This is a genomic window from Aestuariivirga sp. (assembly GCF_020252395.1).
Taxonomy (GTDB): Bacteria; Pseudomonadota; Alphaproteobacteria; order Rhizobiales; family Aestuariivirgaceae; genus Aestuariivirga.
In genome coordinates, this window is record NZ_JADCDB010000020.1 from 1 (window position 1) to 109063 (window position 109063).

The following is a 109063-nucleotide window of genomic DNA, read 5'->3' on the forward strand; positions in this document are numbered from 1 at the left end:
CCTGTTGCGCAAGACCGCAGCACGAACGCTCGACGACCTCACCACTGCCGTCGCCAACGCCCTCTCAGGCTTCACACAAAGCGAATGCGAAAATTTCCTCACTCATGCAGGATATCGAAGCTAACTGTGAAAATGCTCTAGATGCCGAAACCATTGCGCGCAAGGCCATGGCGATCGCCGCCGACATCTGCGTCTACACCAACAACAACCTGACCGTTGAAACCCTGACTGCTGCCTGAGTGGATCCTGAGTGGAACTTGCGATGACCGATTTTTCTCCGCGCGAAATCGTTTCCGAACTTGACCGCCACATCGTTGGCCAGACCGAGGCCAAACGTGCGGTGGCCATTGCGCTGCGCAACCGCTGGCGGCGGAAACAGCTCGGAAGCCCTCTGCGTGACGAGGTGATGCCGAAAAACATTCTGATGATCGGGCCGACAGGCGTCGGCAAAACGGAGATAGCGCGCCGCCTCGCCAAGCTTGCAAATGCGCCGTTCCTGAAAGTCGAGGCCACCAAATTCACCGAAGTAGGCTATGTCGGACGCGACGTGGACCAGATCGTGCGTGACCTGCTCGAATCCGGCATCGCCATGACCAGGGCCGCGCGGCGCAAGGACGTTGAAGCCCAGGCGCAGATCAATGCCGAACGGCGCGTGATCGAGGCGCTGGTGGGCTCCAATGCCTCGGACACAACGCGCGAAGCTTTTCGCCGCAAGCTGCGGTCGGGCGAACTCGACGACAAGGAGATCGAGATCCAGGTGGCCGATACCGGGACTGCGACTTTCGAGATTCCCGGCATGCCGGGTTCCGCCAGCGTGGTGAATTTGTCCGACATGCTCGGCAAGGCTTTCGGCAGCCGCACCAGGGCGCGGCGCATGACGGTGAAGGCAAGCCATGAGGTGCTGCTCGCGGAAGAGTCCGACAAACTGCTCGACCAGGAGCAGATCGTGCAGGACGCGATCGAGCAAGTGGAACAGAACGGCATCGTCTTCCTTGACGAGATCGACAAGATCTGCGCGCGCTCGGAGCGCCAGGGTGCGGATGTGAGCCGCGAGGGGGTGCAGCGCGATCTGCTGCCGCTCATCGAGGGCACCACTGTGTCGACCAAGCATGGCCCGGTAAAGACAGACCACATCCTGTTCATTGCCTCGGGCGCCTTTCACCTTGCCAAGCCCTCCGATCTGCTGCCGGAGCTGCAAGGCCGCCTGCCCATCCGGGTCGAGCTGAAAGCGCTGGACCGCAGCGACCTCGAACGCATTCTCACCGAACCCGAAGCGAGCCTCATCAAGCAATATCGCGCCTTGCTCAAGACAGAGGGCGTGACGCTGGACTTCACCGATGATGGCATCGGAGCCATTGCGCAGATTGCCGCCGACACCAATGCGACTGTCGAGAACATCGGCGCGCGCCGGCTGCAGACCGTGATGGAACGTCTGCTCGACGAAGTGAGCTATGTGGCGCCCGACCGGCCGGGCGATACGGTGGTGATCGACAGCGCCTATGTCGAGGAACATGTCGGCACGCTCGCCAGGAACGCCGACCTGTCGAAGTTCATCCTTTAGGTTTCTGCCGCTTTCGGCTGAGCGTGACGAGCAGTTCGTCGAGCGTGGCTGCATCGAGCTTGCCGATGTCGTCAGCCAGCCGGTTGGCGAGCTCGGTGGCCTTGGGATTCAGACCTGAGGTGTCGATGGTGATGCGCGGGTGAGAGATGCGGGCGAGCCGCACAACCTCATCCGCCTCGTCCCAGATGATATTGAAATAGGCGAGAATGCGCTGGATCAGGTGCCAGCCCGGGCGGCCGCGCTTGCCGTGCTCGAGTGCCGAGAGGTAAGCGGACGAGACTCCAAGGGCCTCCGCCATCTTCTTGAGTGTCACGCCGCGCTCGGACCTCAGTTTCCTCATCTTGTCGCCGAAGGGCGTCATCGCTCCTCCCGGATGCGCCGGACACGGACGTAATAGGCGCCGCCGCCGCCATGTTTCGGATGGGCGGGCTGGAAGCCCGCGACAAGGCTCCTGAATTCCGGTTCATGGAACCATTCCGTAACGAGGCGGCGCAGGCGGCCGGCGCGCTCGGGTGCATGAAAGTGGCCCGCACCATGCAGCGTATGGCGCGAAAAGGGTGAGTCACCCTTGCCGGTGATGACCAGCACGTTGCGGGCCCCCATGGCTTGCGCATCACGAAGGAACCCGAGAAGATGGACGCGCGCCAACGCGATGCCCGTACCATGAAGATCGAGACGCCGCTCGATCTCGACTTGGCCGCGCGTGAGCTTCTGCGTCGTCCGCCTGTCGAGCCCGGTCATCTGCGGCGGCTGCCGGTGCAGCGAAGAGGGGACATGCACATGCGGCACGGAGTGCAGGCTGACCGGCTTCTTCGCATGGAGCGGCCCGGGCTTCGGCGCAGGAGCACGGGACCGCAGTGGCTTCACGGTTTTCGCGGTCTCGAGCCAGAGCTCATAATCGGGCGGCTTGCGGCTCATGTCGGAAGGCCAAGCTCCCCGGCCACCGCGACGGGGAGAAACACGGTCATCCGGCCCGCGCTCTTCATGGGTCCCGCAATGTGAGCGGCCTGGTCACCGAAGCCCCAGTAGACATCGCCGCGGGCAAGACCCTTGATGGCGCTTCCGGTGTCCTGCGCCACGAGAAGCTGGCGGAAGGGCGCCATACGGTTGCCTTGTCCGGAGGGCGCTAACGTGTCCAGCCAGACAGGCATGCCGAACATCCACAGTGCGCGGTCAACGGCGAGGCTGCGGCGCGGCATGAGCTGCACATGCTGGGCGCCCAGCGCACCCAGCGCCCGATCCTCGAGTGCGGCCTCGCGAAAGAACACGAAGGACTTATTCTCCCACATCAGTTTTCGCGCCTCACGCGGATGCGCTTTCATCCAGCGGCGGATGGCCTGCATGGATATCGCATCTTCCGGCAGCACGCCCCGCTGCACCAGGATGGCCCCAATGCCGGTGTAGGGATGACCGGATTTTGCCGCATAGGAGAGCCGCAGCACGCCTCCTTCCGCCAGGCGCACGCGGCCCGAGCCCTGGATGTGGATGAAGAAGGCATCGGCCCAGTCCCTGAGCCATACGATCTCCAGCCCCTGCCCGGCCAGCGCGCCCTCCTCGATGTCGCAGCGGGTCAGATAGGGCTCCGGCTTGCCGCCCACCAGCCGGCCATAGGCAAGCCCTGTTTCTTCTGCGGCGCGATCATCAAAGTTCAAGAGGTCGGGAGGGCGGCGATAGACCGGCACGTGAAATATTTCGGTGCGCGTCCTACTACCCTCGACTTCGGGCTCGTAGTAGCCGGTGAAAAGGCCCTCCGGCCTTTCGGGGTCATGCACCTGATAAGCCCGGAACAGGCGCTCGAAATAGCTCCGCGCATCGCCTGCTGCAAAAGCAGCCAGGCAGGCGCTGCGCCACGACGAGGGGCTGCCCCCGAAGCGCACTGGGCGGCGGAAGCCCGCACCATGCTCCAGTATCTCGCGGCTGGACCGGCGAAAGGCCTCCCGCGCAGCTTCGGGGTCATGGCTTCGCCAGCCTTCGAGCGTGGCAAAATCCACAGGCGAGAGCGTGCCGTGCATGCCGCGGCGCCCGCGGTCAGGCCGGGGCCTCGGTGGCCACCAGCTTCCAGTTGGGATCGCGCGAGCCAAGGTCGCGCTCGAAGGTCCAGACATCCGTCAGCTGGCGGATCTCCTTCGGGTCGCCATCGATCACCTGGCCGGCCTTGTCATAGGTGGCGGAGATGAACTCGCTCACGAATTCCATGGTGATGGAGGCCCTGCGCCCAGCCACGCTCGCTTGCTGGATGACGGCCTTATCGATCCCGACGAAGCGCGAGTCCACCCGCTGGCCCTGGCTGGCCCGGGCGTCGATAGCGCGCGCAAACCCATCGAACACCTCTTTCGACAGGAGGTTCTTGAGCGCCGCCTTGTCGCCTCTGGCAAAGGCGTCAATGATCATCTCGTAAGCCACCTTAGCTCCGTCAACGAAGGCGCCGGGCGTAAAGCTGCTGTCGTTCTCCGCCATGCGGCCCAGCGCCGCGGCGAGCGGGGAACCCTCTTCGGCATAGCCTTTCCAGACCGCCGGCGGCAGCTCGCGGTCGCCCGTGTCATTAGCCGGAACGGGCGTGAGTTCCGGAAGGCGCGCGGCGGCGCCACTGCTATCCTGAGGGCCGCGCTTGGCGCCAAACAAGTCGAACGGCGGCTTTTCCGTGCCGGTGCGGGTGCCGAGCACGGAGCGCAGCCGCCAGAAAACCACGAGGGCCACAGCAAGAAGGAGGACGTTCAGTGGATCAAAACTCATTCCATCAACCAGTTGGCGGTTTGCAGAGGCGTGTCTTCCGCGGGGGCATGACGCCACAGAAGTTGCGACCTATATATAGGTCCACCCGCCGGGGTCCAAGTCCAAAGGACGAATCTGAACTCCATGATACGAACCCTCCCGCTCTTGGTCCTCGCTGCTGCCGCCGCCGAAATTACTTCCATCATCTGGGTCGGGAGCCTCATCGGTGTGGTGCCCACGCTGCTCCTGATGCTGCTGGGCGGAGTGGTTGGTGTCCGTCTGATCGCATCAGCCGGCATGAGCGTGGCGGCAGCACTCCGCTCGCCCGTCCAATCGGGGTCGCCACTGAACGGATTGGGCGGCAAGGCCGCGGCCCGGACGGCTTCGGGCGTGCTCTTCCTGCTTCCCGGCTTCTTCAGCGACGCGGTCGCACTGCTGCTCTTCCTGGCGCCAGTCCGCCGATGGATCGGTTCATGGTTTCGCATCGAAACCTACACGGTGGGGTCTGCGGACAACCGCGGTTTCGACCGGGTGATCGAGGCGGAGGCCATCGAAATCTCCAGTGAAATCGAGCCGCCAGACCGCACATTGCGTTGAGGCGCAACACCTCTCCCGCTTGCAGGGCCTGAGAGCCCATGTTAGCGAGAACCAATTCAGAAAGAGGCCCAAGATGACCGATACCCCGAAGTCCACCGCTGCGCCGGAAGCCACCGAAAACGGAGCGGCTGGCGCAGGCGCCACGGGCCAGACGCCGCAAGAGCAGCCGTCGCTGCGTATCCTCGGCCAGTATCTGAAGGACCTGAGCTTCGAGAACCCGAACGCCCCGCACTCCTTCAATCAGGAAGCGCAGCCCGACATCGCCGTTTCGGTGAACGTCAATGCGCGGCCACTAGCCACCAACGATTTCGAAGTCGAACTGCACCTCGATGCCAAGGCCACCGCGGCCGACAAGGTCGCCTTTGCGGCAGAACTTGTCTATGCAGGCACCTTCCGGCTGGAGAATTTTCCGCAGCAGTTGTTGCATCCGGCCGTGCTCATCGAATGCCCGCGTATACTCTTCCCCTTTGCCCGCCAGATCCTGGCGGAGGCAACGCGCAACGGCGGCTTCCCGCCGCTGATGCTGGACCCGATCGATTTCGCCGCCATGTACCAGCGCCGCATGCAGCAACAGACGGTGGGAGAGGCCTGAGCTATTTCGGGCTTCCCTGCTTCCATAGGGCGTTGTCGCCAAGCCGCGCCACGAAGGCGGCATGCGCGGCTCGTTCTTCCTCCGTCAGTCGCGGGGGCAAGGGAACAGGGCGCTCCCGCGCGGCCTGGGGTACGGCCGAAGTCGCCACTTTTTTCGTGACCGACGAATCGAGGATCAGCGCCGTCTGCCGGCCGCCGATCAGCTCAAGATAGACCTCCGCCAGAAGCTCAGAATCGAGCAGCGCGCCATGCTTGGTGCGCCTGCTGTTGTCGATGGCATAGCGCCGGCACAGCGCATCGAGGCTGTTGGCGGCGCCAGGATGCTTTTGCCGCGCCATGTGCAGCGTATCGACGACGCGTTCGGGCGGAATTGAAGGCCGCCGCAAGAATCCCAATTCAGCGTTGATGAAAGCCATGTCGAAGCTGGCATTGTGGATGATCAGCACGTCGTCGCCGATGAACTCCAGAAAGTCCTGCGCGATAGCGCTGAAAACGGGCTTGTCCTTCAGGAAAGCGCTCGACAGGCCGTGGACGGCTTCCGCCTCCTTCGGCATGTCGCGTTCGGGATTGATGTAGACATGGAAGGTACGCCCAGTCGGCAGATGATTGAAGAGCTCCACCGCGCCGATTTCGACGATACGGTCACCTGTGGCCGGATCGAGCCCGGTGGTTTCCGTATCGAGGATGATTTCGCGCACCATGCCTATGCCTTCTCTTTCGCCCTGAGCGATGCAATCACCCGGTCCACCTCGAATTCCGTCTCGGCGAGGCTCACCGAGGTGTCTATCACATAATCGGCCCGTGCGCGCTTCTCCGCGTCGGGGAACTGCCGTGACAGAATGAAGTCGAGCTTCTCGGCCGTCATCCCGCCACGGGCAAGGGCACGTTCCCGCTGCAGCTCCGGCTTGGCGGTCACAACGATCACCACATCCACATCCGCTTCGCGCCCGGTTTCGAAAAGCAAGGGAATGTCGAGCACGGCGATATCAGCCTGTTGCGCGGCCTCCGCGAGAAACGCCGCCTGCCGTTGCTTGACCAGCGGGTGCACAATGCCTTCGATCTTCATCAACAACGCAGGATCGGATTGTATCAGGGTAGCGAGCTTGCGGCGGTCGACGGCGCCGTCGACCACGGCATCGGGCGCCAATGCGCGCACCGGCTCAACGGCTGCCCCACCCGGCGCATAGAGTGCATGAACTGCCGCATCGCTATCGAACACGGGGATACCGCGGGCGGCAAACATCTTTGCTGTCTCGCTCTTGCCCATGGCGATCGAGCCTGTGATCCCGGCGACGATCATCGCGCGAAAGCCGGATCGATGTCGCGCGCCACCAGGTCGTGGAGTTCCGGCGTCACCTGGGGCATGACCCCGAACCACAGTGAGAAGCCGCGTACGGCTTGGTGCAGAAGCATGCCCAGTCCTTCCGACACGATGTTGCCGCGCGCCGCAGCTTCGTCAAGCAGGCGGGTTCGAAGCGGCGTATAGACGATGTCCGTGACAACGGCCTTCTGCGGCAGCCTCGTCAGCCGTAGGTCAAGGTCCGGCTGGCCCTTCATGCCCAGCGACGTGGTGTTGACGAGCAGGCTGCACTCCGCGAGGTGATCCTCAGCTTCGTCCCAACGGATGGGCAGGACGCGCTCGCCGAAGCGCATGCGCAGCTGGTCGGCCTTCTCGCGGGTGCGATTGGCGACGGCGACCTCGTTGGCTCCCTGTTCCAGGATCGCATTTACCACCGCGAGCGAGGCGCCGCCGGCGCCGAGCACAAGGGCGCGCGAGTTGGCGAGCTCCAACCCTGGTGCGCCCTGCTTCAGACTGTTGATGAAGCCTTCGCCGTCCGTGTTGGTGCCCAATATCTTGCCGTTGTGCAGGTAGACTGTGTTGACGGCGCCAAGCCGCTCCGTCGAAGCATCCGCGCGGGTCACGAGACCGAAGACGGCTTCCTTGTGCGGGATGGTGACATTGCAGCCGGCGTAGCCGGCGCCCTCGAGGCGGCCAATGAAATCCGCGAGCGAAGATGGCTCGACCGGCTGGCGCGTGTAGCTGCCGTTGATGCCATGCAGCTTCAGCCAGTAGCCATGGATGAGCGGTGAGCGGGAGTGGCTGATCGGCCAGCCGATAACGCAGGCCTTGGTCATGTGGCGATCTCCCCCGCTTCGCGCAGTTTCTCCAGCAGAGGCACAAGAGGCAATCCGAGGATAGTGAAGTGATCGCCCGCTACCGAGCGGAACAGCTGCACGCCGCGCCCCTCGATCTTGTATCCGCCCACTGAGGTGGTGCAGTCGTCCCCGATCGCCTCGAGATACTCTTCGAGAAACGCATCGCTGTAGTCGCGCATGGTAAGCAGCGCCTCGTCGGCATAGGTCCAGATCGCCTTGCCATCGCGCGCGAGCACAACGGCTGAGATCAATGCATGGGTTCGCCCGCGCAGCTCGCGCAGCTGCGAAAGACAGTGAGCACGATCGCGGGGTTTGCCATAGATCTTGCCGTCCAGTGCCAGGACTTGGTCAGCACCGATCACTTGGGCATCGGCGTGGCGCAGCGACACGTCGATCGCCTTTGCCTCGGCAAGCCTGATGGCTGTCTCGCGTGGGAGCCAGTTTGGATGTGCGGCGATGAGCGCCTTCTCATCGACCACGGGCGATTGCGCGGTGAAGCTGAGGCCAGCATTACGCAGCATTGCCTGGCGCGTTGCACTGGTGGAGGCAAGAATAATCATGTCACTTGTCGATTCGCCTGGTTTCGGACAGCATGTTGAGGATTGTGGCGGCAATCTCTTCCACCGAGCGGCGTGTGACGTCGATGATCGGCCATTCATTTCTTGAGCACAGTGTCTTCATCAGCATCAGCTCATCGGTGATCTGCCGGGGATCGATGTAGTCCGTGGAGCGGCTCTCCTTCAAGGAGAGAAGCCGGTGACGCCTGATCTGCGCGATGCGCTCCGCGCTGGCGATAAGGCCGACAATCAGGGGCCCCTGAAGATCGATCATCTTTTGCGGAACGGGGATGCCAGGCACGATAGGAATATTAGCAGTGCGAATGCCGCGCTGCGCGAGATAGATGGAGGTCGGCGTCTTCGAGGTGCGGCTGACGCCGAGGATGACGACATCCGCCTTCTCGAGATCGTCGATCGATTGTCCGTCGTCATGCGCCATGGTGAAGTTGAGCGCATCGATGCGGCGGAAATAATCGGAGTTCAGTGCATGCTGGCCTCCCACCTGCGGCCTTGAGCTGGCGTTGAGGTATTGCGACAGAATGGCGATGATAGGGTCTAGGATGGACAGGCACGGAACGCCCATCGCCCCGCACTGCTCTTCGAGGTGCCGGCGGATATCGGGATTGATGAGTGTGAACAGCACGATCCCTGGCTGCTCCTCGATTTCGCGCAACGCGCGGTTCAGCTGCGACGGGGTGCGCACCAGTGCGTAGATGTGGGCGACTGGCCGGAAATCGGAATACTGCGCGGCCGCCGCCTTGGCCACAGTATTCAGCGTCTCGCCCGTGGCATCAGACACGAGATGGAGGTGGAAGTAACGCTGTGAACCGGATTGGGACATTGTGTGGATGAAATGTGGACTCTGCGGGTAACGATGGGTGTGGTGGGTATTCTTAATAAACTGTTCCGGTTGCCATCCACAGACAAGCCGGAGCGCGAGGGCCCCTATGGCCGCTGTGGACAACAATTCGGGCGAACCGGCCTCGTGAAGCACGTGTGAACGGGATTCTAGGGTATTAACGACTTGTTAATACGTCTTTATTTTCGATTAACGCGGTATGACGCGGCGTCTGCCCGCAAGGATGCACTTGACCTGTGGACGATCGTTGGATTGGGTTGTATCCCGCTTCCCGCAGGTTAAACAAAAGAGACAAGAAGAGTCAAAATGATGGGAACAGGGAAGGGCACCGCCGCACCCCGCAGTGCATTACTTGATGTTCTGAACCGGAAGCCAGCACAGCGGCGTCCCATATGGTTCATGCGTCAGGCAGGGCGATATTTGCCTGAATACCGTGCAGTGCGCGAGAAGGCGGGTTCCTTTCTTGATCTTTGTTACAATCCAGAACTTGCAGCCGAAGTCACGGTTCAGCCCTTGCGGCGATATGATCTCGATGCGGCTATCCTGTTTGCCGATATTCTGGTGGTTCCACACGCCATGGGACTGCCGGTGACATTCGCGGAAGGTGAAGGTCCGGTTCTGGGAACGGTGCGCAGCAGGGAAGATCTTGATCGGTTGAGGCAGGTAGCTGGCACTTATGAAGTCAATCAGGTGTGCCGGACAGTGAGCTTGACCCGGGCGCAGCTGGCGCCGAATCAGGCACTGATCGGCTTTTGCGGGGCGCCGTGGACCGTTGCAAGCTACATGGTAGGTGGTGGCAGCTCCGATCGGGTGATGGCCAAGGTGGCGGCCTACCAGCGCCAGCCATGGTTCTGTGCCCTCATCGATCGTCTGGTAAAGGAGTCAGTCGATTATCTGTCGGCTCAGGGCGATGCGGGGGCTCAGGCGGTCCAGATCTTCGATTCCTGGGCAGGAGACCTTGTGGGCACGGAACTTGAGGAATTCGTGATGAAGCCCGTGGCAGACATCGTGGCCGGGGTGAAGGAGCGGCATCCTGCTCTTCCCATTATCGTTTTTGCCCGTGGTGTCGGTATGGCGCAATATAAGGCGGCAGCCATTCCAGGGGCCAATGCCATCGGTGTTGAAACGGAATTCGGACTGGCCGACCTGCCGAAGGACGTCGTCGTCCAGGGCAACCTCGATCCTGTGGCCCTTTTGGCTGGTTCCGAGGTTGTCGCTAGGGAAGTCGGTCGGATCTGCTCCAGCATCGACCGCCAGCGGCATATCTTCAATCTGGGCCACGGAATTAGGCTGGGGACGGACCCTTCGGTCGTTGGCGCTGTTGTCGAAGCGGTCAGGCGTCATGATGAATGATCCCTATGGCTGGATGAAGGTCATTCATATCCTTGCTGTCATCTCGTGGATGGCGGGGCTCTTCTACCTGCCGCGACTATTCGTTTATCATACTGAAAACGAAGGAAAAAGCGATCTTTCCGAAGTGTTCATGGTGATGGAGAGGCGGCTTCTTAAGGCGATCATGCGGCCAGCCGCCGTTGTGGCCCTTATCAGTGGCGCGCTGCTGATTCACCTCGGCGGCTGGGATCAGTCTATGCCCCCATGGCTTTGGCTCAAGCTTCTTTTGGTTGCTGGCATGTTTGTCTTTCACGGGCTACTCGAACTCCACGCTGCCCGGTTTTGCGATGGCCGCGAGAGGAAGGATGGGCGTTATTTCCGCATCATCAACGAAGTGCCCACCGTTCTGCTGATCGGCATCGTCATCCTGGTGATTATCAAGCCCTTCTGAGTTTATTGTTGGCGGGGGCGAGCGGAGCAGCTATATGATTGTTTCTTCGCATCGCCCACGGCTTGATGCGCGCCCGCCTCAACGTTCCCGCCCCCCGCGCCGGAACTCCCCATAAAGAAAAGATAATGACTGCTATTGCTGACCTGAAAGAGATCAAGCTTCAGGATCTCAAATTGAAGACGCCAGCCGAGCTCGTGTCGCTTGCCGAGGAACTTGAGGTCGAAAATGCCAGCGCACTCCGCAAGCAGGAGTTGCTATTTGCGATCCTCAAGAATGTGGCTGCCCGGGATGTGGAAATCATCGGTGAGGGTGTGGTGGAGGTGCTGCAAGATGGCTTTGGCTTCTTGCGCTCGCCCGATGCCAATTACCTGGCCGGACCCGATGATATCTACATCAGCCCCAGCCAGATCCGGAAGTTCACACTCCGCACCGGCGACACGGTGGAAGGGCAGATCCGCAGCCCGAAGGAAGGCGAACGCTATTTTGCTCTTGTCAAGGTCAACCGGATCAACTTCGAGGACCCGGAAAAGACCCGCCACAAGGTCCATTTCGATAATCTGACGCCTCTCTACCCGGACGAGCGTCTGGAAATGGAAACGGGCGACCCGACGAAGAAGGATTACTCCTCGCGGGTTATCGACATTGTCTCGCCGCTTGGCAAGGGCCAGCGCGGCCTCATCGTAGCCCCCCCGCGCACCGGCAAGACCGTTCTGCTGCAGAATATCGCGCATGCCGTCACCGCCAACCATCCCGAATGCTACCTCATCGTGTTGCTCATTGACGAGCGGCCGGAGGAAGTGACCGACATGCAGCGGTCTGTGAAGGGCGAGGTCATCAGCTCAACCTTCGACGAGCCTGCGTCCCGCCATGTTCAGGTCGCGGAAATGGTAATCGAAAAGGCTAAGCGCCTGGTGGAGCATGGCCGTGATGTGGTGATCCTGCTCGATTCCATCACCCGCCTGGGCCGTGCCTACAACACCGTCGTGCCATCGTCGGGCAAGGTTCTGACGGGCGGCGTGGATGCCAACGCGCTTCAGCGGCCAAAGCGTTTCTTCGGCGCGGCACGCAACATCGAGGAGGGTGGCTCGCTGACCATCATCGCCACCGCGCTCATTGATACTGGCAGCCGCATGGACGAGGTGATCTTCGAGGAGTTCAAGGGGACAGGCAACTCGGAAATCATCCTCGATCGTAAGGTGGCTGATAAGCGGGTCTTCCCGGCGATCGACATCTTGCGCTCCGGTACCCGCAAGGAAGAATTGCTGGTAAAGCCCGATCTTCTCAAGAAAACCTACGTGCTACGCCGGATCCTGAACCCAATGGGCACGGTGGACGCCATCGAATTCCTGCTCGACAAGCTGCGTCAAACCAAGGGCAATAGCGACTTCTTCGACTCCATGAACGCGTGATGAATGCCTGAAAAGGCAGACCACGCCGTTCGATTCGAGGTCGGAATGACAGCCACTTACACGATCTATGCCCTGTCCTCCGGGGCAGGACGCTCTGGCGTCGCCGTCATCCGCATTTCCGGACCTTCTGTGGCCACTCTGCTTGGAGAGTTTACCGGCACACTTCCGGCCCCCAGGGACTTTGCGCTCCGTTCAATCCGCGATCCCTCCAGTGGAGAGGTGCTCGACAAAGGCATCGCCGTCTGGTTGCCAGCCCCCCGATCCTTTACGGGCGAAGACTGTGCGGAACTCCACTTGCACGGCAGTCCGGCAGTGGTGAGTGCCGTATTGGACGCTCTTGGCACTTTTGCCGGAGTGCGACCTGCGGAGGCTGGTGAGTTCACCCGGCGCGCCTTTCTCAATGGAAAAATGGACCTGGTGGAAGTCGAGGGTCTTGCTGACCTGTTGGAGGCCCGTACGGCTAACCAGCGGCGCCAGGCCTTCCGGCAAATGTCTGGCTTGGCGAGCGGCATTATTGAGGCTTGGCGTCGTCAGCTCTTGCTCATTCGCGCGGATATCGAAGCTGCTGTCGACTTTGCCGACGAACCCGGTGTGGCGGAAGAGGCGGCCGCAGGAATCGATGCCAGGATTTCCTTGCTGCTCGCGGAGATTTCGGCTGCGGTTGAAGCGTCCGCGGTGGCGGAGGTCGTGCGGGATGGTGTTCGGGTGGTCCTGGCAGGACGACCGAACACTGGAAAATCCAGCTTGCTGAACGCCATGGCGCGCCGGGATGCGGCCATCGTGTCGGACGTGCCGGGAACGACACGGGATTCAATCGAGGTCTCACTTGACATCCATGGCGTTCCAGTGGTGTTGACTGACACTGCGGGTTTGCGCACGGAGGCGTCTGACGCGGTCGAGGAAGAGGGCATCCGGCGATCTTTGCAGCGCATCTCCGAAGCGGATATCGTGATCTGGATCTGGTCTCCTGACGTCGAAGGTAGTGCTGATCCTATTGATCATGTTCCTGATATCATCGTTCGATGCAAGTCTGACCTAAGTTCAGGACTCTCCCGAAACGAATGCTCGGACACCGGATTGTCGATTTCGACACGCACTGGGGAAGGTATTCCACTTTTTATCGAGCACTTATCAGCGTTATTGCGGCGGCGGTACGGTGTCGTAGAGTCATCCGTTCTGGTTTCAGCCCGCCAGGTCAGCGCGGCGCGCAGTTCGATTCGTTTCCTTAACGATGCCTTGAAGACCCCTTCAGGACATCTGGAGTTAAAGGCCGAGGAGATTCAGCGTGTGTCGGACGAGATCAGCCGTCTCACCGGCCGTATCGGTGTCGAAGAATGGCTGGGAACTATTTTCAGCAGGTTCTGCATCGGCAAATAGGTCTGTTTCACGTGAAACGCTGACAGCTTTTGACCTCATCACCGACTTGGCGTAGAGAGACGTGAAATGAATACTAAGTTTGACGTCATTGTCATTGGTGGCGGGCATGCCGGCACCGAGGCAGCCGCCGCTGCGGCACGCCTGGGTAGCCGCACAGCCTTGCTGACGCATCGGGCTGATACCATCGGCGAGATGTCGTGCAATCCCGCAATTGGTGGCTTGGGCAAGGGCCATCTGGTTCGGGAAATCGATGCCTTGGATGGACTCATGGCGCGGGCTGCCGACCGTGCCGGCATCCAGTTTCGGCTGCTTAACCGCTCGAAGGGCCCTGCCGTTCGAGGGCCGCGGGCGCAGGCTGATCGCAAGCTCTATCGGCAGGGGATACAGTCGGCTATTGCCGATCAGTCAAACCTGACCGTGGTGGCGGGAGCAGCTTATGGACTAGAACTGCGTGATGGCAGAGTGACTGGTGTGATCTGTGAAGATGGCCGCATGTTTTGTTGTTCCGCGGTTGTCCTCACCACCGGAACATTTCTTAATGGTGTCATTCATATTGGTGACCGCCGCATTCCTGCAGGGCGACACGGTGAGCCACCGAGTCGAGGGCTTTCCGAACAGCTTACCGCAGCCGGACTGAATCTGGGACGGCTCAAGACGGGTACGCCAGCACGGCTCGACGGGCGGACCATCGCCTGGAACCGGCTGGAGGAACAAAGGGGCGATGCCGATCCGGTTCCCTTCTCCTTCTTGACCTCAAGCATCGAGACGCCTCAGGTCTCTTGTTACATCACACACACAACCACTGAAGGCCACCGCTTGATCCGCGACAACATGCATCGGTCGCCGCTCTACTCCGGACAAATCGAGGGGGTAGGACCACGCTACTGCCCGTCGATTGAGGACAAGGTTCAGCGTTTTCAGGACAAGGGGAGCCATCAAGTGTTCCTGGAGCCCGAGGGGCTTGATGACGATACAGTCTATCCCAACGGAATCTCGACATCCTTGCCGGAAGATGTACAGGAGCGCTTTATCCGCAGCATGCCGGGCCTGGAGGAGGTGGTGATCAAGCGTTGGGGTTATGCCATTGAATATGACTATGTCGACCCACGCGGTTTAACAGCTGCGCTTGAGGTGAAGAAACTACCCGGATTGTTTCTGGCGGGGCAGATCAACGGAACGACAGGCTATGAGGAAGCCGCAGCCCAGGGACTCGTTGCGGGAGCGAACGCTGCCCGGAAGGTGGTTGGACAGTCGCCACTCGTGCTGGACCGCTGCTCGGCTTACATTGGCGTGATGATCGACGATCTGGTGACCCGCGGCGTGGCTGAGCCCTACCGAATGTTCACGTCACGCGCCGAGTACAGGCTCTCACTTCGGGCCGACAATGCCGACCTGCGCCTGACCCCCATCGGCATCGCCGCAGGATTGGTGGGAGGTCCGCGCCAAGCCGCGTTCCGGGCCCGGGAGGACGCAGTGCGAGGAGGCCTGGACCTTGTCCGCTCCTTGACCCTTTCCTCCGCTAAAGCGGCTCGCAAGGGTCTAAAAGTTAACCAGGACGGGCTCCGACGCTCAGCGCTGGATCTGTTGGGGATGCCGGAGATTGGCTGGTCCGGTGTCATTCGCTTGTGGCCACAGTTGCAGGAGCTTCGTCCCGATGTGGTGGAGGCGCTGGAAGCTGAAGCTCTCTACGCCGGTTATCTCCAGCGCCAGGAGGCGGACATCGCTGCTGTTCGAAAGGAAGAACAGCTCGCTCTTCCGTCAGGCCTTGACTATGCCGCAATGCCCAGCCTCTCGGCAGAACTGCGACAAAAACTTGCGGCTGTACGGCCTGCGACGCTGGGCCAAGCCGCGCGAATCGATGGCATGACACCGGCCGCGCTGGCGGTCGTTCTCGGCCATGTCAGGCGCCACGGCCGACAGAGTGCAGCATGACGGCATCTGAAGCGGACACTATTCTGCATCGCTTTGATGTTTCACGTGAGACACGTTTAAAGATCGAGACCTATGTGAAGTTGCTGCTGATGTGGCAGCAACGGATCAATCTGATTGGCCCTGCAACGGTTGCTGCAGTTTGGGATCGGCACGTCTGCGACGCCCTACAACTCCTTCAACATCTTCCCCCCGGAGCGAGAACCATCGCCGAACTGGGCTCCGGCGCGGGAATTCCCGGGCTCATATTGGCCATTGCCGCAGGTCTCGATGCACATCTCTATGAAAGCAATGGAAAAAAGGCAGCCTTCCTGCGCGAGGCGGCGCGTCAGACGGGGACCCGGGCAATGGTACACAATGTTCGGCTGGAAAGCTTGACGCGCGATCGTAGTGTTCCCAAGGTGGACTGTGTCGTTGCCCGAGCCTTGGCGCCCCTGCCTCTGCTGCTTGATTATGCAGAACCCTTCCTGTCTCAAGGGTCCGTCGGGCTCTTTCACAAGGGACAAGAAGTCGACGTTGAATTGACCGATGCAGCAAAATATTGGAGAATGAATGCCTTGAAGCACGCGAGTCAATGCGACTCGCGGGGCGTCATCCTCGAAATCCGTGAGGCCTCCCGTGTCTGACCCGATACCTGGCACTTCGCTTGTTCCAGCCCCACGCATCCTTGCTGTCGCCAACCAGAAGGGTGGCGTCGGCAAGACCACGACGGCCATTAACCTCGGTACAGCGCTGGCGGCGGTGGGCGAGCGGGTACTGATCGTTGACCTCGACCCCCAGGGCAATGCGAGCACCGGCCTTGGTGTGCACCGCCGCCAGGGCCAGAAATCGACCTACCATGTGCTGATGGGCGAAGCGTCGTTGCGCAACGTTATCATCGATTCCGGGATTCCGGGGCTCCATTGCGCACCTTCTACCATGGACCTGCTCGGTGCCGAACTCGAACTCGCCGGCATCGACCGCAAGACCTACCGATTGGCAGATGCCATCACCCAACTCTGCCGCGAGAACGATCCGGAACGCACCTACACCTATATGCTAGTCGATTGTCCGCCGTCGCTCAACCTGCTGACCATCAACTCCCTGTCGGCGGCAGATGCCATCCTGGTGCCGCTTCAGTGCGAGTTCTTCGCGCTTGAAGGCCTCAGTCAGCTGATCAAGACGGTGGAGCGGGTGAAAACCAACCTCAACCCGCGCCTTACCATCCAAGGCGTGGTGCTGACCATGTTCGACCGCCGCAACAATCTTTCCGAGCAGGTGGCGGAGGATGTGCGCAGTGTCCTGGGCGACAAGGTTTACCAGACCGTCATACCGCGCAACGTCCGAATTTCCGAGGCGCCCTCGCATGGTAAGCCGGTGCTGCTCTACGATCATGCCTGCGTTGGTTCTCAGGCTTATATCCGCCTGGCATCCGAGATCATCCACCGCGAGCGCGAACTGCGCGCCGCCTAGATTCAATTCCGTAACGATCGCGTTTTGAAAGAGAGCAGGACGAGACATGGACATGGGCATCCCTCAAAAGAAGCGACTTGGCCGCGGACTCGCCGCGCTGATCGGTGAGGACACCAGCGAGGAGGCGGTGGTGCAGGACGTGCGCACGCTGCGCCACATGCCCATCGAACTGCTCAAGGCCAGCCCCAATAACCCACGCAAGAACTTCGCGGAGGCTGACCTTGAGGATCTATCAAAGTCGATCCGAGAGAAAGGACTGCTGCAACCCATCGTGGTGCGGCCCATTGCCAACGGCGAGTATGAGATCGTGGCGGGCGAGCGCCGCTGGCGCGCCGCGCAACGCGCCGGCGTGCACGACGTTCCCGTGCTGATCCGCGACCTCACCGATGGCGAGGCGCTGGAGATTGCCTTGATCGAGAACATCCAGCGCTCCGACCTGAACTCGCTGGAAGAGGCTCGCGCCTACAGCATGCTGCTCGAGCAATTCAGTTACACTCAGCAGCAGCTTGCCGACTCGATCGGCAAGAGCCGCAGTCACATCGCCAATACGCTGCGCCTGTTGAACCTGCCGGAGGCGGTGCGTGCCGAGATCGAGCAGGGCCGCCTCACCGCCGGTCATGCGCGTGCTTTGGTCGCAACCGATTCGCCTGCGGAACTTGCCGCCCGGATCATCAAACTCGGACTCTCGGTGCGCGAGGCGGAGAACCTGGCCCGCGAAGCTTTGGCGCCAAAGAAGCAGAAGATCAAGCCGGAGAAGGATGCCGACACGCGCGCCCTCGAAAAACTGGTGTCGGAGGCCATCGGACTGAAGCTTGAAATCACCCACAGGCGCGACGGCAGCGGCAACATGGTAATCAGTTACAAAACGCTCGATCAGCTCGAGGACGTTTGCCGGCGCCTGCAGAAATTGAGCGCAATCAGCTGATCGATCAGAACCTGCGTCAGAACGGGGGCTGGAGCGTGTTCTTACCGCAAGAGTGAGTTCCACTCTTCCAGAACATGACTTAGTGCCGGAAGTGCCTGACGCCGGTAAAGACCATGGCCAGGCCCTTCTCATCCGCGGCGCGGATAACATCCTCGTCTTTCATCGACCCGCCGGGCTGGATCACAGCCGTCGCGCCCGCTTCTGCAGCCTGAAGCAGTCCGTCGGGGAAGGGGAAGAAGGCATCCGACGCGACGACAGAGCCCTGGATCGATGGCTCGGTGAGGCCCGCCGCCTGCGATATATCGGCATTCTTGCGCGCCGCGATGCGCGCCGAATCCACCCGTGACATTTGACCCGCGCCGATGCCGACGGTGGCGCCGTTCTTCGCATAAACGATGGCATTGGATTTGACATGCTTGGCGACGCGGAACGCAAAGCGCATGTCGGCGAGCTCCGCAGGCGTTGGCTGCCGCTTCGTCACCACCCTGAGGTCCATGGCATCGACGGACATCGTGTCACGCGTCTGCACTAGCAAGCCGCCGCCCACCGACTTCACAGCCAACCCGGGACCCGACAACGGCCATCCGTCAAGCAGAAGCAGGCGCAGGTTTTTTTTCCTTGAAACGATCTCAACCGCTTTTTCATCTGCATACGGAGCAATAATCACCTCCGTGAACAACTCCGTGATTTCCGCCGCAGCTTCCGCATCCAGCCGGTTGCTCAACGCTATGATGCCCCCAAACGCGCTCACCGGGTCGCAGGCCAGCGCCTTGCGATAGGCGTCCGCGGCATCTCCGCCGACTGCAACGCCGCAAGGATTGGCATGCTTGACGATGACGCACGCCGCCTGCCCGCCGCCGGCGAATTCCGCCAGGCATTCGAGCGCGGCGTCCGTGTCGTTGATGTTGTTATAGGAGAGTTCCTTGCCTTGCAGCTGACGGGCTGCGGCGATGCCGAAGCGCGCGCCGGGCACAGTATAGAAGGCGGACTGCTGATGCGGGTTTTCGCCATAACGCAGGGCCTGAAGCTTGGCGCCGCCGGTGGCGAAATAGCTGCCCAAAGGATCGCCCGGCTGGGCGCCGAACCATTGGCTGATAGCCGCATCGTAACTCGCGGTGCGGGCAAAGGCCTTGGCCGCGAGGGACCGGCGTGTCTTCACCGCAGTCATATTGCCGCCTGACGCAAGCTCGCCCGCCACGGCATCGTAATCGGCAGGGTCGACGACCACCGTGACGTCATCATGGTTCTTCGCCGCCGCCCGGATCATTGCAGGACCGCCGACATCTATGTTCTCGACCGTGTCTTTCCAGGAGGCGCCGCGCGCCACCGCTGTCTCGAAGGGATAAAGGTTGACCACCAGAAGGCCGATCGGGCAGATGCCGTGGCTGTCCATTTCCGCCTTGTGCGCGGCGTTGCTGCGAATGCCGAGAAGAGCGCCATGAATGGCGGGATGAAGCGTCTTTACCCGGCCATCCATGATTTCCGGGAAACCCGTGAGGCGCGACACTTCGATGACAGGCAGCCCCGCCTCCGCCAGGGCCTTGGCCGTGCCGCCGGTCGAGATCAATTCGATGCCGAGTGAGACGAGTTTCGTTGCGAAGGAAATGAGCCCGCTCTTGTCAGACACGGAAAGCAGGGCGCGGCGCACGGGTTCGGTCATCGGAGCCTCGGATGTTGAAATCGCCGCCCGCATAGCACTTTCGCAGACCGGCACCAATTCAGGCGTGGCGGCGCAGTGCCGCTATGAGAGTATGATCCGCAAAAGTGGAACCCGCCCTTGCGGGAAGATCATGCTCAAGCTTTTGATCTGGCCCATCTTTCGCTTTGCAAGCGATTCCACTTGCTCGCCCGATGCGCTAAGTGCCGGTTGAGCTCATCCCCACGGACCGGATGTGTATCTGGGCGCGGTTTCCCATGGACCTGCACCGCGAGGGTGCATGGCGCCCATCTCGCCAGCGAGTTTCTGCAACTCGGCGATGCGCGTGGCGGGATCGGGATGAGTCGAGAACAGATTGTCCATCCGCATGCCGGACAGCGGGTTAATGATGAATAAGTGCGCCATCGCAGGGTTAGCTTCAGCAGCGGCATTCGGGATCTGATGCGCAGCCCGCGAAATCTTGCCGAGGGCCGAGGCCAGGGCCAGCGGCTGACCGGAGATTTCGGCGCCACCCCGGTCAGCGCCATATTCCCGCGTGCGGCTGATCGCCATCTGCACCAGCATGGCGGCGAGCGGCGCAACAACGATCATCAGGATCACGCCGATGGGTCCCAGGGGGTTGTTGCGGTCGCGGCCTCCGCCGAAGAACATGCCGAAATTGGCGAGCATGGAAATGGCCCCAGCAATGGTCGCCGTCATGGTCATGACCAGCGTGTCACGGTGGCGGATATGGGCCAGTTCATGCGCCATCACACCGGCAATCTCGTCCCGGTCGAGAAGGCGCAGCAGACCGGTCGTGGCGGCGACTGCGGCGTTTTCGGGATTGCGGCCGGTGGCGAAAGCGTTGGGCTGCGGATTATCCATGATGAAGACCTTGGGCATGGGCAACCCGGCCCGTTGGGCGAGTTCCTCCACCAGGCCATAGAATTCGGGGGCGCTCCCACGGTCAACCTCGCGTGCGCCATGCATGCGCAGCACCATCTTGTCGGCGTTCCAGTAGGCGAAAAGGTTCATGCCCCCCGCCAGCAGGAAAGCGATGAACATTCCCTGCTGCCGGCCGAGCAAATAGCCCGCCGCTAGGAACAAGCCCATCAGGGCCGCCATCAGCAATCCTGTGCGCAGGGTGTTCATGCTGCCAACTCCTCCTTGCCAAATGCCTCGGCCAATCTTCATATGAGGGCAATGACCACGGACCGCAAGGCCACGGCCGGCAAGCTGCTTTCCCCCGAGGCCCGGCGCGCGCTGGCCGAGGCTGAAAAGCGCCGCCAGAATACGCCCGAGCTCAAGCTCCCCAGAGAAGTGAACGGCCGCGAAGGCCCTGAGCCCACCCGCTTCGGTGACTGGGAGAAAAAGGGCATCACGTCCGACTTCTGATCAAGCAAGTCCCAGCCGGCGACGGATGTCGTCCGGCGTGGCGCCCTCGGCGCGGAGTTGCCGGAGAGACGCGCTGGCGATGCTCTTAGAAAGCTTCCGGCCATCCGCATCCCTGACCAGATCATGATGCAGATAACGGGGTGCCGGAAGACGCAGAAGCCGCTGAAGAAGCATGTGCAATGGCGTTGCAGGCTCGATATCCTTGCCGCGCACCACATCGGTGACGCCCTGTAGGGCGTCATCGGTCACCACCGCGATGTGATAGCTCGACCCGACCTGCAGCTTGGCGATCATGGCATCCCCCCAGACGGCCGCTTGCGGGTCGCCCAGCCGGTTCATGCCGACCCGCCAGCCGTGGATGTCGCCGCGGGCGATGAGGGCCTCTGCCACGTGACGCGGCAAATCGCGGCAGGCGCCACCGTAGTGCGGCTGACCATCAGGGTCGCGGATGGGCAGGGCATGGACCAGCGCCTCTTTGCGTGAGCAGAAGCAGGGGTAGATGGCGCCCATGTTCCAAAGCCGCATGAGGTTAACATGGTAGTCGGCAAGATGCTGGCTCTGGACCCGAACGGGTTCTTCCCATGACAGTCCCAACCAGGCGAGGTCTTCGAAAATTGCCGTTATGAATTCCGGCCGGGAACGGCTTTCGTCTGTGTCTTCGATGCGCAGCAGCAGCCGGCCACCCGACTCCGCAGCCATGCGGGCATTCAGTAGCGCCGAATAGGCATGGCCAAGGTGCAGATAGCCATTGGGGCTCGGCGCGAAGCGGAAGACGGGGCGGCTCATGCGTCAGGTCTTGCAGTTAACTCATGCAAAGGTCAAACAGGTGCCATGCAGCGGCTCGAAACCGAGAATGACATGAAAGTAGCCGTGGCGCAGCTCGCCGCCATGGAACCGCGCTTTGCGGCCATTGTGGAACGCCACGGAATGCCACCGCTGCGCCATGCTGTGCCAGGGCTCGAAAGCCTGTTGCGGATTGTCACCGGCCAACTCATTTCACTCAAGGCTGGTGAAGCCATATGGTCGCGACTCGCTACTTGCCTCGGCGGATGTACTCCTCAGGAAGTCCTGAAAGTGAGCGAGCCGGAGTTACGGGCTCTCGGTCTCTCCGCAGCCAAGGCCCGTACCTTCCGTGCCGCCGCCGCCGTGTTCGCGCAGGGCCGGTTTGACAATGCTCTGACCATAGGGGAGGAGGGCTTGCGGCGCCGGCTGCTCGACATCCCGGGCGTCGGCCCGTGGACGGCCAACGTTTATCTCCTGATGGCGGTGAGGGCGGCTGATGCCTGGCCCGCTGCCGACCTCGCCCTGCAGGTGGCGGCGCAGGACTTGTTCGGCATGGTGGATCGTCCGTCCACCAGACAAATGGTGAAACTCGGGGCACCATGGCGCCCCAATCGCTCTACGGCGGCCCTGCTGCTGTGGCAGCACTATCGCGTCCTGCGGGGCAGGCCCATCGCCTGACGAAGGGTCTTCACAGGATTGCCACACAAGATATAGTAAGTTCTTGAAGATTCGACCTCGTGAGGTGTGCTTGCAGTTCGTGCCGGTTGCGCCGGAAGCCTGTCCCGCCCTGGTTCTCAACGCGGATTTCCGCCCGTTGAGCTACTATCCTCTGTCGCTGTGGAGCTGGCAGGACACAATCAAGGCTGTCTTCCTCGACAGGGTGAACATCGTCTCGGAATATGACAAGGTGGTCAGAAGCCCGACCTTCGAGTTCCGCCTGCCCAGTGTCGTGTCGCTCAAGACGTTTGTGAAGCCGTCGCGTACGCCGGCCTTTACCCGGTTCAACGTTTTCCTGCGTGATCGCTTCACCTGCCAATATTGCGGTGGCCATGACGACCTGACCTTCGATCACGTGATCCCGCGCTCCAAGGGCGGCCAGACGACGTGGGAAAACGTCGTTGCCGCCTGCTCGCCCTGCAACCTGCTGAAGGGCGGATACCTGCCGCAGCAGATCAAAATGTTTCCGGCGCAGAAGCCGGTGCGGCCGAGTGTGGCACAGCTGCACCGCAACGGGCGCTACTTTCCACCAAACTACCTTCACGACAGCTGGCAGGATTATCTCTACTGGGATACCGAACTCGACCCCTGAGTTCCGCGCAGTCCAGCGATGGCCACCAGCGCGAGGCCAAGCGAAATCGCCGCGTTCCAGCCTGCGAGCGACAGTCCTAAGAGGCGGATTGCCGGCGTGTCGCAAAGAACCGCTGGCTTTGAAAGGTCGGGAAGACCGCCGGTGAAGCCCGCCTGGGCGGTGCAGGTGGCAGGCCCTGGCCACCATTTCCATTCCACACCCGAATGATAGATGCCGAAGGCCATACTGCCGAGCCACAGCACGGCGAGCAGCATCAGACCTGCCTTCGCGAGACCGGGGTTTTGCGGCCCAAGCAACGCCACGAGCAGCGCCAAAGGCATGCCGGTGTAATAGGCCCAGCGCTGCTTCAGGCAGAGTTCGCAGGGCAGATAGCCGTAATATTCGAAGCCCCATGCCCCCGCGATAGTGGCGAAGGCCACGACGAAGATCAGCAAGGCTGCGCGTTGCGGGTTGAGGTTGGTCAACATGTGGTCACGCTTCCGGCGATGGCTGAGTATTTGACGACGATATAGAGCAGGATGACGGCGCCCGCCACCATCGCAGCGAGCAGCCCAAGCCGCCGCTCGATGAAATCACGGATGGGCTCGCCCCAGCGGCGCAGCGCCCAGGCCAGTGCAAAGAAGCGCGCGCCACGTGCCACGACGCAAGAAATGACAAAGAACAGGAAACTCACCTCCGCCACGCCGGCGAGAATGGTGACGACCTTGATGGGCGGCAGATGCGCGAGGCCCGAGGTGACGAGCAGCAGCATCAGCGTGTCCTCGCCGGTGCATTGGCGCAAGTGGTCGAACTCGTCGAGCTTGCCATAGAAGTTCAGCACCGGCTTTGCGAAGACCTCAAAGGCATAATGGCCAAGCATATAGCCTGCGATTCCTCCCAGCACCGAGGCGACGGTGGCGATGAGCGCGAAGCGGTAGGCGCGCGCCGGGCGGGCGAGCGCCATGGGCAGGAACAGAACGTCCGCAGGGATCAGGAACACCGAGCTTTCGACGAAGGCAATCGCGGCAAGCCAGATTTCGGCAGTTTCGCGTGCGGCCAGCCCCAGCGTCCAGTCATAAAGACGTTTGAGCATCAGGGTGTCAATCCGTATCGGGGCGTGAGCTGCGCAGGCGCTTGGTCTGCGCGTGCCTGGACTTCGAGTCGAGACGGCGCGTCTTGGAGGCGCGGGTTGGTTTCGTGGCGATACGCCGCTTCGGGCGGTGCGCGGCCTTGCGCAGCAGCTCCACCAGCTTCTGCAGCGCAATCTCGCGGTTGCGCTCCTGCGAGCGCGTCTCCTGAGCGGTGATAACCAGCACACCCTCCTGAGTCAGCTGCCGTCCCGCCAGCGGGCGCAACCGGGCTTTCATATCCTCGGGCAGAAAGGCCTTTCCAACGTCAAAACGCAACTCGACGGCGGTCGACACCTTGTTGACATTTTGGCCGCCCGGCCCCGAGGCGCGCATGGCGGACCAGCTGATGCCGTCCTCGTCGATGGCCAGTGAGTCGGTGATGCGGATCATGGAAAATGCTTCTCGCCCTTTACGGTTGACGGCGCAAGGGCGGGCAATTATGCGGGGTTCGCGTGCCTCTGTGGCGGAATGGTAGACGCGGCAGACTCAAAATCTGTTGCTCGCAAGGGCGTGGGGGTTCGAGTCCCTCCAGGGGCACCAGCGATGCAGCGTGGCTGCCGCAGATTGTGCGGATTCCTGTGATGACAGAGCGGCTTGGCCACTTCCGCCTGACTTGGAGCAGACCTCTCTTGCCGACTCTCCGACGCATTTTTCTGGTCGTCCTGTTGCTTGCTCTGGCGCCATCTGCCTTTGCCGCGGGGCCGACCCTGCTGTTCGATCCGGCAACCCAGGAGGTGATCTCGCAGGACCGCGCCGGCGAGCCCTGGTACCCGGCCTCGATCACCAAGCTGATGACGGCTTATATCGTCTTCCAGAAACTCAAGTCGGGCGAGATGAAGCTCGATCAGAAGCTTCCAGTGTCCGAACTTGCCCATTCACAGCCACCCAGCAAGATCGGGGTGCCGGTCGGACAGGCCGTGAGCGTCAACTTCGCGCTTCAGGCACTGCTCGTCTATTCCGCCAATGACATGGCCTATGTGCTGGCCGAGGGTGCGGCCGGCAGCATCCCGGCCTTCGCGGCGGAGATGAACGGCCAAGCCCGCAAGCTCGGCATGACGGGCAGCCATTTCGAGAACCCCAACGGCCTGTTCGATCCTCGCCACGTCACCACCGCGCGCGATGTCGCCATCCTGGCGTCGATGATCCTGAGGGAGTTCCCGGAATACGACCACTTCTTCTCGCAGCCGTTCCTCGCAATTGGCAAACGCCGTCTGATGAACCGCAACTCGCTGCTGCGCCAGATGAAGGAAGCTGATGGCATGAAAACCGGCTTTGTCTGCAACTCCGGTTTCAATCTCGTGGCGACCGCAACCGAGGACGGGCACCGCCTGGCAGTTGTCATCTTCGGGGCCAACAGCGGCAAACATCGGGTCGACCTCGCCGAAATGCTGCTGACGGATGGCTTTTCGCGTCCTGCTGCGCCCCGAGTCCTGCTTCAATCCATTCCCAATGTGAAAACAGGCGGCATCGTGCCGACCGACATGACCCGCCAAGTGTGCAAGCAGAAACCCGTAACCCTTGCCATGTCCGGGAGCCTGGGCGGCTGGGGCATCTCCTTCGGCAATTATGAGAATTCCGCGACCGCCGACATGGCGCTGCGCGGCCGTATGCTGAGCCCCTCTGGCATGGATCTTATGGGAACGCCCGGAGTGATCCGCCTGCCGGAAAACCGCGGTTTTGCCGCTGCTATGTGGAATCTCGACAAGCCGGTCAGCGAGGCGGCCTGCGCGCGCTACCTCGCCGAGAAGGCGCCCTGCGAGGTGATCCCGCCGGAGACGTTCGCCCAGATCGCGGCCCTGGCGCCGGACCCGGCGCCACCGGCCGTTACGGCAGATCCCGAAGGTGACGATGTTGCGAAGCCTGCGCCGAAGAAGAAGCCGGTGAAGAAAAAGAAGAAGAACTGAGTGACATGATCAATCGGGCGGGACTGGCCATTGCCTGCGCCTTGGGCGCTGCTGGACTTTACGGGCTGGTGCCGAATTTTGTGAGCGGGGCCATTGGCAATGGCATTCCGGCGATCGAGAGCACACTGTTCCGAACCTTCCTGATCGCGATCGTCTTCTCGGTCATCGCCGTGGTGCGGGGTGATCGGCTGATGGTTCCCAGGAGAGCCCTGCCCAGCTTTGCCGGGCAATCCATTGCGACGTTGTTCGTCTCCGTCGCCTATCTGGGCTCCGTACAGTTCATACCGGTCGGACTGGCCGTCATCATCTTCTACCTCTTCCCCGTTCTCATCATGCTGCTGGCGCCCTTGGTTGAAGGCCGCAATCCCGGGCTCCTCCGCATCCTGATCGCCGTCGTGGCCTTCGCCGGTCTGGCAATTGCCGTGGGTCCGGGTTTCGACAGTCTGGACATCCGCGGCATCCTGTTGGCGGCGGCAGGTGCAGCAGGGGCGACGCTGCAGTTTTTCTCGGGCCGCTCCATCTCACGATACATGACGCCTGCGGCCTTCGGCAGCATGGTGCACATGGTGATCCTGCCGCCGGTGCTGGCCATTGCCCTCTATGCCGGTTCGGGCACCCTTCGGTTCCTGCCGGGCGGACCTGCCACGGGTGCGGGATTTCTGTTCATGTGCGGCGTGGCCATTGTCTACATCGTTGCCTACATGTGGCAGATGCTCTCGCTGCGCTTTGCGCCAGCTTCGACGGTTGCGCCCTACTATAATCTGGAGCCGGTGGTGGCGACGGCGGCGGCGGCCGTCATTCTCGACGAAAAGTTGCAGCTCAACCAATATGCCGGAGGCGGACTGGTTCTCGCCGCTCTCGTCGCAGCGAGTCTCCTTGGAAGGTGGAAGAAATAGTCCATGGCCAGTGCTCCCATTCCAATCGCAATCCTCACTGGTTTCCTTGGCGCCGGAAAGACCACACTGCTGAACGTCCTGCTGAAGGACCCGTTCCTGTCGGATGCGGCCTTGATTATCAACGAGTTCGGCGATGTTGGCATCGATCACTTGCTGGTCGAGCGGGCTGACGAGAATGTCATTGAAATGGCCTCTGGCTGCCTGTGCTGTACCATCCGGGGCGATCTGATCGACACCATGCATGACCTGCTGGCCCGCCGCGGCCGGGGCGAGGTTAGGGCGTTCAACCGGATCGTCATCGAGACCACAGGGCTCGCCGATCCGGCGCCGGTTCTGCATTCGGTGATGAGCGAGCCCAGCCTGCTTGCTGCTTGCCGCCTTGAGGGCGTCATCACGGTTGTGGATGCCTACAATGGCATGGCGACACTCAATGCCCATCCCGAGGCCGTGAAACAGGTTGCCGTTGCGGACCGTATTGTGCTCACCAAGCTCGACCTGCTTGTGGGCCGAGAGGGTGAGGACATGCTGTTCGCCATCATTGGCCGGCTCCGGAGGTTAGCACCCGCCGCCCGGCTGCTGACCACCCACCGGAATGAGGCGACGGCAGAGCGGCTGTTCACGATGGGGCTGTTCAATCCCAGCACGAAGTCCGCCGATGTCCAGAGCTGGCTGGCGGCCGAGGCCTATGAGACGGGCGAGAAGCGCGGGCGCCGCGGCCGGCGCGCGCATTCCCATGGCCAAGATCATGATCACCACAATGATCACGACCACCACCATCATGATACCTCCCGCCATGGCGACCACATTCGCTCCTTCAGCTTCTCGGACAGCAATGCCATCAGCCCGCAGGGGTTGGAGCTTTTCATGGAGCTCCTGAAGTCTTATCACGGCGCCAACATGCTACGCATGAAGGGCATCGTGAAAGTCTCCGACGATCCGTCACGCCCGGTGGTCCTGCACGGGGTTCAGCACGTATTCCACCCACCAGTAAGGCTTCCCGCCTGGCCGGACAAGGATGAGCGGACCCGTCTCGTGTTCATTGTCAAGGACATCGAGAAGCCGATGATCGAGGGGCTATTCCGCGCCTTCACCGACCAGATTACCGGCGGGGCGGAGGCCTTCACGGACAAGACCCTTTCGCTCAAAAGGTGACGGCCATGACCCTCAAGCTCTACGGACTTTCCAAATGCTCGACTTGCCAAAAGGCCATCGACTGGCTCGATGAGCGCAAGATCAGGCACAGCTTTTCCGACATAAAGGATAACCCCATCACCAAGGACCAGGTGGCCAAGTGGTCCAAGGCACTGGGCGGCTGGGAGAAGATGATTAACCGCGCCGGCTATACTTGGCGTGGCCTGCCGCCGGAGAAGACGGCGAACGTCTCCGAGGCAAAGGCTGTCGCTCTGGCGGTGGATAATCCCTCACTGATCCGCCGGCCGCTGATCGAGCACAAGGATGGCAGCGTGACGGTGGGATTCTCGAAGAAGATTCAGGACCTGCTGGCGTAAATCGAAATGGCCGGGGAAACCCGGCCATTCTTTCTTTCATCAGCCACGGACAAGAGGCCTCGTCATGCAGGTGGGGCCGCCTTCGCCCTTGCGGCAAATGTCGTAGCCCTTGATGACTTCGACCCTGACGCCTGCCGCCCTCATGCGGCGCTCGGTCTCCGGGTTGCCTTCCACCATCATGGCATGACGGGGTCCCAGCGCCAGGACATTGGACCCCATGGTGTCGAACTCATCTGCCGGTACTTCCACGAACTTGATGCCGCGCGATTCCAGGAATTCGATCTGCCGCGCCGCCATGAGCGGCGGGTAGACCACGGCCAGGTCATGGTCGAGCGGGGAGAGGCAGGACATCAGGTGGAACACGTCCGGCCGGCCCTTGTAGTGCGGCATGTCAAACCACAGTATTTCGACATCAGGCCCAGCCAGCTCACCCAACTGCCGCAGGCCTTCTAGGTTGGTGCGGTAGCCGACACCCGCCATCAGCGTATAGCGGTCGATCCAAACGAGGTCGCCGCCCTCCACCTTGCCCTCGCCGGTGATCTCGCCGGCGATGGGAAAGCCCAGCGATTCGAGCGCCCCACCGTTGACTTCCGATTCCTTGCGGCGCTGCGGCTTGCCCATGCGGGGCTTCACCAGTCCGCGCGGCGTCACGATCAATGCATCATGGGTATAGATCGAATCGAGCGTTAGCCCCGGCGCGGCGGGAAGCTTGATCACGTCGGCGCCGGTTGCGGCGAGAATGTCTTCCACAACCTTGTATTCCTTGCGGGCATTGCCGAGGTCGGGGCGGGAGTGGAAATTGAGGTCCTTCCACTCGGCATCGATCTTGGCGTCGCTGACGAAGGCCTGGTCCACGTCGCGGATCGCCACCTTCTTGAGGCTGCCCCAGTTGTTGAATGCGCCGAAATTGAAGCTCACTTGCGTCTGATCCTGAAGATGAGGGCGGGGCCGTCCCGCTGCTGGTCCAGCAGCACATGGCCCTGCTCGTTGCAGAAGTGGGGCATGTCTATGGCGGACATGGGGTCCGTGGCAATGACCTTGAGGATGGCGCCCGGCGCCATGGTCTCCAATCGTTTACGGGTCTTGAGCACCGGCAGTGGACAAAGCAAGCCGGAAAGGTCCAGCGTGTTTTCGGAGTGATTTTCGCTCATGGTCGCGCTACAGGGTAGCATCTGCGATAGAGGAGATACAGCCTTGCCAGAGCTTCTGACCAAACTGCCCATCGAGGGCACTGTGGAGGTGCTCCTGTCCAATCCGGAGCGAGCGTCAGGGCTCGAGAAGCAGAAGGTCGCCGAGGCACGGTTGCTCTTCACCGGCATGGAGGGCGATTGCCATGGCGGCCTCACGCGCAAGTCCGACAGCCGCATGCTGAAGCAGTATAAGCGCAACACCGAGGTGCGCAATTCGCGCCAGCTGTCGATCCTTTCGGTTGAGGAACTTGCCGAGGTGGCGGATGTCATGGGCATTCCGGCGGTTAAGCCGGAATGGGTGGGCGCAAACCTGGTGCTGAGCGGCATTCCCGACCTCACGCTGCTGCCGCCCTCGACGCGGCTGCAATTTCCTTCGGGCGCCATGGTCGTGGTCGACGCCGAGAATCATCCCTGCCGCTACCCGGCGGACATCATCGCGAGGCGTCACCCGGAACAGAAGAAAGGCTTTGTCGCCGCCGCGATGCACAAGCGCGGCGTCGTGGGCTGGGTGGAGGCGGAGGGCATGATCCGCGTGGGCGACAAACTGACCATCTGGATTCCACCCCAGCGGATCTACGCCCACGGATGAGGCTCTGCGCTGTCATCGTGGCCGGTGGGCGCTCCTCACGGATGGGACGGGAGAAGGCGTTCGAACTGATCCGTCGGCGAAGCATTCTGGAACGTGTGGTGTCCTGCCTCAGGATGCAAGTGCCTGACATCGTTATCAATGCGAATGGCGATGCCAGCCGGTTCCGCGATACCGGCCTTCCAGTCATCGGCGATTTGCGCGCCGATACTCCAACACCGCTCGCTGGGCTTCATGCCGCGCTCACACATGCCGTGGAGAGGCGCTTCGACGCCGTACTCACGGTTCCGTCCGATGCGCCATTCCTGCCGGCCGATCTCGCGCAACGCCTTCGTCCCGTCAATCGCCCGGCCGCCATCGCAGCCTCCGCCGGTCAGCAACATTACCTGACTGGGTCTTGGTCAGCAGCACTTCTTCCCGGCCTCTCGCGCGCGATGGACGAACCGCGCCTGCCACGTCTGCGGGACTGGACACTCGTGTGCGATGCCGCCGTGGTTCATTGGCCTGCCGAGCCCTATGATCCCTTCTTCAACGTGAATACGCCCGAGGAGCTTGCGGAAGCCGAGCGGATTGCGGCAGAGTTCAACCTATGAACAAGGTCATCGGCGTTGCCGGATTTAAGAATGCAGGCAAGACCACGCTGGTCGAAAAGCTCGTGACCGAACTCACCCGGCGCGGTCACCGCGTTTCGACGGTGAAACACGCGCATCACGAATTCGACATCGACCACGAGGGGCGCGACAGCTTCCGCCACCGCAAGGCAGGTGCTTGCGAGGTTGCCGTCGTTTCCCGCCACCGCTGGGCCATCATCCATGAGCTGCGAGAGGAGACGGACCCGACGCTGGATGAGATTCTGGCAAAGCTGGCGCCATGTGACCTCGTGATCGTCGAAGGCTACAAGCGCGACACGCATGACAAGATCGAGGTACGCAACCTTGACCTTGCGCATCCGAAGCTCGCCGGGGATGACCCGACCGTGGTTGCCGTCGCCGCAAACGGGGCCATTCCGGACGCACCGGTTCCGGTCTTCGGCCGCGACGACGTGACGGCTCTGGCTGGCTTTATCGAGCGGCACATGAGGCTCGCATGACGCCTGGGGATGTGACGCGCTTCTGGGAACTGGCCGGTCCGTCCCGCTGGTTCTTCAAGGATGCCGCCTTCGACGGCGCGCTTAAGGTGAGGTTCGGAGAGGCGCTGGCGGCAGCCCGGAGCGGCGCCTTCGACCACTGGGGCGAGACGCCTGAGGGGGCGCTCGGCCTCGTCATCCTGCTTGACCAGGCCTCACGCAACATTCACCGCGGCAGTCCGCTGGCCTTTGCCGCAGATGGCCGGGCGCTTCACCTGGCGAAGCGGTGGATCGGGCAGGGCTTCCACCAGAAGCTCATCGCCCCTCGTGCCTGCTGGCTGCTCATGCCTTTCGAGCATGCCGAGGACCTCGATTCCCAATACCGGGGTGTTGCCTTGTTCCGGACCATGGGTCTCCACGACCAGGCCCGCTGGGCCCAGATCCACCTCGACATCATCGCCCGGTTCGGGCGCTTCCCCCACCGCAACCCGGTGCTGGGGCGGGTGTCTACCCCCGAGGAACTGGCCTTCATGAAGGCGGGCGGTTTCGCCGGCTAGTGTCGGATTCTGCCCTGCCCCGGTCGTTCCACCTCACGACTGTTGAATGGTGCTCACTATTGTGCACTCAAATCAACGGGGTCTCGAGGGATTTGCCCATATGAAAACACATGCGCGCGTGGTCGTCATCGGCGGTGGCGTGGTTGGCGTCGGCACGCTCTATCATTTGGCCAAGAAGGGCTGGAGCGATATCGTCCTGATCGAGCGAAAGGAACTGACCTCAGGCTCGACCTGGCATGCGGCGGGCCTTCTGCCGCTGTTCAACCTGTCCTACTCGGTGGGACAGATCCACAAGTACTCTGTGAACCTCTATGATTCGCTCGAGGCCGAAACCGGACAGCATGTGGGCTTCAAGAAGGTCTCTAACATCCGCCTGGCGCGCACCATGGATCGCTGGGACGAGTTCATGTATTACGCGGGCGTCGCCGAGACGATCGGCGTGAGGGTGAACGTGCTCACGCCGCGGCAGGTCAAGGAGATCTGGCCGCTGTGCGAGACCGATGGCATCCTTGGCGCGATCCAGCACCCAGATGACGGCTATATCCAGCCGGCTGACCTCACCCAGGCCATGGCCAAGGGGGCCCGCTCGCGCGGGGCTGAGATCTACCGCAATACCACCGTCACCGGCATCGAGCAGAAGCCTAATGGCGAATGGATCGTGAAGACCGGCCAAGGAGACATCAGCTGCGAGCACGTGGTCTCCGCCACCGGCAATTTCGCCCGTAAGACCGGAGCGATGGCCGGACTCGACATCCCCGTGATTCCCGTCGAGCATCAGTATATCGTCACCGAGCCTCATCCGCTGATCAAGGAACGCCAGGCCAAGGGCTTGCCCGAAATGGGCGTGCTGCGCGAGGCGGACTCCTCTTGGTATATGCGTGAGGAGAATGGCGGCCTCCTGCTCGGACCATATGAGCACGGCGCACCCTGCTGCTACATGGACGGCCCGTCCGACCAGAGCGAATACGAACTCTTCCAGGAAGACCTCGACCGGCTGGCGCCGCATATTGAGACCGCGATCGCCCGTGTGCCCGCCTTCGGCGAAGTGGGTATCAAGAAGGTATACAACGGCGCCATTGCCTATACGCCTGACGGTTCACCGATCATCGGCCCCGCTTGGGACAAGAAGAATTTCTGGCTCAACGAAGGCCATTCCTTCGGCGTCACCGCTGCCGGCGGCGCGGGCTGGCAGCTCGCGGAATGGATTGTCGAGGGCGAACCTTCGATCGACATGATGGGCGTTGATCCGCGCCGCTTCGGACCCTATGCAACGCGCGGCTACCTCAAGACCAAGAACGAGGAAGCCTATGCCAATGTCTTTACGCCGCACTATCCGGATGAGGAGCGTACCGCGGCCCGCCCGCTGAAGCGCACGCCGGTCTATGACCGCATGAAGGACCTCGGCGCCGTGTTCGGTTCCGTCTATGGCTGGGAGCGCCCAGGCTGGTTCGCGCCCAAGGGCTACGCCCTGACCAAGGAGCAGGTCAACAGCCCAGACGTGCTGACCAACCACAACTATGCGCCGCCAACGGAGGATGGGCGCATCGTCGAAAAGTGGTCGTTCCGCCGTTCTAACTACTTCCCCTTCGTGGGCGAGGAGTGCCGGAATGTGATGAACAATGTCGCCATCCAGGACATGTCGGCCTTCGCCAAGATGGAAGTGTCGGGTCCGGGCGCGCGCGACTGGTTGGAATCCATTCTTGCCAACAAGATCCCGAAGAAGATGGGCCGCATCGCGCTGTGCCATTTGCTCACGCCGAGGGGCGGCGTGCGTTCGGAGTTCACGGTCTATGAATGGGCGCCGGGCCGCTTCTACCTCGTATCCGCCGGCGCCTACGAGCGCCATGACCATGACTATCTGAGGAAGCTTGCCCCGGCCGATGGCTCGGTGCGGCTCACCCCCATCACCACCCGCTTCGGCGTGCTGGTTCTGGCCGGACCCAACTCGCGCAAGGTCTTGCAGAAGCTCACCGGTGCCGATCTTTCCAACGAGGCCTTCCCGTGGCTGTCCGGCAAGGAGATCAGCGTTGGCAACTGCACGGCCCATGCGTTGCGTGTGAATTTCGTCGGCGAGCTCGGCTGGGAGTTCCACCATCCGATCGAGCAGCAGATCGCGCTGTTCGACCTCCTTATGGAGGCGGGAAAGGAATTCGGCATCCGCCCCTATGGTATCAAAGCCATGTCCTCGCTGTCGATCGAGAAGAGCTACCGCCTCGTGCCGCGCGAACTCTCGATCGAATACAATGCCTATGAATCGGGCCTCGACCGCTTTGTGCATCTGAACAAGGGCCAGTTCATCGGCCGCGACGCGCTGGTGGAGGCGAAGCAGAACGGCCTCGGCTGGAACTTCGTGACCATGGAAGTCCATGGCGTTGGAGATGGCGACTCGGATGCGCGCGGCTCGGAACCGCTGTACCGCAACGGCCAATTTGCCGGCCGCGCCACCAACGGCGGTTATGGCTTCCGCGTGAACAAGTCGCTGGCGCTCGGCATGGTGAAGCCCGGGCATTCGGCGACCGGCACCGAGCTCGATATCAAGATCCTGGGAAAGCTGTTCAAGGCAACGGTTATCCCGGAGAGTCCCTACGACCCTGTGAACAAGACGCTGCGCGCCTGACCGCTCACGCAGACGGAACGAAAGCCTGGTGAACAGCCCTGCCGTCTTACTCCATGCAACGGCGGCAAGCGTTGCGGATTGCCGATACAGCAGGCAAGACTCCACCCCGAACGGAGCGAATCAGTCGACAGCCATGCCAGCCAGCGCACCGGGATACGGAACAGGAATTCTGCTCGTACTCGGCGCCACCGCCGGTTGGAGCCTGGCCGGCGTGTTCGTGCGCTTCATGCCCGGCCTCGATGGCTGGCAGATCAACTGCTGGCGCGGCTTCTGGATGTCGGTGTTCCTGCTTGCCTATCTGGTGGGGGTCTATGGCAACCGGACGCTGGCAAAGTTCCGGGAAATCCCGGTCCCCGCCATGCTGACAGTTGCAGGTTTCTTCTCCGCCGGTTCCACGCTCTACGTCACGTCGCTGACGCTTGCGGGGACTGCCACCGTATCCGTGATCGGCGCCCTGTCGCCGATCTTTGCCGGCCTGCTCAGCCCCTGGCTCACCCATGAGAAGCCGTCGCTTGCCTCGTGGTCGGCCGCAATCATGGCGGTCATCGGCGTTGGCATCATCGCCTGGGATGGCGTCTCGGGTGGAAACGTCCTCGGCATTCTCCTGGCCCTTCTCGTGCCATTCTCCTTCTCGGTGCAGACCATGATGCTGCGCCGCTATCGCGCCTTCGACATGGTGCCGGCGATCTGCGCCGGCGGCTTCGCAACCTTCTTCCTGGCCGGTACGCTGGGCTATGTCTTCGGTGGCCATGCCGGGGGTGGCTTCCAGGTCAACATGCACAGCGTCTTGTTGCTTGCGCTGATGGGGCCCCTGCAGCTGTCCATCCCGCTCGTGTGGTATGCCAGGGGCGCCAAGGCGGTGCCGGCTGTGACGCTCACGCTCGTTGCCATGCTGGACGTCGTGCTCAATCCCCTCTGGAGCTGGCTCGGCGTCGGCGAAGTTCCAACACATGCGGCTTTCGTTGGCGGATTGGTGATCGTCAGTGCGGTGGTGATCTCGATTTTCGGCGACCGCTGGCTGACCAGCCGCAAGGCACAGGCCGCTTGATGCAAAGTTCGAAGGCAACTCTCGTTGGCTTCACGGCCATCCTGATGTGGGCATCGCTCGCGCTCATGAGTGCGGCAAGCGGCAGGGTGCCGCCGTTCCAGCTGGCGGCCATGACGTTCCTCATCGGCGGGCTGATGGGTGCGGTCACATGGCCGTTCCGCGGAGGCGCGGCCTCGGCGCTCCGGCAGAGCTGGCAAGTGTGGCTGCTGGGTGTCGCGGGCCTTTTCGGTTACCATTTCGTTTATTTCAGCGCCATTCGCGCGGCGCCCGCGGTGGAAGTGAGCCTTATCGCCTATCTCTGGCCGCTGTTCCTCGTCGTGTTCTCTGCCTTTCTGCCCGGCGAGAAGTTGCGGCTGCATCACGTCGCCGGTGTCCTGCTGGGCCTCATCGGTGCGGCGCTCATCATCACGCGCGGCAAGGGTCTGCTGCCAGCCGGCGGCTTCAGCGCAGGCCACGCGCTGGCATTCCTGTGCGCCTTGATCTGGGCCGGCTACTCTGTTCTCTCGCGCCGTTTCGGAAAGGTGCCGACCGATGTGGTGGCGGGCTACTGCCTCTTCACCGCGCTGCTTTCGACACTCTGCCACATGGTTTTTGAGACCACCGTGTGGCCTGTGGGCCCAATACAATGGGGGGCGGTGCTCGGCCTCGGTCTGCTGCCCGTGGGTGCTGCCTTCTACACCTGGGACCATGGCGTGAAACACGGTGACATCATGGTGCTGGGCGCTGCATCCTATGCCTCGCCGCTGCTCTCCACACTTGTCCTCGTCACGACGGGTTATGCCGCCCTGACATGGCCGGTTGCCGCTGCCTGCCTGCTCATCACGCTTGGGGCTGTCATTGCCGCCAAGGACATGCTGTTCAGGCGCGTGCCGGCGCCTACCTGAAGCTGTTCTTGCGTTCGCGCAGTGCGGCGAAGACCGCCGCGTCGCTTGCACCTTCGAGGCCAAGGGTCTTCCGGATCTCCGCGCTGCCGGTGCGCAGGAAAGGGTTGGCGGAGAGCTCGCCCCCGATGGTTGAGGGGCAGGTCATCCTGCCTTCTGCGCGAAGTTGCTCCACCTCGGCGGCGCGCTGGGCCAGCGTCAGATTGCCGGGCTCGACAGTGAGCGCGAAGCGGGCGTTGGACTGCGTGTATTCATGGCCGCAATAGAGCCGCGTGGCTGGCGGAAGGGCCGCGAATTGGGCAACTGAATGGTACATCTGCTCCGGGGTGCCCTCGAACACACGGCCGCAGCCCAGCGAGAACAGGGTGTCGCCCGCGAACACCGCTTCTTCGGCGGGCATGTGATAGGCGATGTGCCCCAGCGTGTGGCCAGGGCAATCCATCACCCGCACGTCACGGCCTGCCCAGGTGAAGCGATCGCCACCGGATACTTCGTGCCCGATGCCGGGTATCTTCAAAGCTTCCGCGCGCGGCCCGGTGATGCTGCAGCCATAACGTTTCTGCAGCGCCAGGTTGCCCTCCACATGGTCGCCATGATGGTGCGTGGTCAGTATGTGGGTGAGCTTCCAGCCCTTCGCTTCCAGCTGGCGCTCGATTTCGGCCTCGTCAGGGGCATCAATGGCGGCGGTGGCGCGGGTCTTGTGGTCATGCAGCAGAAGGCCGTAGTTGTCGGACCGGCAGATGAACTGGTGGAAGATGAGGTCTGGCATGTCTTGTTCCGATGCTGTCGTGCCGGATGATCTGTTTACTGTGGTGGGGTAGGCTTTGGTGCGATGGATATCGTCGATCTGAGGGAGTTTTACGGCAGCCGGCTCGGCTTGGCCACACGGCGTTCGCTGACGGGCCAGTTGAGGCCCCGCCTGGCTGGGCTGCCGGGGGTGCGGGTGATGGGATTGGGCTATGCCATGCCCTATCTCTCCGATTGCATCGTCAAGCCGGAGGCGCAACTCGCCTTCATGATGGCCCGGCAGGGTGTCTTCCGCTGGCCCGAGAATGGCGCAGTCCAGTCCGCGCTGGTCGATGAATGTGACCTCCCGCTGCTCGAAAGCGTGGTGGATTTGGCCCTGGTTGTGCACGGGCTGGAACTGACCGATGCTCCCCAGGAAATGCTGCGCGAAATCTGGCGCGTGCTGGCGCCGCAGGGCCGCCTGTTCCTGGTGGTGCCCAACCGCCGCGGCGTCTGGGCCCGGTTCGATACCTCGCCCTTCGGCCATGGCCAGCCTTTTTCAAAGCCGCAGCTTTCAGTCCTGCTGAAGGAAAGCCAGTTCTCGGTGGTCTCATGGTCCTATGCGTTGTATTTTCCGCCCTCGACCAGCGCGGCGATGCTCTCTGCGGCCCCCGCCATTGAGGGCCTTGGGTCGCGGCTGATGCCGGCCCTCCCGGGCGCCATCATCGTAGAGGCGGCAAAGCAGGTCTATGCGGTGGCCCAAGGCAAGCGGCTGCGCCGCCTTCCTTCCCGTGCCCGGCCGGCGCTGGCGTCTGTTCCCGCCAAGGGCGCATGGCGGCATCCCTAGGTCAGGATTGCATTTTTAGGGCCGGCGCCTATGAATACCTCGCCCCGGCGGCCTTCCGCGCCGGCTTGCAGCGAGCCCGCCGATCGATGATTGCCGACAGCCCCGAATCCTCACTCGACGCAATCCGGCGCGAGATCGATTCGATCGATGACCGGATTCTCCGTCTGTTAGTGAGGCGCTCTGCCGCGACAGCGAAGGTCAAGGCCACCAAGGCGCAAGACGGGTCCATCGCATCGTCGCCCTTCCGCCCGGCGCGCGAGGCCGCGATGATGCGCCGGCTGATCGAAGAGGCCGGCAGCGCCCTCAGCCCCCAACTGCTGGTGCGTCTTTGGCGGGTGATCCTGTCAGCCTCCATCCAGTCGCAGGCTCCCGTGACGCTGCATATGGACGGCGCGCAGGGGCGCGACCTCGCCATGCGCCTGCTCGCCGCCCATCATTTTTGTGACATGAAAGTGGAGCTTCACACGAGTCCCTCCCGCGCACTTGGAGCGGTGGGCGCTGCACCGGGCGATCTGGCGCTGATCGCACCCGGTTCGGACTGGGCCGCCGGTTTTGCCGAAGGCGCGGCCGGCAGCGCTCAGGTGATCTTGACGCTTCCCGTGCTTGCACGAAGCAGTCAGCCGCGGCTTCTGGTGTTCGGCCATGCTGCCCCGCAGCCGAGCGGCGATGACGAAACGCTGCTCCTGGTGCCCGGGGAAAAGGTCACGGTGGTGGGAGCGCTGTGGCAGGTGTATTCCGGCACCGCGACGCTCGCCAGCCTTAACGGGTTTCTCGACCACCCGCCATCCCTTCATCCCGGCACCCGCATCGCCGGGCGCTATCCCCGTCCGCTCAAGGTTTCGCAATGACAGCTATCCGTCCCCAGCCCAAGCCCGGCATTCTCGGCATTGCGGCCTATGTGCCCGGAAAGAGCGGCGCCAAAGGCGCCAAGGTGCATAAGCTGTCCTCCAACGAGTCGCCCATCGGCGCGAGCCAGAGGGCGGTCGATGCCTACAAGGCCGCCGCGGCCACGCTGGAACTCTATCCTGATGGCGCCGCCACGCTGCTGCGCAACGCCATTGCCGCCCGCTTCGGACTGAAGGCGGAGAACATCGTCTGCGGTGCAGGCTCCGATGAATTGCTGCAGCTTCTCGCCCATGCCTATCTGAACCCGGGCGACGAAGCGATCTACAACCAGTATGGTTTCCTGGTCTATCCGATCGCCATCCAGTCGAACGGCGCTACGGCCGTAGTGGCCCCAGAGGCGGGTTATCTGGCGGATGTGGACGCGATTCTTGCGCGTGTCAGCCCGCGCACCAAGATCGTTTTCCTTGCCAATCCGAACAATCCGACGGGGCGCTATCTTCCGTTCAGCGAGGTGAAGCGTCTGCACGCTGGTCTGCCCGGCCATGTGCTGCTGGTTCTCGATGCAGCCTATGCGGAGTATGTGCGCCGCAACGACTACGAAGCCGGCATCGAGCTCGTTGCCACCTCGGACAATGTGGTGATGACGCGCACCTACTCGAAGATCTTCGGCCTCGCTGCGCTGCGGCTCGGCTGGGCCTATTGCCCGGCTCATGTGGCGGACGTGCTGAATCGCGTGCGCGGACCGTTCAATATCAGCGCGCCAGCGATCGCCGCCGGTGTCGCAGCCATCGAGGATCATGACTTCGTCGAACGCGCCGTCGCCCATAACGAACATTGGCTGCCGTGGGTGACGAGGGAACTCTCTTCCCTTGGGCTCGAGGTGACGCCGAGCGTCGGTAACTTCGTGCTGGTGCATTTCCCACGGACCGACAAGCACAATGCCCATGCGGCGGATGCGTTCCTGCAGGAGCATGGCTTCGTCGTGCGCCGCATGGACGCCTACGGCCTCCCGGGGGCGCTGCGCATCACCATCGGCACCGAGGAGGCGAACCGCGGACTCGTGGCCTGCCTGAGAGATTTTCTGTCATGACGAAATTGTTCGATCGCGTTTCCCTGATCGGCATCGGTCTCATTGGCTCGTCACTTGCCCACGCCATGCGCAAGCAGGCCCTGGCGCGGGAGATCACCGGCTATGCGCGCAGCGAGGCGACACGGGCCAAGGCGCTGGAACTTGGCCTCGTTGACCGGGTCTTTCCGACTGCGGCCGAGGCCGCAAGCGATGCGGACCTCGTGATCCTCTGCTCGCCGGTGGGAACCTATGGGGCCCTCGCGCAGGAGGTTGGCCCCACGCTGAAGCCTGGCGCCATTCTCACTGACGTGGGCTCGGTGAAAGGCGCCGTGGTGAAGGACGTGCTGCCGCACGTTCCGCAGTCTGCGCATTTCATACCGGGCCACCCCATCGCCGGCACCGAACAATCGGGCCCGGAATCGGGCTTTGCCGAACTCTTCACCAACCGTTGGTGCATCCTGACGCCACTGCCCGAGGCTGAGCCTGCCGCCGTTGAACGGCTTGCCGATTTCTGGCGCGCCTGCGGCTCGAACGTCGAGATCATGACGGCGGAGCACCATGATCTGGTTCTCGCCATCACCAGCCATCTGCCGCATCTCATCGCCTACAATATCGTGTCGACGGCGGCCGACCTTGAGGAGGTGACGTCCTCCGAGGTCATCAAGTACTCCGCCGGCGGCTTCCGCGATTTCACCCGCATCGCAGCGTCTGATCCCACCATGTGGCGCGACGTGTTTCTCAACAACAAGGATGCCGTGCTGGAAATGCTCGGCCGCTTCTCGGAGGACCTCTCTGCCCTGCAGCGGGCCATCCGCTGGGGCGACGGCGACATGTTGTTCGATGTCTTCACCCGTTCGCGGCAGGTTCGCCGCAGCATCATTGCGGCCGGTCAGGATACGGCCTCTCCAGACTTCGGGCGCGGGGCGCCGAAGACACCGTGAAGCTCAGTACAGGGGTCTCAGTTCCGTCACCTGAAAGGGGCCAATATACAGCACGCCGTCCTTGGCGATGATGGGCACCTTGGCGTCGTTGCCGAGAAGCCCGAGCATGGTGCGGAGATTGGCGAGCTTGCTGTCCGAGAGGCCAAGCTGCGGGCCTGCGGCGGCGAGGAGCGCGCGGATGTCATTGGTTTCGGTGTCGATCTGACCTGAAACACGGTGCTGCGGTTCCAGCGCCAGCGTGCCGGAACCCCAATAGCGGAGCTGGCCCTGTTGAAGTTCCATCTTGTTAATCTTGAGGCTCTGGCCGGCGTTGAGCGTCCCGCGCAGTGTGGCCGTGTCCAGCGCGAGCGGCGGTTTGCCGGTGGGTTGCAAGGTGACCTGGCTTGCATCGAATGCAATCTCTATTGTGGCCGCAGCGCTGGGCCGGGTAAACAGCATCAGCTTGCCGGCTTGACCCACCCCGGCGGCAGACGCTCCGGGCAACTCGGCCGAAAAGGATGGCTGTCCGTCCCTTCCGAAGGTGACCGCTGCCAGTGCCCGCTGGTGCTTGATCTCTGTCGCCCCAGCGATGGGACCCGTCAGCGTAGTGGGTCCATCGACCAGGGCGGCGATCTGCCAGGGCGCATAGGCCAGCGCGACCATCAGCAGATTTGTGGCGCGCAGTTCGACGCCGCCGTCCCAGCTTAGTTTGGGTGACGGGCAGGTGAACTCAAAACGGAAGGGGTAGCCTCCCCAGCTCTCCTTGCTGCAGACAAGTGTCAGGCCCTGCGCAGCGAGGTCCGCCCGGGTTACGGTGAAACGCTGCTTGGCGATGCCGGAGGCCACCAACCAGTAGGCAGACCAAAGCAACGCCAGGGCGAGGATAATGGTCAGCGGGAGGAACATCCTCCACGGGCGAGGGGCGGCATTCGGCATTTGATTCCGGATCGGCTTTCGCGTTAGTCAGATCAGCAGAATGGAGCAGTTCTGGATTTTTGGCTATGGCTCGCTGATGTGGCGGCCGGGCTTCGCTTTCCTTAGGAGCGAGGCGGCGCGCGTCCACGGTTATCACCGCAGCCTGTGCGTCTACTCCTACGTTCATCGCGGTACACCGGAACAGCCGGGGCTGGTTCTTGGCCTCGACCGCGGCGGCTCCTGCCACGGCGTGGCCTTTGAAGTTGCGGCGGAACGCTGGGAAAACACCATCGCCTATCTCCGCGCGCGCGAACAGGTGACATCGGTTTACCTCGAAAGACGCAAGAACATAACGCTGATCGGCAGCCGCCAGAGGGTTGAAGCAACCACCTATGTGGTGGATCGCGCGCATCGGCAATATGCCGGCGTGCTCGATAACGATGCGCTGGAGCGCCATGTGCGGCTCGGTCAGGGCGTATCGGGCCACTGCACCGACTATGTCATGAACACCATTGCTCACCTGCGCGAGATCAAAATCCATGACCCCGCGCTGGAGCAGCTCGCCGGCCGGCTGGGCCTTCAGGCCGCAAGTGACTCACGCTGAGTCGGCATTCGCCACAGATTCGGCTCGGCCCGCGGCGGCGGCGTCCCTTCCTCGAGCGTTGCGGCAAGGTCACGCAGCACGCCCTCGGCAGCATCGGCGTCACGGGTGAGGAGATGCACGTGAATCTCATCGCCCGGCATGGGCGACACAGCTCCTGCGGGGCAAAGACCATCAGCACCGAACCGTCCGATCGACACGGCTGTTCTCACGCCGCCGCTGTTGCGGACGAGGACAAAAACCGCCCCGGCAACCGGCGGGCAGTGGCCGGGGAAGTAAATCGAGTGGATATAGGCTTGGCCTGACGCGCCGCGCCAGTACCAGAAGCGTTCGCCGAGGCCGGAATCCTCGGGGAGGGTGGCGGAGAGGGGGTAGCCTTGCATCATGAGAACAAAAATAGAACATACGGCGTGGCTGTCAAGCCCTCAACTGCATTTCGAATAGCCGCAAGAGAGGCAGGCGGCGCAACCTTCCTGGGACATCAGCGTGGCATTGCCGCATTGCGGGCATGCAAGGTGGCTGCGTGCTGCCGAGCCGGAAACATTCAGGCTCTCACGGCTTGGATCGAGGAAACCGGTATCGATCATGTGCCGCTCGATGATGCCGCCAATGGCGGCAAGCAGGCTCGGCACATAGCGCCCCCCCATCCATTGACCGCCGCGCGGGTCGAACACCGCTTTCAGCTCGTCGACGACGAAGGACACATCGCCGCCGCGCCGGAACACGGCGGAAATCATGCGGGTCAAAGCCACGGTCCAGGCATAGTGCTCCATGTTCTTCGAGTTGATGAAGATTTCGAACGGCCGGCGCACGCCCTCTTCCACGACGTCATTGATGGTGATGTAGATCGCGTGGCCGGTTTCCGGCCAGCGAAGCTTGTAGGTCATCCCGGGCAGTACCTCCTCACGCTGGCGCGGGTGGTGATCGTCTGCACCCGTCAGAAGGTTCGGTGAGACGCTGGACAGGACGCTGCCCGTCACTGCATTGGGGCGATAGGTGGTGCAGCCCTTGAGGCCAAGGTCGTAGGCTTCCTCATAGACGTCCTTGAAGCTTTCGAATGGAAAGTCCTCAGGAATGTTGATGGTCTTGGAAATCGAGCTGTCGACATGCTTCTGCACCGCCGCCTGCATCAGGAGATGGGCCGATGGCGTCAGCTGGTCGGCGGTGACGAAGGCTGGCGGCAACGGGGCATCGGCGCCGCGCATCTGCCAGTAAAGTGAGGCTGCATAGTCCGTCACTGCCTCGCTGCGCGTGCTTCCGCCGGGCTGCAGCACCTTGCGTTCATAGCGTAAGCTGAAGATCGGCTCGATGCCGCTCGACACGTTGCCCGTGATGAGCGAGATCGTGCCCGCCGGGGCAACCGAGGTCAGAAGCCCATTACGCAGGCCATGGCGGGCAATGCGGCTGCGCAATTCCCCGCTCAGCCCTGCTGCATGGCCGGTTGCGCCAAACCGGCTGGCGTCGAAGAGCGGGAATGGTCCGCGTTCCTCCGCCAGAGCAATGCTTGACCCATAGGCTGCCTGTTCAATGACCGCCATCCATTGACGTGCTGCCTCCGCCGCTTCCCACGTGCCATAGTTCAAGCCGCACATGACAAGTGCATCGGCAAGGCCGGTGATGCCGAGCCCGATGCGGCGCTTCGCCAATGCCTCCGCGCGTTGCTGCGGCAAGGGATAATTCGAGATGTCGATGACATTGTCCAGGAAGCGCACCGCCGTCGCTGCGGTTTGCCGCAACGCGGACTCGTCGATGCGGGCATCCGGGGCGAAAGGGCTGAGCACGAAGCGTGTGAGGTTCAGCGAGCCCAGCAGGCAGGCGCCATAGGGCGGCAACGGCTGCTCGCCGCAGGGATTCGTGGCGCCGATTGTCTCGCAATAGGAGAGATTGTTCTCGGCATTGATGCGGTCGATGAAGATTACGCCAGGTTCTGCAAACCCATATGTCGCACGGACGATCTGCTCCCACAGCCGCACAGCCGGAACGGTGCGGAAGGTGCGGCCCTCGAACACCAGCGGCCACTCCGCTTTCGCCTTCACTGCCGCCATGAAGGCGTCGGTCACCAGCACCGAGAGATTGAAGTTGCGCAACCGCCCGGACTGCTGCTTGGCGACAATAAAATCCTCGATGTCGGGGTGGTCGCAGCGCATGGTGCCCATCATGGCGCCGCGCCTTGTGCCGGCGGACATGATCGTCTTGCACATGGCGTCCCACACCTCCATGAAGCTGATGGGGCCCGAGGCATCCGCCCCGACGCCGCGCACCGGCGCACCGCGCGGCCGCAGAGTGGAAAAATCATGCCCGATGCCGCCGCCCTGCTGCATGGTGAGGGCCGCTTCCTTGAGTTGGGTGAAGATACCGTCGAGCGAATCCGGGATGCGGCCCATGACGAAGCAGTTGAATAGCGTCACCTGGCGATTGGTGCCGGCGCCGGCGAGAATCCGCCCGGCGGGGAGGAAGCGATAATCTTCCAGGATGCGGTAGAAGCTGTCGGCCCACACGAGCCTCCCATCGGGGCCCTCGGCGGCAGACACCGCATGTGCCACGCGCCGCCAACTGTCCTCGATGCCGGTTTCGGCTTCCATGCCATCACCAGGGCTGTAACGGTACTTCATCGCCCAAATTTCACGTGCAATGGGGGCGAGGGACGGTCGGGCTGGGATATCCATTGCAGAACCTCCGGTTACTGCGGAGTGTAATGCGGCGGAGCGGCGGAGTCGAGTATTTGTTCTCTTTTTGTACCTAGCGCATGTTCCGATCAGGTGGAATCAACTGATCGAAAAGAACATGCGCCAGATCAATAGTTTGAGCATGATCTTATCGCAAAAGCGGTTCCACTTTTGCGGATCATGCTCTAGATGCCCAGTCGGCCCTCCGCCACAAGCCGAGCCGTCTCCGTTTCAATCATCGTTTCTAGTCGCGACTGAAACGCTTTCCGGTCCAGTCCGGGCGGAATGGGCGGGAGGAATGAGATCACCACGGTGCCGGGCCAGCGCAGGAACTGACGGCGCGGCCAGAACAGGCCAGAGTTCAGGGCAAATGGCACACAGGGCACGTCAAGCTTGCCATAGAGTGCGGCAGCGCCAGGCTTGTAGTCCGGCGGATCATCCGGCGCCCGGCGTGTTCCCTCCGGCATAATCACCACCTGGCGTCCCATGGCGATGGCTTTCTCCGCGGCGCCGATCATGGTGCGCAAGGCCCGTGTCCCGGCAGAGCGCTCCACAGGAATCATCCGGAACTTATAGATGAACCAGCCGAAGAACGGGATGTATGTCAGTTCCCTCTTCAGCACCATCGCAGGGTCGTCCAACAGCGGCAGAATGGCGTAGGTTTCCCAAAAGGACTGGTGCTTGCCGGCCACGAGACAGGCGCCTTGCGGAATGTTCTCCTCACCGCGCACCTCCATTCGGATGCCGGCAATCGTCCGGAGCCAGAACAGCGACGACCGCGCCCACACCTGGAGCGCGCGGATCGACCATTTGCGCGGCGTGAAATAGAAGACCGCGCCGAGCACCAGAAACAACGCGAGGTTGACGTAAAAGACGATGTTGAACAGCGCGGAACGGAGATAGATCACGTGACAACACCGAGCCGGCGCATCAGCGTGATGCGCGCGGTGATGAGGCATATGAATGTGGCCGCGACCGGCACGGCAAACAGCATCCCATAGCTCCAGATAGCGATGCTGGGCGTGGCGAACAAGAGCCCGCGGCTGGCCGCCGCGACGCCGGTTTCGCTGCCGCCGCCGAACAGCCCGAGCAGCAGGAAGGTGAACAGACCAAGCCCGACGCCGATGAAGCCTGAGAGCAGCCCGGTGCGCAGGAAGCGCCCGTCGATCTGGCGCGCGATGTAGCTGTCACGGGCGCCGACGAGATGCAGCAGGTCGACGATATGGCGATTGGCCTGAAGCACGGCGCGGGTGGCGAAGATCACGATGGCGATGGCCGATACCGAGATTAACAGCAGGATCGCATAGGACACGGCGGACAAGGCGCGTGCCATGCGCGTCAACTCCGCTTCCCATTTCTGGTGAGTGTCGAGCCTTGCGCCTTTTACCTGCGAAAGCGCCTGTTCCAACGCTGCAATATCGGGAGGGTTGTTGACGTCTGAGACAACCCGGATCAGCCGCGGGACGGGCAGCCCTGCAAGTGAGCGCGTGCCGAGCCAGGGCTCAAGCAGCTTGGCGCCGGCACTCTCGTCCAGCACGTCCGCCTCCACGATGCCGGGGAACGCGGCGGTGATGCGGCGCGCCTTCTCGACCTCCTGCGCGATGTCGGCATCACGGACGACCCGCACTTGCACGGTCATCTCGCGTGACAATGCGCTGGTCCAGCTTGTCACGGCGCGGTCGACCAGGATCAGTGCGCCAATGGCGAGGCACGCGAGATAGCACATCACGGCCATGGTCACCGTGAGCGAAGTGAGGGAGGCCGCGGTGGCCGGTATGATGGCGCCCGGCTTCATTGCAGGTTCAGCATGCCCTGTTCGAGATGCAGCACCGGTCGCTCGGCCTGGCGCACCAGCCCCTTGTCGTGGGTGGCGATCAGCATGGTGGTGCCAAGGCGGTTGAGCTCGAGGAACAGGTGCAACAGGCGCTTTGCCAGCACCGGGTCGACGTTGCCCGTCGGTTCGTCGGCGAGCAGCAGCTGCGGTTTGGCGATGACGGCACGGGCGATGGCCGCCCGCTGCTTCTCGCCGCCGGACAGGACGGGCGGCAGGTCGGCAGATTTCTGCGCCAGCCCCACCCAATCGAGAAGATCCATCACGTCGCGCCGGTAGGAGGCTTCCGGCTTGCCAGTCACGCGGAGAGGCAGAGCCACATTATCATATGTCGACAGATGATCGAGCAAGCGAAATTCCTGGAACACAACGCCAATGCGGCGGCGGATTGGGGGCAGCTTATTGTGGCTGAGACCGGTCACGTCCTCGCCGAAGATCTTCAGTGTGCCACGCGTCGGCCGCAGCGCCAGGAACAGCAGCTTCAGCAACGACGATTTGCCTGCCCCCGACGGACCGGTGAGGAAGTAGAAATCCCCCGTGCGCACGGCAAAACTCACGTCGCGGAGGACTTCCGGTCCATCGCCATATCGCAAACCTACATTTTCCAGCCGCAACACGGAGCCGTCCCTTCTTTTCCCCCTAAGTCTACTTAAACCATCCGAGCTTTAACGAGGCATTAACCACGGCGGAGAATAACTGTAACCGTACTGCGCAAGATTCTCCGGGATGGCACCTAACATGATTGCCCGATGCCCCATCTGCTCGTCGCGCCATGACATTCCGCCTCCAGGACTTGACGGAGGCGGAACGCTGGTCGATTGCGCGAGCTGTGGACATACATGGGTGGAACCCCCCTCCGCCGCGACGGAACTCCTCATGCAGGACGCGACAGCCCCGGAGCCGGTTCCGAAAACCGGCGCCATACATCCGCTGATCGAGGCCGCGCGAGGTGCCCAGAAGGAGTTCCGCCTGCGGCGCCGGGCGCGCCGTGTGCAGCTTGCTGCATGGGCGGGGCTCGCGGTTCTCACGCTTGCACCGGCCATCGGTGTACTGGCCTTTCCGGAACAGGTCGTGGCGGCGGTTCCGGGCAGCATCGGTCTCTATGGCTGGATGGGGCGGGAGGTGAATATCTATGGCCTCGAAATCCGCAAGGTCGACCTGCAGCACCTGATCGTCGATGGCCGGAAGGTCATCGCCATCAAGGGCGAACTCACCAATGTCTCCTCCACGGAACGCAAGATCCCCTGGCTGCGTTTCGGTCTACGCTCAAAGGACAACGCAGAGGTCTATCACTGGACGCTCGACACCGAAGTGCGCCCGCTCAGGCCGGGCGAGAGCACCAGCTTCGTCACGCGCCTTGCCTCTCCTCCCGACGCGGCGCGGAACCTCGAAATACGGTTTGCCCGGGCTGACGAAGTCGGCTCGGATAACGGGCCATGAGCGAACTCACGATTGACGGTCACCGCATCGGCATCCTGTTTAGCCAAGCGGAAATCGCAGCGCGGGTAACGGCCATTGCGGCCGACATTGCGGCCCGCAATCCGGCCAACCTACTCGTTGTTCCCATTCTCAAGGGAAGCTTCGTCTTCGCCGCGGACCTGATCCGCGCCATGCATCATGCGGGGCTTTCGCCCGAAGTCGATTTCATGATCTTGTCCAGCTACCGGAAATCGATGCAGTCTTCCGGTCAGGTGACCGTGCTGCGCGATATCGAGACAGATGTGCGTGACCGTGACGTGTTGCTGATCGACGATATTCTCGAATCGGGACGCACGTTGGCCTTCGCCAAGGACCTGCTCGCCGCGCGAGGCGCCAAGCGCACCTACACCGCCGTGCTGCTGAACAAGCCCGGTCATCTCGCAGCCCACATCGCAGCGGATTTCGAGGGCTTCGAATGCCCTGACAAATTCGTGGTGGGCTATGGGATGGACATGGCGCATCAGTTCCGGGAACTGCCCTTCGTCGGCCACGTCATTCCGCCTGGCACCGCCTCAGCCCAGGCTGGCGCCTAGCAAGAAGGCCGCCGACGCGACCAGGGCGCCAAGCAGGAACCCCATTAGCATCGCCGAAAAAAACCGGCCAGACTCAGCCTCTTTATGGGCGTCACGCATGCGCATTGCAGCCCTGACGGCAAAGGTCTCCAGCTCCCGGCGCGGTAGAAGCCTGATTGTCTCGAATGCCCGCTCTTCCATGGTCCGATCCCGTTTCGGAACTGACGAGCAAGTACCATGCCAGACCTCACGTCAGCAGGAAGAGCAGCACGAACAATCCGCCTGCCGCACAGGCCACCACCGGCCAGAGGCCGGAAGACGCGACGTGGCGCGGTGGCTCGCTGTGGGGGAACACCATCGCGCCCGCGAGGTCATCGGCGGATGGCGTGAACACCTCTGCTTCGAGAGAGCAAGCGTGAAGAGGTTCTTTGACTTCAACCGCAAAGGAGTGCCGCGTTGAGGACGATGCAGCGCCCCTGCCGCCGACCGTCAGCAGTGGCATGCCCAGGACCACTGGGCGAGAGGCCGGCGGAGGCTCCTCACGCTGTAAATGGCGCTGAAGAAGGAGTGGATCGGCTGCGAGCCGCATCAGGTCCTGCTCCCGGCTGTCGGCTGCCGCAGCCCGCGTGCGTGCGGCGCCAAGCTCTGCCAGCATCTCGCCAGGCGTGACCGCCGGATCAATTGGTATTGCCATTACCATTTGTCCAGTTGGTGCGTATGTCCTCCTTCTTCACATAGTTCAGTTGCTGCAGCAGCACTTGCCGCACCAGCTCCATGCCGAGCCGCTTGTTCGCCTCCCGGGCAATGGTGTCGGTGAGTTTGTCCAGGTCTTCCGGCTTCAGCCGCCGGAAGTCGACGTCGAAGCTCGTGAAGATCACACGGAAAGAAGAGTCCTTGATGTAGGGTATGGGGTCCAGCTTCTCCTGGGCCAGCAACGCGCGATCGGCAACGAAGGAGAGCTGAAGGATGACGTAGCCCACCACGTCGCCGCCGCGAATCACCGGAACGCTGATCAGCTCCGACATCAGTTGCTCCACTCCCTGGTCTTCAGCAGAACTGGACTCAGCAGCCGGCTGACCGAGATAGACCGATGCGAATGTCGCCCCGGCCGTCACCAGGATCACCCAAACCCCGATTGCCACAAGTTTCAGCATGACCGGTCACCAGCCGCGCGCACCGCTCCGGCAATAGGTTCCATCGGATTCGGCATCCCTGAGGCCGTTGACAATGATGTCGCTGATCTCGCCAACGGCCGCGATGTGCAGCTTCAGCAGGCGGCTGTTTTCCTGAAGTTCATGCGAAAGCCTGCGCAGCATGGGCGCCAGGGCTGACCCGGCCGCTGCGGAGATCTCCTTTCGCTGAGCGGCCATCAGCTCCCGAAGCGCCTGATTTTTTCTGTCCGTGAAGCCGGCGTGCGTGAAGATCTTCTGGTCGCGAAGGGCAGCGTTCTCTTCATCCACCGCCTCGATGAGTTTCATGAGGGCCGGCGCTACAGCCGTGATGTTAACCGACGGTGCCGTCATAAGGTCATCATCCCTGCTTGCCGATCACATGGAGTGCGTTCATTGAGAAATAGGGCCACTGCGTATCGCGTTGCGGTGCGGGCCCGGACCCGGAGGAGGCCAGCAGTCCGGCAATTCCCACACCCCCTTTCGCCGCGTAAACCCCGGCCAGCTGGTCCGCTGCCATCGAGCGCCAGATGCCGGCGGATGGACCTCCGCCGAAAGCTCCAGAGTCCTCCTCCGGCAGAAGCGTCTCGAAAAGACTGCGCAGCACCATGCGCTCGAAGCCCTGATGGGCCGACGTCTTGTCATCCGCACGTGCCGGTGTGCCTGGCGATGCGGACTGCGCTGGAGTGACCCCAGCGTTATGAACGGGAGCTGCACTCGGCGTCCCCGTATCGACGAGGGTTTCGAACTTTGCCGCGGCGCCGCTCATTGACGTGAGCCGGGCAACGGCTGCGGTCCGGCGTGCGGGATCTGCAGCGCGCATCACGTCGGCAACGAGGTCTGACGGAAGGGTAACGGCCATGGGGTTTCTCCATATGATATCACTTCACCACGCCTGGCTTGCCCGGGGCTTTTTCCGCCATGGCCAGAGCGGCCTCACGGCCTTCTTCCATTGCGGCATGCAGCCGCTGCAGGGTTGCGGCTTCCCCGGCCCTGCGCAGCAGAACATCTTCCCGGCCCCGCGTCATGAGAAGTCTGGCCGTCAGCGCGCGTGCCTCCCGCTCGCTCGCCGCGATCGACGCATCGAGGTTGGACAGGCGCCGAAGGGCGGCGGCATAGAAGACGAGGCCAGCGGTGCTCGCGCGTTCCAGCGCCGACAGCGTGTCCACACGCGTTTGCCGAAGGTCTCGTTGGCGTTGCTGCTCCGCGGCGATCTTGGCTTCGAGTAGCCGCGAGAGATCGGCTTGGGCCAGTGCGAGACGCAGCAGGCGTTTGGAATCGCCCTTCAGAATCCGCCCTCCACCAGCCAGGTCCGGTAGGCACCGGCGAAGATCATCGCCCAGTCGACCCATACCAGGTAAAACAGGAGGAACCCACCCAGCATCACCGCACCGGTGGTTGCGTGATACATGGAAATCTGCTGGGCGAAGCGGTTGCCCATGCCGAGCGCGAAGTTGACGATCACGCCATAGAGCAGGAATGGACCCGACAGCCTGAGCGCAAGAAGCCAGGTCTCGTTGAGCGTTTGCAGCAGATTCGACAGCAGGGCATCGGCGCCGGGCGGGGCGCCCAGGGGCATGACGGCATAGGAGTCGATCACTGCCCGCAGCAATTCGATGTGGAGACCCATTGCAAAGATCAGGGTCACGGCAGCTGTGGAGACGAGAGTCGCAAGGGGTGAACCGGTGTCAGCCTCCTCGAGCGGAATGCCGGGAATTCCGGATAGCCCGATGAAGTTGGAAATTGCTGTTGCGGCGAATTGCAGCGCCATGAAGAAGCAGCGCGCCAGAAGGCCGAGCAGCACCCCGATGACCGTCTCTTGCATGATCAGCCATATCTGGCGATCGGGAGAAGCCGTGCCCATTTCGCGCACAAGCCCCGGCAGGATCATGGGTGAAACCGCGGCGGTGATGCCCAGCGCCACGAACAGCCGCACATGCACCGGCACGCGCGGGCTCGAAAGCCCCGGCGCGAGGAGCAGGCAGCCGCCGATCCGGCAGAACAGCAGGACCAGGCCAAGCAACTGGGTCTGGAACGGCTCGGTCATGACAACGATGCGATCACGTCCAGTTTCACGCCACGCGCGATTTCGATATGCGACAGCACCGCGATGGCGGGAAACAGCCGGTCGACGATCATGCGGACATAGGGCCGGGCTTCGGGCGCAGTGACGAGAGCGAACTGTTCGCCCCGGTCCACAAGCGACTTGACCGCGGTCGAAAGCTCGCCTGCAAACTGCTCGATCAACCTCGGGTCGAGGTCGAACTCGAAAACATCACCCTTCCCGTCGCGCTTTAGACTCTGGATGAACGAGATGTCCCAACGGCTTCCGAGGCGCACGATCTTCAGCAGTCCGTCTTGCGCCAGGTCGCCGCAGATCTGCTGGGCCAAGCGGTGGCGCACATGCTCCACGATGGCCTCGGGTTTTCGCACATGCGGCGCGATCTCGGCGATGGCTTCGAGAATGAGGTGCAGGTTGCGCACCGATACGCGTTCGGCCAGCAGCAGCTTCAGAATGGCTTGGAAACCCGAAAAGGAGAGAAGCGAAGGACAGGTCTCGTCGAGGAGCCGCTTGTATTCCGGTTCCAGCCGGTCCGTCAGAGCGCGCAGGTCCTTGTAGGACATCAGGTTCGCGAGATTGCTGCGGATCACTTCCGACAGATGTGTGAGCATCACCGACATGGGATCCACGGGAACGTGGCCATTGGCGCGCAGTTCGGCGGCGAAGACGTCCGGATACCAGCAAGCTTCCATGCCGAACGCGGGCTCACGCACGTCGTCCCCAGGGAGGTCAGGCTTGGGCCTGCCGCCAGGAATGACCAGGAGCTCACCCAGGCGAAGCTCGAAGCTCGCAGCCGTTGTACCGTGGATGCGGATGGCATAGCTCCGAGGCGGAATGAGCAGGTCGTCCCCTAACCTGATATCCGGAATGACAAAGCCATAGTCCTGCGCGAAACGGCGGCGCATCTTGGCCACCCGGTGGGCAAGCTCGCCGTGCGACACCAGCATCGCGCTTGAGATTTGGCGGCCGAGCCGCAGTTCGATCTCGGGCGTCCGCAGGAGTTCCTTAACGGAGCTCTTCTCTTCCTCCTGCCGGGCCGCCTCCTCCCGGCGCTGCTTGTCGTCTGCGGCTTGGCGCTCGCGCGCACCCTGCCTTACGATGGTGTAAGCGCCGCCCGCAATAACGCCTGCCAGAAGCGCAAAGGGCAGGAAGGGAAGACCCGGAACCAGCGACAGAATGCCGAGCAGCATGGCGGCCACCAGAAGAGCGCGCGGATAGGCGCCCAGCTGGGTGAAGATCGCCTCCTGCGCCTCGCCCCGGTTCCCGCCCTTCGACACGAGCAGACCAGCTGCCAGCGACACGATGAGCGCGGGAATCTGGGTGACGAGGCCGTCGCCCACCGAGAGCTGCGTGTACACGTCCGCCGATTCCGAGAAGCTCATGCCATGGCGCGCCACGCCGATGATGATGCCGCCGAAGACGTTGACGCCGGTGATGATGAGCCCTGCGATGGCGTCGCCGCGCACGAACTTCGAGGCGCCGTCCATCGACCCGAAGAAGGCGCTCTCCTGCTCGAGTTCGGAGCGTCGCCGGCGCGCCTCCTTCTCGTCGATAAGCCCTGCCGAAAGATCGGCATCGATCGCCATCTGCTTGCCGGGAATGGCATCGAGCGTGAAGCGGGCCCCTACCTCCGCGATGCGCGATGCGCCCTTGGTGATCACCATGAAATTGATGGTGATGAGGATGACGAAGACGATGACGCCGATGACGAAGTCCCCGCTCATCACGAGGCGGGAGAAGCCGCCAACCATGTGGCCGGCGGCCGTGGGCCCTTCATGCCCATGCGACAGAATCAACCGCGTGGTCGCCACGTTCAGCGACAGCCGCAGCATTGTGGCAATCAGCAGAACGGTCGGAAAGGCCGAGAAGTCCAGTGGCCGCCCGATCCACAGCGCAACCATGAGAATGACGACCGACAGCGAGATCGAGAGGGCAAGTCCCAGGTCGAGCAGAAACGGCGGCACCGGCAGGAACAGGACGATAAGGATCGCCACGATGCCGGCTGCAAAGCCGATGTCACGGTTGCCGGACCGCAGTGCTGGGCCAGCCGGCGCGATTCGCGATGCGTCAGTCATGCCGGGAGACATGCATCTTCAGAAGCCAGTTTCGATGTGGACGTAAACCTGCTCGGTAAAGCTCATCAGCTGGCCTGCCGCGACCGGGGCGAGCAGCAGCAAGGCCGCAAACACCGCAAGAATCTTAGGGACGAAAGTGAGCGTGGCTTCCTGGATCTGGGTAAGCGCCTGAATCAGCGCGATGACAATTCCGACGAGGGTGGCGGCGCCCACTGCAGGACCGGCCCCGACGATTACAGCCCAGATCGCATCTTGCACCAGCTTCAGCGCATCGGCTTCGTTCATGCCGCGCTCACGCTATAGCCACCGCCCAGGGCCAGAGTCCGTCCGTCCTTCAGCGTTGCGAGAGGACCGTCCTGGCCAATAGTCACGCTCGTCGCCACGCCGGACACCGACCCGTCAAGGCTGCTCAGCTTGCGGCCTATCAGCACCGAGGCCAGTGTGGCATTGGACGAGGACAACAGCGAGTCCAGCTTCCCGTTCAGCTTGATCGACTGCTCGACTGTCGAGAAGGATGCGAGCTGCGATAGCGTTTCTGCCGGATCATTGGGCTTCGTCGGATCCTGGTTCTTCATCTGCGCCATGAACAGCCGGAGGAAGCTGTCATAGTCCATGTTGGTCTTGAGCGGTTCGGCCGGGTTCTTCGAAATGGAGGCCGGGGAGTTAGCGGTGGGGTTCACGGTGGTCATCAGGCAGCCTCCTCGCTGGCTTCGGATTTCCGGTCGGCGGCAAAAGACAGCCGCAGTTGCTTCAATGCGTCGAAATACCGGCCTTCAGCCACCTTCTGGTCGGCGAGGTCGATCTGCTGGCGTACGCTCTCATCATTGATCGCTTGGCGGGTGCGGAAGGAAAGATGTTTGTAGAGTTCCGCCGTCATGCCGGCGTTGGCCGGATCCATGAGCATGGATTGAACCACGAAATAGAGCTGCCTTACCGGAGTTGTCGCTTCGTCGGCCTGCATGACATGGTTCTCGAGCAGAAAAGTCACGTCGTTGAGAAACTCGAGCGAGGTTCTGCGGTCCACCCGCAGTACCGCGCCGTTAACGTAGAGTTTTTCACCACGCTTGAGATGAATGAACATGCCCGTTCCTTCCCAGTCCGTTCCTAATGGTTTCCGATACTTCGATCAGGGCGGAGAAATCATCGACATGGCCCTGGCGGATGTCCTCGGAACGCCGCAGCATCCAGATGCCAATCGAGATCAGGCTGGCGCGCAGGGCTTCAGGCAGGCCATTGCCGTCATCCGCGAGATCCTCGAGCAGGATCGTCCAGAGGCGGTTGACGAAGAGCAGCGCCTCGACCGAGTCGCGCGTGCCGCGGCCAGCTTGCTGGGCGCGCTTCAGCAGAGCGATGGCGGTGTCGAAGGCCCGCCGCTCGTTGTCGCGTATCTGTTCGGTGGTGTCTTCGAGCATCGCCATGTAGGTCGATTCATACATGCTCATCTGTTCCCCATGGTGATCCGGGCTCCGCATCAAAGATAGGAAAGAAGACTCATACGGCTGATCCGGCTGGTCAGCGCATAAGAGCTTTCGAGTTGATTCATCAGCACGTTGACGCGTGTGGCTGCCTCATAAGGGTCGACACCCTCAAGAGCAGTGACCGCAGCCGTGAGCCGCGGCCTCCTTCCGTCGATCTCCGCTCGCGCCGCCTTGACTCCGGACTGGCCAATGCCGACCCGTGCCTGTTCGTCGCCGATCTTTGCCTGAGCCTGGGAAATCAGGGCGAGCGCGCGATCGGCGGCGGCCGTGAAGGCCGTCGCGTTGAGTTTGCCGCGGCCCAGCACCTCCATCGCCGAGAAGGCCTGGGCCATAAGTTGCGCGAAGGGAGCGTTGGCGCTGCTGGACACGTCGACAGCGCTGCCGGAGGGAAGCCGCAGCTTGGGCGTCTCGTCCGTTGCCGCCGACCACGTGGACGTCCAGCCGGGTGTGGTGAAGAGCGCCGCGAAGGCGCCATCAAGAAAGCCGCCGATGTCGGTGGCGGTCAGAGAGGCCGCCGCCGGATCGTCCGGCGCGAAACCGAACTGCGTCTGGAAAGCGCTGGCGATGGCCAGGCGCGGCCCCGCGTCATAGGCGGCGAGCGGAGGCGTGTCGCTGGCCAGCCCTGAGAACAGGTATTGTCCGTCGTGGGTGACTGAGAGCGTATCCCGCATGGCGTCTAGGGAGGTGCGGGCCAGGGCGGCGCTCAGTGCCCGCCCGTTTTCGGAATTGCGTGCCCCGGTGAGCGTGGAGCGAAACCGCTCCGCCAGCGTGCCGAGAGAGGAAAGGGAGTCCTGCACGGTTTCGCTCCGCGCGCTGGCAAGGCCGAGGCTGGTGGCTGACTGGTCGAGTCCGGCCAGCTGAACCCGCAGGCTGATGGCCGCGCCCGTACGCGCGCCAAGTGCAAGGCCGACGTCCTCGTGGCGGGCGGAGGCCGCCTCGGTCTGCGCCTGCGCCAGCCGTCTCTGACTCTCCGCCATGGCGAAACGCGAGGGCTGCAGCAGCAGCCGGGTGGGAATGGAGTCCACTGTCCCCATCAGTTTACGGCCTCAAGCAACGTATCGAGCATCGAATTGACGGCAGTAAGCACCTTGGAAGACGCCTGGTAGCTTTTCTCGAGGTCCAGCAGGGTCGCCATTTCCTGGTCGATGTTGACGCCATTGATCCGGGCAAGCGACTGAGCGGCGCGGGATTTGGCCGCTGCCGCAGCGTCGCCTGAGGCCTGCGCATCCTGCCGCTTCGCTTCTACCCAAGAGGATGATCTGGCACCGTACTCCGCCAGCGAGGCGTCGCCACCCAGGCCACCCCAGTTGCCGAATGATTGTTTCCTGTTCAGCCCGTCTGCGAGCTCCGCGATGCGGGTCTGGAAACCGGCCTTGCCTGCGGCGTTGCGCAGGTAGCCGGGTCCGCCGAAACCGCCGTCCCGGATCAGCAGCGGGGTTCCGCCCTGGTCCGGATCGGCCAGAGCATTGATCCGGATCCTGCCCGCCAGCCCGGCATTCGGGTCGCTGAGCGAAGGGAGCGTACCCGTGCCCTGGAACAAGCCCTCCACTGTCGGCAGGCTTGCAGGCAGCTGCGGATCCGCCTCGGAGAATGCATTGACGAGTCCCGCCGCAATCTGATCCAGCTGCAGCGACAGTTGCGGCGCAAATCCGTCCCGCAATGCCGCGTAGGCCGGCAACTTGCCGCCGGAAGTGGGCATCGTTGCGCCGGCGCCGGTCACAGGCACGCCATCGATCATCAGTGCATTGCCTACGCTGCCGGCAGCCAGGTAGCCGGAGGCCGCAAAGCTCACGCCGCGCGGGCTTCCCTCGAACAGCACTGCGCCGCCTTCGGCGTAGATCGAAACATCGTTGTTGGGCCGCACGGTGATGCGGATGCCGATTTCCTCCGAGAGCAGTTTGAGAATCGAGTCGCGCTGGTCCAGAGAATCCGTCAGGTCGCTGGCCGTTCCCTGGCCGCGAACGATGCTGTCGTTCACCACTTTGAACTGGGACAGAAGATTGGTGACGCGTTCGGCAGAATCCGCCATGCTTCTATCCGCCTCGGAACGGATCGAGGAGATCTCGTCCGAAGCAGTGTTGAGCTTCTGGGCCACGCCGCGAGCGGCCTCCAGCGCGGCGCGCGCAAGGCTGGAGCTGGCGGGGTTCTGCTCATAGCTGCGCAACGCCGTCTGCAGCTTTCCGAGAGCCGCTGCGATGGACTGGTCGTCTTGTGGGTCACCGGAGATGGCGCTCATCCGCTGCAAAGCTTCGAGCGTGATCTGCTGGCCCGCCGCGCCACTGGTGGATGCCAGCAGCTTGTCGAGCAGCGTGCGGTCGCTACTGCGCGCGATCTGGGCCAAGACGGGGCCGGAGTTCGGCAAGGTGACGATCTCGGCCGTGCGGCGGGAATAGTTTTCGTCACCCGCCGAACTGACGTTGCGGGACACGACAGCGGACCGCGCCGCGCTGACGGAGAGACCCGCCAGCGCGTAGTTCAGTGCCGAAGAAAGAGTTGCCATTGCAGGGGCCTCATGCCGCCGTCACACCGTCTAGCGCTTCAGATTGACCAGCACGTCCATGAGCTCCGAACCGGTCTGGAACACTTTTGAGTTCGCGGTGTATGCGCGCTGGGCATCGATCATGGTGGTGAGCTCGCTGGCCAGGTCCACGGTGGACTGCTCGAGCGTCTTGGACATTATGTCGCCAAGCCCGGCGGATTGCGCGAAACCGACCGAAATGCCCCCGGTCTCGGACGAGGCTTGGAAAACATTCCCCGCGAGGGGCGTGAGCAGATTGGGGCTCGTCACATGGGCGAGAGGAATCCTGAACACCGGAATGCGTGTACCGCCATCATAGATGGCATAGACGAACCCGTCCCGCGAGATTTCGACGTTCTTGGGCGCGCCTGCCGGCGTACCGTTCACCGAGGCGGAAAGAACGGTATAGCCGGTCGCGAATTGCGTCGTTCCGCCCACGCCGAGCGTGAAGTCGGCTCCGCCCGGTATCGTGAAGGTGAAAGAGCTCGGCTGCGAAGGATCGAGCCTGCCGTCGGCGCCAAACGCCAGGGTCTGTGTCGTCAATGGACCCGTTGAATAGGGAAAGCCGCCGTTGGAAGCCGCGTCACGCGAGTCATAGACCGACATTTCCCAGTTTCCGGCGCCAGTCTTCGCGAAATAGATGTCCAGATTCACCTCGGCGCCCAGATTATCATAGACGATCAGCGAGGATTTGGCCGTGTAGGTCGAGGATGCATTGTTGAATGACGGCAGGTTGCTCACCGCGATGATGCCTGCGGTTGATGGCAGGTTGGCGCGAATGGCGCCCTGCGATGATGGCGTAGCCGAGAGCGATGGTCCGCCGAAGCTGACGGGCGTGAGGTTATTGAATCCATTCAGCGTCACAGCCGGCTGGCCGGGGTTAAGCTTGTAGCCAAGCAAGGCGAAGCCCGCGGCGTTGACCAGGGTTCCGCTGTCATCGGGCACAAAGGCGCCAGCCCGGGTGAGATATGGCGTACCTGCCGGGTTCGCCACCATGAAAAAGCCGCCGCCCCTAATGGCGAGGTCGCTCACCGACGAGGTGCCTACCAGGCCGCCCTGCGCATCGATGTTGTGGCGGACGTCCGTCAGCACTGCGCCCGACTCAAAAGCGGAATCCCAGTTCGACAGGATCAGGCTGGAAAACTCGCAGCTCGAGCTTTTGTAGCCGGTGGTGTTCACGTTGGCGACATTGTCCGCCACTGTCGAAAGACGGTTTGCCTGGGCATTCATGCCCGACACGCCGGTGCGCATCACACCGTAAAGACTCATTGCCTGAACCTCTTGCTAACCCTTGCCGCAGCATGCGGCGTTTGGCTTGCGCCGGACTGATGCACGCGATCACCTGCAGAATTTGCGCGAGGCAGGCGTCCATGCGCCGAAGCCGGTGGCGACGAGATTGCGGATCACGGCGCAGATATAGCGCTTCTGGGCGGGATCGTTGTCGGGCCCCGCATGGTAGCGGGCCACGGCCATGGCCCAGCTTCCTTCCTTCTGCCGCAGGTCTTTCAGAAAACGGGCCGCGTATCTGACATTGAGTGCGGGATCGAGCATCGCCGAGACGGAGGCAAAAGCCTGCCCGTGATAGTGGTGGTTGACCTGCATGCAGCCAAGATCGATAAGCTTCTTGCCCGAGCGCCTGGCACGGTCGAATTCGGCCAGTGCGTCTTGCTTCGTCGTGGTGAGGACTGTGCGCCCCTCGATGTTGAGGGCATAGGGGTGAAGCGCGCCCTTGCGGCCGGTCTCCGTCATGGCGACGGCATAGAGCACGCCGAGCGGCACCCCTTCCGCCACCGCCGCTCCGGACATCTGGCGCTCGCAGATATCTCCGTCACCCGCGGACGCCGCAGCGCCGGCATTACACAATGAGATCAACAGAAACAGGCTGCACACGAGTTTCTTCATGGCCCTCACCTTCCCTTGCCGGAGATGGCGTCTCTCGCTTGCGTGAGGGTGATCTCTCCCCGCCGCCTTCCGCAAAGCTCCCGCCCATGGCGCTGCCCGCATCGCCAGATGCACCGCCCTGCAGGGTGGGCAGATTGTCGGCCGACTGAACCACCACCACGACGGACTGGGCGCCCTCCGGCCGCAGCAGGCTGCCGACACGCTCCTTGAGAAGACCGAGATCGGTTTGCAATGCGTCTGCGGCGGCCTGGGTCGTGACGGTGATGTCGATGCGCATATCGGCGCCGCGCCGCCGCAGGGTTATGTCCACGTCCCCCAGTGCTTCCGGCCGGAGCTTCATCCGCAGCACGCGGATTTCGCCGGTGGCGCCTGAGGGGTTCAGAAGCGGGTTCGCCACCATGGGAAGCGCTGCGCCGGGAGCGTCCAACAGAGCGAGTATTTGCCGGGCGGGCGCCGGGGTCACCGGCGTCTCCGGCACGTTCGGCGCATGAACCGTTGGTGTGGCGGCTGGCGCCAGGGGGACAGCCTTCTGGGATGTGGGCGTGACCGGAGATGCAGCCGTATCGGACACGGCAATCGGCTCACCGGCCCGTGCATCCGGAATCGCTTTTGCCGCCGGTTCATCGTGCTGGTCTTGTGCCACGGCAGGCAGGAGGCATTGCTTGTCGTGATCGCCAGCGGCGGCAGGGCGCGAGTCCTCGTCAGCATGGCGATTGTCCGGTTTCAACGTTGAAGTGCCATGCGCCTTTACAGTCTGCGGAGCGAGGTGATTTGCCGCCTGACGGGTCTCTTGCTTCTCGGCGTCCGTGTCGGGCCGGACTTCCGGCTCTGAGGTCGGCGAAGGGGCAGGGGATTGGCCATTTCCCTGTGTCACACTTCCCGCTGCAACACTGCACATCATCACAGGCGGCAGAGCGGTGGAAAGGTTCATAGGGTTCCATGCCGGGGCAAGCGCCGGGTTGGCCGATTGCTCCTGCGGAGGAGGCTGGTCGCCATCGCGTGACGAATCGTCTTCCCTATCCACCGCCTCCCTGTCATGCACTTCACTCTGGGTTTCGGGCTGAAGCGGGACCGGCTTCGCGAGAAGCGATGCGAAGTCTGCCGTGCCACCCTGTTGTGCCGGAGCGTGCTTATGATTGGGCGTCGCAAGGTGACGTGCGTCTATGATATGGCAAAGGATGCGCGGCATCAGTCCAGTTCCCCGATCAGCTTGGAAGTAGCTGCGAGCAGGCTGGAGCCACGTTGCTCCCGTGCATCCGGCTCTGTTTTGTCTGCTGCGATGCTCGAACCCGCCGGTGTGCCCGGCCGGTCGATCTGTCCTCCCACCGCGAGAGCTGCCTGCAGCAGCGCCCGTTCCTGGGGGCCGAGAAGATCGGGACGGATCGACCTCAGTTTGCGCAATGCCTCATCGCCCTCGGGCGACACGATCTTGAACAGGTTCAGGTAGAATGAGGCCAGTTGATCCTCCGCGCTGCCGCCCTCCGACAGGCGCTCGATCCGTGCGGCAGCAAAGGCCGTGAGCGGGGCAATTGCCATTGCGGCGGACTGCCGGGCGAGAGCCACATAGATCCGGCGCCGTTCCCCTGCCGGCAGCATGACGAGAACGCGGTCGAGGGTCTTGAGGTCTGGTCCCGGGCCTTTCGCTGTCCATGTGACGATTTTCGCCGTTACGTCAGCCCAGAAGCTTTCGCGATAGACCGATGCCGGAAAGCGACGGGCATAACGCTCGAGCCGCCGCCAGAAGGCTGCTTCGTTTTGCGCATCCGCATAGGCCAGCGCCGACCGGCGTAGGGCTGATTCCTCGATGGCGGTGCCCGGCATGGCCGAAAGCGCCACGGCATAATGTTCCTGTCTTGCATCCTCCTGCGCCAGCAGCGCCTGGGCCAGGGCCATGCGTCCAGCGATCCGGGCTGGCAGCTGCAGCGGATCGAGCTTCGCCATGAGGCCGGCCGCAGCAGGCCGATTTCCCCGCATGAATGCTGCAACGGCCTTGAGCAGCCTGCGGTCACGCGCGCTGATGTCCTGTGCCTTTGCCAGGCGCTCTGCCACCTGCGGGCCACCCCCGCTGAGGACATAGGCTGCGACTGTTGTGGCCGGTGGCGAAGCGGCATGGCCGGACGCGGCTCCGAGGGCCTTGTCGACGCTGCGCAGCAGGCGCTTCTGCTCATCGACGGCGGCAATGCTGCCCTGCGCGGCTGCGTCCTGGAGCAACAGCAGGCGCTCGATGTCGGCTTCGGCCTGGGATCGCGTTTGCGGCTGAGCGGCGGCGGCGGTTCCGCCCGCCTCTTCGCCAGCCCTGACGGGGCCACTTGCCAGCCACGCCGCAATGCAGACGAGGCAGGCGAAGGCATTGCGCATCACGGCGTCTCTTGCCCGATGAAGATTTCGATCCGGCGGTTTTCCGGCGCTTGGGGATCCGCCGCGTTCCGCGGCTCGAGATCCGCAACGCCTTCGACGCGGCGGATGCGCTTCCCATCAAGGCCGCCACGCAACAGCATGTAGCGCGCCTGGTTGGCGCGCGCAGTCGAGAGCTGCCAATTGTCGTAGTACTTGTTGCGATAGGGACGCGAGTCCGTGTGGCCGCGGACGATAATGTTTCCGCGGCGTGACTGGAGGGCGCTGGCGAGGGCCTCCACCAGTTTCAACATCTGGGGTTCCGGTTCGGCGGAGCCAGTCTTGAACATTTCGAAATCGGCGCTCTCGGTCAGGCTCACCAGCACGCCGCCATTGGTCGACTTAACCTCGACCTGTTTTGACAGCTGCTCCGGCGCCTGTCCGAGGCGGCTTGCGACCTCCTTCAGCAGCCCGGCAGTCTCGCGGGAAACCGTATTGTCCCTCTCAGCCTCTTCGGTTGTCTGCTTTACGGACTGTGCGGGTTTTCCGGGTTGCTGATCCGATGCAGCACCTTGTGATGCAGGATCATCCTTCGTGATGCCGGCTGCCCCCGCCTTCTCCCAGCTCCGCGGATCGAAAGGGTCGCCCACGCCGGGGTTACTCGTGTCGGGCTTGAGTGACGGCGCGATCTCGACATCGCTTTCAAGCCCGGCATTGCGAAAATCCGAGCTCGACACCGTCTTCGCCACGCGGTCAAGCGATTTGGGCGGATTGGCCATCATCTCGGCTTCTTCCTGCGTCTCCTTTTTCGCAGGTGGCGAGCCCTCGGCTGTCTCGCCCGACTTCCGGTTTTGCGGATTGCGCGTGTCCTTCGTGTCCCTCAGGCTGCGCGAACCCGTCGAGGTGTCAGTCAGCTTGATCGGATTGAAATAGCTGGCCACCTGGGCGCGCGTCTCTTCGTTGGAGGCGTTGATCAGCCACATCACGAGGAAGAAGGCCATCATCGCCGTCACGAAGTCGGCATAGGCAATCTTCCAGGCGCCCGCCTTCGTTGCGGCGCCATCATCCACGGCACGGCGGCGCACGATGACGATTTCCGGCTTGTCCGCGTCTCCCCCGCCGCTCATGCCTCATGCTCCGTTACGATGCCGATCCAGTGCGCAGCGAGAAGTTCGAAGCGCTCCCGCCTCCGGGCAAAGACAAGCTCCACCGCCGCCGCCTCGGTCACCTGCACCGGCAGGCCGCGGCTGCGCAGCTCGGCATGCAGCACCTCATGCAGATCGATGGGCGCCCTAACGTCGAGCAGCGGTTCGTGCGAGGCGCTGAGCGACTTGCCGACGATACCGGCAAGCTCGGCGCTTGCCCGCAAGGCCGCTTGCCGGCCGAGGAACGGCCGCAGGATGTCGGCTACAGCACTTTCGATGTCTTCCTGCAATGACCGCAGGCCGGCCGCGAGTTCGCGTCCAATCCCTGCCGCAAGCTCCGCGCCGAGGCGGGCCGTGAGTTCCTCTTCCCGCCGTGCAGCCTCGCCCTGTTGCGCTGTCAGCTTATCGCCAGCTTCGGCGAGCGCCTCCTCCAGTTCCTGCAAGCGCCGGGCGCTGCCGCCGTCCGACGGTTCGATCCAGGCGGGGCCGGCAACCATCGCGTCCTCCGCGCCGATGCCGGAGGTCTCCTCTTCCGCTATCACGGGAGCCGCGGCGCCGCCCGGGTTCCGGAGCCACCGTTCCAGAGGGATCATGCCGTGCGTCCCCCGGGCTCGTTCAGCCACTGCTTCAGGACTTCGACGGCGCGCTCCGGATCGAGCTCGACGATCTTGGCGAGCCTGTCCTTCGGGCTGCTCGCCACTTCGCGCGCCAGGCTGTCAAGCAGCGGATCCGAGTCGGACCCGCCGAGCTGCGGCAGGGCGAAACTGTCGAGCGCTGCACTTCCGGCTGACATGTCGGCTAGGGGCATTCCCGCGGGGTCTGCCATGCCGGGAAGTGCGGCAGCGGCGTCCATCCCGGCAAGCGCCGGGCGCTCCGCCACGATGGTGCGCAGCGCGGGCCTCAGTCCGAGTAGAAGGACGAGAAGGGTGATCAGCACGAGGACCCCGGCATTGATGAGACTGCCGGAGTGGTTCGCGAGCCATGACAGCACGCCTTCTGGCGGTTCCTGCACGGCGGCCTCTTCAGGCAGGAAGTCGGTGGCGGTGACGGTAATCGTGTCGCCCCTGGATTCGACGATGCCCGCGGCAGAGATGACGAGATTCTGAAGCTCGGCGATCCTCGCGGTGACAGCCTCCGGCGTCGGCGAGGCGCCGAGATCCTTGACGAGAATCGCGCGATTCAGGACGACAGCAACCGAGAGCCGGTCGATCCCGTATCCGTCCGATGTGGTCGAGACGGACCGCGAGTTGATCTCGTAATTGGTGAGCTCCTCCTTGCGGTCTTTCTTCTCGCTCGACTTGTCGCCGGTTGGGTTCGTGGCCTGCTCGACGGGGATGTTCTGCTCCACCGTCACGCCCGCGGCTCCCTGGGCGTTTTGCGCCTCGCCGCTTTCCTTGATGGTGCGCACCGAGCGTTCGACGCGGGAATTGGGATCGAACGTCGTCTCGCTGGTCTGCCGCCGGTCGGCGTTGAGCTTTGCATTCACGCTCACGCGGAAGTTCTCCGCGCCGACGTAGGGCAGTAGGGTGCGCGCGATCCTCGATTCGATGTCGCCGGAGATGCTGCGCTCCAGGCCGATAAGCTTCTCAGGGGCGGCGGAGACGGAATCGTCGGAGGATGCGAGAAGCCGTCCGTCGGCGCCCATGATGGTGACATCGTTCGGAGACAGGCCGGGAATTGCCGCCGCGACGAGGTGGCGGATGGCCGCCGCTGCCCGTTCTCCGGTATCGCCTTCCGCCCTGATGATGACGGATGCTGTGGCCTGATCGTTGCTGCTTCGGAAACTTCCTTCATTGCGTAGGGCGAGGTGCACGCGTGTGGCCTTGATGCCGTCGATCAGACGAATAGTCTTCGCCAGCTCGCCCTCCAGCGCCCGAACCTTGGTGACCTGCTGCATGAATGTGGTGAGGCCGAGCGAACCCAGCTTGTCGAACAGTTCGTAACCTGAACTGTCGCTCCGCGGCAGGCCCTTTTCCGCAAGCAACATGCGCGCCTTTGCTGCATGTCCGTAGGCGACGAGGACGGCATCGCCAATCGTGTTGACGTCAAAGGGAATGCCCGCGTCCTGAAGGGCCGCGCCCATGCGGGTTACGTCCTGTGGATCGAGACCGGAGTAGAGCACTTCCTGCTGCGGCCGGCTGAGGAGATAGCCGCTGACGCCCACCAGCAGGAAAACCGTTAGCCCCGTTAGCCCAAGCGCAACGAGGCGCCGGGTGCCGAGAGCCGCAAGACTGTCCCGCAGCCGCCTGAGAATGTCCAATATGCCGTTCAAGCCAACCTCCGCAGGCACAGGCCCCCGGCCGGCGCCGCCTCATTCACCGTCATCCATTCCCGTTCCGCTTCAGGAAAGATCAGCCCTTGAACAGCGAGAGGATGTTCTGGCTGTTCTGGTTGGCGATGCTGAGCGACTGCACGCCCAGCTGCTGCTGAACCTGGAGTGCCTGAAGCTTCGTCGACTCCTCGTTCATGTCGGCGTCGATCAGAGCCCCGACGCCACGCGTGATGGCATCCATCAGCGAGTTCACGAAGTCCTTCTGAAGGTTCACGCGCTGCTTCACGGCGCCGAGATTTGCAGCCGAGTTGGTCATCTTGGAGATGGCGGAGTCGACCCAGGAGATCATCTGCTCGAGGTCCTGGACGTCATTGTCGCTGTTGTTGAGGGTCGAGATGTCGAGGGTTGCGACGGAATACGCCACCCCGCCGTTGACCGTCGTATCCGCGGAATCGAGAATGCCGGACTGGTCAGCGGCATCGTAGAGCTTGATGTTCGCCACATCGATCGAGATGGTCCCGATGGCGATTCCCGACGCGGCCCGCGAGAAAGAGGCGACGATGGTCTTGGTGGCGGTATAGTCGGGGGAGGAGGAATCGACCGAAATCCAGTTTTCGCCGCTGAACACCGAGGTGCTGCCGATTGAGGTGAGTTGGCGTTGAAGTTCGGTGATTTCCGACTGGATCTTGGAGCGGTCCACGCCCGGCTGGCGCGCGGCGACAAGCTTGTTCTTGATGTCCTTAACCGCATCGATGGCGCTGTTGACGCCGGTATAGGCGACGTCGATCGTCGCGGAGCCGAGGCCCAGCGCATCCTTCACGGTCGAGAGCGCGCCGTTGTCGGAGCGCATAGTGGTGGCTATCGACCAGTAGGCCGCATTGTCTTCCGCCTTGCCGACGCGCAAGCCGGTCGAGATGCGGGTTTGCGTCTCGTCGAGTTTGCGGATTGTCGCCGTCAGATTCTGCAATGCGGTCATTGCAGAGCCATTGGTCAGGATGCTGGCCATCGCGGATGTCCCTAAGCGGAGTCGATGAGAGAAAACATTCCGGAACCGGGCCGGCCAGCGGTGGTGGCATCATGCCCAGCTGCCACAGAACGGCAGCCCCGCCATACTTCTCATAATCTGCTTATGGTTAGCGATTGGTTAATGGGGTGCACCGCCCGGATCAAGCCACCCGGACGGCGCCGCACACTTAGCCCCTGAACAGAGACAGGATCTGCTGACTGTTCTGGTTGGCGATGCTGAGTGACTGAACACCCAGCTGCTGCTGAACCTGCAGGGCCTGCAGCCTCGTGGACTCCTCGTTCATGTCCGCGTCGACCAGCGTGCCGATGCCGCTGGTGATCGCGTCCATCAGCGAGTTGACGAAGTCCTTCTGCATGTTCGTGCGCTGCTTCACCGCGCCGAGACTGCTCGCCGCCGTGGTCATCTTGCCGATGCCGCCATCGACGAAGGAGATCATCTGCTCGAGGTCCTCGAGGTCGTTGTCCGTGTCGGTGACCACGGAAATGTCGAGAGACAGAATCGAGTAGTTGACGTTCCCGTTCGCCGTCGTGTCCTGCGTGTCGAGAATGCCGGACTGATCATTGGCATCGATCAGTTCGGTCTTCGTGATGTCCAACGAGATCGTTCCAATCGACACCTGTCCGCCCGCTCGCGAGAATGACGCGACGATGGTCTTGGTGGCGTTGTAAGTCGCCTGACTCGAGTCGACGGAAAGCCAATTCTCGCCCGAGAACACGGACGATTCGGCGATGCTCTTGAGCTGGTTCTGAAGCTCGGCGATTTCCGACTGCACCTTGGCGCGGTCGACTCCCGGCTGGCGCGCGGCGACCAGCTTGTTCTTGATCTCCTTGGTCACGTCGATCGCCTTGTTTGTGCCTGTATAGGCGACGTCGATGGTGGCAGCGCCGAGGCCCAGCGCATCCTTTACGGTGGAGAGCGCGCCATTGTCCGACCGCATGGTGGTGGCGATCGACCAGTAGGCGGCGTTGTCTTCGGCCGCCGCCACGCGGAAGCCCGTGGAAATGCGGGCCTGGGTGATGGAAAGCTGCTTGTTGGTGGAGTTGAGGCTCTGCAACGCCGTCATTGCGGAGGCGTTGGTCATGATGCTGGCCATGAAGCACTTGTCCCTTGGAACACGATACTGACGAGGGGACATCCGGAGCTGGGTTCCGGGACGACGGGAAAGGGCATGATGCCTGAGCGGATTTTAGCCGCTTCCGTCACAGCCCGTTAAGGTAAACGCCCGCGGTTTCCATTCCCTTAAGCCATAAAAAAAAGCGCGGCCGGTGCCGAAGCACGGGCCGCGCTGCCGGAGCGGCGAGAGCTCTAGCGGAACAGCGAGAGCACGGTCTGGCTGTTCTGGTTGGCGATGCTGAGCGCCTGGATGCCGAGCTGCTGCTGCACCTGCAGGGCCTGCAGCCTGGTCGACTCCTCGTTCATGTCGGCATCGACCAGGGCGCCGACGCCCGTGTCGATCGCCGTCATCAGCGCGGACACGAAGTCGGATTGCGTCTTGGTGCGCTGCTTGATCGCGCCGAGGTTGCTGGCGGCTGTGGTCATCGAGCCGATGGCGCTGTCGACATAGCCGATCATCTGCTCAAGATCCTGAAGGTCGTTGTTTGTGTCCTTGAATCCCGAGATGTCGAGATCGGACACTGCGTAGTTCACGTTGCCGTTTGCCGTGGTGTCCTCCTTGTCGAGGATGCCGGACTGGTCGTTGGCGTCATAGAGCTTGACGCTGCTGACGTCGATGGAGATGGTTCCCACCGCGACGTTGCCGCCGCTGCGGGAGAAGGAAGCGATCATCGTCTTGGTGCCATTGTAGGAGGCAGCGCCGGAATCGACCGACAGCCAGTTCTCGCCGGAGAACACCGAGGAATCGCCGATGCTCTTCAGCTGGTTCTGCAGTTCCTTGATTTCCGACTGCACCTTGCCGCGATCGATGCCAGGCTGACGGGCGGCCACGAGCTTGTTCTTGATTTCCTTGGTCACATCGATGGCGCTGTTCATGCCGGTGTAGGCGACATCAATGGTGGCGGCGCCGAGGCCCAGCGCATCCTTCACGGTCGACAGCGCACCGCGGTCCGACTTCATGGTGGTGGCGATCGACCAGTAGGCGGCGTTGTCCTCGGCGCTGCTGACGCGGTAGCCGGTGGAAATGCGGTTCTGCGTCTGGCTGAGGTGCTTGTTGGTATTGGTCAGGCTCTGCAACGCAGTCATTGCGGACTGGTTGGTCATGATGCTGGTCATAGGTGAAAATGTCCCCTTACCCGTGTTCACAAACATGAGAACATTCCGGGGCGGAGCCGGAGGGACGGGATCGCGTCATGCCAGAGGGGGCAGCCCTCCCCGTCAGCCGCGAAACTACGGGAAACTTGCTACTGTGCGGCTAAGGGAAGCGGTTAAGGGGTGATGAAGGAATTAACGAGACTTCCCGCCAGCAAATGCCAGCCGTCGATCAGCACGAAGAACAAGACCTTAAATGGCAGCGAGATGACCGTAGGGGGAAGCATCATCATGCCCATCGACATGGTGAGCATCGAGACGATCAGGTCGATCACCAGAAACGGAAGGGCAATCAGGAAGCCGATCTCGAAACCCCGCCGCAGTTCCGAGATCATGAAGGCCGGAACAAGGATGCGGAGATCGATCTCGCCATCCGCTGATAAGGCAATGTTGCGCTCCCGGGCCATGGACTCGAACAGCGCAAGGTCCTTGTCGCGCACATTCTTGCTCATGAAATCTCGGAAAGGGCCGGTGATGCGCTGATAGGCTTCGGCCTCGCCGATCTGGCCCGCCATATAGGGATCGAGGCCCTCGGTCTTCGCCTTGTCGAAGACGGGCGCCATCACGAAGAATGTCAGGAACAAGGCCAGTGACACCATTACGAGATTGGCCGGCGTGCTCTGCAGCCCCAGCCCCGAGCGCAGGAACGAGAAGGCGATGACCAGGCGTGTGAAACTGGTGACCATGATCAAGAGGCCAGGCGCGAGCGACAGAACCGTCAGCAGCGCCACATACTGGAGAATGCGGCCGGCCACGCTGGGATCGCCGGCGGGAATGAGTTTCCCCAGCTCCGCCATCTGGGCGGCCGCGGGGCTGGCAAGAAGCATCAGTGCGATAACGGCGATGAACAGTCTCATTCCACCAGCAGCCCATGGATCAGTATCGCGCGGACCTCGCCCTGCGACAGGCTCCGCACCGTTTCGTTCAGGTCGTCGCGCAGGGTCAGCAGTCCGGATGGTCCCTCGAGCTGGTCGAGCCGCACGGTGCGCAGATAGGCCAGCACTTGCTCTCCCGTCTGCTCGGCCAGAAGCTCAGGACTCCTCTGGCCCCCGGATTTCGCCAGTATCGAAGCTTCGAGGCGGATCCATTTCCCTTGTGGGGCTGCAAGCGTGGTGAGTACCGGCGGGATCGGAATGATCTTCACATCGGCATCAAAGGTTTCTTCCCTGGCGTCCTCAGCGCCCGCATCCTCCGCCGGGGCATCTGGCTTTCCTTCCGCTGTCCCTTCGGAGTGGGCCTGTTTTCCAGTCTCCGCCGCGGGCGTGGTGCTCGCCGGTTTCGCCGTGTCCTTGCCAATGTCCTTGCTGGGTTGCAGCAGCACGCCCACGGCAAAGCCCGTGCCCGCACCCATCAGGCTCAGCAGAAGGACGACGATGGCCATCGCCATCAACCCGCTCTTTCCCTCGCTTGCCGCCATTGTGTTCACGCCTCTCAGAACGGGGACACGCGGTCCCAGATCTGCTGGCCCCAGCCCGGCTGCTGCACCTCGCTGATCCGCCCCCGGCCGCCATAGGAGATACGCGCTTCCGCAATCTTCTCGTATGAAATCGAGTTGTCCGGCGAAATGTCGACCGGCCGGACTAGCCCGGAAACATGGAGAATGCGCTGCTCGAAATTCACCTCCACCTCCTGGCTTCCTTCGATCAGCAGCGAACCGTTGGGCATCACCCGGGTAACCATGGCCGCCACGGACAGTTCGATCCGTTCGGAGCGTGCGGTGGTGCCCTGTCCGGCGCTGCTGGTGTTCGAGTCGACGTTGGCCTTGCCGCTCACATCGGCCTCGGATGTGCCCATCCAGTTCAGGTTGAAGCCCAGTTTGCCGTCGGCCGAGGACTTGCGGCTGCGGTTGGATGTGCTGTTGAGGGTGGCCCGGTCGTCGATTCCGATGTGCACGGTAAGCAGGTCGCCGGTGCGGCTTGCCCGCGGGTCGCGGAAGTAGTCGGCACTGCCGCCGATCCAGCTGCTCGATGCTTCCGAGAGCGTTTCCACCTCGCCCAGCGAGCGCTCGCCCGCTGCCCCGCCCAGCCCCTTCCCCACGGGGGAGAGGGGAGGCGCCCGGTTGAAATCCTCAAGGTCGGGCGAACAGCCGAGCATGGGCAGGACCAGAGCCAATGCGATGAAGCGGGCGCGCAAGGTCATGGCGGGGATTTTCCGTCTGCCGCTGCAACGGCGATCAGGCGAGCCATCTGCGCCGCGAGTTCGGGCTTCATCACGTCGAGGATGGCGCTTGCCTGCCGGGGTTTCAGCTGGCGCAGCACGGAAGAGGCCAGCCGCATATCGAGCCTTTCCATCTGCGCGGCGGCGGCTTCGGCGTCCATGCCGGCATAAATGTCGACGAGCTCCTTGCGGGCGAGGTTGCGCAGCGCATCGCGTTTGGCGATGAGGTCCGCCAGTTCTTTCGCGCGGTCCTCGAGAAGGGTCAGCCGCGCATCTACAGTCGCCTGCAGTTCCTGCAGCGCTGCTGCCTGGCGGGCGGCCCGCCGTTCCGCCGCAAGGTCGGTAACGGCGGTGCAATATTCTTCGACCACCTTCCGGAGGTCGGCCGTATCCGGGCTGCCGGCCGGCTGCTCAGCCGCTGCCGGCGCGATCAGTGCTGTAAGGATAAGACTGACGCAGGCCGGGCGCATGCACATCATTGGATCACCAGCTCTGCCTGCAGCGCCCCCGCGGTCTTGATGGCCTGTAGAATGGCGATAATCCCATTGGGCTTGAGGCCGATGCGGTTGAGGCCATGCACCAGCTTCTCGAGGCTGGGCCCCGCCAGGATGGCCACCTTGGCGCCCTTCTGCTCGGCATCGATGTTGGTGGATTGCTGGGTCTCGGTGCGGCCATCCGAGAAGGGCGCGGGCTGCACCACTTGCGGAGACTCGGTCACGCGGATGGTTATTGTGCCATGGGCGATGGCGACGGGGGACACCCGCACCTTGCTGCCGATCACGATGGTTCCCGTCTTCTCGTCGATCACCACGCGCGCCGGCGAATCGGCTTCGACCATGAGATCGCCCACCGCCGCCATCAGCCGCGAGGCCGTCGTCCGCTTCGGGCGTTCGATCGATACGGTGCGGAAATCCATGGCCTGGGCAATGCGCTGGCCATAGGTCTTCACGGCGAACCGGTTGATCACCTCGGTGATGCGCGTGGCCGTGGCGAAATCGGGATTCCTGATCTTGAGCGACAGCGAGGCGACGGCATTGAAATCAGCCGAGAGTTCGCGCTCGATCAGCGCGCCGCCGGGAATGCGGCCACCAGTGGGGGTTCCCTCCGTAAGCTTCTCGGCTTCGCCGCTGGCCTGAAAGCCATTCACCGACACTGCCCCCTGCGCCACGGCATAGGCATTGCCGTCGGCGGCGGACAGCGGCGTCATCACCAGCGTCCCGCCGCGCAGTGACGTGGCGTCTCCCATGGAGGAAACGCTGACGTCGACGCGTTCGCCGGCGGACACGAATGGCGGCAACCGTGCAGTGACGATCACCGCCGCCATGTTGCGCGCCTTGATCGATCCCTGCGGAACGGCCACGCCCAGGCGCTGCAGCATCGAGCGGGCGGACTGTTCGGTAAAGGGCGAACCGCGCATCGTATCGCCCGTGCCGGCAAGCCCCATGACCAGCCCATAACCCACGAGCTGGTTGTCACGGATGCCATCGACATCGGTGATGTCCTTGATGCGCGACATGGCGTTGGCCGCGCTGGCGAGGCAGAGAAGGAGCGCAATGGCAAGGACGGTGCGCCTCATTCGCCGAGCACCGCCAGCTCGCCGCCCGGCAGAACCTCCACCTTTATGACAGCGCCCGTCTCGAGGGCGCGGGCGTCGATCACATCGCCTTCCGCTCCATCGGAAAGTGCGATGACGGACGTCGAGATCGAGAATCCTTCGCCGCTGTAAACAGCGACGGCGGCGGCCCCCCGCCTGATCGCCATCGGCGTTCCGAGTCCGCCAAGGGCAATGGGCATTCCGGCCGCCAGGCGCCGGCGCGTCTCCTTGCCGATCACCTCGCTGCTGCTTGTGGCGATCCCGCGAACCGATTGCTCGGTGGTCTGGAACTGGCGTTCGGTGAGCCGGTCCGCGGTGATCACGTCGCCTGGGAACATGGTTTCCCGCGGCACCGGAAGGGCGCGAACCGTTGTGCCGTCGCCCGCCGCGCAGGCGCTGGCTGCTACGGCACAGACGGCCAGCCCCGCGGCCAGAAGGCGGAACAGCGTCATGGCTCAGCGGATACCCTTGCTCACCACGCCGGCCATGTCGTCGGCCGCCTGGATCACCTTGGAGTTCATCTCATAAGCGCGCTGGGCGGAGATGAGCTCGGTGATTTCCTTCACCGGGTCGACGTTGGAATTCTCGAGATAGCCCTGCTGCACCTTACCGAAGGACGGATCACCCGGAAGACCGGTGACAGCGGGCCCTGAGGCGTCAGTCGGCTGGAAGAGGTTGCCGCCCAGCGCGTTGAGGCCCGCCGGGTTGGTGAAGTTGGCGAGCGTGACCTGCCCGACCGAGACCATGTTGGCCTGGCCCTCGATGCGTGCGAAGACCTCGCCCGTCTGGTTGATCTCGACGCCCGTCGTGCCAGTGGGAACGGTCAGCGCGGGTTCGAGCGGATATCCGTCGCCGGTCACGACCTGGCCCGCAGCGCTGATGTTAAAGGCGCCGGCCCGGGTATAGAGCGTCTCGCCATTGGGACTCGCCACCTGGAACCAGCCCGGTCCATTGATGGCGAGGTCAAGCTGGTTGCCGGTTTCGGCCAGCGGTCCCTGGATGTTGAGCAGCCGGATGGCGGACAGCCTGGTTCCGAGGCCCAGCTGCGCTCCTTCCGGAACCAGGTTGTCGCCGGTCTGGGCGGGAATGCCCTGCACCCGCTCCACCTGATACAAGAGATCGGTGAATTCCGCCCGGGTCCGCTTGTAGCCCGTGGTGTTGATGTTGGCGATGTTGTTGGCGATCACCTCGACGTTGAGCTGCTGGGCGGACATGCCCGTGGCGGCGATTGATAGTGCGCGCATCTTGCTGCTCCTAGATCTGCATCCGGCTGATTTCCTGGTAGGCGCTCACCGCCTTGTCGCGAACCGCAAGGGCCGCCTGCAGCGTGCGTTCGGCCGCCATCACCCTGTCCACCACTGTCTGCAGCGGCAGGCTTCCCTGGATACCGGCAAGCGCCGCCGCTTCGCCCTGCTGGACGCTCACGGCCGTATCGCTGGCGAGGCGGCCGAGCAGGCTGGCAAAATCGCTTCCCGCGGGCTGTGCCGGCGCTGGCGCCAGGCCGGTGCCTGCCGGACGCAGACCGAGCTCGGGGAGACTTGACACGGTGTTGAAGCTCAGCATCGGCTTACTGTCCCTTCAGCAGGTCGACCATCAGCGCTGTCATCTCGCGGGCCTGCTTGATCATCTGCAGGTTCGCTTCGTAGGAGCGCGAGGCCTCCCGCATGTCGGCCATCTCCACCATCATCTCGACGTTTGGCCGCTTGACGTAACCTGATGCGTCGGCGGCGGGGTGGCCCGGGTCGTACTCGGTCTTGAACGGCTTCTGGTCGCGGATGATGCGGTCGATGCCCACCATCTGCGCGCCCGTCGCCTCGTCGAGGGTTTGCGTGAACGTCACCATCTTGCGGCGATAGGGATCGGCTCCCGGCGTGGTGCCGGTCGAATCCATGTTCGCAAGATTTTCGGAAACGACCTTCAGCCGCATCGACTGGCTCTGCAGCCCGGAGGAGGCCGTGCGCATCACGGAGAGCAGGGGGTCAAGCATGGTCAGGCCTTCACGCTGGCCAGCAGCATACGATGGAAGCTGCGAACCAGCCCGGCGTCGATGCCCATCATTCGGTTGCTGGAGCTGGCGGTCATGAGTTCCTGTTCGACCGACACATTGTTGCCGGAGTGGCTGGAGGCCCAGCTCTTCCCCGCATCGCGGCCCGCCGAGCGTGCCTCATCCGGCGGCAGCATCATGTGGAGCGGAGAGGTGGCGGCCATCTGCACCGAAGGTCCGTCGAGATAGGCCGAAAAGGATCCGACGCCCTGTGCGCGGTAGCCCGGCGTATCGGCATTGGCGATGTTGGACGCCGTGACGGCCTGACGTTCCGAAAGCCATGTCATGTGGCGCGAGGCGAGATCGAAGAGATACACCGCGGAGTCTCCGTGAATAGAGCCTTTTCGTGATAGGCGGAGAAGCTTGTCCAGGCCTTGCCCGGTCAGCGGCCCATCGTGTGGCGTGGCAGGCGCCCCGTGCTGTTGAGGTAGTGGATGATTTCCGCCACTGCGCGGTAGAATTCGGGCGGGATCTGCGCGTCGATCTCCACCTGGTCGTAGAGGCTTCGCGCCAGGGGCCGGTTTTCGATGAGCGGAACCTCGTGCGCCGTGGCGATCTCGCGGATGGTGCGGGCCATGTGGTCAACGCCCTTGGCCACCACCACGGGTGCTCCTCCCTCCTCCCGCCGGTAGCGCAGCGCCACGGCATAGTGGGTGGGATTGGTGATCACCACGCTTGCCTCCGGCAGTTTCTCCAGCATGCGCCGCGATGTGCGCTGCCGGGCAAGTCCGCGGATGCGCACCTTGATGAAGGGATCGCCTTCGGCTTCCTTCATCTCCTCCTTCACCTGCTCTTTGGTCATGCGCAGGTCGCGCCGCCAGCGGTAGCGCGACCACACCACGTCGGCGATGGCCAGCAGCAGCGCCAGCCCCAGCAGCGGCCGCAATGCGCCCGCCGCCAGGTCGCGCAGCAGGTCCGGCAGCAGCGCCGGGTCCATGGCGAGCGCCGTGACGAACTGCGGCAGATCGCGCCTGAACAGCAGCCACAGGATCACCGACACGGCGGCAAGCTTCACTGCGGCCTTAAGGAATTCGACCAGACCGGCGCGGCCGAACAGCCGGTTCCAGCCGGCAAGTGGAGAGATGCGCGAAGGCTTGGGGCTGACTCTGTCGCCTGCGGCAGAGGGCACGTTCTGCAGCAGTGAGGCCAGGATGCTGCCAGCGGCGATGAAGGCGAGCACCGGCAGCAGCGGAAGGCCTGCGTCGCGCAGCAGCGACACGAGATGGGAGGCTGCGGCCTCCCGGTCGTCGATGCGCATGCTGCCGGCAGCCGCGAGGGCGGTCTGCAGCGCCTCCGTCAGATGCGACAGCATCCAGCCGCCCAGCAGCAGCAGGGCACCGAGGCTTGCGGCGATCGAACCGAACAGGGTCGCTTCGCGCGCCATCGGCACGTTGCCCTTGTCGATCGCGTCGCTGATGCGCTTCTCGGTCGCATCTTCTGTTTTGCTGTCGCGGTCTGCCTCCTCGGCCATGGGAGGTCAGGCGGCAGTCGCTTCGTCGCTGGGCAGCTCGATGTCGCCGCGCTGGACCATCTCCAGCACCTGCGCCACGATGGCGGCACGTGCCGCATCGCCTTCCTTGGTGCGGACACCCTTGTCGCTGGCGAGTTCGGCCTCGACCATGCGGCGGGCACGGGCGCCGAGCGAGGACAGCGCCACTTCCTTCAGCGCCGCGTCCATGCCCCTCAGGGCCAGCACCACCCGGTCGGTCTGCAGCTTGTCGAACAGCGCCAGCCGCGCCTCCTGGGAGAGCTTGCCCAGATCCTCAAAGGAGAAGATCAATCGCTTGAGCTTGGCGGCCTCCTCCGGCTTCCAGGCGGCCACGCCCGCCAGAATCTCGCCGGACTTCTCGCGGTCCAGTTTGTTCAGCATAGCCGCCAGACGGCCGCGTCCTTCAGCCTCGAGCCCGGCATCCTGGCGCGCCAGCAGGTCCTCCTCCAGCACCTGCTCCACCAGCTTCGTTACGGTGTCCTCAACCGGCTGCACCTTCAGCAGGCGGCGCGCCACCGTGATGCGGAAGTCGCCCGGCAGCACCGAAAGGCAGCGCGAGGCGAAGTCGCCATCGAGCTTCGAGAGGATGAAGGCAATGGTCTGCGGATGTTCGTCGAGGAGATAGGGCACGAGTGTGTTCTCCATGCCGCTCTCGAACCGGCGCCAGGCGGGCTCGCCCGACTGCATGATCTGTGCGCCCAGCATGCGGGAGAGCTCGCTGGGCGAAAACGCCCGCTCGACCATGCCCTTCACTGCGTCAAAATCCGTCCCGAGCCCCAGGGCGCGCGCGAAATTGGCGGCAAAATCGTCCACCAGCAGGTCAAGGTCCTGTTTCTCCACGCGGCTGATGGAGGCCGCCGAACTCATGATCGCCTTGACCTCGGAGGCGTCGAACTTCTGCAGCAGTTGCGTTCCAAGCTTGTCGCCCAGCGCAAGCAGCAGGATGGCCACCTTCTCGCGGCCGCCACGGCTGGAGAGCGGGGCTTGGTCTGGAAGCAGCGGCATCTCCATGCTGTCCTCAGGGATCGGCGGCCGGTCCGGCGACCTCGGTAATGGTGAGGCCCAGCCTGCCTTCACTTTCGTCGACGACGAAGAGGGTGCCGCGCGCCACCTCGCGTCCGTTTACCAGCATGCGCGCCAGGGCGCCCAGCTTTTCGTCCAGCGTCAGCGTCGTGCCGGGGGCGAGCTTCGCCACCTGCGACAACGGCAGCCGCGCCGACCCGATCACCACCTGCACGGACACCGGAATGCGCAGCACCGCGCCCGGCAGCGAGGATACTGCGGATTCGGTGTCCGGCGGTTGCGGGTCCGGAGTTGCAAGGTCTGGCAATTGCTCGCCGAAGCTGGTCATCATCCTGTCGTCCTGGAAGGCATCGTCCTGCCATGCAGTGTGGCAAGTCCGGCTTGCGGGAAGGTGGTCACGCGAGTGCCGTGGTGATGGTGACGGCATATCTGTCGCCCGTGCGGCCGAGCGTGGCCTCATAGGCCGCGACACCGCCGCTCCACAGCGTCACCGGGTTGCCGGCGGTGGCGCTGAATGCGATCAGTTTTCCGGGCCTCAATCCGGCAATGGCATCGAGCGTCAGCATCTCGGGGCCAAGCGTCACCTCCAGGCTCACCATCGAGCGTCCCACTTCCTGCTGCAGCATCCGTTGCTGCATGGCGCCCGCGGCCGCCGCCGCACCGGCGCCGGCCATGTCGAGTTCGCGCTCCAGTTCGGCGCGGCTGAAGAAAAGGGATATCTCGCCGCTGTAGCTGAAGACATTCAGCACAAAGCGCAACTGCGCAAGGCCCGTGCCCGCCTCGATCCCCGGCGGCTCGCCGTCAAACAGGCTGAATGGGCGCATCAGCACATCCCCCAGCGACGCCGCCAGCTGACGTGCGAGGGTGGCCTGCACCAGCCGCAGGACGCCGTGCTCGATCTTGGAGAGTGGCCGGTCTGACATCTCGAAGGCCGGCTCCGCACCCGTCCCGCCCATGGCCACTTCGATCACCGCGGATGTCGCCGCCCGGTCCAGCAGCAGCAGCGCCGTCAGCGAACCGCGCTCGGATTCGAAGCGCACCAGCCGGCCTTCGGCGTTGGCGCCTGCGGGTGCATCCTCCTTCACGCCATCCGGCGTCACGCGCCATGGCCCGGGCCGCCATGCCATCAGCCCGCTGTTCAGGCTGTCGGCGATGCCCGCGGTGAGTTTCCCCAGTCCCGGCAGATCCGCCAGCGCGATGCGCGGGGCGCTCCTGAACAGGCTTGCGTCGAGGGACTTCATCTCAGGCGGCCTTGGCATCCGCCGAACCGGAATTCATCGTCTCCTGCTCAACTTCCGAAATCGAGGGGCGTTCATAGGCGGAGATGGTCTTGCGGCCATGCTCCAGCGCCACCTGCGGCATGGCCCCGTTCATGAAGGCGAGCAGCGTCTGCTTGATGATAACATAGAGCCGCACCTTCTTCTCGCGCACCGATTTCACTTTGGTGGCGAGCGGGCCGAAGATGCCATAGGAAAACAGGATGCCCGCAAATGTGCCCACCAGCGCCGCGCCGATCAGGTGGCCCAGCACTTCGGGCGGCTGGTCGAGAGCGCCCATGGCCTTGATCACGCCTAGCACCGCGGCCACGATGCCCAGCGCGGGGAGGGCATCGGCAACCGCCGACAGGGCCAGGTAAACCTTCAGTTTGTCGCGCTGGATGGTCTGGATCTCCTCGTCCATCAGCGCTTCGATTTCATGGGTCCGGGCATTGCCGATGATGATGAGCCGGCAATAGTCGCAGATGAAATTGGTCAGGTCCTTCTCGGCCAGGATCTTGGGGAACGCTTTGAAGATCTCGGATTCGCCTGGGTTGTCGACATGCACTTCCATCTCGGTTCGCGTCTTGGTCCGCAGTTCCCGCATCAGCGCATAGAGAATAGCCAGCGTGTCGAGATAGTCGCGCGGTTTTGGCGTTGCCTCCTTGATGGCTTCCATAATGCCCTTGAAGGTGTCCTTAACCACTTTCATCGAATTGGCGACGAAGAAGGTTCCGATGGCAGAACCCAGGATGATCACATATTCGAAGGGTTGCCAGAGGACGCCGATGTGGCCCCCCATGGCCGCGAAGCCGCCGAGGAGGCAGCCAAAAACGATGACCATGCCGATGACGAAGGTCATGAGCGCCGTGTCCTTCACGCCTGGTGTTCTTTCCTTTGGCTAGGGTGCGCGGCTTGCGCGGGCCTGTCGGCGGTGTTCTTCAGGCCGGGGCAAGGCCCGCCGTCCATTCTGCGGGCGGAGGAAAGCCCATGTTCGGCACTGTCGCCAGATTCCAGCAGATCGCGCGCAATATCGACAAGACGCTTGGCACCCTTTCGCAGCGGCCTGAGGTCAAGCGCGAGGCGGATTACTATCTCTCCAATATCCGCAAGGTGAAGTCGGTGGACGAGTTCCTGCGCAACGACCGTCTCTACCAGTTCGCGATGACGGCCTTCGGGTTGAAGGACATGATCTACGGCAAGGCCTTCATGCGCAAGGTGCTCGCCGAGGGGGTGGATGGCGCGAAAAGCTTCGCGCTGCAGCTTGCCGACCCGCGTTTCCGCGACTTCGCCGAGACCTTCAACTTCGCGCGCTATGGCGGCACAGCTACGGCCTTCGAGCGCGCCCAGCAGGGCACGGTCGACCGCTTTCTGCGCATCCAGCTCGAGGCCGATGCGGGCCAGAACGACGAGGGCGTCAAGCTGGCTCTCTATTTCCAGCGCAAGGCTCCGGATATGAAGAGCGTCTATGGTTTGATGGGCGATCCCGCGCTGTATAAGGTGGTGCAGACGGCGCTGGGCCTTCCCACGGCCTATTCCAATACGGACGTTGACAAGCAGGCGGCCTTTATAGGCGCCAAGATCAGCGTTGATGATTTCAAGGATCCGGTGAAGCTCGACAATTTTCTCACGCGCTTTACCGCACGCTGGCAGGCGGCCAACGGGGTTTCCGGAGAGTCGGTGCCGCAAGTGGGGCTCGTCCGCCCCACGTTGGCCAGCTTCGACAATTCCCTGCTGCTCAGCATGCAGATGCTCCGGAGCTATGGCCGCTGATGGACATCAACACGCCCGTCGGTCTCTCCGGCCAGATCGCCCTTGCCCGGCGGCTTGAAACCATCGCCAGCAATGTCGCCAATGCCGGTACTGCGGGCTATAAGTCGGAGGCGGTCACCTTCGCCACGGTGGTGTCGAAGACCCAGCCATTCCAAACCAGCTTCGCCTTCGGCGGCGGCCCGCATGTGGATCTGTCGGGGGGAGGTTTCAAGCAGACCGGCAATCCCCTCGATGTGGCGGTACGCGGCCAGGGCTTCCTTGCCATTGCCACGCCGCAAGGCACCGCCTACACCCGCGACGGGCGCATGCAGATACTGCCCACGGGCGATATCGTCACTCTCGAAGGTCACGCCGTGCTCGACGCCGGCGGAGCGCCGCTCACCGCCGATCCCGAGGGCGGCACGCTGGATATCGGAAATGACGGAGCATTGCGGCAGAACGGCCGCACCATAGGCGCCCTTGGGCTGTTCACCCTCGATTTCGCAAAGGGCTACAGCCGCTATGAGAATTCGGCCTTTATCCCGGCAACGGCCGCGGTACCGGTCGACGACTTCACCCGCGATGGGATCGTGCAAGGCTTCGTGGAAGAATCGAACGTCAATCCGGTGATGGAGATGACACGGCTGATCGCGGTGCAGCGCGCCTTCGAGGCGATGAGCGCCAGCCTCGATCAGCGTGACCAGGCGCTGCGCGAAACCATCCAGGGCCTCGGCGCCCGCGGCGGGTGAGCATGACTGCCACAGGTCCTCAGCTTCCGCTGCAGGCGCTTGCGCGGCGCGTCCGCGCTGCCGCGCAGGACTTGCCCTTTGCGCGGCCGGTGGGCGATGTGCGCGCCCTGGGACCTTCGGCCGTCGATGTTGGCGGGCTGTCGCGCAGCCTGCAGCTCGCCTCGCTTGTGGAGATAGGGACGGCGCGTGGCGCGGTGCTGGCGGAGGTGATCCGCCTCGACCATGACGTGGCGCAGTGCAAGCCCTATGACCAGCGCGCCCCCGTGGCGCTCAGCGATCCCGTGCATCCCCGCGGCGAACTTCTCTATTATCCGCATCGAAGCTGGCGCGGCCGCATCATCGATGCGCTGGCACGGCCCGCCGATGGCGGGGAAGCCTTGGTGCGGGGCGAGCGCGCCGTGCGGCTGGCATCCGCACCTCCCGCGGCCATGTCGCGCCAGATCGTGTCGAAGGGGTTCAGCACTGGGGTGCGGGTGCTCGATGCCTTCACGCCCCTCTGCCTCGGCCAGCGGCTCGGCGTCTTCGCGGGATCGGGTGTCGGCAAGTCCACCTTGCTGTCGATGATCGCGCGGGCCTCCGCCTTCGACAGCGTGATCGTGTCGCTGGTGGGCGAGCGCGGCCGCGAGGTGAGAGAATTCGTCGAGCACACGCTGGGTGCGGCAGCGCAGACGGCGGTTACGATCCTCGCCACCGGTGACGAGAGTGCTATGATGCGCCGCCTTGCCCCGCAGCTGGCGACCGCACTTGCCGAACACTTCCGCGACCTCGGGCAGAATGTGCTCCTGATCATGGACTCGGTCACGCGCTATGCTCATGCCTGCCGCGAGGTGGCGCTGGCGGCGGGAGAGCCCCCGGTAGCCCGGGGATATCCGCCATCCGTCTTCAGCGATCTCCCGCAGCTTCTCGAACGCGCCGGCCCTGGCGTTGAGGGTCAGGGCACCATCACCGGCATCTATGCGGTGCTCGTCGATGGCGACGATCACAATGACCCAGTGGCCGACACGGTGCGCGGCACGCTCGACGGGCATATCGTGCTGGATCGTGCCATTGCCGAGCAGGGCCGCTATCCGGCGGTCAATCTGCTGTCGTCGCTGTCGCGGCTTGCGCAGCGGGTGTGGACCGCCGACCAGGCCAGGGTGGTGCAGGAACTGAAGCGCCTCGCCGCCCGCTTCGAGGACACACGCGACCTGCGGGCCATGGGCGGCCATGTGCCGGGGGCCGATGCGGAACTCGACCGCGCGGTGGAACTCGTCCCGAAGCTTTACAGGGTGCTGAGCCAGCTGGCCGCGGACCCGCCATCGGCCGATCCGTTCCGCGACATCGCGGTTGCCCTGTCAGGCGGCCTCTGAGGCGGCCTGCTCGCGGCTCAGCAGCTGATAGCCAAGATAGCGCTTGGTGTCGATCGGGTCGTAGCCCAGCATGCTGCGCAGCTTCTTACGCAGCTTGCTGATGTGGCTTTCCACCACGCTCTCCTCCACCTCTTCGTCGAACAGGCCGTAGACCGCATTGAAAATCTGGTTGCGGCTCACGCGCCGGTTCCGGTTGGCGGCGAGGTACTCGAGGATGCGCCGCTCGCGCCGTGGCAGCACCAGGGTGCGCCCGGCCACCTCCGGGTCGCGCCCGTCGTTGAACACGCGCAGGTCGCCAAGGTCGGTGGCCTTGCTTGCGGGCGTGTTGCGGCGCCGGATGGCGCTGATGCGGGCAATGATCTCGCGGGCATGCACGGGCTTGCGCACCACGTCATCTGCCCCGGCGGCGAAGAGCTTGAGCGTCGATTCGAGGCCCGTCGAATCATTGAGCGCAATCGCCGGCGCCTCGGACCGAGTCTTGATCGCCCGGGTCAACATCTCGCGCTGCAGGAAATCGCCAAGGATGAAGGCTTCGACGGCGGCGAGGTCGGGGCCACTGGTGGAGTGAAACCAGTTGGCGAAATCCGTGGGGGTGAAGCTCGCGGCGGAAACACCCTCCCGGCCGAAGCTGCTGCGATAGGCGTCTGTCACCTCGGTGCGGTCGTCCACGAGAATGATCATGGTGGCAATCTGCTTTCCCTGTTGGCGAGCCCGGCGAAAGGACTCACGCGGTTGACAGTGCCAGTTTCGAGAATAGCCCGTTAACATTTAGTTAAAATATATTAATATCATGCATTTACACTTCCAAGATGGAAGTATTTATGGCTCAAATACCGTGAATTGGAATCGTATTTCCATTTAATATATCTAATTCTACTTGGTGTATTTCAAGGCTTCAAGTAAAGAAAAGGAGGACGTTTATCTTGTGTACACATGGCAAAGGTGTGAATTAGCCATCATACACTCTTGACGCGAGATTCTTTGGGTGTTTAAAGTTGCACATTGGTGAATTCTTCAACTTTCAGGAGATTAGAGGCCATGGACAATCAGATCGACGACGGCACGGCGATGTCATCAGGAGGCAGTTTTCTCCCCCAGGATGGATTTCTGTTCATTGGGGAATTGGCCAAGCTCACCGGCACGGATCCCAAGACGATCCGCTTCTATGAGCGGGTTGAACTCATCTCGCCGCCCCGCCATGGCCGCTTCCGCACCTATCTGGCAAGCGATGTGCGCCGGCTGAAGAATATCCTCACGCTCCGCCGCCTGGGCGTGCCGATCGCTCAGATCCGCGAGATCCTGGACATGCTCACGCCGGAGGAAGACGTGCTGTCGAGCGAGAAGGCCGTACGCCACCTCAAGCAGCATCTCGATCTGCTCAAGAACCGCCAGGACGAACTGAAACTGCAGATCGAAAAGACCCACAGTGCTCTCGAAAGTCTCGTTGCCTAAAGCATCGCGTGAGCGAGTGGAATCGCTTGAGGTGCAAGAAATGCTCCAGATTCAGGAGCAACTCTCCGCCCTCAGGTACAAACGCACTTGAGGACCCGCTGCGCTAGACGATGCCGGCGGACGTGCCCTCGAACGGTGGCCGCTCCTTCGTCTTCTCCGCGCGATAACCGCTCGACCGGTAGAGGCCGAGCGGGTCGATGGCGCCGCCCTTGCGCCGGCGCGCTTCGGCGAGGATGGGCGACACGTCGGTGATGAAGGCCTGCTTGAGAATGCGGTGGCCCAGCATCACGTCGCTCCCGTTCTGAGCCGCTTCCAGCAGTTCGCGGTCGACCAGCGAGGCCTGAACGAAGGCACGCTGGATTTCAATGGCCGAAGCCATCAGGCTTTCGATCGGGTCCGTCACGTTATGCGACTGGTCGATCATGTAGGCAGGTGAAAAGCCTTCCGCCTGGCGCATCTCCGCGTCGACGAGCTCATTGAACACCAGGAAGAGCCGGAATGGATCGACCGAACCCGAATCGAGGTCGTCATCGCCGTACTTCGAATCATTGAAGTGGAAGCCCGCGAGCTTCCGTGCGCGAATCAGCCGCGCCACGATCTGCTCGATGTTGGTGTTGGGCGCGTGGTGCCCGAGATCGACCAGGCAGCGTGCCTTCGGCCCCAGTTCGAGGGCGGCCATGAAACTCGAGCCCCAGTCGGAAATCACCGTCGCGTAGAAGGCAGGCTCATAAAGCTTGTGTTCAAGGAAGACGAGCCAGTCCTTCGGCAGCGCGTCATAAATGATTCGCAGCGACGCCATGTACCGGTCGAAGGCGGCATTGAGGTTGGACTGGCCAGGGAAGTTCGAGCCGTCGGCGATCCATACCGTAAGTGCCGTCGATCCGAGCTGCCTGCCGATCTCGATGCATTCGAGATTGTGCTCCACAGCTTGCTTGCGCGTCGCGCCGTCCGCATGAGTGAGCGAACCGAATTTATAGGACAGCCTCTGGCCGCGCTGATCTTGGAAAGTGTTCGAATTGACCGCATCGAAACCCAGCTCGTGACTCGCCGCCTCCTGCCGCAGCCCATTATAGTCGTTCACCTTGTCCCATGGAAAATGCGGTGACACATTGGGGGTCACGCGCGTCAGCTGGTTGATGACCCCGCAGTCCTCCAGCTTGTCGTGGATGTTCCGGGGCTCGCCGGGGCCTGGAAACCGGGCGAACCGCGTTCCTCCAGTGCCCACTCCCCAGGTGGGAACGGCGACGGCATAGGCCATGGCGCGCTCCGTCATCGCCTCAATCGAGATGCCACGCCGCGCCAACTGGCGTCCGAGGGCGTCATAGTCCTCTGCAAGCGCTGGCGTGTGACGGGCATTCTCGGTGGCAATGAAATCGGCCAGGATCGCAAAGCTCATCGAATCACCTTGTGAAGGATGCCGCATTCCCGGCATCGACGTTCAGGAAATTACCGGTGGACTTGTTGGACAGGTCGGAGGCGAAGAAGTAGACGCCCTCCGCGATGTCCTCGGGGTAGACGGACCGCTGCAGCAGCGAGCGCTTGCGGTAATGCTCCTCAAGCTCGTCCTCCGAAATCCTGAGCGAGGCCGCGCGCTGCTCGCGCCACGGCCCCTGCCAGATCTTGGAGCCGCGCAACACGGCATCAGGGTTCACGACGTTGACGCGAATGCCATGCGGTGCACCCTCCAGAGCCATGCAGCGGGCAAGATGGAGCTCCCCGGCCTTCACGGCACAGTAGGCGGATGCGCCGGGCGATGCTGCTACGGCATTCTTGGAACAGATGAACACCATTGAGCCACCGAGGTTCTGCCGCTTCAGCAGGCGATAGCCCTCCCGGCCGACGAGGAAGTAGCCAGCTCCCATCACCGCCTGGTTCTTGTTCCAGAGATCGAGGGTCGTGTCCTCCACCAGTGCCGCGATGGTGATGCCGGCATTGTTCACCACAATATCGACGCCGCCGAAGGCCAGCGCTGTCTCGTCCATGGCCTTTACCACGGCCTCTTCGGAAGTCACATCCATCCTCACGCCGCGGACATTGTCCTTGCCATACGTCTTGGCGAAGCCGCCCGTCACCTCGTCGAGAGAAGCCTGGTCGATGTCGGCCAGCACCACGCAGGCGCCTTCCGCCAGCATCTTGGCGGCAATGGCGGAGCCGATGCCGCCGGCGCCACCGGTGATGAAGGCCACGCGGCCGGCGAGCCTCTTCGGCTTCGGCATGCGGGCGAGCTTCGCCTCCTCCAGCAGCCAGTACTCGATGTTGAAGGCCTCCTGCTCGGGCAGGCCTTTGTAGGCCGAGACTCCGGAGGCGCCGCGCATCACGTTGATGGCATTGACATAAAACTCCGCCGCAATCCGCGCCGTCGCCTTGTCCTTGGCGAAGGACAGCATGCCGGCGCGCGGCACCAGGTAGATCACCGCATTGGGGTCGCGGATCGCCGGCGAGTTGGCGTGCTTGCACCGTTCGTAATAAGCCGCGTAGCCGGCGCGGTAGCCCCCGATCAGCCTGTCGAGCGCCGCGCCATCCGCATCGTGCGGAACGATCAGCGGCCGGATCTTGGTGCGGAGGAAATGGTCGGGGCAGGAGGTGCCGAGCGGGGCGAGCGTCTCCAGCATGTTTGAGTTCACGAACTCCAGCACTTCCGGAGAATCGACGAAATGACCGATCTTGCGCTCATGCTTCGAGATGCGGCCGCGAATCTCCGGCAGCAGGCGCAGCGCCACGGCGCGGCGATCGGCCTCCGGCAGGGCTTCGACCCTTGCACCCTTGAAGGCGGGCTTCGCCGTGTTACGGTCGAGCCAGACGGCAGCCTTGTTGATGATGCGCAGCGTGGTGTCATAGCACTCCTTCGCCGTGTGCCCCCAGGTGAACAGGCCGTGGCTGCCGAGCACGACACCAACATACTGCGGGTTCTTGCTTGCCATCTCGCCCAGCTTGATCCCTAAGTCGATGCCGGGGCGCTGCCAGGGCAGGTAGCCCATCTCATCGCCGAAGATCTCCTTCGTCAGCCTTTCGGAGTCTTCGGAGGCCGCGATGGCGATGATCGCGTCGGAATGGACGTGATCGACGTGCAGGTAGGGCACATAGCCGTGCAGGCAGGTATCGATCGAGGGGGCGCGCGGGTTGAGGTCGAAGGTGCAGTGATTGAGGGCGTGCACCATCGCGTCTTCCTGTTCGAGGCTCTTGTAAAGGCCCTTCAGGCTCTCGAGCTTGTTCATGTAGAGGGTGGCGAAGCCGTCGAGCTTCATCGAGCCGATGTCGCCGCCGGAACCCTTGACCCACAGCACGGTTGTGGCCTCGCCGGTCAGCGGGTCCTTGGCCGCGATCTTAGCGGATGTGTTGCCGCCGCCGAAATTGGTGATGCGCAAATCCGCGCCCAGGAGGTTGGAGCGATAGAGGAGGAGGCCCGGCTCGTCCAGACTGGCGGCCTTGGCATCATCCCACAGCGACGGGACGGTGGCGGAATTGCTCATGTGACTCTCACTTGTCAAAGGAGGTAGAACGCGCCGGGGCGAACCCGGCGCGCTCAGGGTGGGATTAGAAGTCGAACTGGCCGATGTTTTCCTTGGTGAAGGTGTAGGGCGAGCCGAGCAGGATCTCCGAGCCGTTGATGACCTGGAGATCGCCGAGCTTTCCGGCCTTCACCGAGGTGGCGCCTGGCTGCAGCGTGCCGTCAGCCACCGCGCGCAGAACCTGCATCGCGGCGTAGCCGAGATCGACGGGGTTCCACAGCACCACGGACTTCACGCAGTCCTTTTCGACATAGGGCTTCATGGCGTTCGGCGTGGCGAGGCCGACGACCGCGATCTTGCCGCACTTCCCCGCCTGGGTCACGGCTTCCGCCGAGGCAGGCGTTGCCACCGAGGTCATGCCGAAGATGCCCTTCAGGTCGTCGCCATATTTGTTGATGAGGGTGGTGGCCTGGTTGAAGGACAGGTTGTTGTCTTCCTGGGCTTCCACCGTCTCGAGCCACTTCATCTTTGGGTGGCACTGCGCGGCATAGGCCGCCATCTCGGCGATCCAGCGCGCCTGGTTGGGCGTGGTGAAGGTCGAGGTAACGATGGCGACACCCGCATCCTCGCCCGCTTCCTTGGCCATGTTGTCCACCAGCGACTTGGCGATGCCGTTGAACTGCGCCTGGTTCACGAACCACTGGCGTGCGTCCGGCGTCGAGTTGGCGTCATAGCCCACCACGTTGATGCCCTTCTCCAGCGCCTTCTTCAGCACCGGCGCGATGGCCACGGGGTCATTGGCGGCGAACAGGATCCCATCGACGCCGGAGGTGATGTAGTTGTCGATGAAGGTGATCTGCTCGTCGATGTTGGCCTTGGTCGGGCCGTCGGTCTTGGCATCGACATTGCCGAGTTCGGCGGCGGCGCCGGCGATGCCCTTGGAGGTGGCGTTGAAGTAGCCGATGCCGATCAGCTTCGGCACGTCGACCACGGTGATCTTCTTGCCCTTGCGGTCCGGCGGGTTGGTGGGAACGCCGCCGTCATAGGGTTTGGCAACCGCCGCCGCCGGCGTGCCGTCGCAGGCGAGCGGGCTGGTCGGCAAATCGTCGCCGCCCGTCCAGGCGGAAGCGGCAAGGGCTGAGCCGCTCATCAGGCCGAGGCCGACGATGGCGGCGAGCGTCAGTTTCTTCATGTTGTTTCTCCCATGTTCGTCTCCTCGCTCACAGGCGGTTGAGCCGGAGACAGCCTCCCTTGGTCAGCCGCCTCTGTTCCTGTCGAACAGCGCGCCCACCAGGATCGCGCCGATCAAAACCAATCCGATGACGACGATGGTGCCGTCACCTTTGACGCCCGAGAGCGCCAGTCCGTTCTTCAGTGCCTGGATCAGGATCAATCCCAGCGCCGTGCCGATGATGGTGCCGCGCCCGCCGAAGATCGAGGTGCCGCCGAGCACGACGGCGGTGATCGCGTCGAGCTCCAGCCCGGTACCCATGTCGGAGCGCGTGGTGGTGACGCGCGACACGAAAATAACCGCCGCGAGTGCCGCGCAAAAGCCGGACGCCGTGTAAATCCACAGCTTCGCCGCATTGACGCGGATGCCGGAGAAGCGCGCGGCCACCTCATTGGCGCCAGTCGCGTAGGTGGCGCGGCCGAAGGGGGTCAGCCCCAGGATAACGGCGGCGATCGCCGTGGCGATTCCCAGCACCCAGAGCTGGAACGGAACGCCCAGCACCTCGCCCTGGCCGAAAAAGAAGAACCACTCGGGGTAGCCCCGCACGGAGCGTGCCTCGCTGATGCCTTCCGCGAGGCCGCGGTAGAGGGCGAGGGTTGCCAGCGTGGCGATCAAGGGCGGCACGCTGAAGCGGGTGATGATCAGGCCGTTCACAAAGCCCGCGAAAGTGCCGCAGACCATGGCGAGGAGGATGGCGGCGGGCAGCGGCAGCCCGAGGTTCTTCCAGAATACGCCGAGCAGGATGGCGGTGAGGCCGAGGATGGAGCCGACCGAGAGGTCGATACCGCCCGTGACGATGACAAAGGTCATGGCAAGTGAGATGAGACCCACCTCCGCCATCAGGCGGCCCTGGTTCAGCAGGTTTTCGGCGGTGAAGAACTTGTCAGATAGCGAGGCCAGCACGATCATCGCGATCACGGTCAGTGCTGCGAGGATGGTCTCGTGCCGGAAGAGTTTGGCCGCCGTCATTTGTCCCTCCGGCGGCGGACCATGTCGGCAAGCACGGTGGCAAGGATCATCAAGCCCAGCACGGCACGGAGCCAGTAGGCCGAGACGTTGAGGAAGATCAGCGCCGAGCCGATGCAGGCGAAGAGGATGGCCGCGAGCGTGGAACCGATCACCGTTCCCGTGCCGCCGAGGATCGAGACGCCGCCGATCACCGAGGCGGTGATGATGGTGAGTTCCAGATTGGGCGGCACGGTGGACTGAATCACCTGCAGTTGCGTGGCAAAGAGAATGCCGGCGATGCCAGCGAAGAGTCCGTGCAGCGCGAAGACCCCGATCACGGTGCGCTCCGGATTGATGCCTGCCGCGCGCGCCGCCTCCATGTTGCCGCCCACCGCATAGATCGAACGCCCGAAGTCGGTATAGCGCAGGAAGAGTGCGGCGATGATCGTCAGCGCCACCATGAACCATACGGCGGAGGGAATCCCGAAGGGCCGCATCTGAGCGATCATGAATTCGGCCGGCATGTTGGTGATCCACTCACCCTGCGTGGCGCTGATGAGGCCGCCTTTCAGGATTGACAGCATGCCGAGCGTCACCACGATCGAGGGGATTCGCGTATAGGCCACCAGCGTGCCTACGGCGGCATTCACCGCGATGGCGAAGATGATGGGCACGCTCCAAGCCATCCAGATCGGATAGCCCTTCACCGCCAGCGTGCCGGCGATGGTGGCGATGACGCCGATGAGGGCGCCCACCGAAACGTCGATGTGGCCTGCCATGATGATCATCGACATGCCGATGGCGGCGATGGCGATATAGGCGTTGCCCGCAAAGATCGAATTGATGTTGGTGTCCGAGAGGAAGCGCGGATTGACCGCGCCCACCACGGCAAAGAGCGCCGCGATGGACAGCAGCACCACGATCTCCTGGCCATAGCCCGAGAGAAAGCGCTGCAGATTGGAGCGCCCGGGGGAGAAGGCGGCGCCGCTCATGCGGCCTGTTCCCTGGTGTAGCTCCGCGTCATCACCGTGCCCACCGCCTCGGCCGTGGCGTGTTCCTTGTCGAATTGGCCGACGATGCGGCCGCCATTCATCACCAGCACGCGGTCGCTCATGCCCAGCACTTCGGGGAGTTCGCTGGAAATCATCAGGATGGCCATGCCCTCGCCGGCGAGCTTTCGCATCAGCTGGTGGATTTCCGCCTTGGCGCCAACGTCGATGCCGCGGGTGGGCTCGTCCATGATCAGGATGCGCGGGTTGGTGGCGAGCCATTTCGCCAGCACCACCTTCTGCTGGTTGCCGCCGGAAAGCTGGCGCACCGGCTGCTCAGGACCCCGCGCCCTGATGCCGAAGCGGGCAATGGCGCCGCGCGCCTCCGCCGCCACCTTCGCGGCATCGACGAAAAGCCCCCGCGTCAGCCGCCTGAGGTTGGCGAGCGCGATATTGTCCTCAATGGTCTGTGGGCGGATCAATCCCTGGTGCGCGCGGTCCTCCGGCACATAGGCGATGCCCAGGTCGCGCGCCTGCCCGGGCGAGGCGATGATGGCGGGCTTGCCGTCGATGAGGATCTGGCCGGCGGTGGCCGGCGTGACGCCGAAGATGGTCAGCGCCGTCTCGGTGCGGCCCGAACCGACGAGACCGGCGAGGCCGAGGATTTCGCCGCGGTGGAGCTTGAAGGAAATATCCTGCACCACGCTGCGGTGGGCGACACCGGCGAGTTCGAGGATCGTGTCCCCGTCCTTCCCCTGTTTCGCCGGATAGAGACGGTCGATGGAGCGGCCGACCATCATGGAGACCAGCGTGGGCTCGTCGACCTCCGGGACGGGCTTGGCGCCGGCGAGATTGCCGTCGCGCAGCACCGTGACCCGGTCGGCCAGCGCGAAGATCTCCGGCATGCGGTGGCTGACATAGACGATGGCCACGCCGCGCTTGCGCAATCTGCGCACGATGCTCATCAGGCGCTGTACGTCTTGCTCGGCCAGCGCCGCGGTGGGTTCGTCCATAATCAGCACGCGCGCATCCTGCGCAAGCGCCCGCGCAATCTCGATCCTCTGGCGGTTGCCGACCGAGAGGTGGACGACCTTCTGGTCGATGTCGAGGTCGCCGCTGTCGAGTTCCTCGAGCAGCTGGCGGGCGCGGCGGCGCATGGCGGTCCAGTCGATGGTGCCAAGTGCGGTCTTGGGCGTCTGGCCGAGGAAAATGTTCTCGGCGACGGTCAATTCGGGGAAGAGCAGCAGCTCCTGGTGGACCGTGGCGATGCCGGCGGCATGAGCCTCCTTCGGCGAGGCGAAACGGACCGCGTTGCCATTGACCAGGATCTCGCCTGCGTCAGGCTGGTAGAGGCCGGCCATGATCTTGATAAGCGTGGATTTGCCGGCGCCATTCTCGCCCATCAGGGCATGCACCTCGCCCGGGCGCATGTCGAAGCTGACGCTGTTCACCACCGTGATGCCGGCGAAGGATTTGGAGATGCCGCGCAACTCGATCGGAAGCGCGGCCCCAACTGCCGCAGCGGCACCAATCTCATCGGCTCGCATGCGTTCGCTCCCATTCCACAAGCCGCCGGCCGTGATTCAGTTTGTCCACGGGTCTCGAAGGGGCAGTTTACAGTGCCCCAGCGGTGAGCGATAATAGACATCCGTGAGCAAGAAGCGTCAAGTGAGTTAGTTTATGAGCTTCGAGTGATTTTTGCATTGCACAAATGAGCAAAGTCGCTCACACGGGCTGGAATCGCGGATGACTGAAGCCGAGCGCCACAAGCTGATGCTGGACCTGCTGAGGGACCGGCCTTTCGCCTCGGTGCGCGACCTGCAGGCGGTGGTCGACGCCTCCCCCGCCACGATCCGCCGCGACATCGCCAAACTCCATGCGGCCGGCGCGGTGAGGAAAGTTTTTGGCGGCATTGCCGCCGCCGAGGCGGGCAGCCTCGAGGGGGTCACGGCCCGGCCCTTCACCGAGAACCAGATGCTGGGAGTGGCCGCCAAGAAAGCCATAGCGAGGGAGGCGGCGGCGCTGGTGCAGGATGGCGACGCGCTGATCATCCATGGCGGGTCAACCTGCTATCTCTTCGCGCTGCTGCTGGCCAACCGGAACGTAAGAATATATACCAATTCGATGCCGCTCGCCGCCACGTTGTGGCAGAACGGCACCTGCCACCTGACGCTGGCCGGCGGCGAACTCTACCGCGAACCGGGCATCGTCCATTCGCCGCAGGCCGGGCCGCCGGATTTCTATGCGTCGAAATTCTTCCTTGGCGCGCAGGCCATAGCGCCGGCGGGAATGCAGGAATCCCATCCTCTGGTGGTGAGGGAAACCGCGCTTTTGCTCGATCGGGCGGATGAAGTGATCGTGCTGGCCGACAGCCGAAAATTCGGCATGCGCGCCCGGAACCCCATGATGCCGCTGTCCCGCATCGGAACGCTCATCACCGACGACAGCCTCACCGACGCAAATCACAAAATGCTCATGGACGCCGGCATCCGGGTGATCATCGCCCGCGCCAACCCCGATTTTTCATGATTTTTCATGAATCCTTGCCCTAACTTGGCCGGTTTTCTGGTGTAAGAAACTAGTCATGTACCGGCTGTTTCTCATGATTGCATTCCTGCTCTCCGCCGCCGCCTTTCCGGCCGGGGCGCAGACCCTGTCCACCAGCCAGTTCAAGATCGAATGGCAGGTCAGCAACCGGTTCCGGCTGTTCCAAGACCCGGGTTTCTTCAAGCTCCATGAAAGTGCCTGGCGCCAGTATCTGCTCCACATAGACCAGCGGGGCATGGCTTCGGATGAGCGCGATTCCCTCGTCGCCCGCACCTCCGTCATCGGCTCCGAGCACGTGCTCAATGACCGCTTCATCGCCTTCAGCAGCATCCTGCGCCAGAACTTCGACTGGCGCGGCTGGGCCGCCAAGGGCCAGAACGCGCTGTGCTACGATGCGAAGAAGCGAAAGCACTCCGCCTGTGGTGGAATAGATGCCTATATTGCGCCGCAATCGCATGCGATCGAGATGTGGCTGTCCGGCCCGGCCGTGCCCGCCACCGCGGCCTGCCAATGGCGGATCGGCGGGCAGCTTGTCGCCCAGGCCTCCTGTGCCGACCGGGTGAGCGGTCCCGGTGTCGAGCTCCCCTATCCGGGCGGCTCGGAAATATCGGTGAATGTGGTGGGCGAAGCCCCCATCATCACCGAGGCCCGTGTCAGGGACCTGCTGATCGCCGGGCTGGGCGACAGTTTCGCCTCGGGCGAGGGCAATCCCAACCTGCCTGTCGCCTTCAGCGACACCCGCCGCCTTCGGAATTTCTATCCCCTCCGCCGCCAGAACGACGCCGGCGGCAATGCGCAATGGACGGATGAACTCTGCCATCGCTCGCTCTACGGCCAGCAGCTGCGCGCCGCGCTGCAGATTGCAGTCGAGAACCCGCAGGCCTCCGTCACCTTCCTCGATTACACCTGCTCCGGGGCCAGCATCGCCGAAGGCATCCTCGGGCCGCAAAGCTATGTCGAGCGCGTGGCCAGCACCGAGCGTTCGGCGCAGCTGGCGGCCCCCCAGATCGCGGGCGGCGCCAAGGATTCGCAGCTTTACCGCCTCATCAAGGAATTGTGCCGCGCCACGCCGGAGGTGAAGCGCGGGCTGCCCACCTGCCCGGGCAATGATTTCCGCCGCCCGCTCGACTTCGTGTTTCTGTCGGTCGGCGGCAATGACATCGGCTTCTCCAACGTCGTCGCGTGGGCTTCACTGCGCGACTCCGCCTCTTCCGCCATTGCCTCCTTCTTCGGCGCCACGGTCGACGCCGAGGAGTTCGCCACGCGCATGCGCGACGTCCTGCCGGACGCCTATGCGCAGCTCGCCGCGGCGCTGGAGCGGACGGTGCCGGTCGTCTCCGCCGGTGATGGCGTGTTCGACCCGTCGCGCGTCATCCTCACCGCCTACCCGGACCTTGTCACCAACGAGGCAGGCGAGATCTGCGACGCTTCGCCGGAGGATGGCGGCGGCGAAGACGAGGACCGCTATGCCGCCAATCAGTCGCTTGACATGTTCTCGTCCTGGCTCACTGCGCGTCCTGACCGCCTCGCCAAAGTACGCGCGCAATTCGCGTCGCTCTACAAAAGGATGCGCGACCTGGCGGGCGACCATGGCTGGACCTTCGCGGGCCGCATTTACGCCGACAAGATGTTCGACGGTCATGGCTTCTGCGCCCAGAATGTCAAACGCATCGCCGACCCGGCGGAGCAGCTGATGATCCCGTGCTACGGTTCCGCCACGCGTGACACGCAAACCTGCCAGACCAGCTTCCTGGGCAAGGAGGGCAGCTGGCGGCCCTACGACCCGTCGGCACAGAACTTTCCTTACGCGCTGCGCCAGCGCTGGGTGCGCAGCTTCAACGACGCCTACATGGTGGTCAATCAGAAGGTGCGAGACCGCTTTGGCAACATCGACGAAAAGGCGTCCGCCGCGGTGTTCTCGGAAACCGTTGGCGCCCTCCACCCCTCGGCCGAAGGCCATGCCGCAATGGCCGACAGCCTGATGCTGACGCTGCGGCCGATTGTCTACGGCATGCTCTATGGCGAGCGTTGACCGTCCTTGCGGAACTGGATGAGGATTTGACCAAGACGTACGCCCCACTTGCTCATGGTGGAGCGGTTGAGCACCAGGCCAGGCCCCGACGGGTAGAACGCGTCATCGAAGCGCATGGCAATGATCCGATTGCCGATCTTGAGCTTCAGCTCGGACGACATATAGGCCGCACCTTCGGCAAAGCAGCCCCGCGCGTCCGACGCCGAATCTTCGGCGCGGCCGGAAAATGTGCCGTCTGAGCCGCGGGTGAGCACCCAAGTGCGCTCCTGCCGCTCGCCATCCGCGAAAACGAACCGCTCGTGAAGGCGCAGCGCATCGCCTTGCGCCGTGCCGGTCAAGTCCACCGTGAAGCGGCGGCGGACGCGGCCCTTACGGTCTTCGACCACCCCGATGGCGTGGCTTCGGCCCTCCAGCCAGGAGAGCAGGTCGAACGGAGCGGTGTCGTTGCGCTTAAGCATGTCTGCCTTACGGCGCGCCGATGCAAGCCGATCACCCTGCCCGCCGGAAACGGTAGATGCCGACGTCGATCGACCCCTCACGGAAGCCCGCCTCGCAATATGAAAGGTAATAGCACCAGCGCCGGCGGAACTTCTCATCGAAACCCAGCCTTGCGATGGTGGGCCACGCGGCCTCGAAACGTTCGCGCCACAGCATCAGCGTGCGGGCATAATCCTGCCCGAAAAGTTTAAAGGTCTCGAAGCTCAGCCCGGCGCGCCGGGCCTGCTCGGCAAGGATGCGCTTTGCCGGCAGCATGCCGCCTGGAAAGATGAAGCGCTGAATGAAGTCGGCCTTGCGGCGATAACCGTCGAACAGGGTCTCGTCGATGGTGATGGCCTGCACAGCAGCCGCGGCGCCCGGCTTCAGCCGGTCATGCAGAACCTTGAAATAGGTCGGCCAGTTCGCCTCGCCCACGGCCTCGATCATTTCTATCGAGACTATTGCGTCGAATTGCTCCGGCGTGTCGCGGTAATCCTGAAAGCGAATCTCGGCGCGATCGCCCAGCCGCGCGCGGGCATATTCCCATTGCTCGCGCGAGATGGTGAGGCCAGTGACACGGTGTCCGCGATCGGCCGCCACCTCGGCAAAGCCACCCCAGCCGCAACCGATCTCCAGAATGTCCGAGCGGCCCTCGAGGCCAAGCGCATCGATCACCAGCCGGTACTTGGCGGCCTGGCTGTGCTCCAGCGTCTCCGCTCCGGCGCCGAAAAAGCCCGAGGAGTAGCTCATCGTCGGGTCGAGCCAGAGCTTGTAGAAGCCGTTGCCGAGATCATAGTGGGCACTGATGTTGCGGCGGGCGCCGGCGCGCGTGTTATGGCGCAGCAGATGGAACAGGCGGTCGCTCAGGCTCTTGAAGAAAACGGACCTGCCTGCGCGGTTCAGCGCGTCGCGGTTCTTCAGGTAGAAGCGCAGCACGGCGGTGATGTCGGTGCTGTCGACGTCGCCCAGCATGACGCTTTCGGCAAAGCCCACGGCGCCGCGCCGCATGGCGGAAAACACCGGCCGGAAGTTGCGCAGTGTGAGGTCGCAGTGAATGCCAGGCTTCTGGAAGCCGATGCGGTGCTGGCGGCCCGAGGGCAGAGTCAGCGTCATGCCGCCTGTGAGGTCACGCGGCATCATGCGCCGGCCGGCGGCGGCAATGACCTGTCCGATCAGGCTCTCGCGGGCATGCAGTGTCTCGGTGGTCATGGCTGGGAACGGACCTCGGGAAGGTAATCGACGGTGTGGTTCGGACCGGTGGGGCGCCGGTTGAGCTTGAGGCCCTTCCACCAAAGTTTCAAGGCATGAAGGTGAATGGCTCCCGTCACCTTCAATGTCAGGAGCGGAATGCCGAGGAAGGAGCGGAGCAGATTGCCATCCGTCAAAGGCTTCCTGGTGCCGCTGACATAGGCCTTGAGCACCGGCTTGCCATCGACGCTGAGCGCCACGCCCAGCGCCAGCTTCTCTTCCGGGGCGGTGAAGTTGAAGGTATAGTGCCCCTCCACGGCGTTGAAGGGCGAGACGAAGAAATGTTTGGGCGCTGTCTGAGCCAGCCCGTCACCCACCGTCAGCACATAGGAATGCCGCCCGCCGAAGGTGTTGTTCACTTCATAAATCATCAGCCGCAGCCGGTCTTCGCCATCGAGACCAAAATAGACGGTGACCGGGTTGAACACATAGCCGAGCACGCTCGGATAACAGAACATGAAGACGCGGCGCACGTCAACTCCGCCTTCCGCCGCGCGCACCAGCGCCCATGCATGATCGCGCACCGGCGTTCCGTCACCCGGGCCATGGTTGCGATCCATGATCGAGAAGAGATTGAGGCGATTGTAGCTGAAAAGCCTGAGGCGGCGCGGCAGGGCGTCCAGCTCGTCGACGTCAGCCAGCAGGTTGAAGACCCGGTAACGCAGTTCGTGGCGCAGCGGGTTCAGCCGCCGGTGCACCACTTCGCCGTGGTAGAGGCAGCTTTCGGCCATCACTCGGCAGGCACCTGAATGACCGGCGACTGCGGGTCCTGGGGCCCAAGATGAATGCGGCCGGATTCGTTGGCGACCGACCATGGGCGCTTCAGGCAGCCGAGGCGCTCCGCCACCGCGAGGCCCGCCTGGATGCCGTCCTCGTGGAAGCCCGAGCCCATATAGGCGCCGCAGAACCACGTGTGCTGCGCGCCCTGGATCGTCCACATGTCGCGCTGGGCGGCCATGGCTGCCGGATCGAAGACCGGATGCGCATAGTCAAACTCGCCAAGCACCCTGGAAACATCGGGCTCGGTGAGCGGATTGAGGCTGACGAAGACCGGCACGCCGACGGAGAGCGGCTGCAGCTTGTTCATCCAGTAGGTGACGGAACTCGCGGCGCCGCCATGCGGAGGCAGGCCCGAGAGGTAGTTCCAGCTGGCCCACAGGCGGCGGTGCTTCGGCATCAGCCGCTGGTCACGGTGCAGAACCGCGCGGTTCCGCGAGTAGCGGAAGCAGGACAGCAGGCGGCGTTCTTCCGGCGAGGCGTCAGACAGCATGGCGAGGGCCTGGTCGGCGTGGCAGGCCAGCACCACGTCGTCGAAGGCTTGCTCCTGGCCGTTGACGGCCCGCAGCGTCACGCCATTGGGGCCTCGGCGGATGGCGGCGATGGGGGTGCGCAGCCTCGTCTCGAAAGCGCCATCGCGGATAACGCGTGAGACATATTCGCGCGAGCCGCCCTTGACAGTGCGCCACTGCGGCCGGTTCTTGATCCTGAGCAGCCCGTGATTTTCGAAGAAGCGGATGAAGGCTCGTGCCGGATAATCGCGCATGTCGCCAGGCGCCGCAGACCAGATGGCGCCCGCCATGGGCAGCAGATGCCGGTCGCGGAAATAATCGGAATAGCCCTCGGACTTAAGGAACGCGCCGAGCGTCACGTCATCCGAAAGGGTCGAGAGCCGGTCGAGTGCCGTTTTGAAGAAGCGCGGAATGTCGCGCATCAGCTGCCAGTGGCCAGGGTTCAGCAGGTTCTTCGGCTGGCCGACGAGCTGGGACAGGCCGGAACCTGCATATTCATAGGCGCCGCCGCCCATGGACACGGCAAAACTCATGTTCGAGGGAACTGTCGGCACCTTCAGCTGGGCGAACAGCGCGGTCAGGTTGGGGTAGGCCGGCGGATTGTAGACGATGAAGCCGGTGTCAACCGAAATGTCGACGCCATCGACCTCGCAGTCCACCGTGTTGGAATGGCCGCCCGGCCGGGCATCGGCCTCGATCAGGGTGACGCGGTGGGTGCGCGACAGAAGCCAGGCCGCCGACAGGCCTGAAATTCCGGATCCGACGACGGCAATATGGCGGGTTTTCACGTGCGGCCTATATTTTGGTACGCTGTGTTACGCCCCGTCCAGAGGCACGGATCAGGTGATCCGCCCCTAGCACGAAAGCGTAGCGCTCGGAAACAGGGGACATGCTATGTATGCCGTGATGGAACTGGCAGACAGGCGTAAAGACGAGGAGAAACAGCGGCTTGAAACGCTGTTCCGCTCGCTGATAACGAGGGTGGCGCAGAATCGCGACCGGCAGGCATTCGCCCAGCTGTTCGATCATTTCGCGCCCCGCCTCAAAAGCTTCATGATGCGCAAGAATACCTCCGCCGAACTGGCCGAGGACCTGGTGCAGGAAGCGATGATTGCGGTGTGGACCAAGGCGGCTCTCTATGAACCGACAAAGGGGTCGGTGACGACCTGGGTCTTCACCATCGCCCGGAACCTGCGCATCGACAGGGTCCGGCGCGACGTGCACATGCCGACGACGGAACTCGGCGATTATGACGAGCCGTCGGAGGCGCCCGAAGGCGAGGAGCTGCTGGGCCGCAAGCAGGAGGACGGGCTGGTCGCCCGGGCCCTGCAGGCGATCCCGGAGGAGCAGCGGCAAATCCTTGTGCTGTCTTTTGTTGAAGAGCTGCCGCAGAGCGAGATCGCATCCAAGCTTGCGATCCCTCTCGGAACCGTGAAATCGCGCATGCGCCTTGCCTATGGGCACCTGCGCCGCATTCTGGAGACTGGACTTTGATCCCGAACCATCATCTCGACGACAGCACGTTGCTTGCCTATGCGGCGGGCACGCTTGGCGAGGCCTTTTCGGTGGTGGCAGCCGCGCATGTCGGCGTCTGCCCGGTCTGCCGCGGCGCAGTACGCGCGGCCGAGGCGCTGGGCGGCGAGTTTCTGGAAAGCGCCGGGAACCTGGCCGTGTCCGACGACTGCCGCAACCGCACCTTCGCCGCCTTGGAACAGGCCGGGCTGTACCGCCTGCCGGTTGCCGCGCCGCGTCCGGCGCTGCCGCGCGCCCTGGCCAGCCTGCTGCCCGTGTCCAGCCTCGACGAGCTGGGCTGGAAGAGGAAAGCCCCCGGTGTGGCGATCTACGATGTGAAGCTCGGATCCTCCGCCCAGGGGCAGTTGCGCCTGTTGCGCATCGGCGCCGGGCGCGCCATGCCGGAGCATGGCCATGGCGGCGAGGAGATCACCATGGTGCTGAACGGCGCTTATGTGGACCATATGGGACGCTTCGCCGCCGGTGATGTCGCTGACCTTGACGAGGAGATCGAGCATCGCCCGGTGGTGGAACAGGACGGCGACTGCATTTGCCTGGTCGCCACCGAAAGCCCCACCCGCTTCAAGTCCTTCGCCGCGCGCCTGCTGCAGCCCTTCGTGGGTATCTGAGGCGTGGCGCAATCCCTGCCGTGGAAGACGGCCTGGGTCACCGGCGCCTCCACCGGCATCGGCCGGGAGATCGTGCTGCAGCTGACGGCAGCGGGCGTAAACGTCGCGGCATCGGCGCGCTCGGCCGAAAAGCTGGGGGCGTTCGGTCCAAGTATAGTGTCGATACCGTTAGATGTGACCGATGCGGATGCCTGCCGGGCCGCCGCCGAACGTATCGAGTCCGAACTAGGTCCGATCGACCTTGTGGTGTTCGGGGCGGGCACTTACGCGCCGGTCGCCATCGATAGTATCGATCCGAAATTATTCGCCCATACCATGGAGACGAACTACATGGGCGTGGTGAACTGCCTGGCCGCCGTGGCGCCACGCATGATGGCGCGCGGGAAGGGGCAGATCTCGTGGATTGCCTCGGTCGCGGGTTTCATGGGGTTGCCGAAAGCGGCGGCCTATGGGCCGACCAAAGCGGCGCTGATCAATCTTGCGGAATGCCTCGAACCCGAGATGAAGCTGAAGGGGGTGCGCATCAGCGTCATCAATCCCGGGTTCGTCGCGACCCCGCTGACGGCACAGAACGACTTTGATATGCCCTTCCTGATGCAGCCGGACGAGGCGGCGCGCCGCACCATCGCAGGCCTGGCGGAGGGACGTTTCGAGATTGCCTATCCGCGGCGCTTCGTGGCCATTCTGCGCATCCTCCGGACGCTGCCCTATCCGCTGTTTTTCCGGTTCATCACACGCTTCGTGCTGAAGGCGGCATGATCAAGCGAGAAGTTTGCGGACGGCGTCCTGCCAGCCCGCATATTTCGCGTCGCGTTCTGCCGGCTTCACTTTTGGCGTGAAGCGCTTCTGCTTTTTCCAGGATTTCGCAAAGCGCGCGGGCTCGGGGAACATGCCCACCTTCAGGCCGGCGAGATAAGCCGCCCCCAGTGCTGTGGTCTCCAGGATCGGCGGACGGTCAACCGGCGCGTCAAGCATGTCGGCGAGTTGCTGCATGGTCCAGTCCGAGGCGGACATGCCGCCATCGACGCGCAGGATGGTGTTCTGCGCGTGGCCAACATCCTTCCGCATCGCCTCCAGCAGGTCGCGGGTCTGGTAGCAGACCGACTCGAGCGTTGCCCGGGCCAGTTCCTTCGCCGTGGTGGCGCGGGTGAGGCCGAAGATGGCGCCGCGCGCCTCGGCATTCCAGTAAGGCGCGCCGAGGCCCACAAAAGCCGGCACGAGATAGACGTGCTGGTTGGGATCGGACTGCTGCGCCAGCTTGCCGGTTTCGCCCGCGGTTTTCACCAGCTTCAGCCCGTCGCGCAGCCACTGCACCGCGGCGCCTGCGATGAAGATGGCGCCTTCCAGCGCATACGTGCGCTCGCCATCCAGCTGATAGGCGATGGTGGTGAGAAGCCGGTTGCGCGACAGCACGGCCGTCCCGCCTGTGTTGAGCAACGCGAAACAGCCGGTGCCATAGGTGGCCTTCATCATGCCGGGTTCGAAGCAGGCCTGTCCGATACTGGCGGCCTGCTGATCGCCGGCCACGCCACAGATCGGAATCGCGGCGCCAAACAGGGCCGGATCGGTGGCGCCGAAGTCGGCGGCGCAGTCTTTTACCTCCGGCAGGAGATTTTTCGGAACGTCGAGGAGGCGCAGCAGTTCCGCGTCCCAGCCGCCGGTGTGAATGTTGTAGAGCAGCGTGCGCGAGGCGTTGGTTGCGTCCGTCGCATGGACGCGCCCGCCGGTGAGGCGCCAGATGAGGAAGCAGTCGATGGTGCCGAAGGCGAGTTCGCCCGCTTCCGCCTTGGCGCGCGCACCTTTCACATTGTCGAGCAGCCAGCGGATCTTGGTGCCGGAGAAATAGGGGTCGAGCAGCAGCCCGGTCTTCTTGCCGAACAGCGGTTCGAGACCCTTGGCCTTGAGCGCCGCGCAATCCTCCGCCGTGCGCCGGTCCTGCCAGACGATCGCCTTGTGGATGGGCTTGCCGGTGCGGCGGTTCCAGATCACCACCGTTTCGCGCTGGTTGGTGATGCCGATGGCCTTCACCGCCTGCGGCTTCACTTTCGACTTGCGCAGCGCGGACCGGCAGGTGGCGATCACGGAGGACCAGATCTCCTCCGCATCGTGCTCAACCCAGCCAGACTTCGGATAGTACTGCCGGAACTCCTGCTGGCCGGTGGCGACGGGTTTTAGCTTCGAATCGAAGACGATGGCGCGCGACGAGGTCGTGCCCTGGTCGATCGCGAGGATCATGTCCGCCATGATTCAGCCTCCCGCCCGCTTGAGGTCCTGCACCGCATTGGCAGATGCCATGTAGGTGCGCAGGGCCTCCTGCTGCGCCTTCGTGGTGTGCAGACCGAGCTTGGAGCGCCGCCACAGCACGTCATCGGCATTGCGGGCCCATTCCTTGTCGCACAGCCAGTCGATCTCGCGTTCGCTGATGGGGCCGAAGCTTTGACCCATGTCGGCCGAAGTGCGCGCGTCGCCAAGCAGGCGCCCGGCATCGGTGCCATAGGCCCTGAACAGGCGGCGCACGGTGACCTTGTCGAGAAAGGGATATTTCGCCGCCAGCGCCGAAATGTGCTGCTCGACCTGGTCATGGCCGAAGTCGCCGCCGGGAAGCGCTGCATCACGCGTCCACGGCTTGCCCATCTGCGGGAAGAAGGGCTGGATCTTTTCCATGGCGTGTTCCGAGAGGCGGCGGAAGGTGGTGATCTTGCCGCCGAAGACCGAGAGAAGCGGGGCGCCACCCTCTGAGTGATCGAGCTTCAAAACGTAGTCGCGCGTCGCTTCCTGCGCCTTGGAGGCGCCATCGTCATAGAGCGGGCGGATGCCGGAATAGGACCAGCGCACCATGTCTTTCGTCACGGGCCTCTTGAAATACTCGCTGACCGCTCCGAGCAAATAGTCTGCCTCGGCTTCGGAAATCTGCGGTTTGCCGGGATCGCCCTTGTGGTCCTCGTCCGTCGTGCCGATGAGGGTGAAATCGCGCTCATAAGGAATGGCAAAACAGATGCGGCCGTCGGCGTTCTGGAAGATGTAGCAGCGGTCATGGCCGTAGAGTTTCTCGACCACGAGGTGACTGCCCTTCACCATGCGGATCTTGTCCGGATCGTTGCGGCCGACGACGGCGCCCAGTATTTCGCTGACCCACGGGCCGGCGGAATTGATCAGTGCCCTGGCGCGCACCGTCTCCACATGGCCGTCAGCGGTTTCGATCGTCATCTCCCAGACGCCCTCGGCCCGGCGCGCGGAGATGCATTTGGTGCGGGTGCGGATCACCGCACCCCTGGCCTGCGCGTCGCGCGCATTGAGGACAACGAGGCGCGCGTCCTCGACCCAGCAATCGGAGTACTCGAAGCCGCGGACATACTGGTTCTTCAGCGGTTCGCCGGTGACGTCGGTCCGCAGGTTCACGCCGCGCGTGCCGGGCAGGATCTCGCGGCCGCCGAGGTGATCGTAGAGGAACAGGCCCATGCGCAAGATGGGCCAGGGGCGCAGGCCCTTGTGGCAGGGCAGCACGAAGCGAAGAGGCCAGATGATGTGCGGCGCCGCCTTCAGAAGCACTTCGCGCTCGATGAGCGCCTCGCGCACCAGGCGGAACTCGTAATGCTCGAGATAGCGCAATCCGCCGTGAATGAGTTTGGTCGAGGCGCTGGAGGTGCCCGACGCGAGGTCACCCTGCTCGGCGAGAAAGACCGTGAGCCCGCGCCCCGATGCGTCACGCGCGATGCCGCAGCCATTCACGCCGCCGCCGATAATGAAGAGGTCATAAGTCATTCGGCGGCGTCCATCGTGTTGTCATTCACAGGGTGTCCTTGGGCGATTTCGAGGTGGACGGCGTTATCCCTGCAATAGGCGGCGACAGGCTCGGGCGGGGCCCGGTCCGTCACAAAAACGTCGATGTCCGACAACTCCCCGATGCGCACCGGAGCTGTGCGCGTGAATTTCGTCGCGTCCGCCACCAGCATGACGTTGCGGGCGTTCTGCATGATGGCCTTGGCGACACGCACCTCGCGGTAGTCGAAATCCAGCATCGCGCCATCCTCGTCGAGGGCGGAGGCGCCGATCACCGCATGATCCACCTTGAACTGCGTAATGAAATCGGCCGCCGCCTCGCCGACGATGCCGCCGTCACTCCGGCGCAGCACGCCGCCGGCCACGATCACCTCGATTTTCGGGCGCGACATCAATATGGTGGCGACGTGGATGTTGTTGGTGATGACCAGCAACCCCTCATGCAGGATAAGGGCGCGCGCCACCTCCTCGGTTGTCGTGCCGATGTTGATGAACAGCGAGCAGTTGTTGGGAATGAGGCTCGCGGCATGACGGCCGATCACCACCTTTTCGGTGGCGGCCATGAGACGGCGCGCCTCGTAAGCGAGGTTCTCGACGCCCGAGGTCAGAATCGCGCCGCCATGCGTGCGGGAAAGCAGCCTGAAGTCGCAAAGTTCGTTCAAATCCTTGCGGATGGTCTGCGGCGTAACCTCGAAACGCTGCGCCAGATCCTCCACAGCGACACTGCCAAGTTGCCGTGACAGCGCAAGAATCTGGTGCTGACGTGGACTGAGGTTCTCCATGGGTCTTTCGCTACCGGCTACGCGTCATCGCCGTCCGAGAGGGGATCGATTACTTGCGGTGCGGATGATTTCACTTTTTTTCGTTTAACGCAATATTGCGGCGCAGCATAGTTCGAATTTTGCCGGTTGACGCTCATTTGTTTTCACATGATAGTTTGTCGAAGGTGCCATGCAACAGGTACCGATCAAGGGAGGACCCACCATGAGACTGAAATATCTCGCCTCAGCTGCCGCCATGGCGCTGATGGCGGTTGCAAGTCCTGCATTTGCCGACGCCGACGCTGCCAAGAAATGGATCGATTCCGAATTCCAGCCCTCAACGCTGTCCAAGGAGGATCAGCTGAAGGAGATGGAGTGGTTCATCAAGGCCGCAGAACCCTTCAAGGGCATGGAGATCAACGTGCTGTCGGAGGGCATCCCGACGCATGACTATGAGTCGAAGGTGCTGGCCAAGGCCTTCGAGGAAATCACCGGCATCAAGGTGAATCACCAGATCCTCGGCGAGGGCGAAGTGGTTCAGGCCGTGCAGACGCAGATGCAGACAAACCGCAACCTGTATGACGGCTACGTCAACGACTCGGACCTGATCGGCACGCACTCCCGCCTGCAGCAGACCTATAATCTCACCGACATGATGGCCGGCGACTGGAAGGACGTGACCAACCCCGGTCTTGACCTCGCCGATTTCATCGGCACGAAGTTCACCACCGGACCGGACGGAAAGCTCTACCAGCTTCCCGACCAGCAGTTCGCGAACCTCTACTGGTTCCGGAAAGACTGGTTCGACCGCCCTGAGATCAAGGAAAAATTCAAGGCCAAGTATGGCTACGATCTCGGCGTGCCGGTCAACTGGTCGGCTTATGAGGACATCGCCGAATTCTTCAGCAATGATGTCAAGGAAATCGACGGCGTCAAGATCTATGGCCACATGGACTACGGCAAGCGCGCGCCGGACCTCGGCTGGCGCATGACCGACGCGTGGCTTTCGATGGCCGGCGCCGGCAGCCAGGGCGAACCCAACGGCGTGCCGATCGATGAGTGGGGCATCCGCATGGAGAAGGGTTCTTGCAACCCCTCCGGCGCTTCGGTGTCGCGTGGCGGCGAGACCAACGGCCCAGCCTCGGTCTACGCCATCGCGAAGTGGGATGAGTGGCTGCGCAAGTACGCGCCTCCGGGGGCAGCCGACTACGACTTCTACCAGTCGCTGCCGGCGCTCGCGCAGGGCAACGTTGCGCAGCAGATCTTCTGGTACACGGCCTTCACCGCCTCCATGGTGGCGCCGAAGTCGGAGGGCAACAACACGGTGGATGACCAAGGCATGCCGCTCTGGCGCATGGCCCCGTCGCCGCACGGACCCTACTACAAGGACGGACAGAAGGTCGGCTATCAGGACGTGGGCTCCTGGACCATCCTGAGGTCGACGCCGGCTGACCGCGCCAAGGCCGCTTGGCTCTATGCGCAGTTCGCGGTGTCGAAGACGGTCGACGTGAAGAAGAGCCAGGTCGGTCTCACCTTCATCCGCGACAGCACGGTGCGCCACCAGTCCTTTACGGACCGCGCGCCGAAGCTGGGCGGACTGGTCGAGTTCTACCGCTCGCCCGACCGCGTGCGCTGGTCGCCCACCGGCATCAATGTGCCGGACTATCCGAAGCTCGCCCAGCTCTGGTGGCAGCAGATCGGCGATGTGAACTCCGGCGCCTTCACGCCGCAAGAGGCCATGGACCGACTTGCCGGCGAAATGGAGCAGGTGATGGCCCGCATGGAAGCGGCGGACAAGGCCAACAAGACCTATGGTGGATGCGGTCCGCGTCTCTCCGAGCCGAAGGATCCGTCCTACTGGCTCGGCCGGCCCGATGGCCCGAAGGCGAAGCTCGCCAACGAGAAGGAGCCCGGCCAGACCATTCCTTACGAGGAAATCGTCAAGCGCTGGCAGGAATAATAACCGGAATAGCGGAGCGCGGGAGAAATCCCGCGCTCCAACCTTGCCGGGGCTTGCCCCATGTTTTCATTGCCGATCGGATCTTCATGGCCCTTGAACTCATCGAGATCACCAAGCGCGCCGGTGCGGACACGCATATCCATCCGACGTCGCTCGTGCTGCCGCAGGGTTCGTTCAACGTGCTGCTGGGCACCACGCTGTCCGGCAAGACCACGCTCATGCAGATCATGGCCGGCATCCAGCCGCCGACGTCAGGCCGGATCAGGTTCAACGGCAGGGACGTGACCCATGTCGCCGTTCAGAAGCGCAACGTCTCGATGGTCTATCAGCAATTCATCAACTACCCGAATTTCACTGTCTACGACAACATCGCCTCGCCGCTGAAAGTGGCCGGCATGAGCAAGGCCGAGATCGACCGCCGCGTCATGGCCGCCGCCGACCTGCTTCGCTTGCGCCCCATGCTGAAGCGGCGGCCATCGGAGCTCTCCGGCGGTCAGCAGCAGCGCACCGCCATCGCCCGCTCCATCGTGAAGGACTCGGACCTGATCCTCCTCGATGAGCCGCTCGCCAACCTCGACTACAAGCTGCGCGAGGAACTGCGCGACGAGTTGCCGAGGCTCTTTGCCGGCCGCAATGCCATTGTCGTTTATGCCACCACGGAGCCGGTCGAGGCGCTGCTGTTTGGCGGCAACACGGCAACGCTGCACGAGGGCCGCGTCACCCAGTTCGGGCCCACGTCCTCGGTCTACCGGGAGCCGAAGGACCTCACGTCGGCCCAAGTCTTTTCCGATCCCCCCATCAACATGACACCGGTGGAAAAGCGGGGGTCTCAGCTTCAGGTTTTCGGCGGGAAAACCTGGCCTGCGGGTGCGGCCGCGCGCGGGCTGAACGATGGAAGCTACATTCTCGCAATCCGCCCGCATCACGTGACGCCACTGCCGCCGGAAGCGTCGACCGGCGAACTCGAGGGCCGCGTGCTGGTCACCGAGCTGTCCGGGTCGGAGAGCGTCATCCATCTCGATGTCGGCGGCACGACGTGGGTGTCGCAGTCGCACGGCATTCACCCCTTCGAGGTTGGCGCGCACGCAAGGCTCCACGTCGACATCGACCGCGGATTGTTCTTCGCAGCCAATGGCGAGCGCGTGTCCTGATGGCCGAAATCCGTCTCGAGAACCTCCGCCACTCTTACTCGGCCAATCCGCAGAGCGATGAGGACTATGCCCTCAAGCGCCTCTCCATCACCTGGCAGGACGGCGGCGCCTACGCGCTGCTGGGGCCGTCGGGCTGCGGCAAGACCACGCTTCTCAACCTCATCTCCGGCCTGCTGACGCCGACCGAGGGCAAGATCCTGTTCGACGGTCGGGACGTTTCGCACAGCTCGCCCGAGGCCCGCAACATCGCGCAGGTTTTCCAGTTCCCGGTCATCTACGACACCATGACGGTGTTCGACAATCTTGCCTTCCCGCTGCGCAACCGCGGCGTGCCCGAGGCCGAGATCGAGTCGCGCGTCGGCGAGATCGCCGGGATGCTGGAGCTCACGAAGACGCTTCACAAGCGCGCATCGGGTTTGACGGCGGACGGCAAACAAAAGATCTCGCTAGGCCGTGGCTTGGTCCGGCCAGATGTGAACGTGATTATGTTCGACGAGCCGCTGACGGTGATCGACCCGCATCTCAAGTGGCAGTTGCGCTCCAAGCTCAAGGAGCTTCACCTCCGAACCGGGCGCACCATGATCTATGTGACGCACGACCAGACCGAGGCCCTCACCTTCGCCGACCAGGTTGTGGTGATGAATCTCGGCGAGGTGGTGCAGGCGGGAACGCCCGTCGAGCTTTTCGAGCGCCCGCAGCACACCTTCGTCGGCCACTTCATCGGCTCTCCTGGCATGAACGTTCTCCCTTGCGAAGTGCGCGGGGGAAAGGCCATATTCGGCGGAACGCCGGTGGACGCGGCCAATATAGCAGCCGCAAACAGCCGCGGCCGGACCGAGTTGGGCGTCCGGCCCGAATTCGTGTCGATCGCTTCCTCCGGAATTCCGGCAGAAGTGATCCGGGTGTCCGACGCCGGCCGCTACCGCATTGTCGAAACCCGCAGCCACGGCCACACCGTCAAGCTGCTGCTGAAGGAAGGTGGCGAGGCGCCACGCGGCAGCACATTCCTGTCCTTCGATCCCTCGCACACCCAGGTTTACGAGGACGGCTGGATGGCGGGCGCGCGGCGATGAACAAGACCTTCAATAACAAGGCCTGGTGGCTCGTTCTTCCGGTGTTCCTGATGGTGGCCTTCAACGCGC

121 protein-coding genes, 1 tRNA gene and 2 pseudogenes (1 of these 124 cut by a window edge) are annotated in these 109063 nt (G+C 63.2%); 48 read left to right on the plus strand and 76 right to left on the minus strand.

The genetic code is table 11. The features are described 5' to 3' along the window. A pseudogene (locus IOC82_RS09920) lies at positions 1–239 on the plus strand (hypothetical protein); the annotation flags it as partial. A 23-nt stretch (positions 240–262) separates the two neighbouring features. Then, positions 263–1561 (plus strand): ATP-dependent protease ATPase subunit HslU, encoded by a 1299-nt coding sequence (gene hslU, locus IOC82_RS09925; RefSeq protein WP_290546026.1) that lies wholly within the window; start codon positions 263–265, stop codon positions 1559–1561. Here hslU and IOC82_RS09930 read toward each other — a convergent pair. From IOC82_RS09930 to IOC82_RS09945, 4 genes are read right to left on the minus strand one after another with little or no spacing between them, the layout of a single operon-like run. Continuing rightward, positions 1551–1922 carry a helix-turn-helix domain-containing protein gene (locus tag IOC82_RS09930; protein WP_290546027.1) on the minus strand — a complete coding sequence of 124 codons (372 nt, stop codon included), beginning with the start codon at positions 1920–1922 and terminating at the stop codon, positions 1551–1553. The genes hslU and IOC82_RS09930 overlap by 11 nt on opposite strands. Continuing rightward, positions 1919–2479, minus strand: coding sequence for a Smr/MutS family protein (locus IOC82_RS09935; RefSeq protein WP_290546028.1), 561 nt, complete (start codon positions 2477–2479; stop codon positions 1919–1921). The genes IOC82_RS09930 and IOC82_RS09935 overlap by 4 nt, the downstream gene beginning before the upstream one ends. After that, a complete protein-coding gene (locus IOC82_RS09940) occupies positions 2476–3573 on the minus strand; it encodes an MltA domain-containing protein (protein ID WP_290546029.1) in 1098 nt (365 codons plus the stop codon). Before IOC82_RS09940 ends, IOC82_RS09935 begins: the two co-directional genes overlap by 4 nt. Before the next feature lie 16 nt (positions 3574–3589). Continuing rightward, the gene (locus IOC82_RS09945; protein WP_290546030.1) at positions 3590–4294 is read right to left on the minus strand and encodes a Tim44/TimA family putative adaptor protein; all 705 of its coding nucleotides are present in this window, start codon (positions 4292–4294) and stop codon (positions 3590–3592) included. A 123-nt stretch (positions 4295–4417) separates the two neighbouring features. Here IOC82_RS09945 and IOC82_RS09950 point away from each other — a divergent pair, with 123 nt between their 5' ends. Continuing rightward, on the plus strand, positions 4418–4870 hold the full coding sequence (locus tag IOC82_RS09950) for an FxsA family protein (protein WP_290546031.1): 453 nt from the start codon (positions 4418–4420) through the stop codon (positions 4868–4870). A gap of 73 nt (positions 4871–4943) precedes the next feature. Then, on the plus strand, positions 4944–5462 hold the full coding sequence (gene secB / locus IOC82_RS09955) for a protein-export chaperone SecB (protein ID WP_290546032.1): 519 nt from the start codon (positions 4944–4946) through the stop codon (positions 5460–5462). Between the two features lies 1 nt (position 5463). Here secB and dnaQ read toward each other — a convergent pair whose 3' ends face one another. Genes dnaQ through IOC82_RS09980 form a run of 5 tightly spaced genes read right to left on the minus strand, consistent with a single transcriptional unit; the run spans position 5464 to position 9016 of the window. Further along, positions 5464–6159 carry a DNA polymerase III subunit epsilon gene (gene dnaQ, locus IOC82_RS09960; RefSeq protein ID WP_290546158.1) on the minus strand — a complete coding sequence of 232 codons (696 nt, stop codon included), beginning with the start codon at positions 6157–6159 and terminating at the stop codon, positions 5464–5466. Positions 6160–6164: 5 nt separating this feature from the next. Next, entirely contained in the window at positions 6165–6761 is a 597-nt protein-coding gene (gene coaE / locus IOC82_RS09965) for a dephospho-CoA kinase (protein ID WP_290546033.1), read from the minus strand. After that, positions 6758–7597 (minus strand): shikimate dehydrogenase, encoded by an 840-nt coding sequence (locus tag IOC82_RS09970; protein ID WP_290546034.1) that lies wholly within the window; start codon positions 7595–7597, stop codon positions 6758–6760. Before IOC82_RS09970 ends, coaE begins: the two co-directional genes overlap by 4 nt. Then, the gene (locus IOC82_RS09975; RefSeq protein ID WP_290546035.1) at positions 7594–8178 is read right to left on the minus strand and encodes a Maf family nucleotide pyrophosphatase; all 585 of its coding nucleotides are present in this window, start codon (positions 8176–8178) and stop codon (positions 7594–7596) included. Before IOC82_RS09975 ends, IOC82_RS09970 begins: the two co-directional genes overlap by 4 nt. A gap of 1 nt (position 8179) precedes the next feature. Next, positions 8180–9016, minus strand: a complete 837-nt coding sequence (locus IOC82_RS09980) for a pyruvate, water dikinase regulatory protein (RefSeq protein ID WP_290546036.1) — start codon at positions 9014–9016, stop codon at positions 8180–8182. A gap of 324 nt (positions 9017–9340) precedes the next feature. Between IOC82_RS09980 and hemE the strand changes: the two genes are divergently transcribed. From hemE to IOC82_RS10020, 8 genes are all read left to right on the plus strand, one after another. Further along, a complete protein-coding gene (gene hemE, locus IOC82_RS09985) occupies positions 9341–10387 on the plus strand; it encodes a uroporphyrinogen decarboxylase (RefSeq protein WP_290546037.1) in 1047 nt (348 codons plus the stop codon). Beyond that, entirely contained in the window at positions 10377–10817 is a 441-nt protein-coding gene (gene hemJ / locus IOC82_RS09990) for a protoporphyrinogen oxidase HemJ (RefSeq protein ID WP_290546038.1), read from the plus strand. Before hemE ends, hemJ begins: the two co-directional genes overlap by 11 nt. A gap of 143 nt (positions 10818–10960) precedes the next feature. Continuing rightward, positions 10961–12226 carry a transcription termination factor Rho gene (rho, locus tag IOC82_RS09995; protein WP_290546159.1) on the plus strand — a complete coding sequence of 422 codons (1266 nt, stop codon included), beginning with the start codon at positions 10961–10963 and terminating at the stop codon, positions 12224–12226. Positions 12227–12229: 3 nt separating this feature from the next. Further along, a complete protein-coding gene (gene mnmE / locus IOC82_RS10000) occupies positions 12230–13603 on the plus strand; it encodes a tRNA uridine-5-carboxymethylaminomethyl(34) synthesis GTPase MnmE (protein WP_290546039.1) in 1374 nt (457 codons plus the stop codon). 66 nt (positions 13604–13669) lie between these two features. Then, the gene (mnmG, locus tag IOC82_RS10005) at positions 13670–15535 is read left to right on the plus strand and encodes a tRNA uridine-5-carboxymethylaminomethyl(34) synthesis enzyme MnmG (protein ID WP_290546040.1); all 1866 of its coding nucleotides are present in this window, start codon (positions 13670–13672) and stop codon (positions 15533–15535) included. Continuing rightward, on the plus strand, positions 15532–16158 hold the full coding sequence (gene rsmG, locus IOC82_RS10010; protein ID WP_290546041.1) for a 16S rRNA (guanine(527)-N(7))-methyltransferase RsmG: 627 nt from the start codon (positions 15532–15534) through the stop codon (positions 16156–16158). Before mnmG ends, rsmG begins: the two co-directional genes overlap by 4 nt. After that, positions 16151–16984 (plus strand): ParA family protein, encoded by an 834-nt coding sequence (locus IOC82_RS10015; RefSeq protein WP_290546042.1) that lies wholly within the window; start codon positions 16151–16153, stop codon positions 16982–16984. Before rsmG ends, IOC82_RS10015 begins: the two co-directional genes overlap by 8 nt. Positions 16985–17030: 46 nt before the next feature. Beyond that, a complete protein-coding gene (locus tag IOC82_RS10020) occupies positions 17031–17909 on the plus strand; it encodes a ParB/RepB/Spo0J family partition protein (protein WP_290546043.1) in 879 nt (292 codons plus the stop codon). A gap of 79 nt (positions 17910–17988) precedes the next feature. Here the strand turns inward: IOC82_RS10020 and purH are convergent, their stop codons facing one another. Next, a complete protein-coding gene (gene purH / locus IOC82_RS10025) occupies positions 17989–19569 on the minus strand; it encodes a bifunctional phosphoribosylaminoimidazolecarboxamide formyltransferase/IMP cyclohydrolase (RefSeq protein ID WP_290546044.1) in 1581 nt (526 codons plus the stop codon). Positions 19570–19782: 213 nt separating this feature from the next. Then, on the minus strand, positions 19783–20697 hold the full coding sequence (htpX, locus tag IOC82_RS10030; RefSeq protein ID WP_290546045.1) for a zinc metalloprotease HtpX: 915 nt from the start codon (positions 20695–20697) through the stop codon (positions 19783–19785). 42 nt (positions 20698–20739) lie between these two features. Here htpX and IOC82_RS10035 point away from each other — a divergent pair, with 42 nt between their 5' ends. Next, on the plus strand, positions 20740–20940 hold the full coding sequence (locus IOC82_RS10035) for a DUF1674 domain-containing protein (protein ID WP_290546046.1): 201 nt from the start codon (positions 20740–20742) through the stop codon (positions 20938–20940). On the opposite strand, the gene gluQRS is transcribed toward IOC82_RS10035, so the two are convergent. Continuing rightward, positions 20941–21726 carry a tRNA glutamyl-Q(34) synthetase GluQRS gene (gene gluQRS, locus IOC82_RS10040; RefSeq protein WP_290546047.1) on the minus strand — a complete coding sequence of 262 codons (786 nt, stop codon included), beginning with the start codon at positions 21724–21726 and terminating at the stop codon, positions 20941–20943. A gap of 45 nt (positions 21727–21771) precedes the next feature. Between gluQRS and IOC82_RS10045 the strand changes: the two genes are divergently transcribed. Both IOC82_RS10045 and IOC82_RS10050 read left to right on the plus strand, forming a co-directional pair. Continuing rightward, positions 21772–22401: a DNA-3-methyladenine glycosylase 2 family protein gene (locus tag IOC82_RS10045; protein WP_290546048.1), complete on the plus strand. Its 630-nt coding sequence runs from the start codon at positions 21772–21774 to the stop codon at positions 22399–22401. Positions 22402–22465: 64 nt separating this feature from the next. Continuing rightward, positions 22466–23032: an HNH endonuclease gene (locus IOC82_RS10050; protein ID WP_290546160.1), complete on the plus strand. Its 567-nt coding sequence runs from the start codon at positions 22466–22468 to the stop codon at positions 23030–23032. Here IOC82_RS10050 and IOC82_RS10055 read toward each other — a convergent pair. From IOC82_RS10055 to arfB, 3 genes are read right to left on the minus strand one after another with little or no spacing between them, the layout of a single operon-like run. After that, on the minus strand, positions 23005–23499 hold the full coding sequence (locus tag IOC82_RS10055) for a disulfide bond formation protein B (protein ID WP_290546049.1): 495 nt from the start codon (positions 23497–23499) through the stop codon (positions 23005–23007). The two genes, IOC82_RS10050 and IOC82_RS10055, sit on opposite strands and share 28 nt — an antisense overlap. After that, on the minus strand, positions 23493–24104 hold the full coding sequence (locus IOC82_RS10060) for a YqaA family protein (RefSeq protein WP_290546050.1): 612 nt from the start codon (positions 24102–24104) through the stop codon (positions 23493–23495). The genes IOC82_RS10055 and IOC82_RS10060 overlap by 7 nt, the downstream gene beginning before the upstream one ends. 7 nt (positions 24105–24111) lie before the next feature. Beyond that, positions 24112–24531, minus strand: a complete 420-nt coding sequence (gene arfB / locus IOC82_RS10065; RefSeq protein WP_290546051.1) for an alternative ribosome rescue aminoacyl-tRNA hydrolase ArfB — start codon at positions 24529–24531, stop codon at positions 24112–24114. Positions 24532–24595: 64 nt separating this feature from the next. On the opposite strand from arfB, the gene IOC82_RS10070 reads away from it, so the two are divergent. The 5 genes from IOC82_RS10070 to IOC82_RS10090 all read left to right on the plus strand — a co-directional run bounded on the left by IOC82_RS10070 (position 24596) and on the right by IOC82_RS10090 (position 28449). Continuing rightward, positions 24596–24681: transfer RNA gene (locus IOC82_RS10070), tRNA-Leu, on the plus strand. Positions 24682–24770: 89 nt separating this feature from the next. Then, positions 24771–26045 carry a D-alanyl-D-alanine carboxypeptidase family protein gene (locus IOC82_RS10075; protein WP_290546052.1) on the plus strand — a complete coding sequence of 425 codons (1275 nt, stop codon included), beginning with the start codon at positions 24771–24773 and terminating at the stop codon, positions 26043–26045. Between the two features lie 5 nt (positions 26046–26050). Then, entirely contained in the window at positions 26051–26941 is an 891-nt protein-coding gene (locus tag IOC82_RS10080) for a DMT family transporter (protein WP_290546053.1), read from the plus strand. A gap of 3 nt (positions 26942–26944) precedes the next feature. Further along, positions 26945–28093 carry a GTP-binding protein gene (locus IOC82_RS10085; RefSeq protein WP_290546054.1) on the plus strand — a complete coding sequence of 383 codons (1149 nt, stop codon included), beginning with the start codon at positions 26945–26947 and terminating at the stop codon, positions 28091–28093. 5 nt (positions 28094–28098) lie between these two features. Further along, on the plus strand, positions 28099–28449 hold the full coding sequence (locus IOC82_RS10090; protein ID WP_290546055.1) for a Spx/MgsR family RNA polymerase-binding regulatory protein: 351 nt from the start codon (positions 28099–28101) through the stop codon (positions 28447–28449). A 39-nt stretch (positions 28450–28488) separates the two neighbouring features. Here IOC82_RS10090 and IOC82_RS10095 read toward each other — a convergent pair whose 3' ends face one another. Together IOC82_RS10095 and IOC82_RS10100 are read right to left on the minus strand one after the other, a co-directional pair. Continuing rightward, on the minus strand, positions 28489–29367 hold the full coding sequence (locus tag IOC82_RS10095; protein ID WP_290546056.1) for a dimethylarginine dimethylaminohydrolase family protein: 879 nt from the start codon (positions 29365–29367) through the stop codon (positions 28489–28491). After that, positions 29364–29600, minus strand: a complete 237-nt coding sequence (locus IOC82_RS10100) for a sulfurtransferase TusA family protein (RefSeq protein WP_290546057.1) — start codon at positions 29598–29600, stop codon at positions 29364–29366. The genes IOC82_RS10095 and IOC82_RS10100 overlap by 4 nt, the downstream gene beginning before the upstream one ends. A gap of 43 nt (positions 29601–29643) precedes the next feature. Here IOC82_RS10100 and IOC82_RS10105 point away from each other — a divergent pair, with 43 nt between their 5' ends. From IOC82_RS10105 to IOC82_RS10135, 7 genes are all read left to right on the plus strand, one after another. After that, a complete protein-coding gene (locus IOC82_RS10105) occupies positions 29644–30228 on the plus strand; it encodes an MOSC domain-containing protein (RefSeq protein ID WP_290546058.1) in 585 nt (194 codons plus the stop codon). After that, positions 30225–30818 (plus strand): molybdenum cofactor guanylyltransferase, encoded by a 594-nt coding sequence (mobA, locus tag IOC82_RS10110; RefSeq protein WP_290546059.1) that lies wholly within the window; start codon positions 30225–30227, stop codon positions 30816–30818. Before IOC82_RS10105 ends, mobA begins: the two co-directional genes overlap by 4 nt. After that, complete coding sequence (gene mobB / locus IOC82_RS10115) at positions 30815–31315, plus strand: molybdopterin-guanine dinucleotide biosynthesis protein B (protein WP_290546060.1); 501 nt, start codon at positions 30815–30817, stop codon at positions 31313–31315. The genes mobA and mobB overlap by 4 nt, the downstream gene beginning before the upstream one ends. Further along, the gene (locus IOC82_RS10120) at positions 31312–31848 is read left to right on the plus strand and encodes a DUF924 family protein (protein ID WP_290546061.1); all 537 of its coding nucleotides are present in this window, start codon (positions 31312–31314) and stop codon (positions 31846–31848) included. The genes mobB and IOC82_RS10120 overlap by 4 nt, the downstream gene beginning before the upstream one ends. 100 nt (positions 31849–31948) lie before the next feature. After that, the gene (locus IOC82_RS10125; RefSeq protein ID WP_290546062.1) at positions 31949–34465 is read left to right on the plus strand and encodes an FAD-dependent oxidoreductase; all 2517 of its coding nucleotides are present in this window, start codon (positions 31949–31951) and stop codon (positions 34463–34465) included. 133 nt (positions 34466–34598) lie between these two features. Continuing rightward, positions 34599–35513: a DMT family transporter gene (locus tag IOC82_RS10130; RefSeq protein WP_290546063.1), complete on the plus strand. Its 915-nt coding sequence runs from the start codon at positions 34599–34601 to the stop codon at positions 35511–35513. After that, the gene (locus IOC82_RS10135; protein WP_290546064.1) at positions 35513–36397 is read left to right on the plus strand and encodes an EamA family transporter; all 885 of its coding nucleotides are present in this window, start codon (positions 35513–35515) and stop codon (positions 36395–36397) included. Before IOC82_RS10130 ends, IOC82_RS10135 begins: the two co-directional genes overlap by 1 nt. Here the strand turns inward: IOC82_RS10135 and gloB are convergent. After that, positions 36390–37163 (minus strand): hydroxyacylglutathione hydrolase, encoded by a 774-nt coding sequence (gene gloB / locus IOC82_RS10140; protein WP_290546065.1) that lies wholly within the window; start codon positions 37161–37163, stop codon positions 36390–36392. The two genes, IOC82_RS10135 and gloB, sit on opposite strands and share 8 nt — an antisense overlap. Before the next feature lie 63 nt (positions 37164–37226). Here gloB and IOC82_RS10145 point away from each other — a divergent pair, with 63 nt between their 5' ends. The 4 genes from IOC82_RS10145 (at position 37227) to IOC82_RS10160 (ending at position 40823) form a co-directional block, all read left to right on the plus strand. Then, entirely contained in the window at positions 37227–37967 is a 741-nt protein-coding gene (locus tag IOC82_RS10145; RefSeq protein WP_290546066.1) for a methyltransferase domain-containing protein, read from the plus strand. Positions 37968–38053: 86 nt separating this feature from the next. Then, entirely contained in the window at positions 38054–38815 is a 762-nt protein-coding gene (locus IOC82_RS10150) for a chorismate mutase (protein ID WP_290546067.1), read from the plus strand. Beyond that, entirely contained in the window at positions 38812–39903 is a 1092-nt protein-coding gene (gene hisC, locus IOC82_RS10155; protein ID WP_290546068.1) for a histidinol-phosphate transaminase, read from the plus strand. Before IOC82_RS10150 ends, hisC begins: the two co-directional genes overlap by 4 nt. A gap of 5 nt (positions 39904–39908) precedes the next feature. Then, positions 39909–40823, plus strand: a complete 915-nt coding sequence (locus IOC82_RS10160; RefSeq protein ID WP_290546161.1) for a prephenate/arogenate dehydrogenase family protein — start codon at positions 39909–39911, stop codon at positions 40821–40823. A gap of 3 nt (positions 40824–40826) precedes the next feature. Here the strand turns inward: IOC82_RS10160 and IOC82_RS10165 are convergent, their stop codons facing one another. Next, positions 40827–41708: a DUF2125 domain-containing protein gene (locus IOC82_RS10165; RefSeq protein WP_290546069.1), complete on the minus strand. Its 882-nt coding sequence runs from the start codon at positions 41706–41708 to the stop codon at positions 40827–40829. 70 nt (positions 41709–41778) lie between these two features. Between IOC82_RS10165 and IOC82_RS10170 the strand changes: the two genes are divergently transcribed. Continuing rightward, positions 41779–42321 carry a gamma-glutamylcyclotransferase gene (locus tag IOC82_RS10170; RefSeq protein ID WP_290546070.1) on the plus strand — a complete coding sequence of 181 codons (543 nt, stop codon included), beginning with the start codon at positions 41779–41781 and terminating at the stop codon, positions 42319–42321. On the opposite strand, the gene IOC82_RS10175 is transcribed toward IOC82_RS10170, so the two are convergent. From IOC82_RS10175 to ftsE, 5 genes are all read right to left on the minus strand, one after another. Beyond that, a complete protein-coding gene (locus tag IOC82_RS10175; protein ID WP_290546071.1) occupies positions 42297–42704 on the minus strand; it encodes a hypothetical protein in 408 nt (135 codons plus the stop codon). The genes IOC82_RS10170 and IOC82_RS10175 overlap by 25 nt on opposite strands. A gap of 39 nt (positions 42705–42743) precedes the next feature. Then, entirely contained in the window at positions 42744–44984 is a 2241-nt protein-coding gene (locus IOC82_RS10180) for an adenosylcobalamin-dependent ribonucleoside-diphosphate reductase (RefSeq protein WP_366935667.1), read from the minus strand. A gap of 185 nt (positions 44985–45169) precedes the next feature. Further along, positions 45170–45829, minus strand: a complete 660-nt coding sequence (locus tag IOC82_RS10185; RefSeq protein ID WP_366935670.1) for a lysophospholipid acyltransferase family protein — start codon at positions 45827–45829, stop codon at positions 45170–45172. A 59-nt stretch (positions 45830–45888) separates the two neighbouring features. Then, positions 45889–46779 carry a hypothetical protein gene (locus IOC82_RS10190; RefSeq protein WP_290546074.1) on the minus strand — a complete coding sequence of 297 codons (891 nt, stop codon included), beginning with the start codon at positions 46777–46779 and terminating at the stop codon, positions 45889–45891. Continuing rightward, on the minus strand, positions 46776–47432 hold the full coding sequence (gene ftsE, locus IOC82_RS10195) for a cell division ATP-binding protein FtsE (protein WP_290546075.1): 657 nt from the start codon (positions 47430–47432) through the stop codon (positions 46776–46778). The genes IOC82_RS10190 and ftsE overlap by 4 nt, the downstream gene beginning before the upstream one ends. Positions 47433–47553: 121 nt before the next feature. On the opposite strand from ftsE, the pseudogene IOC82_RS17165 reads away from it, so the two are divergent. From IOC82_RS17165 to hpt, 3 genes and pseudogenes are all read left to right on the plus strand, one after another. After that, a pseudogene (locus tag IOC82_RS17165) lies at positions 47554–47649 on the plus strand (hypothetical protein); the annotation flags it as partial. 9 nt (positions 47650–47658) lie between these two features. Beyond that, entirely contained in the window at positions 47659–48255 is a 597-nt protein-coding gene (locus IOC82_RS10200; RefSeq protein ID WP_290546076.1) for a hypothetical protein, read from the plus strand. Beyond that, the gene (gene hpt, locus IOC82_RS10205; RefSeq protein WP_290546077.1) at positions 48252–48827 is read left to right on the plus strand and encodes a hypoxanthine phosphoribosyltransferase; all 576 of its coding nucleotides are present in this window, start codon (positions 48252–48254) and stop codon (positions 48825–48827) included. Before IOC82_RS10200 ends, hpt begins: the two co-directional genes overlap by 4 nt. A 226-nt stretch (positions 48828–49053) precedes the next feature. On the opposite strand, the gene IOC82_RS10210 is transcribed toward hpt, so the two are convergent. From IOC82_RS10210 to motA, 38 genes are all read right to left on the minus strand, one after another. Next, positions 49054–49200, minus strand: a complete 147-nt coding sequence (locus tag IOC82_RS10210) for a hypothetical protein (protein ID WP_290546078.1) — start codon at positions 49198–49200, stop codon at positions 49054–49056. 283 nt (positions 49201–49483) lie between these two features. Then, complete coding sequence (locus IOC82_RS10215) at positions 49484–49960, minus strand: hypothetical protein (protein ID WP_290546079.1); 477 nt, start codon at positions 49958–49960, stop codon at positions 49484–49486. A 6-nt stretch (positions 49961–49966) separates the two neighbouring features. Beyond that, the gene (locus tag IOC82_RS10220) at positions 49967–50284 is read right to left on the minus strand and encodes a hypothetical protein (RefSeq protein WP_290546080.1); all 318 of its coding nucleotides are present in this window, start codon (positions 50282–50284) and stop codon (positions 49967–49969) included. Between the two features lie 52 nt (positions 50285–50336). Next, complete coding sequence (locus tag IOC82_RS10225; protein ID WP_290546081.1) at positions 50337–50837, minus strand: rod-binding protein; 501 nt, start codon at positions 50835–50837, stop codon at positions 50337–50339. Positions 50838–50856: 19 nt separating this feature from the next. Then, positions 50857–51144, minus strand: coding sequence for a hypothetical protein (locus tag IOC82_RS10230; protein WP_290546082.1), 288 nt, complete (start codon positions 51142–51144; stop codon positions 50857–50859). 116 nt (positions 51145–51260) lie between these two features. Next, positions 51261–52022 (minus strand): flagellar biosynthetic protein FliR, encoded by a 762-nt coding sequence (locus IOC82_RS10235; protein WP_290546083.1) that lies wholly within the window; start codon positions 52020–52022, stop codon positions 51261–51263. Continuing rightward, entirely contained in the window at positions 52019–54112 is a 2094-nt protein-coding gene (flhA, locus tag IOC82_RS10240; RefSeq protein WP_290546084.1) for a flagellar biosynthesis protein FlhA, read from the minus strand. The genes IOC82_RS10235 and flhA overlap by 4 nt, the downstream gene beginning before the upstream one ends. A gap of 18 nt (positions 54113–54130) precedes the next feature. Continuing rightward, entirely contained in the window at positions 54131–54397 is a 267-nt protein-coding gene (locus IOC82_RS10245) for a flagellar biosynthetic protein FliQ (protein ID WP_290546085.1), read from the minus strand. After that, positions 54394–54801 (minus strand): flagellar hook assembly protein FlgD, encoded by a 408-nt coding sequence (gene flgD, locus IOC82_RS10250; protein WP_290546086.1) that lies wholly within the window; start codon positions 54799–54801, stop codon positions 54394–54396. The genes IOC82_RS10245 and flgD overlap by 4 nt, the downstream gene beginning before the upstream one ends. After that, the gene (gene flbT / locus IOC82_RS10255) at positions 54801–55193 is read right to left on the minus strand and encodes a flagellar biosynthesis repressor FlbT (protein WP_290546087.1); all 393 of its coding nucleotides are present in this window, start codon (positions 55191–55193) and stop codon (positions 54801–54803) included. The genes flgD and flbT overlap by 1 nt, the downstream gene beginning before the upstream one ends. Next, entirely contained in the window at positions 55168–55554 is a 387-nt protein-coding gene (flaF, locus tag IOC82_RS10260) for a flagellar biosynthesis regulator FlaF (RefSeq protein WP_290546088.1), read from the minus strand. Before flaF ends, flbT begins: the two co-directional genes overlap by 26 nt. A gap of 29 nt (positions 55555–55583) precedes the next feature. Continuing rightward, positions 55584–56615, minus strand: a complete 1032-nt coding sequence (locus IOC82_RS10265; protein WP_290546089.1) for a flagellar hook-associated family protein — start codon at positions 56613–56615, stop codon at positions 55584–55586. An 8-nt stretch (positions 56616–56623) separates the two neighbouring features. Next, on the minus strand, positions 56624–58090 hold the full coding sequence (gene flgK, locus IOC82_RS10270) for a flagellar hook-associated protein FlgK (RefSeq protein ID WP_290546090.1): 1467 nt from the start codon (positions 58088–58090) through the stop codon (positions 56624–56626). Positions 58091–58120: 30 nt separating this feature from the next. Then, positions 58121–59377, minus strand: a complete 1257-nt coding sequence (locus IOC82_RS10275; protein WP_290546091.1) for a flagellar hook protein FlgE — start codon at positions 59375–59377, stop codon at positions 58121–58123. 69 nt (positions 59378–59446) lie between these two features. Further along, a complete protein-coding gene (locus IOC82_RS10280) occupies positions 59447–60010 on the minus strand; it encodes a transglycosylase SLT domain-containing protein (RefSeq protein WP_290546092.1) in 564 nt (187 codons plus the stop codon). Next, positions 59964–61199 (minus strand): flagellar hook-length control protein FliK, encoded by a 1236-nt coding sequence (locus IOC82_RS10285; protein WP_290546093.1) that lies wholly within the window; start codon positions 61197–61199, stop codon positions 59964–59966. The genes IOC82_RS10280 and IOC82_RS10285 overlap by 47 nt, the downstream gene beginning before the upstream one ends. Continuing rightward, positions 61199–62368 (minus strand): hypothetical protein, encoded by a 1170-nt coding sequence (locus IOC82_RS10290; RefSeq protein WP_290546094.1) that lies wholly within the window; start codon positions 62366–62368, stop codon positions 61199–61201. Before IOC82_RS10290 ends, IOC82_RS10285 begins: the two co-directional genes overlap by 1 nt. Beyond that, complete coding sequence (locus tag IOC82_RS10295) at positions 62368–63471, minus strand: flagellar motor protein MotB (RefSeq protein ID WP_290546095.1); 1104 nt, start codon at positions 63469–63471, stop codon at positions 62368–62370. Before IOC82_RS10295 ends, IOC82_RS10290 begins: the two co-directional genes overlap by 1 nt. Continuing rightward, positions 63468–64082 carry a hypothetical protein gene (locus IOC82_RS10300; RefSeq protein WP_290546096.1) on the minus strand — a complete coding sequence of 205 codons (615 nt, stop codon included), beginning with the start codon at positions 64080–64082 and terminating at the stop codon, positions 63468–63470. Before IOC82_RS10300 ends, IOC82_RS10295 begins: the two co-directional genes overlap by 4 nt. After that, positions 64079–65761: a flagellar basal-body MS-ring/collar protein FliF gene (gene fliF, locus IOC82_RS10305; protein WP_290546097.1), complete on the minus strand. Its 1683-nt coding sequence runs from the start codon at positions 65759–65761 to the stop codon at positions 64079–64081. The genes IOC82_RS10300 and fliF overlap by 4 nt, the downstream gene beginning before the upstream one ends. Positions 65762–65840: 79 nt before the next feature. Continuing rightward, complete coding sequence (locus IOC82_RS10310; RefSeq protein WP_290546098.1) at positions 65841–66767, minus strand: flagellin; 927 nt, start codon at positions 66765–66767, stop codon at positions 65841–65843. A gap of 187 nt (positions 66768–66954) precedes the next feature. After that, positions 66955–67881 (minus strand): flagellin, encoded by a 927-nt coding sequence (locus tag IOC82_RS10315; RefSeq protein WP_290546099.1) that lies wholly within the window; start codon positions 67879–67881, stop codon positions 66955–66957. Positions 67882–68093: 212 nt separating this feature from the next. Beyond that, positions 68094–69017: a flagellin gene (locus IOC82_RS10320; RefSeq protein WP_290546100.1), complete on the minus strand. Its 924-nt coding sequence runs from the start codon at positions 69015–69017 to the stop codon at positions 68094–68096. Between the two features lie 152 nt (positions 69018–69169). Then, the gene (gene fliP / locus IOC82_RS10325; protein ID WP_290546101.1) at positions 69170–69910 is read right to left on the minus strand and encodes a flagellar type III secretion system pore protein FliP; all 741 of its coding nucleotides are present in this window, start codon (positions 69908–69910) and stop codon (positions 69170–69172) included. Beyond that, positions 69907–70440 (minus strand): flagellar basal body-associated FliL family protein, encoded by a 534-nt coding sequence (locus IOC82_RS10330; protein WP_290546102.1) that lies wholly within the window; start codon positions 70438–70440, stop codon positions 69907–69909. Before IOC82_RS10330 ends, fliP begins: the two co-directional genes overlap by 4 nt. A 44-nt stretch (positions 70441–70484) precedes the next feature. After that, positions 70485–71192, minus strand: a complete 708-nt coding sequence (locus tag IOC82_RS10335; protein WP_290546103.1) for a flagellar basal body L-ring protein FlgH — start codon at positions 71190–71192, stop codon at positions 70485–70487. Then, a complete protein-coding gene (locus tag IOC82_RS10340) occupies positions 71189–71680 on the minus strand; it encodes a hypothetical protein (protein WP_290546104.1) in 492 nt (163 codons plus the stop codon). Before IOC82_RS10340 ends, IOC82_RS10335 begins: the two co-directional genes overlap by 4 nt. Before the next feature lie 5 nt (positions 71681–71685). Then, positions 71686–72726, minus strand: coding sequence for a flagellar basal body P-ring protein FlgI (locus tag IOC82_RS10345; RefSeq protein WP_290546162.1), 1041 nt, complete (start codon positions 72724–72726; stop codon positions 71686–71688). 56 nt (positions 72727–72782) lie between these two features. Next, positions 72783–73256, minus strand: coding sequence for a flagellar basal body P-ring formation chaperone FlgA (gene flgA, locus IOC82_RS10350; RefSeq protein ID WP_290546105.1), 474 nt, complete (start codon positions 73254–73256; stop codon positions 72783–72785). Positions 73257–73259: 3 nt separating this feature from the next. Then, complete coding sequence (gene flgG / locus IOC82_RS10355; protein ID WP_290546106.1) at positions 73260–74048, minus strand: flagellar basal-body rod protein FlgG; 789 nt, start codon at positions 74046–74048, stop codon at positions 73260–73262. 10 nt (positions 74049–74058) lie between these two features. Further along, complete coding sequence (locus IOC82_RS10360; protein WP_290546107.1) at positions 74059–74367, minus strand: flagellar hook-basal body complex protein FliE; 309 nt, start codon at positions 74365–74367, stop codon at positions 74059–74061. A 4-nt stretch (positions 74368–74371) separates the two neighbouring features. Next, positions 74372–74791 carry a flagellar basal body rod protein FlgC gene (flgC, locus tag IOC82_RS10365; protein WP_290546108.1) on the minus strand — a complete coding sequence of 140 codons (420 nt, stop codon included), beginning with the start codon at positions 74789–74791 and terminating at the stop codon, positions 74372–74374. A gap of 2 nt (positions 74792–74793) precedes the next feature. Continuing rightward, entirely contained in the window at positions 74794–75165 is a 372-nt protein-coding gene (locus tag IOC82_RS10370) for a flagellar basal body protein (protein ID WP_290546109.1), read from the minus strand. A 65-nt stretch (positions 75166–75230) separates the two neighbouring features. Then, complete coding sequence (locus tag IOC82_RS10375) at positions 75231–76319, minus strand: flagellar type III secretion system protein FlhB (RefSeq protein WP_290546110.1); 1089 nt, start codon at positions 76317–76319, stop codon at positions 75231–75233. Between the two features lie 6 nt (positions 76320–76325). Beyond that, positions 76326–77342: a FliG C-terminal domain-containing protein gene (locus IOC82_RS10380; RefSeq protein ID WP_290546111.1), complete on the minus strand. Its 1017-nt coding sequence runs from the start codon at positions 77340–77342 to the stop codon at positions 76326–76328. A 13-nt stretch (positions 77343–77355) separates the two neighbouring features. Continuing rightward, positions 77356–77691: a FliM/FliN family flagellar motor switch protein gene (locus IOC82_RS10385; protein WP_290546112.1), complete on the minus strand. Its 336-nt coding sequence runs from the start codon at positions 77689–77691 to the stop codon at positions 77356–77358. A gap of 64 nt (positions 77692–77755) precedes the next feature. Beyond that, positions 77756–78601, minus strand: coding sequence for a FliM/FliN family flagellar motor switch protein (locus IOC82_RS10390; RefSeq protein ID WP_290546113.1), 846 nt, complete (start codon positions 78599–78601; stop codon positions 77756–77758). 1 nt (position 78602) lies between these two features. Beyond that, on the minus strand, positions 78603–79478 hold the full coding sequence (gene motA, locus IOC82_RS10395; protein WP_290546114.1) for a flagellar motor stator protein MotA: 876 nt from the start codon (positions 79476–79478) through the stop codon (positions 78603–78605). A gap of 128 nt (positions 79479–79606) precedes the next feature. Here motA and IOC82_RS10400 point away from each other — a divergent pair, with 128 nt between their 5' ends. Genes IOC82_RS10400 through IOC82_RS10410 form a run of 3 tightly spaced genes read left to right on the plus strand, consistent with a single transcriptional unit; the run spans position 79607 to position 82466 of the window. Beyond that, the gene (locus IOC82_RS10400; protein WP_290546115.1) at positions 79607–80389 is read left to right on the plus strand and encodes a DUF1217 domain-containing protein; all 783 of its coding nucleotides are present in this window, start codon (positions 79607–79609) and stop codon (positions 80387–80389) included. Further along, entirely contained in the window at positions 80389–81117 is a 729-nt protein-coding gene (flgF, locus tag IOC82_RS10405) for a flagellar basal-body rod protein FlgF (RefSeq protein WP_290546116.1), read from the plus strand. The genes IOC82_RS10400 and flgF overlap by 1 nt, the downstream gene beginning before the upstream one ends. Positions 81118–81119: 2 nt before the next feature. Beyond that, positions 81120–82466: a FliI/YscN family ATPase gene (locus IOC82_RS10410; RefSeq protein ID WP_290546117.1), complete on the plus strand. Its 1347-nt coding sequence runs from the start codon at positions 81120–81122 to the stop codon at positions 82464–82466. Here IOC82_RS10410 and IOC82_RS10415 read toward each other — a convergent pair. After that, complete coding sequence (locus IOC82_RS10415; RefSeq protein WP_290546118.1) at positions 82452–83147, minus strand: response regulator transcription factor; 696 nt, start codon at positions 83145–83147, stop codon at positions 82452–82454. The genes IOC82_RS10410 and IOC82_RS10415 overlap by 15 nt on opposite strands. Before the next feature lie 357 nt (positions 83148–83504). Here IOC82_RS10415 and IOC82_RS10420 point away from each other — a divergent pair, with 357 nt between their 5' ends. After that, positions 83505–83918, plus strand: a complete 414-nt coding sequence (locus IOC82_RS10420; RefSeq protein ID WP_290546119.1) for a MerR family transcriptional regulator — start codon at positions 83505–83507, stop codon at positions 83916–83918. A 103-nt stretch (positions 83919–84021) separates the two neighbouring features. Here IOC82_RS10420 and rhaI read toward each other — a convergent pair whose 3' ends face one another. The 6 genes from rhaI to IOC82_RS10450 form a co-directional block, all read right to left on the minus strand. Beyond that, on the minus strand, positions 84022–85314 hold the full coding sequence (gene rhaI / locus IOC82_RS10425; RefSeq protein WP_290546120.1) for an L-rhamnose catabolism isomerase: 1293 nt from the start codon (positions 85312–85314) through the stop codon (positions 84022–84024). Between the two features lie 4 nt (positions 85315–85318). Continuing rightward, positions 85319–87388: a bifunctional rhamnulose-1-phosphate aldolase/short-chain dehydrogenase gene (locus IOC82_RS10430; protein WP_290546121.1), complete on the minus strand. Its 2070-nt coding sequence runs from the start codon at positions 87386–87388 to the stop codon at positions 85319–85321. A 64-nt stretch (positions 87389–87452) separates the two neighbouring features. Next, complete coding sequence (locus IOC82_RS10435; RefSeq protein WP_290546122.1) at positions 87453–88559, minus strand: substrate-binding domain-containing protein; 1107 nt, start codon at positions 88557–88559, stop codon at positions 87453–87455. Positions 88560–88622: 63 nt separating this feature from the next. Beyond that, positions 88623–89567, minus strand: a complete 945-nt coding sequence (locus IOC82_RS10440; protein ID WP_290546123.1) for an ABC transporter permease — start codon at positions 89565–89567, stop codon at positions 88623–88625. Continuing rightward, positions 89564–90538 carry an ABC transporter permease gene (locus IOC82_RS10445; protein ID WP_290546124.1) on the minus strand — a complete coding sequence of 325 codons (975 nt, stop codon included), beginning with the start codon at positions 90536–90538 and terminating at the stop codon, positions 89564–89566. Before IOC82_RS10445 ends, IOC82_RS10440 begins: the two co-directional genes overlap by 4 nt. After that, positions 90535–92082: a sugar ABC transporter ATP-binding protein gene (locus tag IOC82_RS10450; RefSeq protein ID WP_290546125.1), complete on the minus strand. Its 1548-nt coding sequence runs from the start codon at positions 92080–92082 to the stop codon at positions 90535–90537. The genes IOC82_RS10445 and IOC82_RS10450 overlap by 4 nt, the downstream gene beginning before the upstream one ends. Positions 92083–92281: 199 nt before the next feature. Between IOC82_RS10450 and IOC82_RS10455 the strand changes: the two genes are divergently transcribed. Further along, positions 92282–93064: a DeoR/GlpR family DNA-binding transcription regulator gene (locus tag IOC82_RS10455; RefSeq protein ID WP_290546126.1), complete on the plus strand. Its 783-nt coding sequence runs from the start codon at positions 92282–92284 to the stop codon at positions 93062–93064. Positions 93065–93119: 55 nt separating this feature from the next. Then, positions 93120–95114 carry a hypothetical protein gene (locus IOC82_RS10460; RefSeq protein ID WP_290546127.1) on the plus strand — a complete coding sequence of 665 codons (1995 nt, stop codon included), beginning with the start codon at positions 93120–93122 and terminating at the stop codon, positions 95112–95114. Here the strand turns inward: IOC82_RS10460 and IOC82_RS10465 are convergent. The 4 genes from IOC82_RS10465 to IOC82_RS10480 are packed head-to-tail and all read right to left on the minus strand — an operon-like array spanning position 95099 to position 98916. Further along, positions 95099–95572 (minus strand): DUF3833 family protein, encoded by a 474-nt coding sequence (locus IOC82_RS10465; RefSeq protein ID WP_290546128.1) that lies wholly within the window; start codon positions 95570–95572, stop codon positions 95099–95101. The genes IOC82_RS10460 and IOC82_RS10465 overlap by 16 nt on opposite strands. Positions 95573–95603: 31 nt before the next feature. Continuing rightward, on the minus strand, positions 95604–96800 hold the full coding sequence (locus tag IOC82_RS10470) for a cyclopropane-fatty-acyl-phospholipid synthase family protein (RefSeq protein WP_290546129.1): 1197 nt from the start codon (positions 96798–96800) through the stop codon (positions 95604–95606). After that, on the minus strand, positions 96797–97570 hold the full coding sequence (locus IOC82_RS10475; RefSeq protein WP_290546130.1) for a DUF1365 domain-containing protein: 774 nt from the start codon (positions 97568–97570) through the stop codon (positions 96797–96799). The genes IOC82_RS10470 and IOC82_RS10475 overlap by 4 nt, the downstream gene beginning before the upstream one ends. Beyond that, a complete protein-coding gene (locus IOC82_RS10480; RefSeq protein WP_290546131.1) occupies positions 97570–98916 on the minus strand; it encodes an FAD-dependent oxidoreductase in 1347 nt (448 codons plus the stop codon). The genes IOC82_RS10475 and IOC82_RS10480 overlap by 1 nt, the downstream gene beginning before the upstream one ends. A gap of 106 nt (positions 98917–99022) precedes the next feature. Here IOC82_RS10480 and IOC82_RS10485 point away from each other — a divergent pair, with 106 nt between their 5' ends. From IOC82_RS10485 to IOC82_RS10495, 3 genes are read left to right on the plus strand one after another with little or no spacing between them, the layout of a single operon-like run. Next, positions 99023–99622 (plus strand): sigma-70 family RNA polymerase sigma factor, encoded by a 600-nt coding sequence (locus tag IOC82_RS10485; RefSeq protein WP_290546132.1) that lies wholly within the window; start codon positions 99023–99025, stop codon positions 99620–99622. Continuing rightward, entirely contained in the window at positions 99619–100269 is a 651-nt protein-coding gene (locus IOC82_RS10490) for a ChrR family anti-sigma-E factor (RefSeq protein WP_290546133.1), read from the plus strand. Before IOC82_RS10485 ends, IOC82_RS10490 begins: the two co-directional genes overlap by 4 nt. A 3-nt stretch (positions 100270–100272) precedes the next feature. After that, positions 100273–101028 carry an SDR family NAD(P)-dependent oxidoreductase gene (locus tag IOC82_RS10495; RefSeq protein ID WP_290546134.1) on the plus strand — a complete coding sequence of 252 codons (756 nt, stop codon included), beginning with the start codon at positions 100273–100275 and terminating at the stop codon, positions 101026–101028. On the opposite strand, the gene glpK is transcribed toward IOC82_RS10495, so the two are convergent. The 3 genes from glpK to IOC82_RS10510 are packed head-to-tail and all read right to left on the minus strand — an operon-like array spanning position 101029 to position 104831. Continuing rightward, the gene (gene glpK / locus IOC82_RS10500; RefSeq protein WP_290546135.1) at positions 101029–102513 is read right to left on the minus strand and encodes a glycerol kinase GlpK; all 1485 of its coding nucleotides are present in this window, start codon (positions 102511–102513) and stop codon (positions 101029–101031) included. A 3-nt stretch (positions 102514–102516) separates the two neighbouring features. Continuing rightward, the gene (gene glpD, locus IOC82_RS10505) at positions 102517–104031 is read right to left on the minus strand and encodes a glycerol-3-phosphate dehydrogenase (protein WP_290546136.1); all 1515 of its coding nucleotides are present in this window, start codon (positions 104029–104031) and stop codon (positions 102517–102519) included. Then, entirely contained in the window at positions 104028–104831 is an 804-nt protein-coding gene (locus IOC82_RS10510) for a DeoR/GlpR family DNA-binding transcription regulator (RefSeq protein ID WP_290546137.1), read from the minus strand. Before IOC82_RS10510 ends, glpD begins: the two co-directional genes overlap by 4 nt. Before the next feature lie 202 nt (positions 104832–105033). On the opposite strand from IOC82_RS10510, the gene IOC82_RS10515 reads away from it, so the two are divergent. The 4 genes from IOC82_RS10515 to IOC82_RS10530 form a co-directional block, all read left to right on the plus strand. After that, on the plus strand, positions 105034–106770 hold the full coding sequence (locus IOC82_RS10515; protein ID WP_290546138.1) for an ABC transporter substrate-binding protein: 1737 nt from the start codon (positions 105034–105036) through the stop codon (positions 106768–106770). An 86-nt stretch (positions 106771–106856) separates the two neighbouring features. Continuing rightward, on the plus strand, positions 106857–107921 hold the full coding sequence (locus tag IOC82_RS10520; protein WP_290546139.1) for an ABC transporter ATP-binding protein: 1065 nt from the start codon (positions 106857–106859) through the stop codon (positions 107919–107921). After that, positions 107921–108994, plus strand: a complete 1074-nt coding sequence (locus IOC82_RS10525; RefSeq protein WP_290546140.1) for an ABC transporter ATP-binding protein — start codon at positions 107921–107923, stop codon at positions 108992–108994. The genes IOC82_RS10520 and IOC82_RS10525 overlap by 1 nt, the downstream gene beginning before the upstream one ends. Continuing rightward, positions 108991–109063, plus strand: partial view of a carbohydrate ABC transporter permease gene (locus IOC82_RS10530; RefSeq protein WP_290546141.1) — the beginning only. 791 nt of this gene lie beyond the right edge of the window; 73 of the gene's 864 nt are visible here — the first part of the coding sequence; its start codon is at positions 108991–108993; its stop codon lies beyond the right edge, outside the window. The genes IOC82_RS10525 and IOC82_RS10530 overlap by 4 nt, the downstream gene beginning before the upstream one ends.

What these genes read in the sequence shown, in the direction of transcription:
- hslU (WP_290546026.1), top strand. Translation starts at nt 263, where the DNA reads ATGACCGATTTTTCTCCGCGCGAAATCGTTTCCGAACTTGACCGCCAC.
- IOC82_RS09930 (WP_290546027.1), bottom strand. Translation starts at nt 1,922, where the DNA reads ATGACGCCCTTCGGCGACAAGATGAGGAAACTGAGGTCCGAGCGCGGC.
- IOC82_RS09935 (WP_290546028.1), bottom strand. Translation starts at nt 2,479, where the DNA reads ATGAGCCGCAAGCCGCCCGATTATGAGCTCTGGCTCGAGACCGCGAAA.
- IOC82_RS09940 (WP_290546029.1), bottom strand. Translation starts at nt 3,573, where the DNA reads ATGCACGGCACGCTCTCGCCTGTGGATTTTGCCACGCTCGAAGGCTGG.
- IOC82_RS09945 (WP_290546030.1), bottom strand. Translation starts at nt 4,294, where the DNA reads ATGAGTTTTGATCCACTGAACGTCCTCCTTCTTGCTGTGGCCCTCGTG.
- IOC82_RS09950 (WP_290546031.1), top strand. Translation starts at nt 4,418, where the DNA reads ATGATACGAACCCTCCCGCTCTTGGTCCTCGCTGCTGCCGCCGCCGAA.
- secB (WP_290546032.1), top strand. Translation starts at nt 4,944, where the DNA reads ATGACCGATACCCCGAAGTCCACCGCTGCGCCGGAAGCCACCGAAAAC.
- coaE (WP_290546033.1), bottom strand. Translation starts at nt 6,761, where the DNA reads ATGATCGTCGCCGGGATCACAGGCTCGATCGCCATGGGCAAGAGCGAG.
- IOC82_RS09970 (WP_290546034.1), bottom strand. Translation starts at nt 7,597, where the DNA reads ATGACCAAGGCCTGCGTTATCGGCTGGCCGATCAGCCACTCCCGCTCA.
- IOC82_RS09975 (WP_290546035.1), bottom strand. Translation starts at nt 8,178, where the DNA reads ATGATTATTCTTGCCTCCACCAGTGCAACGCGCCAGGCAATGCTGCGT.
- IOC82_RS09980 (WP_290546036.1), bottom strand. Translation starts at nt 9,016, where the DNA reads ATGTCCCAATCCGGTTCACAGCGTTACTTCCACCTCCATCTCGTGTCT.
- hemE (WP_290546037.1), top strand. Translation starts at nt 9,341, where the DNA reads ATGATGGGAACAGGGAAGGGCACCGCCGCACCCCGCAGTGCATTACTT.
- hemJ (WP_290546038.1), top strand. Translation starts at nt 10,377, where the DNA reads ATGATGAATGATCCCTATGGCTGGATGAAGGTCATTCATATCCTTGCT.
- mnmE (WP_290546039.1), top strand. Translation starts at nt 12,230, where the DNA reads ATGCCTGAAAAGGCAGACCACGCCGTTCGATTCGAGGTCGGAATGACA.
- mnmG (WP_290546040.1), top strand. Translation starts at nt 13,670, where the DNA reads ATGAATACTAAGTTTGACGTCATTGTCATTGGTGGCGGGCATGCCGGC.
- rsmG (WP_290546041.1), top strand. Translation starts at nt 15,532, where the DNA reads ATGACGGCATCTGAAGCGGACACTATTCTGCATCGCTTTGATGTTTCA.
- IOC82_RS10020 (WP_290546043.1), top strand. Translation starts at nt 17,031, where the DNA reads ATGGACATGGGCATCCCTCAAAAGAAGCGACTTGGCCGCGGACTCGCC.
- purH (WP_290546044.1), bottom strand. Translation starts at nt 19,569, where the DNA reads ATGACCGAACCCGTGCGCCGCGCCCTGCTTTCCGTGTCTGACAAGAGC.
- htpX (WP_290546045.1), bottom strand. Translation starts at nt 20,697, where the DNA reads ATGAACACCCTGCGCACAGGATTGCTGATGGCGGCCCTGATGGGCTTG.
- IOC82_RS10035 (WP_290546046.1), top strand. Translation starts at nt 20,740, where the DNA reads ATGAGGGCAATGACCACGGACCGCAAGGCCACGGCCGGCAAGCTGCTT.
- gluQRS (WP_290546047.1), bottom strand. Translation starts at nt 21,726, where the DNA reads ATGAGCCGCCCCGTCTTCCGCTTCGCGCCGAGCCCCAATGGCTATCTG.
- IOC82_RS10045 (WP_290546048.1), top strand. Translation starts at nt 21,772, where the DNA reads ATGCAGCGGCTCGAAACCGAGAATGACATGAAAGTAGCCGTGGCGCAG.
- IOC82_RS10055 (WP_290546049.1), bottom strand. Translation starts at nt 23,499, where the DNA reads ATGTTGACCAACCTCAACCCGCAACGCGCAGCCTTGCTGATCTTCGTC.
- IOC82_RS10060 (WP_290546050.1), bottom strand. Translation starts at nt 24,104, where the DNA reads ATGCTCAAACGTCTTTATGACTGGACGCTGGGGCTGGCCGCACGCGAA.
- arfB (WP_290546051.1), bottom strand. Translation starts at nt 24,531, where the DNA reads ATGATCCGCATCACCGACTCACTGGCCATCGACGAGGACGGCATCAGC.
- IOC82_RS10080 (WP_290546053.1), top strand. Translation starts at nt 26,051, where the DNA reads ATGATCAATCGGGCGGGACTGGCCATTGCCTGCGCCTTGGGCGCTGCT.
- IOC82_RS10085 (WP_290546054.1), top strand. Translation starts at nt 26,945, where the DNA reads ATGGCCAGTGCTCCCATTCCAATCGCAATCCTCACTGGTTTCCTTGGC.
- IOC82_RS10090 (WP_290546055.1), top strand. Translation starts at nt 28,099, where the DNA reads ATGACCCTCAAGCTCTACGGACTTTCCAAATGCTCGACTTGCCAAAAG.
- IOC82_RS10100 (WP_290546057.1), bottom strand. Translation starts at nt 29,600, where the DNA reads ATGAGCGAAAATCACTCCGAAAACACGCTGGACCTTTCCGGCTTGCTT.
- mobA (WP_290546059.1), top strand. Translation starts at nt 30,225, where the DNA reads ATGAGGCTCTGCGCTGTCATCGTGGCCGGTGGGCGCTCCTCACGGATG.
- mobB (WP_290546060.1), top strand. Translation starts at nt 30,815, where the DNA reads ATGAACAAGGTCATCGGCGTTGCCGGATTTAAGAATGCAGGCAAGACC.
- IOC82_RS10120 (WP_290546061.1), top strand. Translation starts at nt 31,312, where the DNA reads ATGACGCCTGGGGATGTGACGCGCTTCTGGGAACTGGCCGGTCCGTCC.
- IOC82_RS10125 (WP_290546062.1), top strand. Translation starts at nt 31,949, where the DNA reads ATGAAAACACATGCGCGCGTGGTCGTCATCGGCGGTGGCGTGGTTGGC.
- IOC82_RS10130 (WP_290546063.1), top strand. Translation starts at nt 34,599, where the DNA reads ATGCCAGCCAGCGCACCGGGATACGGAACAGGAATTCTGCTCGTACTC.
- IOC82_RS10135 (WP_290546064.1), top strand. Translation starts at nt 35,513, where the DNA reads ATGCAAAGTTCGAAGGCAACTCTCGTTGGCTTCACGGCCATCCTGATG.
- gloB (WP_290546065.1), bottom strand. Translation starts at nt 37,163, where the DNA reads ATGCCAGACCTCATCTTCCACCAGTTCATCTGCCGGTCCGACAACTAC.
- IOC82_RS10145 (WP_290546066.1), top strand. Translation starts at nt 37,227, where the DNA reads ATGGATATCGTCGATCTGAGGGAGTTTTACGGCAGCCGGCTCGGCTTG.
- IOC82_RS10150 (WP_290546067.1), top strand. Translation starts at nt 38,054, where the DNA reads ATGATTGCCGACAGCCCCGAATCCTCACTCGACGCAATCCGGCGCGAG.
- hisC (WP_290546068.1), top strand. Translation starts at nt 38,812, where the DNA reads ATGACAGCTATCCGTCCCCAGCCCAAGCCCGGCATTCTCGGCATTGCG.
- IOC82_RS10165 (WP_290546069.1), bottom strand. Translation starts at nt 41,708, where the DNA reads ATGTTCCTCCCGCTGACCATTATCCTCGCCCTGGCGTTGCTTTGGTCT.
- IOC82_RS10170 (WP_290546070.1), top strand. Translation starts at nt 41,779, where the DNA reads ATGGAGCAGTTCTGGATTTTTGGCTATGGCTCGCTGATGTGGCGGCCG.
- IOC82_RS10175 (WP_290546071.1), bottom strand. Translation starts at nt 42,704, where the DNA reads ATGATGCAAGGCTACCCCCTCTCCGCCACCCTCCCCGAGGATTCCGGC.
- IOC82_RS10180 (WP_366935667.1), bottom strand. Translation starts at nt 44,984, where the DNA reads ATGGATATCCCAGCCCGACCGTCCCTCGCCCCCATTGCACGTGAAATT.
- IOC82_RS10190 (WP_290546074.1), bottom strand. Translation starts at nt 46,779, where the DNA reads ATGAAGCCGGGCGCCATCATACCGGCCACCGCGGCCTCCCTCACTTCG.
- hpt (WP_290546077.1), top strand. Translation starts at nt 48,252, where the DNA reads ATGAGCGAACTCACGATTGACGGTCACCGCATCGGCATCCTGTTTAGC.
- IOC82_RS10215 (WP_290546079.1), bottom strand. Translation starts at nt 49,960, where the DNA reads ATGCTGAAACTTGTGGCAATCGGGGTTTGGGTGATCCTGGTGACGGCC.
- IOC82_RS10220 (WP_290546080.1), bottom strand. Translation starts at nt 50,284, where the DNA reads ATGAAACTCATCGAGGCGGTGGATGAAGAGAACGCTGCCCTTCGCGAC.
- IOC82_RS10225 (WP_290546081.1), bottom strand. Translation starts at nt 50,837, where the DNA reads ATGGCCGTTACCCTTCCGTCAGACCTCGTTGCCGACGTGATGCGCGCT.
- IOC82_RS10235 (WP_290546083.1), bottom strand. Translation starts at nt 52,022, where the DNA reads ATGACCGAGCCGTTCCAGACCCAGTTGCTTGGCCTGGTCCTGCTGTTC.
- flhA (WP_290546084.1), bottom strand. Translation starts at nt 54,112, where the DNA reads ATGACTGACGCATCGCGAATCGCGCCGGCTGGCCCAGCACTGCGGTCC.
- IOC82_RS10245 (WP_290546085.1), bottom strand. Translation starts at nt 54,397, where the DNA reads ATGAACGAAGCCGATGCGCTGAAGCTGGTGCAAGATGCGATCTGGGCT.
- flgD (WP_290546086.1), bottom strand. Translation starts at nt 54,801, where the DNA reads ATGACCACCGTGAACCCCACCGCTAACTCCCCGGCCTCCATTTCGAAG.
- flbT (WP_290546087.1), bottom strand. Translation starts at nt 55,193, where the DNA reads ATGTTCATTCATCTCAAGCGTGGTGAAAAACTCTACGTTAACGGCGCG.
- flaF (WP_290546088.1), bottom strand. Translation starts at nt 55,554, where the DNA reads ATGAGCATGTATGAATCGACCTACATGGCGATGCTCGAAGACACCACC.
- flgK (WP_290546090.1), bottom strand. Translation starts at nt 58,090, where the DNA reads ATGGCAACTCTTTCTTCGGCACTGAACTACGCGCTGGCGGGTCTCTCC.
- IOC82_RS10275 (WP_290546091.1), bottom strand. Translation starts at nt 59,377, where the DNA reads ATGAGTCTTTACGGTGTGATGCGCACCGGCGTGTCGGGCATGAATGCC.
- IOC82_RS10280 (WP_290546092.1), bottom strand. Translation starts at nt 60,010, where the DNA reads ATGAAGAAACTCGTGTGCAGCCTGTTTCTGTTGATCTCATTGTGTAAT.
- IOC82_RS10285 (WP_290546093.1), bottom strand. Translation starts at nt 61,199, where the DNA reads ATGCCGCGCATCCTTTGCCATATCATAGACGCACGTCACCTTGCGACG.
- IOC82_RS10290 (WP_290546094.1), bottom strand. Translation starts at nt 62,368, where the DNA reads ATGCGCAATGCCTTCGCCTGCCTCGTCTGCATTGCGGCGTGGCTGGCA.
- IOC82_RS10295 (WP_290546095.1), bottom strand. Translation starts at nt 63,471, where the DNA reads ATGAGCGGCGGGGGAGACGCGGACAAGCCGGAAATCGTCATCGTGCGC.
- IOC82_RS10300 (WP_290546096.1), bottom strand. Translation starts at nt 64,082, where the DNA reads ATGATCCCTCTGGAACGGTGGCTCCGGAACCCGGGCGGCGCCGCGGCT.
- IOC82_RS10310 (WP_290546098.1), bottom strand. Translation starts at nt 66,767, where the DNA reads ATGGCCAGCATCCTGACCAATGGCTCTGCAATGACCGCATTGCAGAAT.
- IOC82_RS10315 (WP_290546099.1), bottom strand. Translation starts at nt 67,881, where the DNA reads ATGGCCAGCATCATGACCAACGCCTCCGCAATGACGGCGTTGCAGAGC.
- IOC82_RS10320 (WP_290546100.1), bottom strand. Translation starts at nt 69,017, where the DNA reads ATGACCAGCATCATGACCAACCAGTCCGCAATGACTGCGTTGCAGAGC.
- fliP (WP_290546101.1), bottom strand. Translation starts at nt 69,910, where the DNA reads ATGAGACTGTTCATCGCCGTTATCGCACTGATGCTTCTTGCCAGCCCC.
- IOC82_RS10330 (WP_290546102.1), bottom strand. Translation starts at nt 70,440, where the DNA reads ATGGCGATGGCCATCGTCGTCCTTCTGCTGAGCCTGATGGGTGCGGGC.
- IOC82_RS10335 (WP_290546103.1), bottom strand. Translation starts at nt 71,192, where the DNA reads ATGACCTTGCGCGCCCGCTTCATCGCATTGGCTCTGGTCCTGCCCATG.
- IOC82_RS10340 (WP_290546104.1), bottom strand. Translation starts at nt 71,680, where the DNA reads ATGCGCCCGGCCTGCGTCAGTCTTATCCTTACAGCACTGATCGCGCCG.
- IOC82_RS10345 (WP_290546162.1), bottom strand. Translation starts at nt 72,726, where the DNA reads ATGTCGCGCATCAAGGACATCACCGATGTCGATGGCATCCGTGACAAC.
- flgA (WP_290546105.1), bottom strand. Translation starts at nt 73,256, where the DNA reads ATGACGCTGTTCCGCCTTCTGGCCGCGGGGCTGGCCGTCTGTGCCGTA.
- flgG (WP_290546106.1), bottom strand. Translation starts at nt 74,048, where the DNA reads ATGCGCGCACTATCAATCGCCGCCACGGGCATGTCCGCCCAGCAGCTC.
- IOC82_RS10360 (WP_290546107.1), bottom strand. Translation starts at nt 74,367, where the DNA reads ATGCTGAGCTTCAACACCGTGTCAAGTCTCCCCGAGCTCGGTCTGCGT.
- flgC (WP_290546108.1), bottom strand. Translation starts at nt 74,791, where the DNA reads ATGCTTGACCCCCTGCTCTCCGTGATGCGCACGGCCTCCTCCGGGCTG.
- IOC82_RS10375 (WP_290546110.1), bottom strand. Translation starts at nt 76,319, where the DNA reads ATGGCCGAGGAGGCAGACCGCGACAGCAAAACAGAAGATGCGACCGAG.
- IOC82_RS10380 (WP_290546111.1), bottom strand. Translation starts at nt 77,342, where the DNA reads ATGCCGCTGCTTCCAGACCAAGCCCCGCTCTCCAGCCGTGGCGGCCGC.
- IOC82_RS10385 (WP_290546112.1), bottom strand. Translation starts at nt 77,691, where the DNA reads ATGATGACCAGCTTCGGCGAGCAATTGCCAGACCTTGCAACTCCGGAC.
- IOC82_RS10390 (WP_290546113.1), bottom strand. Translation starts at nt 78,601, where the DNA reads ATGAAGTCCCTCGACGCAAGCCTGTTCAGGAGCGCCCCGCGCATCGCG.
- motA (WP_290546114.1), bottom strand. Translation starts at nt 79,478, where the DNA reads ATGACCTTCGTCATCGGCATGGTCATCGTTTTTGGCTGCCTCCTCGGC.
- IOC82_RS10400 (WP_290546115.1), top strand. Translation starts at nt 79,607, where the DNA reads ATGTTCGGCACTGTCGCCAGATTCCAGCAGATCGCGCGCAATATCGAC.
- flgF (WP_290546116.1), top strand. Translation starts at nt 80,389, where the DNA reads ATGGACATCAACACGCCCGTCGGTCTCTCCGGCCAGATCGCCCTTGCC.
- IOC82_RS10410 (WP_290546117.1), top strand. Translation starts at nt 81,120, where the DNA reads ATGACTGCCACAGGTCCTCAGCTTCCGCTGCAGGCGCTTGCGCGGCGC.
- IOC82_RS10415 (WP_290546118.1), bottom strand. Translation starts at nt 83,147, where the DNA reads ATGATCATTCTCGTGGACGACCGCACCGAGGTGACAGACGCCTATCGC.
- IOC82_RS10420 (WP_290546119.1), top strand. Translation starts at nt 83,505, where the DNA reads ATGGACAATCAGATCGACGACGGCACGGCGATGTCATCAGGAGGCAGT.
- rhaI (WP_290546120.1), bottom strand. Translation starts at nt 85,314, where the DNA reads ATGAGCTTTGCGATCCTGGCCGATTTCATTGCCACCGAGAATGCCCGT.
- IOC82_RS10430 (WP_290546121.1), bottom strand. Translation starts at nt 87,388, where the DNA reads ATGAGCAATTCCGCCACCGTCCCGTCGCTGTGGGATGATGCCAAGGCC.
- IOC82_RS10435 (WP_290546122.1), bottom strand. Translation starts at nt 88,559, where the DNA reads ATGAAGAAACTGACGCTCGCCGCCATCGTCGGCCTCGGCCTGATGAGC.
- IOC82_RS10440 (WP_290546123.1), bottom strand. Translation starts at nt 89,567, where the DNA reads ATGACGGCGGCCAAACTCTTCCGGCACGAGACCATCCTCGCAGCACTG.
- IOC82_RS10445 (WP_290546124.1), bottom strand. Translation starts at nt 90,538, where the DNA reads ATGAGCGGCGCCGCCTTCTCCCCCGGGCGCTCCAATCTGCAGCGCTTT.
- IOC82_RS10450 (WP_290546125.1), bottom strand. Translation starts at nt 92,082, where the DNA reads ATGCGAGCCGATGAGATTGGTGCCGCTGCGGCAGTTGGGGCCGCGCTT.
- IOC82_RS10455 (WP_290546126.1), top strand. Translation starts at nt 92,282, where the DNA reads ATGACTGAAGCCGAGCGCCACAAGCTGATGCTGGACCTGCTGAGGGAC.
- IOC82_RS10460 (WP_290546127.1), top strand. Translation starts at nt 93,120, where the DNA reads ATGTACCGGCTGTTTCTCATGATTGCATTCCTGCTCTCCGCCGCCGCC.
- IOC82_RS10465 (WP_290546128.1), bottom strand. Translation starts at nt 95,572, where the DNA reads ATGCTTAAGCGCAACGACACCGCTCCGTTCGACCTGCTCTCCTGGCTG.
- IOC82_RS10470 (WP_290546129.1), bottom strand. Translation starts at nt 96,800, where the DNA reads ATGACCACCGAGACACTGCATGCCCGCGAGAGCCTGATCGGACAGGTC.
- IOC82_RS10475 (WP_290546130.1), bottom strand. Translation starts at nt 97,570, where the DNA reads ATGGCCGAAAGCTGCCTCTACCACGGCGAAGTGGTGCACCGGCGGCTG.
- IOC82_RS10485 (WP_290546132.1), top strand. Translation starts at nt 99,023, where the DNA reads ATGTATGCCGTGATGGAACTGGCAGACAGGCGTAAAGACGAGGAGAAA.
- glpK (WP_290546135.1), bottom strand. Translation starts at nt 102,513, where the DNA reads ATGGCGGACATGATCCTCGCGATCGACCAGGGCACGACCTCGTCGCGC.
- glpD (WP_290546136.1), bottom strand. Translation starts at nt 104,031, where the DNA reads ATGACTTATGACCTCTTCATTATCGGCGGCGGCGTGAATGGCTGCGGC.
- IOC82_RS10510 (WP_290546137.1), bottom strand. Translation starts at nt 104,831, where the DNA reads ATGGAGAACCTCAGTCCACGTCAGCACCAGATTCTTGCGCTGTCACGG.
- IOC82_RS10515 (WP_290546138.1), top strand. Translation starts at nt 105,034, where the DNA reads ATGAGACTGAAATATCTCGCCTCAGCTGCCGCCATGGCGCTGATGGCG.
- IOC82_RS10520 (WP_290546139.1), top strand. Translation starts at nt 106,857, where the DNA reads ATGGCCCTTGAACTCATCGAGATCACCAAGCGCGCCGGTGCGGACACG.
- IOC82_RS10525 (WP_290546140.1), top strand. Translation starts at nt 107,921, where the DNA reads ATGGCCGAAATCCGTCTCGAGAACCTCCGCCACTCTTACTCGGCCAAT.